The organism is Synechococcus sp. WH 5701, assembly GCF_000153045.1.
In the GTDB taxonomy this organism is placed as follows: Bacteria; Cyanobacteriota; Cyanobacteriia; order PCC-6307; family Cyanobiaceae; genus Regnicoccus_A; species Regnicoccus_A antarcticus.
Genome location: NZ_CH724160.1, coordinates 110315 through 219383, shown reverse-complemented (window position 1 = coordinate 219383; position 109069 = coordinate 110315). Strand labels below are relative to the sequence as shown.

At 67.2% G+C, this 109069-nt stretch carries 111 protein-coding genes, 3 tRNA genes, 2 pseudogenes and 2 riboswitches (2 of these 118 cut by a window edge); of the genes and pseudogenes, 59 read left to right on the top strand and 57 right to left on the bottom strand.

Features of this window, described 5'->3' with window-relative positions; genetic code table 11:
* From WH5701_RS11200 to WH5701_RS16875, 3 genes and pseudogenes are all read left to right on the top strand, one after another.
* On the top strand, window positions 1-489 hold the 3' portion of the coding sequence (locus WH5701_RS11200) for a HEAT repeat domain-containing protein (protein ID WP_006172479.1). 144 nt of this gene lie to the left of the window's left edge; the window shows 489 of its 633 coding nt (coding positions 145-633); its start codon lies beyond the left edge, outside the window; its stop codon occupies window positions 487-489.
* 32 nt (window positions 490-521) lie between these two features.
* Window positions 522-649: riboswitch (TPP riboswitch) on the top strand.
* A gap of 95 nt (window positions 650-744) precedes the next feature.
* A pseudogene (gene thiC / locus WH5701_RS11195) lies at window positions 745-2162 on the top strand (phosphomethylpyrimidine synthase ThiC).
* Between the two features lie 1306 nt (window positions 2163-3468).
* Entirely contained in the window at window positions 3469-4272 is an 804-nt protein-coding gene (locus tag WH5701_RS16875; protein ID WP_232201869.1) for a phytanoyl-CoA dioxygenase family protein, read from the top strand.
* Window positions 4273-4476: 204 nt separating this feature from the next.
* Here WH5701_RS16875 and WH5701_RS11185 read toward each other — a convergent pair whose 3' ends face one another.
* The 4 genes from WH5701_RS11185 to acpP form a co-directional block, all read right to left on the bottom strand.
* Window positions 4477-5577 (bottom strand): glycosyltransferase family 2 protein, encoded by a 1101-nt coding sequence (locus WH5701_RS11185; protein ID WP_006172469.1) that lies wholly within the window; start codon window positions 5575-5577, stop codon window positions 4477-4479.
* Window positions 5578-5612: 35 nt separating this feature from the next.
* On the bottom strand, window positions 5613-7625 hold the full coding sequence (gene tkt / locus WH5701_RS11180) for a transketolase (protein ID WP_006172467.1): 2013 nt from the start codon (window positions 7623-7625) through the stop codon (window positions 5613-5615).
* 65 nt (window positions 7626-7690) lie between these two features.
* Window positions 7691-8938: a beta-ketoacyl-ACP synthase II gene (gene fabF / locus WH5701_RS11175; RefSeq protein ID WP_006172465.1), complete on the bottom strand. Its 1248-nt coding sequence runs from the start codon at window positions 8936-8938 to the stop codon at window positions 7691-7693.
* Window positions 8939-8946: 8 nt separating this feature from the next.
* Window positions 8947-9189: an acyl carrier protein gene (gene acpP, locus WH5701_RS11170; protein ID WP_006172464.1), complete on the bottom strand. Its 243-nt coding sequence runs from the start codon at window positions 9187-9189 to the stop codon at window positions 8947-8949.
* Window positions 9190-9337: 148 nt separating this feature from the next.
* On the opposite strand from acpP, the gene psaC reads away from it, so the two are divergent.
* The 4 genes from psaC to WH5701_RS11150 all read left to right on the top strand — a co-directional run bounded on the left by psaC (window position 9338) and on the right by WH5701_RS11150 (window position 14059).
* Window positions 9338-9583: a photosystem I iron-sulfur center protein PsaC gene (gene psaC, locus WH5701_RS11165; RefSeq protein WP_006172463.1), complete on the top strand. Its 246-nt coding sequence runs from the start codon at window positions 9338-9340 to the stop codon at window positions 9581-9583.
* 148 nt (window positions 9584-9731) lie between these two features.
* The gene (gene glmS, locus WH5701_RS11160; protein ID WP_006172462.1) at window positions 9732-11657 is read left to right on the top strand and encodes a glutamine--fructose-6-phosphate transaminase (isomerizing); all 1926 of its coding nucleotides are present in this window, start codon (window positions 9732-9734) and stop codon (window positions 11655-11657) included.
* A gap of 29 nt (window positions 11658-11686) precedes the next feature.
* Entirely contained in the window at window positions 11687-12949 is a 1263-nt protein-coding gene (locus tag WH5701_RS11155) for a hemolysin family protein (protein WP_037981285.1), read from the top strand.
* A gap of 102 nt (window positions 12950-13051) precedes the next feature.
* The gene (locus WH5701_RS11150) at window positions 13052-14059 is read left to right on the top strand and encodes a Gfo/Idh/MocA family protein (RefSeq protein WP_006172460.1); all 1008 of its coding nucleotides are present in this window, start codon (window positions 13052-13054) and stop codon (window positions 14057-14059) included.
* Here the strand turns inward: WH5701_RS11150 and WH5701_RS11145 are convergent.
* Window positions 14020-17344 (bottom strand): annotated as a pseudogene (locus WH5701_RS11145) (glycoside hydrolase family 15 protein). The gene WH5701_RS11150 and the pseudogene WH5701_RS11145 overlap by 40 nt on opposite strands.
* A 94-nt stretch (window positions 17345-17438) precedes the next feature.
* Here WH5701_RS11145 and WH5701_RS11140 point away from each other — a divergent pair.
* Window positions 17439-18170 carry a WecB/TagA/CpsF family glycosyltransferase gene (locus WH5701_RS11140; protein ID WP_006172457.1) on the top strand — a complete coding sequence of 244 codons (732 nt, stop codon included), beginning with the start codon at window positions 17439-17441 and terminating at the stop codon, window positions 18168-18170.
* A 3-nt stretch (window positions 18171-18173) separates the two neighbouring features.
* On the opposite strand, the gene WH5701_RS11135 is transcribed toward WH5701_RS11140, so the two are convergent.
* Both WH5701_RS11135 and tgt read right to left on the bottom strand, forming a co-directional pair.
* Window positions 18174-18326, bottom strand: a complete 153-nt coding sequence (locus tag WH5701_RS11135; RefSeq protein ID WP_006172455.1) for a photosystem II reaction center protein K — start codon at window positions 18324-18326, stop codon at window positions 18174-18176.
* 34 nt (window positions 18327-18360) lie between these two features.
* Window positions 18361-19506, bottom strand: a complete 1146-nt coding sequence (gene tgt / locus WH5701_RS11130) for a tRNA guanosine(34) transglycosylase Tgt (RefSeq protein ID WP_006172454.1) — start codon at window positions 19504-19506, stop codon at window positions 18361-18363.
* A gap of 53 nt (window positions 19507-19559) precedes the next feature.
* Between tgt and WH5701_RS11125 the strand changes: the two genes are divergently transcribed.
* A complete protein-coding gene (locus WH5701_RS11125; RefSeq protein ID WP_006172453.1) occupies window positions 19560-20339 on the top strand; it encodes an adenosylcobinamide-GDP ribazoletransferase in 780 nt (259 codons plus the stop codon).
* Here WH5701_RS11125 and WH5701_RS11120 read toward each other — a convergent pair.
* Complete coding sequence (locus WH5701_RS11120) at window positions 20336-21430, bottom strand: sensor histidine kinase KdpD (RefSeq protein ID WP_006172452.1); 1095 nt, start codon at window positions 21428-21430, stop codon at window positions 20336-20338. The genes WH5701_RS11125 and WH5701_RS11120 overlap by 4 nt on opposite strands.
* A 425-nt stretch (window positions 21431-21855) precedes the next feature.
* Here WH5701_RS11120 and WH5701_RS11115 point away from each other — a divergent pair, with 425 nt between their 5' ends.
* The gene (locus tag WH5701_RS11115; protein WP_006172449.1) at window positions 21856-22227 is read left to right on the top strand and encodes a DUF3155 domain-containing protein; all 372 of its coding nucleotides are present in this window, start codon (window positions 21856-21858) and stop codon (window positions 22225-22227) included.
* A gap of 66 nt (window positions 22228-22293) precedes the next feature.
* Here WH5701_RS11115 and WH5701_RS11110 read toward each other — a convergent pair whose 3' ends face one another.
* Entirely contained in the window at window positions 22294-22899 is a 606-nt protein-coding gene (locus tag WH5701_RS11110; protein WP_006172447.1) for an alpha/beta hydrolase, read from the bottom strand.
* Between the two features lie 134 nt (window positions 22900-23033).
* Here WH5701_RS11110 and purH point away from each other — a divergent pair, with 134 nt between their 5' ends.
* Both purH and WH5701_RS11100 read left to right on the top strand, forming a co-directional pair.
* On the top strand, window positions 23034-24587 hold the full coding sequence (gene purH / locus WH5701_RS11105; protein WP_006172446.1) for a bifunctional phosphoribosylaminoimidazolecarboxamide formyltransferase/IMP cyclohydrolase: 1554 nt from the start codon (window positions 23034-23036) through the stop codon (window positions 24585-24587).
* Between the two features lie 91 nt (window positions 24588-24678).
* Window positions 24679-25137: a DUF4079 domain-containing protein gene (locus tag WH5701_RS11100; protein ID WP_006172444.1), complete on the top strand. Its 459-nt coding sequence runs from the start codon at window positions 24679-24681 to the stop codon at window positions 25135-25137.
* 21 nt (window positions 25138-25158) lie between these two features.
* Here the strand turns inward: WH5701_RS11100 and WH5701_RS11095 are convergent, their stop codons facing one another.
* The 4 genes from WH5701_RS11095 to sfsA form a co-directional block, all read right to left on the bottom strand.
* Window positions 25159-25830: a DUF1997 domain-containing protein gene (locus WH5701_RS11095; protein WP_050751579.1), complete on the bottom strand. Its 672-nt coding sequence runs from the start codon at window positions 25828-25830 to the stop codon at window positions 25159-25161.
* Window positions 25831-26001: 171 nt separating this feature from the next.
* Complete coding sequence (locus WH5701_RS11090; protein WP_006172442.1) at window positions 26002-27198, bottom strand: 4-hydroxy-3-methylbut-2-enyl diphosphate reductase; 1197 nt, start codon at window positions 27196-27198, stop codon at window positions 26002-26004.
* A gap of 126 nt (window positions 27199-27324) precedes the next feature.
* Entirely contained in the window at window positions 27325-28782 is a 1458-nt protein-coding gene (locus WH5701_RS11085; RefSeq protein ID WP_006172441.1) for an ammonium transporter, read from the bottom strand.
* Window positions 28783-28909: 127 nt separating this feature from the next.
* Complete coding sequence (gene sfsA, locus WH5701_RS11080; protein WP_006172440.1) at window positions 28910-29707, bottom strand: DNA/RNA nuclease SfsA; 798 nt, start codon at window positions 29705-29707, stop codon at window positions 28910-28912.
* A 123-nt stretch (window positions 29708-29830) separates the two neighbouring features.
* Here sfsA and murJ point away from each other — a divergent pair, with 123 nt between their 5' ends.
* A complete protein-coding gene (gene murJ / locus WH5701_RS11075) occupies window positions 29831-31444 on the top strand; it encodes a murein biosynthesis integral membrane protein MurJ (protein WP_037981278.1) in 1614 nt (537 codons plus the stop codon).
* On the opposite strand, the gene WH5701_RS11070 is transcribed toward murJ, so the two are convergent.
* From WH5701_RS11070 to WH5701_RS11060, 3 genes are all read right to left on the bottom strand, one after another.
* Window positions 31428-31694, bottom strand: coding sequence for a hypothetical protein (locus WH5701_RS11070; RefSeq protein WP_006172438.1), 267 nt, complete (start codon window positions 31692-31694; stop codon window positions 31428-31430). The genes murJ and WH5701_RS11070 overlap by 17 nt on opposite strands.
* 95 nt (window positions 31695-31789) lie before the next feature.
* Window positions 31790-32080, bottom strand: a complete 291-nt coding sequence (locus WH5701_RS11065; RefSeq protein WP_006172437.1) for a DUF3181 family protein — start codon at window positions 32078-32080, stop codon at window positions 31790-31792.
* A 15-nt stretch (window positions 32081-32095) separates the two neighbouring features.
* A complete protein-coding gene (locus WH5701_RS11060) occupies window positions 32096-32353 on the bottom strand; it encodes a hypothetical protein (protein ID WP_006172435.1) in 258 nt (85 codons plus the stop codon).
* Between the two features lie 96 nt (window positions 32354-32449).
* Here WH5701_RS11060 and WH5701_RS11055 point away from each other — a divergent pair.
* From WH5701_RS11055 to WH5701_RS11030, 6 genes are all read left to right on the top strand, one after another.
* Window positions 32450-32523: transfer RNA gene (locus WH5701_RS11055), tRNA-Arg, on the top strand.
* A gap of 96 nt (window positions 32524-32619) precedes the next feature.
* Window positions 32620-33939 (top strand): serine hydroxymethyltransferase, encoded by a 1320-nt coding sequence (gene glyA / locus WH5701_RS11050; RefSeq protein WP_198005191.1) that lies wholly within the window; start codon window positions 32620-32622, stop codon window positions 33937-33939.
* A gap of 142 nt (window positions 33940-34081) precedes the next feature.
* Window positions 34082-35251, top strand: a complete 1170-nt coding sequence (locus tag WH5701_RS11045; RefSeq protein ID WP_050751578.1) for a glycosyltransferase family 4 protein — start codon at window positions 34082-34084, stop codon at window positions 35249-35251.
* A 28-nt stretch (window positions 35252-35279) separates the two neighbouring features.
* Window positions 35280-36572 carry a competence/damage-inducible protein A gene (locus WH5701_RS11040; RefSeq protein ID WP_037981276.1) on the top strand — a complete coding sequence of 431 codons (1293 nt, stop codon included), beginning with the start codon at window positions 35280-35282 and terminating at the stop codon, window positions 36570-36572.
* Between the two features lie 29 nt (window positions 36573-36601).
* Window positions 36602-38077 (top strand): 3-isopropylmalate dehydratase large subunit, encoded by a 1476-nt coding sequence (gene leuC, locus WH5701_RS11035; protein WP_050751577.1) that lies wholly within the window; start codon window positions 36602-36604, stop codon window positions 38075-38077.
* A complete protein-coding gene (locus tag WH5701_RS11030; RefSeq protein WP_006172427.1) occupies window positions 38074-38718 on the top strand; it encodes a 3-isopropylmalate dehydratase small subunit 2 in 645 nt (214 codons plus the stop codon). Before leuC ends, WH5701_RS11030 begins: the two co-directional genes overlap by 4 nt.
* Before the next feature lie 3 nt (window positions 38719-38721).
* Here the strand turns inward: WH5701_RS11030 and WH5701_RS11025 are convergent, their stop codons facing one another.
* Together WH5701_RS11025 and WH5701_RS11020 are read right to left on the bottom strand one after the other, a co-directional pair.
* Window positions 38722-41904: a DUF3769 domain-containing protein gene (locus tag WH5701_RS11025; protein WP_232201868.1), complete on the bottom strand. Its 3183-nt coding sequence runs from the start codon at window positions 41902-41904 to the stop codon at window positions 38722-38724.
* A gap of 100 nt (window positions 41905-42004) precedes the next feature.
* Window positions 42005-42124, bottom strand: coding sequence for a photosystem II reaction center protein I (locus WH5701_RS11020; protein ID WP_006172424.1), 120 nt, complete (start codon window positions 42122-42124; stop codon window positions 42005-42007).
* Window positions 42125-42294: 170 nt separating this feature from the next.
* On the opposite strand from WH5701_RS11020, the gene WH5701_RS11015 reads away from it, so the two are divergent.
* Window positions 42295-45231, top strand: coding sequence for an alpha-mannosidase (locus tag WH5701_RS11015; RefSeq protein ID WP_369791638.1), 2937 nt, complete (start codon window positions 42295-42297; stop codon window positions 45229-45231).
* Here the strand turns inward: WH5701_RS11015 and psbN are convergent.
* Window positions 45200-45340 (bottom strand): photosystem II reaction center protein PsbN, encoded by a 141-nt coding sequence (gene psbN, locus WH5701_RS17685; protein ID WP_006172418.1) that lies wholly within the window; start codon window positions 45338-45340, stop codon window positions 45200-45202. The two genes, WH5701_RS11015 and psbN, sit on opposite strands and share 32 nt — an antisense overlap.
* Window positions 45341-45522: 182 nt before the next feature.
* Here psbN and psbH point away from each other — a divergent pair, with 182 nt between their 5' ends.
* The 4 genes from psbH to WH5701_RS10990 are packed head-to-tail and all read left to right on the top strand — an operon-like array spanning window position 45523 to window position 47123.
* Window positions 45523-45723 (top strand): photosystem II reaction center phosphoprotein PsbH, encoded by a 201-nt coding sequence (gene psbH, locus WH5701_RS11005; RefSeq protein ID WP_006172417.1) that lies wholly within the window; start codon window positions 45523-45525, stop codon window positions 45721-45723.
* Window positions 45724-45774: 51 nt separating this feature from the next.
* Complete coding sequence (locus tag WH5701_RS16870; protein WP_006172416.1) at window positions 45775-46152, top strand: TatA/E family twin arginine-targeting protein translocase; 378 nt, start codon at window positions 45775-45777, stop codon at window positions 46150-46152.
* Between the two features lie 50 nt (window positions 46153-46202).
* Window positions 46203-46829: an aminoacyl-tRNA hydrolase gene (pth, locus tag WH5701_RS10995; RefSeq protein ID WP_006172414.1), complete on the top strand. Its 627-nt coding sequence runs from the start codon at window positions 46203-46205 to the stop codon at window positions 46827-46829.
* A gap of 36 nt (window positions 46830-46865) precedes the next feature.
* Entirely contained in the window at window positions 46866-47123 is a 258-nt protein-coding gene (locus WH5701_RS10990; protein ID WP_006172412.1) for a DUF3146 family protein, read from the top strand.
* Here the strand turns inward: WH5701_RS10990 and WH5701_RS10985 are convergent.
* The 3 genes from WH5701_RS10985 to ntcA are packed head-to-tail and all read right to left on the bottom strand — an operon-like array spanning window position 47120 to window position 49602.
* Complete coding sequence (locus WH5701_RS10985) at window positions 47120-47584, bottom strand: hypothetical protein (protein WP_006172411.1); 465 nt, start codon at window positions 47582-47584, stop codon at window positions 47120-47122. The two genes, WH5701_RS10990 and WH5701_RS10985, sit on opposite strands and share 4 nt — an antisense overlap.
* Entirely contained in the window at window positions 47581-48828 is a 1248-nt protein-coding gene (locus WH5701_RS10980) for a DUF3084 domain-containing protein (RefSeq protein ID WP_006172409.1), read from the bottom strand. Before WH5701_RS10980 ends, WH5701_RS10985 begins: the two co-directional genes overlap by 4 nt.
* A 45-nt stretch (window positions 48829-48873) precedes the next feature.
* Window positions 48874-49602 carry a global nitrogen regulator NtcA gene (gene ntcA / locus WH5701_RS10975; protein ID WP_037981011.1) on the bottom strand — a complete coding sequence of 243 codons (729 nt, stop codon included), beginning with the start codon at window positions 49600-49602 and terminating at the stop codon, window positions 48874-48876.
* 207 nt (window positions 49603-49809) lie between these two features.
* On the opposite strand from ntcA, the gene WH5701_RS10970 reads away from it, so the two are divergent.
* Together WH5701_RS10970 and dcd are read left to right on the top strand one after the other, a co-directional pair.
* Window positions 49810-50403, top strand: a complete 594-nt coding sequence (locus WH5701_RS10970) for a cob(I)yrinic acid a,c-diamide adenosyltransferase (RefSeq protein ID WP_006172405.1) — start codon at window positions 49810-49812, stop codon at window positions 50401-50403.
* Complete coding sequence (dcd, locus tag WH5701_RS10965; protein WP_006172404.1) at window positions 50397-50990, top strand: dCTP deaminase; 594 nt, start codon at window positions 50397-50399, stop codon at window positions 50988-50990. Before WH5701_RS10970 ends, dcd begins: the two co-directional genes overlap by 7 nt.
* A 1-nt stretch (window position 50991) precedes the next feature.
* On the opposite strand, the gene WH5701_RS10960 is transcribed toward dcd, so the two are convergent.
* Genes WH5701_RS10960 through WH5701_RS10950 form a run of 3 tightly spaced genes read right to left on the bottom strand, consistent with a single transcriptional unit; the run spans window position 50992 to window position 52739 of the window.
* Window positions 50992-51366, bottom strand: coding sequence for a hypothetical protein (locus WH5701_RS10960; protein ID WP_006172402.1), 375 nt, complete (start codon window positions 51364-51366; stop codon window positions 50992-50994).
* A gap of 38 nt (window positions 51367-51404) precedes the next feature.
* Window positions 51405-52127 (bottom strand): FAD-dependent thymidylate synthase, encoded by a 723-nt coding sequence (thyX, locus tag WH5701_RS10955; RefSeq protein ID WP_006172400.1) that lies wholly within the window; start codon window positions 52125-52127, stop codon window positions 51405-51407.
* A gap of 33 nt (window positions 52128-52160) precedes the next feature.
* Window positions 52161-52739: a thioredoxin domain-containing protein gene (locus WH5701_RS10950; protein WP_037981271.1), complete on the bottom strand. Its 579-nt coding sequence runs from the start codon at window positions 52737-52739 to the stop codon at window positions 52161-52163.
* A 120-nt stretch (window positions 52740-52859) separates the two neighbouring features.
* On the opposite strand from WH5701_RS10950, the gene WH5701_RS10945 reads away from it, so the two are divergent.
* Window positions 52860-53273, top strand: a complete 414-nt coding sequence (locus tag WH5701_RS10945) for an NIL domain-containing protein (protein WP_006172390.1) — start codon at window positions 52860-52862, stop codon at window positions 53271-53273.
* The gene (locus WH5701_RS10940) at window positions 53270-53788 is read left to right on the top strand and encodes a hypothetical protein (protein WP_006172389.1); all 519 of its coding nucleotides are present in this window, start codon (window positions 53270-53272) and stop codon (window positions 53786-53788) included. The genes WH5701_RS10945 and WH5701_RS10940 overlap by 4 nt, the downstream gene beginning before the upstream one ends.
* A gap of 7 nt (window positions 53789-53795) precedes the next feature.
* On the opposite strand, the gene WH5701_RS10935 is transcribed toward WH5701_RS10940, so the two are convergent.
* Complete coding sequence (locus tag WH5701_RS10935; RefSeq protein WP_006172387.1) at window positions 53796-55877, bottom strand: lytic transglycosylase domain-containing protein; 2082 nt, start codon at window positions 55875-55877, stop codon at window positions 53796-53798.
* Here WH5701_RS10935 and WH5701_RS10930 point away from each other — a divergent pair.
* Entirely contained in the window at window positions 55870-56082 is a 213-nt protein-coding gene (locus WH5701_RS10930) for a hypothetical protein (RefSeq protein WP_006172386.1), read from the top strand. The genes WH5701_RS10935 and WH5701_RS10930 overlap by 8 nt on opposite strands.
* A 96-nt stretch (window positions 56083-56178) precedes the next feature.
* Entirely contained in the window at window positions 56179-57588 is a 1410-nt protein-coding gene (gene glmM, locus WH5701_RS10925) for a phosphoglucosamine mutase (protein ID WP_037981264.1), read from the top strand.
* Here glmM and WH5701_RS10920 read toward each other — a convergent pair.
* The 4 genes from WH5701_RS10920 to WH5701_RS10905 are packed head-to-tail and all read right to left on the bottom strand — an operon-like array spanning window position 57575 to window position 61915.
* On the bottom strand, window positions 57575-58594 hold the full coding sequence (locus tag WH5701_RS10920; RefSeq protein WP_006172384.1) for an N-acetylglucosamine kinase: 1020 nt from the start codon (window positions 58592-58594) through the stop codon (window positions 57575-57577). The two genes, glmM and WH5701_RS10920, sit on opposite strands and share 14 nt — an antisense overlap.
* A complete protein-coding gene (locus WH5701_RS10915; protein ID WP_006172383.1) occupies window positions 58587-59930 on the bottom strand; it encodes an IctB family putative bicarbonate transporter in 1344 nt (447 codons plus the stop codon). The genes WH5701_RS10920 and WH5701_RS10915 overlap by 8 nt, the downstream gene beginning before the upstream one ends.
* Window positions 59930-60598, bottom strand: coding sequence for a tRNA (guanosine(46)-N7)-methyltransferase TrmB (gene trmB / locus WH5701_RS10910; protein WP_083781923.1), 669 nt, complete (start codon window positions 60596-60598; stop codon window positions 59930-59932). Before trmB ends, WH5701_RS10915 begins: the two co-directional genes overlap by 1 nt.
* A 6-nt stretch (window positions 60599-60604) precedes the next feature.
* Window positions 60605-61915: an FIST N-terminal domain-containing protein gene (locus tag WH5701_RS10905; RefSeq protein WP_006172373.1), complete on the bottom strand. Its 1311-nt coding sequence runs from the start codon at window positions 61913-61915 to the stop codon at window positions 60605-60607.
* 58 nt (window positions 61916-61973) lie between these two features.
* Here WH5701_RS10905 and WH5701_RS10900 point away from each other — a divergent pair, with 58 nt between their 5' ends.
* The 3 genes from WH5701_RS10900 to WH5701_RS18430 all read left to right on the top strand — a co-directional run bounded on the left by WH5701_RS10900 (window position 61974) and on the right by WH5701_RS18430 (window position 64297).
* Entirely contained in the window at window positions 61974-62588 is a 615-nt protein-coding gene (locus WH5701_RS10900; protein WP_037981009.1) for a DUF3177 family protein, read from the top strand.
* Window positions 62588-62908: a hypothetical protein gene (locus tag WH5701_RS10895; protein WP_006172364.1), complete on the top strand. Its 321-nt coding sequence runs from the start codon at window positions 62588-62590 to the stop codon at window positions 62906-62908. The genes WH5701_RS10900 and WH5701_RS10895 overlap by 1 nt, the downstream gene beginning before the upstream one ends.
* An 846-nt stretch (window positions 62909-63754) precedes the next feature.
* Window positions 63755-64297 (top strand): glycosyltransferase, encoded by a 543-nt coding sequence (locus WH5701_RS18430; RefSeq protein WP_006172362.1) that lies wholly within the window; start codon window positions 63755-63757, stop codon window positions 64295-64297.
* Between the two features lie 71 nt (window positions 64298-64368).
* Here the strand turns inward: WH5701_RS18430 and WH5701_RS18630 are convergent, their stop codons facing one another.
* Together WH5701_RS18630 and WH5701_RS10880 are read right to left on the bottom strand one after the other, a co-directional pair.
* Window positions 64369-64491, bottom strand: coding sequence for a hypothetical protein (locus WH5701_RS18630; protein ID WP_006172361.1), 123 nt, complete (start codon window positions 64489-64491; stop codon window positions 64369-64371).
* Window positions 64492-64746: 255 nt separating this feature from the next.
* Entirely contained in the window at window positions 64747-64965 is a 219-nt protein-coding gene (locus WH5701_RS10880; protein ID WP_006172360.1) for a hypothetical protein, read from the bottom strand.
* Window positions 64966-65330: 365 nt separating this feature from the next.
* On the opposite strand from WH5701_RS10880, the gene WH5701_RS18625 reads away from it, so the two are divergent.
* Window positions 65331-65615 (top strand): hypothetical protein, encoded by a 285-nt coding sequence (locus WH5701_RS18625; protein ID WP_156776726.1) that lies wholly within the window; start codon window positions 65331-65333, stop codon window positions 65613-65615.
* 37 nt (window positions 65616-65652) lie between these two features.
* Here WH5701_RS18625 and ileS read toward each other — a convergent pair whose 3' ends face one another.
* Window positions 65653-68586 (bottom strand): isoleucine--tRNA ligase, encoded by a 2934-nt coding sequence (gene ileS / locus WH5701_RS10875; RefSeq protein ID WP_232201965.1) that lies wholly within the window; start codon window positions 68584-68586, stop codon window positions 65653-65655.
* A 102-nt stretch (window positions 68587-68688) separates the two neighbouring features.
* Complete coding sequence (locus tag WH5701_RS17190) at window positions 68689-69411, bottom strand: Ycf66 family protein (RefSeq protein WP_006172357.1); 723 nt, start codon at window positions 69409-69411, stop codon at window positions 68689-68691.
* A gap of 54 nt (window positions 69412-69465) precedes the next feature.
* Here WH5701_RS17190 and WH5701_RS10865 point away from each other — a divergent pair.
* Window positions 69466-69547, top strand: a tRNA-Leu gene (locus tag WH5701_RS10865).
* 8 nt (window positions 69548-69555) lie between these two features.
* Here WH5701_RS10865 and WH5701_RS10860 read toward each other — a convergent pair.
* The 3 genes from WH5701_RS10860 to WH5701_RS10850 all read right to left on the bottom strand — a co-directional run bounded on the left by WH5701_RS10860 (window position 69556) and on the right by WH5701_RS10850 (window position 71572).
* On the bottom strand, window positions 69556-70164 hold the full coding sequence (locus WH5701_RS10860) for a HupE/UreJ family protein (protein ID WP_006172356.1): 609 nt from the start codon (window positions 70162-70164) through the stop codon (window positions 69556-69558).
* 24 nt (window positions 70165-70188) lie between these two features.
* Window positions 70189-70363, bottom strand: a riboswitch (cobalamin riboswitch).
* A 291-nt stretch (window positions 70364-70654) separates the two neighbouring features.
* Window positions 70655-71308, bottom strand: coding sequence for a ParB-like protein (locus tag WH5701_RS10855; protein WP_006172355.1), 654 nt, complete (start codon window positions 71306-71308; stop codon window positions 70655-70657).
* Between the two features lie 12 nt (window positions 71309-71320).
* Entirely contained in the window at window positions 71321-71572 is a 252-nt protein-coding gene (locus tag WH5701_RS10850) for a Nif11-like leader peptide family natural product precursor (RefSeq protein WP_037981258.1), read from the bottom strand.
* Window positions 71573-71796: 224 nt separating this feature from the next.
* On the opposite strand from WH5701_RS10850, the gene pstS reads away from it, so the two are divergent.
* The 4 genes from pstS (at window position 71797) to WH5701_RS10830 (ending at window position 75475) form a co-directional block, all read left to right on the top strand.
* The gene (gene pstS / locus WH5701_RS10845; protein WP_006172353.1) at window positions 71797-72777 is read left to right on the top strand and encodes a phosphate ABC transporter substrate-binding protein PstS; all 981 of its coding nucleotides are present in this window, start codon (window positions 71797-71799) and stop codon (window positions 72775-72777) included.
* A gap of 123 nt (window positions 72778-72900) precedes the next feature.
* Window positions 72901-73536 carry a Crp/Fnr family transcriptional regulator gene (locus WH5701_RS10840; protein ID WP_006172352.1) on the top strand — a complete coding sequence of 212 codons (636 nt, stop codon included), beginning with the start codon at window positions 72901-72903 and terminating at the stop codon, window positions 73534-73536.
* 70 nt (window positions 73537-73606) lie between these two features.
* Entirely contained in the window at window positions 73607-74311 is a 705-nt protein-coding gene (locus WH5701_RS10835; protein ID WP_006172351.1) for a response regulator transcription factor, read from the top strand.
* A gap of 9 nt (window positions 74312-74320) precedes the next feature.
* On the top strand, window positions 74321-75475 hold the full coding sequence (locus WH5701_RS10830; protein WP_006172350.1) for a cell wall metabolism sensor histidine kinase WalK: 1155 nt from the start codon (window positions 74321-74323) through the stop codon (window positions 75473-75475).
* A gap of 6 nt (window positions 75476-75481) precedes the next feature.
* Here the strand turns inward: WH5701_RS10830 and WH5701_RS10825 are convergent, their stop codons facing one another.
* The 3 genes from WH5701_RS10825 to WH5701_RS10815 all read right to left on the bottom strand — a co-directional run bounded on the left by WH5701_RS10825 (window position 75482) and on the right by WH5701_RS10815 (window position 77298).
* The gene (locus WH5701_RS10825) at window positions 75482-75802 is read right to left on the bottom strand and encodes a helix-turn-helix transcriptional regulator (protein WP_037981005.1); all 321 of its coding nucleotides are present in this window, start codon (window positions 75800-75802) and stop codon (window positions 75482-75484) included.
* A 170-nt stretch (window positions 75803-75972) separates the two neighbouring features.
* Window positions 75973-76218 carry a thioredoxin family protein gene (locus tag WH5701_RS10820; RefSeq protein WP_006172348.1) on the bottom strand — a complete coding sequence of 82 codons (246 nt, stop codon included), beginning with the start codon at window positions 76216-76218 and terminating at the stop codon, window positions 75973-75975.
* 18 nt (window positions 76219-76236) lie between these two features.
* Entirely contained in the window at window positions 76237-77298 is a 1062-nt protein-coding gene (locus WH5701_RS10815) for a permease (protein WP_006172347.1), read from the bottom strand.
* Window positions 77299-77429: 131 nt separating this feature from the next.
* Between WH5701_RS10815 and WH5701_RS10810 the strand changes: the two genes are divergently transcribed.
* Genes WH5701_RS10810 through crtR form a run of 3 tightly spaced genes read left to right on the top strand, consistent with a single transcriptional unit; the run spans window position 77430 to window position 80800 of the window.
* Window positions 77430-78449, top strand: coding sequence for an ArsJ-associated glyceraldehyde-3-phosphate dehydrogenase (locus tag WH5701_RS10810; protein ID WP_006172346.1), 1020 nt, complete (start codon window positions 77430-77432; stop codon window positions 78447-78449).
* A complete protein-coding gene (arsJ, locus tag WH5701_RS10805) occupies window positions 78446-79699 on the top strand; it encodes an organoarsenical effux MFS transporter ArsJ (RefSeq protein WP_006172345.1) in 1254 nt (417 codons plus the stop codon). Before WH5701_RS10810 ends, arsJ begins: the two co-directional genes overlap by 4 nt.
* A 60-nt stretch (window positions 79700-79759) precedes the next feature.
* Complete coding sequence (crtR, locus tag WH5701_RS10800; protein WP_037981003.1) at window positions 79760-80800, top strand: beta-carotene hydroxylase; 1041 nt, start codon at window positions 79760-79762, stop codon at window positions 80798-80800.
* Window positions 80801-80819: 19 nt separating this feature from the next.
* Here the strand turns inward: crtR and gatC are convergent, their stop codons facing one another.
* Both gatC and WH5701_RS10790 read right to left on the bottom strand, forming a co-directional pair.
* Complete coding sequence (gene gatC, locus WH5701_RS10795) at window positions 80820-81113, bottom strand: Asp-tRNA(Asn)/Glu-tRNA(Gln) amidotransferase subunit GatC (RefSeq protein ID WP_006172343.1); 294 nt, start codon at window positions 81111-81113, stop codon at window positions 80820-80822.
* A gap of 58 nt (window positions 81114-81171) precedes the next feature.
* Window positions 81172-81990 (bottom strand): creatininase family protein, encoded by an 819-nt coding sequence (locus tag WH5701_RS10790; RefSeq protein ID WP_006172342.1) that lies wholly within the window; start codon window positions 81988-81990, stop codon window positions 81172-81174.
* 111 nt (window positions 81991-82101) lie between these two features.
* On the opposite strand from WH5701_RS10790, the gene WH5701_RS10785 reads away from it, so the two are divergent.
* The gene (locus tag WH5701_RS10785; protein ID WP_006172341.1) at window positions 82102-82401 is read left to right on the top strand and encodes a DUF6679 family protein; all 300 of its coding nucleotides are present in this window, start codon (window positions 82102-82104) and stop codon (window positions 82399-82401) included.
* 27 nt (window positions 82402-82428) lie between these two features.
* Here WH5701_RS10785 and WH5701_RS18055 read toward each other — a convergent pair whose 3' ends face one another.
* Window positions 82429-82572: a hypothetical protein gene (locus WH5701_RS18055; protein ID WP_006172340.1), complete on the bottom strand. Its 144-nt coding sequence runs from the start codon at window positions 82570-82572 to the stop codon at window positions 82429-82431.
* Window positions 82573-82615: 43 nt separating this feature from the next.
* Between WH5701_RS18055 and WH5701_RS10780 the strand changes: the two genes are divergently transcribed.
* The gene (locus tag WH5701_RS10780; protein ID WP_006172339.1) at window positions 82616-83338 is read left to right on the top strand and encodes a DNA-3-methyladenine glycosylase; all 723 of its coding nucleotides are present in this window, start codon (window positions 82616-82618) and stop codon (window positions 83336-83338) included.
* Complete coding sequence (locus WH5701_RS10775; protein WP_006172338.1) at window positions 83335-84378, top strand: aspartate carbamoyltransferase catalytic subunit; 1044 nt, start codon at window positions 83335-83337, stop codon at window positions 84376-84378. The genes WH5701_RS10780 and WH5701_RS10775 overlap by 4 nt, the downstream gene beginning before the upstream one ends.
* Here the strand turns inward: WH5701_RS10775 and WH5701_RS10770 are convergent.
* From WH5701_RS10770 to WH5701_RS10755, 4 genes are all read right to left on the bottom strand, one after another.
* Window positions 84365-84772: a DUF565 domain-containing protein gene (locus WH5701_RS10770; protein WP_006172337.1), complete on the bottom strand. Its 408-nt coding sequence runs from the start codon at window positions 84770-84772 to the stop codon at window positions 84365-84367. The genes WH5701_RS10775 and WH5701_RS10770 overlap by 14 nt on opposite strands.
* 55 nt (window positions 84773-84827) lie before the next feature.
* Window positions 84828-85028 carry a hypothetical protein gene (locus WH5701_RS10765; protein ID WP_006172336.1) on the bottom strand — a complete coding sequence of 67 codons (201 nt, stop codon included), beginning with the start codon at window positions 85026-85028 and terminating at the stop codon, window positions 84828-84830.
* Window positions 85029-85159: 131 nt separating this feature from the next.
* Window positions 85160-85321, bottom strand: a complete 162-nt coding sequence (locus tag WH5701_RS10760; RefSeq protein ID WP_006172335.1) for a PCP reductase family protein — start codon at window positions 85319-85321, stop codon at window positions 85160-85162.
* Between the two features lie 198 nt (window positions 85322-85519).
* Window positions 85520-85592 (bottom strand) — tRNA-Ala (locus WH5701_RS10755).
* Window positions 85593-85720: 128 nt separating this feature from the next.
* On the opposite strand from WH5701_RS10755, the gene WH5701_RS10750 reads away from it, so the two are divergent.
* Window positions 85721-85933: a DUF2555 domain-containing protein gene (locus tag WH5701_RS10750; RefSeq protein ID WP_006172334.1), complete on the top strand. Its 213-nt coding sequence runs from the start codon at window positions 85721-85723 to the stop codon at window positions 85931-85933.
* A complete protein-coding gene (gene coaBC, locus WH5701_RS10745; protein ID WP_006172333.1) occupies window positions 85923-87221 on the top strand; it encodes a bifunctional phosphopantothenoylcysteine decarboxylase/phosphopantothenate--cysteine ligase CoaBC in 1299 nt (432 codons plus the stop codon). The genes WH5701_RS10750 and coaBC overlap by 11 nt, the downstream gene beginning before the upstream one ends.
* Here coaBC and WH5701_RS10740 read toward each other — a convergent pair.
* Window positions 87157-87498: a hypothetical protein gene (locus WH5701_RS10740; protein ID WP_006172332.1), complete on the bottom strand. Its 342-nt coding sequence runs from the start codon at window positions 87496-87498 to the stop codon at window positions 87157-87159. The genes coaBC and WH5701_RS10740 overlap by 65 nt on opposite strands.
* A gap of 135 nt (window positions 87499-87633) precedes the next feature.
* Between WH5701_RS10740 and psbO the strand changes: the two genes are divergently transcribed.
* The 4 genes from psbO to WH5701_RS10720 all read left to right on the top strand — a co-directional run bounded on the left by psbO (window position 87634) and on the right by WH5701_RS10720 (window position 92348).
* Complete coding sequence (psbO, locus tag WH5701_RS10735; protein ID WP_006172331.1) at window positions 87634-88452, top strand: photosystem II manganese-stabilizing polypeptide; 819 nt, start codon at window positions 87634-87636, stop codon at window positions 88450-88452.
* A gap of 169 nt (window positions 88453-88621) precedes the next feature.
* Complete coding sequence (gene sat, locus WH5701_RS10730) at window positions 88622-89794, top strand: sulfate adenylyltransferase (RefSeq protein ID WP_006172330.1); 1173 nt, start codon at window positions 88622-88624, stop codon at window positions 89792-89794.
* Between the two features lie 54 nt (window positions 89795-89848).
* On the top strand, window positions 89849-91693 hold the full coding sequence (ftsH3, locus tag WH5701_RS10725; RefSeq protein ID WP_006172329.1) for an ATP-dependent zinc metalloprotease FtsH3: 1845 nt from the start codon (window positions 89849-89851) through the stop codon (window positions 91691-91693).
* Window positions 91668-92348: a bifunctional 4-hydroxy-2-oxoglutarate aldolase/2-dehydro-3-deoxy-phosphogluconate aldolase gene (locus WH5701_RS10720; RefSeq protein WP_006172328.1), complete on the top strand. Its 681-nt coding sequence runs from the start codon at window positions 91668-91670 to the stop codon at window positions 92346-92348. The genes ftsH3 and WH5701_RS10720 overlap by 26 nt, the downstream gene beginning before the upstream one ends.
* On the opposite strand, the gene aroC is transcribed toward WH5701_RS10720, so the two are convergent.
* From aroC to psbA, 3 genes are all read right to left on the bottom strand, one after another.
* Window positions 92330-93418 carry a chorismate synthase gene (aroC, locus tag WH5701_RS10715; protein WP_006172327.1) on the bottom strand — a complete coding sequence of 363 codons (1089 nt, stop codon included), beginning with the start codon at window positions 93416-93418 and terminating at the stop codon, window positions 92330-92332. The genes WH5701_RS10720 and aroC overlap by 19 nt on opposite strands.
* A gap of 7 nt (window positions 93419-93425) precedes the next feature.
* Entirely contained in the window at window positions 93426-94283 is an 858-nt protein-coding gene (locus tag WH5701_RS10710) for a bile acid:sodium symporter (RefSeq protein ID WP_006172326.1), read from the bottom strand.
* Window positions 94284-94475: 192 nt separating this feature from the next.
* Complete coding sequence (gene psbA, locus WH5701_RS10705) at window positions 94476-95555, bottom strand: photosystem II q(b) protein (RefSeq protein ID WP_006170931.1); 1080 nt, start codon at window positions 95553-95555, stop codon at window positions 94476-94478.
* A 252-nt stretch (window positions 95556-95807) separates the two neighbouring features.
* On the opposite strand from psbA, the gene WH5701_RS10700 reads away from it, so the two are divergent.
* Window positions 95808-97427, top strand: a complete 1620-nt coding sequence (locus tag WH5701_RS10700) for a photosystem II high light acclimation radical SAM protein (protein ID WP_006172325.1) — start codon at window positions 95808-95810, stop codon at window positions 97425-97427.
* A gap of 31 nt (window positions 97428-97458) precedes the next feature.
* On the opposite strand, the gene WH5701_RS10695 is transcribed toward WH5701_RS10700, so the two are convergent.
* A complete protein-coding gene (locus WH5701_RS10695; RefSeq protein WP_006172324.1) occupies window positions 97459-98286 on the bottom strand; it encodes a CPBP family intramembrane glutamic endopeptidase in 828 nt (275 codons plus the stop codon).
* Entirely contained in the window at window positions 98287-98616 is a 330-nt protein-coding gene (gene clpS, locus WH5701_RS10690) for an ATP-dependent Clp protease adapter ClpS (protein WP_006172323.1), read from the bottom strand.
* A gap of 77 nt (window positions 98617-98693) precedes the next feature.
* Here clpS and WH5701_RS16850 point away from each other — a divergent pair, with 77 nt between their 5' ends.
* From WH5701_RS16850 to WH5701_RS16845, 3 genes are all read left to right on the top strand, one after another.
* Window positions 98694-98831 (top strand): cysteine peptidase family C39 domain-containing protein, encoded by a 138-nt coding sequence (locus WH5701_RS16850; protein WP_006172322.1) that lies wholly within the window; start codon window positions 98694-98696, stop codon window positions 98829-98831.
* A gap of 62 nt (window positions 98832-98893) precedes the next feature.
* Window positions 98894-99190, top strand: a complete 297-nt coding sequence (locus WH5701_RS10685) for a HEPN domain-containing protein (protein ID WP_156776725.1) — start codon at window positions 98894-98896, stop codon at window positions 99188-99190.
* 41 nt (window positions 99191-99231) lie between these two features.
* Window positions 99232-99444 (top strand): hypothetical protein, encoded by a 213-nt coding sequence (locus WH5701_RS16845; protein WP_232201867.1) that lies wholly within the window; start codon window positions 99232-99234, stop codon window positions 99442-99444.
* Window position 99445: 1 nt separating this feature from the next.
* Here WH5701_RS16845 and WH5701_RS10680 read toward each other — a convergent pair whose 3' ends face one another.
* Window positions 99446-100681: an LL-diaminopimelate aminotransferase gene (locus WH5701_RS10680; protein WP_006172319.1), complete on the bottom strand. Its 1236-nt coding sequence runs from the start codon at window positions 100679-100681 to the stop codon at window positions 99446-99448.
* Between the two features lie 89 nt (window positions 100682-100770).
* Between WH5701_RS10680 and WH5701_RS10675 the strand changes: the two genes are divergently transcribed.
* The 3 genes from WH5701_RS10675 (at window position 100771) to WH5701_RS10665 (ending at window position 106453) form a co-directional block, all read left to right on the top strand.
* A complete protein-coding gene (locus tag WH5701_RS10675) occupies window positions 100771-103422 on the top strand; it encodes a TIGR03960 family B12-binding radical SAM protein (RefSeq protein ID WP_006172318.1) in 2652 nt (883 codons plus the stop codon).
* Between the two features lie 292 nt (window positions 103423-103714).
* Entirely contained in the window at window positions 103715-105856 is a 2142-nt protein-coding gene (locus WH5701_RS10670; RefSeq protein WP_006172317.1) for an Rne/Rng family ribonuclease, read from the top strand.
* Window positions 105857-106453, top strand: a complete 597-nt coding sequence (locus WH5701_RS10665) for a ribonuclease HII (RefSeq protein ID WP_006172316.1) — start codon at window positions 105857-105859, stop codon at window positions 106451-106453.
* On the opposite strand, the gene WH5701_RS10660 is transcribed toward WH5701_RS10665, so the two are convergent.
* Complete coding sequence (locus tag WH5701_RS10660) at window positions 106428-106940, bottom strand: DUF1997 domain-containing protein (RefSeq protein WP_006172315.1); 513 nt, start codon at window positions 106938-106940, stop codon at window positions 106428-106430. The two genes, WH5701_RS10665 and WH5701_RS10660, sit on opposite strands and share 26 nt — an antisense overlap.
* Before the next feature lie 60 nt (window positions 106941-107000).
* On the opposite strand from WH5701_RS10660, the gene pheA reads away from it, so the two are divergent.
* On the top strand, window positions 107001-107843 hold the full coding sequence (gene pheA, locus WH5701_RS10655) for a prephenate dehydratase (protein WP_006172314.1): 843 nt from the start codon (window positions 107001-107003) through the stop codon (window positions 107841-107843).
* Here the strand turns inward: pheA and WH5701_RS10650 are convergent.
* The gene (locus WH5701_RS10650) at window positions 107810-108784 is read right to left on the bottom strand and encodes a methyltransferase domain-containing protein (RefSeq protein WP_006172313.1); all 975 of its coding nucleotides are present in this window, start codon (window positions 108782-108784) and stop codon (window positions 107810-107812) included. The two genes, pheA and WH5701_RS10650, sit on opposite strands and share 34 nt — an antisense overlap.
* Window positions 108784-109069 carry the 3' portion of an LON peptidase substrate-binding domain-containing protein gene (locus tag WH5701_RS10645; RefSeq protein WP_006172312.1) on the bottom strand. The gene runs 386 nt beyond the window's last position, so the window shows 286 of its 672 coding nt (coding positions 387-672); its start codon lies off the right edge, out of view; the stop codon is at window positions 108784-108786. Before WH5701_RS10645 ends, WH5701_RS10650 begins: the two co-directional genes overlap by 1 nt.

Here is a 109069-nt window from a genome sequence, read left to right as displayed (position 1 = left end):
CTGCTGGGCCTGGAGCAAGAGCCGTTCATCGTCCGCTCGATCAGCTGCGCGGGCCTTGGGGTGAAGCGCAACGAGGCCGGCTGGGAGGCGCTGACGGCGGCCCTCAGCGGTGATGAGGATGCCAACGTGCGCGCCGAGGCCGCCAACGCCCTGGCCAGTTACGGGGTGGAGCGGGCCTGGCCGCTGCTGCGCCAGTCGTTCGCGGCCGACGACCAGTGGCTGGTGCGCTGCAGCATCCTCTCGGCCCTGGCGGAGCAGCCGGGGATCGAGACCCAGGTGCTGCTGGAGCTGGCCGAGATGGCCATCGCCGATGCCGATGGCAGCGTGCGGGTGGGCGGTAGCGAGATTCTGGGCCGGATCATCCGGGATGCTGGCGCCAGTACGGAACTCTTGGCGATCGCCGAGACGGCGCGGCTGCGCCTGAGCGGCCTGCAGCAGGACTCCGACCATCGGGTGGTGGCGGCGGCCCTCAATGGCCTTCAGGGCTGAGAGTCCGTTTCTGGCCAGGCTTGCTAGGTTTTAGGCGTCACTAGGGGTGCCCGGCCCGAGCACACTTCCCAACGGAAGACCGCTTCTGGCCCCGGCTGAGATCACACCCTCCGAACCTGATCCGGGTCATGCCGGCGCAGGGAAGTGTCCCGAATGCAACCGCGGTCCAATTGGTCCCGGTGGCGCCCGGATCCGGAGTTGTGCCCTCGCCTCCCAGCGGCCCCCGGTCCGAACGCCCCATTTCTCGAGTCGATCATGCGTAGCGCCTGGATTGAGAAGCGTCGCGGCAACGCCAACGTGTCGCAGATGCACTACGCCCGCCAGGGCTTGATCACCGAGGAGATGGCCTATGTGGCCAAGCGGGAGAACCTGCCCGAATCGCTGGTGATGGAGGAAGTGGCCCGGGGCCGCATGATCATTCCCGCCAACATCAACCACACCAACCTGGAGCCGATGGCGATCGGCATCGCCAGCCGCTGCAAGGTGAACGCCAACATCGGCGCGTCTCCGAATGCGTCCGATCTCGATGAAGAGGTGGCCAAGCTGCGCCTGGCGGTGAAATACGGCGCCGACACGGTGATGGACCTCTCCACCGGCGGCGTCAACCTCGATGAAGTGCGCACCGCGATCATCAACGCCTCCACGGTGCCGATCGGCACGGTGCCGGTGTATCAGGCGCTGGAGAGTGTGCACGGCTCGATCGAGAAGCTCGATGCCGATGATTTCCTGCACATCATCGAGAAGCACTGCCAGCAGGGCGTCGACTATCAGACGATCCACGCTGGCCTGCTAATCGAGCACCTGCCCCTGGTGAAGGGCCGCCTCACCGGCATCGTGAGCCGCGGCGGCGGCATCCTGGCCCAGTGGATGCTCTACCACCACAAGCAGAACCCGCTGTTCACGCGCTTCGATGACATCATCGAGATCTTCAAGCGCTACGACTGCAGCTTCTCCCTGGGCGATTCGCTGCGGCCCGGCTGCCAGCACGACGCTTCCGATGCCGCCCAGCTGGCCGAACTCAAGACGCTGGGGCAGCTCACCCGCCGCGCCTGGGAGCACGACATCCAGGTGATGGTGGAGGGTCCCGGCCATGTGCCGATGGACCAGATCGAGTTCAACGTCAAGAAGCAGATGGAGGAGTGCAGCGAGGCGCCCTTCTACGTGCTCGGTCCCTGGTGACGGACATCGCCCCCGGCTACGACCACATCACCAGCGCCATCGGCGCGGCCCTGGCGGGCTGGCACGGCACGGCGATGCTCTGCTACGTGACCCCGAAGGAGCACCTGGGCCTGCCCAACGCCGAGGATGTGCGTGAGGGCCTGATCGCCTACAAGATCGCCGCCCACGCCGCCGACATCGCCCGCCACCGACCCGGCGCCCGCGACCGCGACGACGAACTCAGCCGCGCCCGTTACGCCTTCGACTGGAACAAGCAGTTCGAGCTCTCCCTCGATCCCGAACGAGCCCGCGAGTACCACGACGAAACCCTGCCGGCTGACATCTACAAGCAGGCCGAGTTCTGCTCGATGTGCGGGCCCAAGCACTGCCCGATGCAGACCAAGATCACCGACGAGGATCTGGCCGGTCTGGAGGAGGTGCTGGCGGCCCAGCAGGACCCGCAGGGCGAGCGCCCGGCCATCCAGAAGAACCCTGCAGAGCCGGCGGCCGTCTGAGCCCCGCTTCCCTGGGGATCTGGATGCTGGTGGTCAAGGTGATCGGGCAGTGGCCTGACACATCGGCCAAAGCCCGGTGGGACTGGGCGGTGGTTGCCGTGGTCTTCTTCAGCGCGTTTCTGCTGTTGGGGGAGGGCCTTGGGCTCACCCAGGACTGCAGCAAGGCGAGGGATTCCGATCTCCCCTGATGGCCACCCTGCCTTGATGACGCTGGGGGATGGTGACCGGATGGAACTCGGGAACCTTGGCAAAGCTTCCCACCTTGAGGGGCAGCTATCCAACAATTTCCATCCGTCTGATTCAGATCTGATTGTTCTGATCGATCAAGGATCTTTCGTTCGACTCATCTTCTTGATCATGGGCCCTTTCAATTCCGCCTGTGACTAAATGAGCAAGCGGCTTGCGGCACCGATCTTGGTACCTAATGATCCTGTCGTGATTCCATTCGGTCTTATGGATCAGCCCGCGCTCATGCGGCCAGCTCATTGGCAAGTAATGTAGCTCGTCGCAGACTCTCTGAGAGCATCCGTGAGCACTCTAATTGCGGCCAGGGCCGAGATTCAATTCAGTGAAGAGCTGCAAGATGATCTTATGCTCAATAGCTAAGGGCACCTCTGTCAAAGCAACTGTAAACCGCATTTTCAGATTTTTGATGATGTTCTTGGCTAGTCACGGTAAGCCATTGTCATTGTGATGTTGGCCAATCGAGCTGATGATGTATGGTGCGATAGGGAGGCCCCAGCGGGCATGGTGAAGCTGCGTATCAGTCCAAGCCTTGAATTGGTAATTCTTAGAACATGGCTTCAGCGTGCCTGACGCAAGCTGGACTGTTCTGGCGCGTGTGGTTCCCAGTGGCAGCAGCGGTGAGTTCATGATCACTTTCTTTGATCCGTCCGGTTTCATGAGTCAGCTCTTTGAGAGGAGCATGCAGCTCTTGTAGGTAAGGGGCTTGCTCAGTTGAAGTCCCTCATTGAGTCAGCGTGATGCGACCTGACAATTCTTGGAGCCGACGCCATTATGGGTAGCGGCTTAACTCAGTCGTTGCCTGGTCAATGTTGCTAGCTATCTTAATCAACGGTTGATACGCAGCTAGGAGCGTGTCGCGTGAAGGGGCTCACCGTGCTGGAGCCCCGAGTGGCGACCCTTCAGCTTTTACGCCACGCAAAGGGACGCGACCAGCGAGGGGGCAAAGGGAGGGGTCAAGTCATTTGCTTCAGTTGTAGATTCAGAATTTAATGGCAAGATCTTCTTTAATAGCTATTTTTTAGACGACGGCGAATATAAGCTAACAATATCAATTACTGAGTTGAATTCTGGAAAGGTTGCCACGACTGTCAGCCGGATAGATGTTCGCAACGGTTCTTCTGACGTATCGCAATTGCTGCGTAGCGAATTTAGAGCTAATCCGGATCTGGCAATTATAGTCAACAGCCTTGACTCATCTTATTTTTTGCCGTTGCCCAATACACTGCAAGACAGCAACTATCCATTGAGGCATAGGAATAAATTAAACCCCCGTGCTTTAAGCCCTCAGCAGATATCAGACTTTGACAGCAATGGCTACATAAAGCTCGAAGGTCTTTTTAGCAAGCGTATAATCGAAGCCGCTCGCAACTCTCTGAATAAAGTCTGCGCCACCGAAAGTCACGGTTTTGTGCGCGGAAGCAGCAACCGTATTGTTAATCTGCATACTTCTTTGAATTCTCTTAATGCTATCTATTCGTCTAAGCTAATCTATGATGTAGTTAGTGATTTGTTTGGCTGCCAAGCGTTCCCTTGCCAGAGCTTGACCTTTATCAATGGATCAACTCAGGATGCCCATCAGGATACAATTCACCTGACTCCATTCCCTAGGGGGCTTATGTGTGGGGTATGGGTTGCGCTAGAAGATGTTGTGCCTGGCTCCGGAGAGCTATTCTATTATCCAGGATCGCATCTTCTCCCAGCGGTTTTATGTTCATCCCATGGAGTTCCAAAAGTCGATTCGGAAGATGGTGACTACAGCAAGTTTGGCGCTGTCTTTACCCCGGCAATAAAAAAATTGCTCGCCGATAATGCTTGTTTATGTCCGCAGACTTTCTTGCCTAGGGCTGGTGATGTCTTGATTTAGCAAGAAAATCTGATACATGGAGGATCTCCTCGAAAAATCATGGATCAGACGCGAATGAGTATGGTGATTCATGCATTTGCTGAGCCGGCCCTTGTCTATTATGACTCCACGGGAATTAGCGGGAAAAGAGATGTTAATATAGGATAGGGAGTCTGTATATTTCGGGACGTGTTAGCCCTGGAGTTATTGATTTTAGCTGGACGGCTACGGAGTGTTCCAAACGAACCGCGAGGACGCCGCGTAGTTCCATACGAACACCACCAAGATGCCGGCCAGTTGCGCCAAGAACGTGTTGCGGGACACCAGGTTGTAAAAGGTGGAGGCCACGCCCACATTCGCCAGGACCGGCAGGGAGGCCACCAACAGGAACTTAAGCAGGCCCTTCAGCAGCGCTGATCCCTGTTGGCGCTGGAATCGGAAGGTGAGGGCGTTGTTGATCAGATAGTTGGAGCTGGCGGCCACCACCACCGCGATCGGCAGCGCCTGTTTGAAGACTAGCCCCGTTCCACCCATCAGTGCCTGCACCACCAGCATCTGAACCGCCACACCGCTGAGACCCACAAGGGCGAAGCTGATGGCGCGCCGGGGAATGGAGCGCAGCAGAAGGGTGTGCAGGATCGAGACCCCCAGATCCCAGACGATCGCCAGATCCAGCTTGGAATCCCCGGCTACCCGGGCCTGGAAGCGCAGGGGAATTTCACTCACCCGCAGCGAACCGCGGCTGATCGAGAGAAGTTCGTAGAGAAACTTGAACCCATTCACATCCACTCGCCGCACAAAGCGCAATGCGGCATCGGGCCGGAGCGCAAAAAAGCCGCTCATGTAATCGGTGAGCCGGCGGTAGCCCGGCAAACTGAAGCGGGCGATGGTGTTGGCCCAGGTGGAGTTGCGGGTGCGCTTCTCACTCAGGCCATGAATGGCGGCCTCGGGGTGGAAGCGGCTGCCCACCACCAGATCGCTTCCCGTGCTCAGCAGGGACTCCACCGCTGCCTCCACGGCGGCCGGCTCGTGCTGGCCGTCGCAGTCCATCACCACGATCACATCGCCGGTGGCATCGAGAATGCCTTCCTTGATGGCACTGGCCAGACCGGCGCGCCCCACCCGGCGGATCAGGCGCACACCGGTCTGGCCATGGGCCAGCTGCTTGACCAGATCGGCCGTGCCATCCGCCGAGTCATCGTCGACGAAGAGAACTTCGAGATCGAAGCGTTGCTTGAGCGGCAGCAGTTCCTCCAGGATCCTCCCGACGTTCTGCCGTTCGTTGTACGTCGGCAGAACGATCGAGAGACGTTCACGGGTGCCCATCAGCTCAAGGGCCTGGGTTGTGGAGTGCGCGCTGCTCAGAGCGCCTTGGCCTTGGCGACTACGTTTTCCACGGTGAAGCCGAACTTCTCCAGGCACACGGGCCCTGGGGCGGAGGCGCCGAAACGGTCGATCGAGACGGTGTCACCGTCGAGGCCGACGTACTTGTGCCAGCCGAAGGAGCCGGAGGCTTCCACCACCAGGCGCTTGCGCACCGCGCCAGGCAGCACCGACTCGCGATAGCTGGCGTCCTGTTCCTCGAACAGCTCCACGCAGGGCATCGAGACCACGCGCACATTGTGGCCCTGGCCGCGCAACTCCTTGGCGGCTTTGACGCAGAGATCGAGTTCCGTACCAGAGCCGATCAGAATCAGGTCGGGGCTGCCGTTGCTGTCTTCAAGGATGTAACCGCCCTTGGCCACATGCTCAGGCGCTGAGTTGGGCTGGTTCACCATCGCCTGGCGGCTGAGGGCCAGCACCGTGGGCCGCTTGCGGTTGGTCACTGCCACCTGGTAAGCGCCGCTGGTTTCGTTGCCATCGCCAGGGCGGATCACCAGCAAGTTGGGGATCGAGCGCAGCGAGGCCAGGGTTTCCACCGGCTGGTGGGTGGGGCCGTCTTCGCCGAGGCCGATCGAATCGTGGGTGAGCACGTAGATCACACCCAGCTCACTCAGGGCCGAGAGGCGCATGGCGCCCACCATGTAGCCGGCAAACACCAGGAAGGTGCCACCGTAGGGGATCAGGCCACTGTCGTGATAAGCAATACCGTTGAGAATCGCCGCCATGGCATGCTCGCGCACACCGAAATGCAGGTAGCGGTTGGCCTCGCTGCCCTTCTGGAAGCTGCCTTCACCTTTGATGTCGGTGAGGTTGGAGTGGGTGAGGTCGGCGGAACCACCGATCAGCTCAGGCAGGTCGGGGCCGATCGCATTGAGCACGTTGTAGGAGTACTGGCGGGTGGCCAGGCCCTTGTCCTCGGGGGTGAAGCGGGGCAGATTCCTGTCCCAGCCCTGGGGCAGTTCACCGCGCAGCATCCGCTCGAATTCGGCGGCTTCGGCGGGGTACTCGCTGCGGTAGGCGGCGAGGATGTTGTCCCACTCAGCCTCCAAGGCCGCGCCGCGTTCGCGGGCCTTGCGCCACTGTTCGTAGGCCTCTTCGGGCACTTCGAACGGGCCGTAGCTCCAGCCCAGAGACTTGCGGGTGAGGTCGGCTTCCTCAGCGCCCAGAGCGGCGCCGTGCACCCCGGCGGTGTCGGCCTTGTTGGGTGAGCCGTAGCCGATAGTGGTGGTGACCTTGATCAGGCTGGGCTTGTCGGTGACGGCCTTGGCCGCTTCAATCGCCCTCCCGATCGCGTCGATGTCCGTGTTGCCATCGGCCACATGCTGCACGTGCCAGCCGTAGGCCTCGTAGCGTTTGAGCACATCCTCGGTGAACGACACCTTGGTGTTGCCGTCGATCGTGATGTGGTTGTCGTCGTAGAGGGCGATCAGCTTGCCCAGGCCCAGGTGCCCGGCCAGGGACGCAGCCTCACCGGAGATCCCCTCCTGGTGGCAGCCGTCGCCCATGATCACGTAGGTGTGGTGATCGACGAGTGAGACGTCCGGTCGGTTGAATTTCGCGGCCAGATGGGCCTCGGCGATCGCCAGACCAACGGCATTGGAGATGCCCTGGCCAAGGGGCCCCGTGGTGACTTCAACCCCGGGGGTTTCGAAGGTTTCGGGGTGGCCGGGGGTCTTGGAGCCCCACTGACGGAACTGCTTGATGTCCTCGATTGAAACGCTGTCGTAGCCGCTCAGGTGCAGCAGCGCATAGAGGAGCATGCAGCCATGGCCGGCCGAGAGCACGAAGCGGTCGCGGTTGAACCACTTGGGGTTGGCCGGGTTGTGGTGCAGGTGCTTGTCCCACAGGGCATACGCCATCGGTGCCGCGCCCATCGGCAGGCCGGGGTGCCCCGAGTTGGACTTGTTGATCGCGTCGATCGCCAGGAAGCGAATGCTGTTGACGCAGAGGTTGTCGACGGACAGGGTGTCCACAGTGGGGGCGGCGACCATGGTTGGGGGGAGGAGTGAGTGGAGTGAGGCGTTCCGGGCGGCGGAGAGCTGGCAATGCCAGGCCTTCAGCGCATCCGACGGAAGGCGAGGCAGACGTTGTGGCCGCCAAATCCGAACGAATTCGAGAGCACGACGTTGAGTTTCTGTTCCCGCGCCTGATTGGGCACGACATCCAGATCACAGGCCGGATCCGGATTTTGATAATTGATGGTAGGTGGTACGAGGTTGTGGCCTATCGCCAGCACGGCGGCCACCGCCTCGATGCCGCCGCTGCCGCCGAGCAGGTGCCCGGTCATCGACTTGGTCGAACTGACGGGGATGCGATAAGCGTGCTCACCCAGGGCCGCCTTGATCGCGGAGGTCTCGTTGCTGTCGTTTGCCTGGGTGCTGGTGCCGTGGGCATTGACGTAGTCGACCTGCTCGGGCTCAATGCGTGCATCGGCCATGGCCAGCCGCATCGCTTCGGCGCCACCGAGGCCCCCCGGAGTCGGGGAAGTGATGTGGTGGGCGTCGCAGGTCATGCCGTAGCCCACCACCTCGGCGAGGATCTCTACCCCCCGTGCGCGGGCGTTCTCCAGGCTTTCGAGCACCAGGATTCCTGAGCCCTCACCGATCACGAAACCGTTGCGTTCGGCGTCGAAGGGTCGGCTGGCGGTCGCGGGGTCGTCGTTGCGGAAGGAGAGAGCCTTGGCACTGGCGAAGCCAGCCACCCCCAGGGGCGTGATCGCCGATTCGGCTCCGCCGCAGATCATGGCGTCGGCCAGGCCGAGCTGGATCAGACGGAAGGCATCGCCGATGGCGTTGGATCCAGCCGCACAGGCCGTGGATACGGCGGTGCTGGGACCCTTGGCCCCAAGGGCGATCGCGGTCAGCCCAGCCGCCATGTTGGGAATCATCATCGGCACGCAGAACGGACTGACCCGGTCAGGTCCCCGGTCGGCGAGCACATGGGCCTGGCTTTCCATCATCAGCAGCCCGCCCACACCGGAGCCGATCGCCACACCGATGCGGTGCTGCGTGCTTTCGTCGATCAGGAGCTGCGCCTGGTCCACCGCCTGCTTGGAGGCCACCACACCGAACTGGCAGAAACGGTCCCAGCGCTTGGTCTCCTTGCGATCCAGCATCCCGCTGGGATCGAAGTTCTTCACCTCGGCCGCGAAGCGGCAGGCATGCCGTGAAGCATCAAACAGGGTGATCGGTGCCACCCCGTTGGAGCCGAGCCGCAACCCTTCCCAGTACTGGGAGACGTCGTTGCCGATCGGTGTGACCGCGCCGAGGCCCGTGACCACGACACGGCGGAGACCCTCCACCATCGACACCCTCAGGCCTGCTTGTCCAGGATGTACTTGACGGCGTCACCGACGGTGGTGATGCCTTCGGCCGACTCGTCGGGAATCTCGATGTCGAAGGCCTCTTCCAGGGCCATGACCAGTTCCACCGTGTCGAGCGAGTCGGCGCCCAGATCATTCTGGAAGTTCGACTCTGGCTTCACTTCAGCGGCATCGACGCTGAGCTGCTCGGCAACGATCGAACGGACTTTCTCGAAGATCGCTTCCTGTGACATGGCCGGTGTGTCGGAGGCCGCATCCTACGGGTCGCCCTGGACGGCCCCCTGGCCCGTATGAAAAAGGGTGACGGCCTGGGGTCCCTGAGGCTGGAGTTCCGGCCGGTTTGAGTACTTTGACCGGACGCCGTTCGCTCTTTGGCCGGGCATGTCCCATTCAGTCAAGATCTACGACACCTGCATCGGCTGCACCCAGTGCGTCCGTGCCTGTCCTCTCGACGTGCTCGAGATGGTTCCCTGGGACGGCTGCAAAGCTGGCCAGATCGCCTCATCGCCTCGCACCGAAGACTGCGTCGGTTGCAAGCGCTGTGAAACCGCTTGCCCCACCGACTTCCTCAGCATCCGTGTCTATCTCGGAGATGAAACCAGCCGGAGCATGGGCCTGGCCTACTGAGGCCCGTACCCGCTCTGTGCCAATCCGCCCGGCTTCGCCGGGCTTTTTCATGGCTGCAGGCCGCGCCCATGCCTTCCGCCGCAGCGCCAGCGGGCTAGTCGCGCGGGCGGTGATCCTTTAGAAACAGCCGAAGTCCGGCCCCTCAGCCATGTGCGGCATCGTTGCGGTCATCGGCTCCCGTGAGGCGGCCCCCCTGCTGCTGGAGGGGCTGCGCCAGCTCGAGTACCGGGGCTACGACTCCGCCGGCATCGCCACCGTCCAGGCGCTGAAGACCGGCAGCGGCCACCCATCCGGGCGGCTCACCCTGCTGCGGGCCGAGGGCAAGCTCGTCAACCTCACCGCCCGCTATGAGGCCGACGGGGCCCTGGGCCACTGCGGCATCGGCCATACCCGCTGGGCCACCCACGGCAAGCCGGAGGAGCGCAATGCCCACCCCCATCTCGATGGCAGCGGCAGCCTTGCCGTGGTTCAGAACGGCATCATCGAGAACCACCGTCTGCTCAGAGAGGCTCTTCAGGCCGAGGGGGTTCACTTCCGCTCCGACACCGACACCGAAGTGATCCCGCACCTGGTGGCACGGACGCTGGTGGAGCTTCAGCGCTCGGGCCGCCAGCCTTCACCCCAGCTGCTGCTCGAGGCGGTGCAGCAGGTGCTGCCCCAGCTGCACGGGGCCTATGCCCTGGCGGTGGTCTGGGCCGACGCCCCCGAAGCGGTGGTGGTGGCCCGCCGCCAGGCGCCTCTGGTGATCGGTCTGGGGGAGGGGGAATTCCTCTGCGCCAGTGACACCCCTGCCCTGGCGGGCTTCACCCGCACCATCCTCCCCCTCGAGGACGGCGAAACGGCGCTGCTCACCCCGCTGGGCATCGAGCTCTACGGGCCTTCGGCAGAGCGGGTGACGCGCGCCCCCAGCCTGTTGCAGGGCACCGAACACGTGGCGGACAAGCGCAGCTTTCGCCACTTCATGCATAAGGAGATCCACGAGCAGCCGGAGACGGCAGCGCTCTGGGTGGCCCGCCATCTCCCGACCCAATCGCCGGGAGTGCCCGGCACCCCGTCGCTGGTGGCCCTGCCGCTCCAGGATCAGCTCTTCGACGGGGTGGAGCGGATCCAGATCCTGGCCTGCGGCACCAGTCGCCATGCGGCCCTGGTGGGGGCCTACCTGCTGGAGCAGCTGGCGGGTCTGCCCACCGCGGTGCACTACGCCAGCGAATTCCGTTACGCGCCACCGCCGCTGATGCCCCACACCCTCACCATCGGCGTGACCCAGTCGGGCGAGACCGCCGACACCCTGGCGGCGCTGCAGATGGAGCAGAAGCGCAGGGAACTGATCGCGGATCCGGCCTTCGCCCCCAGGCTGCTGGGCATCACCAACCGGCCGGAAAGCTCCCTGGGCCGCCTGGTGCCCCACCTGCTCGACATCGGCGCCGGCATCGAGGTGGGTGTGGCCGCCACCAAGACGTTCCTCGGTCAGCTCCTCGCCTTCTACGGCCTGGCCCTCTCCTTCGCCGAGCGCCGCTCCAGCCGCTCCCCGGCCCAGCTGCTCGAGCTGGTGGCCGGGCTGCGGGCCCTGCCCGCCCAGCTGCAGGCGCTGCTGGAGGAGCAGGATCTGCTCTGCGCCGAGCTGGCCCACCAGTTCGCCGACACCCAGGATGTGATCTTCCTGGGCCGTGGCATCAACTTCCCGATCGCCCTCGAAGGGGCCCTGAAGCTCAAGGAGATCAGTTACATCCACGCCGAGGGCTACCCGGCCGGCGAGATGAAACACGGCCCCATCGCCCTGCTCGACGCGCGGGTGCCTGTGGTGTCGATCGCGGTGCCCGGCACCGTCTTCGACAAGGTTCTCTCCAACGCGCAGGAGGCCAAGGCCCGCGATGCCCGGCTGATCGGTGTGGCCCCGCGCGGCCCTGACACGGAAATCTTCGATGTGCTGCTGCCAGTGCCGGAGGTGGATGAGCTGCTCAGCCCCCTGTTGACGGTGATTCCGATGCAGTTGCTGAGCTACCACATCGCCGCCCACCGCGGCCTTGATGTGGATCAGCCCCGCAATCTGGCCAAGAGCGTCACCGTGGAGTGAATCTCAACCTGCTTGCTGCTCTCTTTCCCATGCGCCTGCTCGTTCTGCTGCTGGCTCTGCTGGCGTTGCTGGCCTTCTTCGCTGCCGGCGAGTTCGCCCTGATTCATCTGCGGCCGAGCCGGGTCAAGGTGCTCGCCGCCGACGGCCACGGCGGGGCCCTCTCGGTGGAGCGGCTGCAGCAGAGGCTGCGCCGGGTGCTGGTGGCCACTCAGCTGGGGGCAGCCCTGGCCATGGTGGCCCTCGGCTGGGGAGGCCGCGGTCTGGCGGTGCGGCTCGATCCGGGGGGCGAGCGCCTCTGGGTCGATGTGCTGGTGTTTCTGGCCCTGGTCGGGCTGGCCACGGTGATCGGCGGAGTGGCTCCCAAGGCCTGGGTGATGCACCGGCCGGAGAGCTCGGCCCTGCAGCTGGCACCGTTGCTGGAGTGGGTGATCCGCACCCTCTGGCCTCTTTTGATCCTGGTGGAGCGTTTCGCCAATGGCCTGCTGCGCCTCCTGGGCCTGCCCCGCAACTGGGATGAACTGGTGCCCGCCCTCTCCGCCGGCGAGCTGGAAACCCTGATTGAATCCAACAGCGTCACCGGTCTGTTGCCGGATGAACGCAGCATCCTCGAAGGCGTGTTCTCACTGCGCGACACCCAGGTGCGTGAGGTGATGGTGCCCCGCTCCGGCATGGTCACCCTGCCCCTGGAGGTGACCTTCGCCGAGATGATGGAGGCGGTGCACGCCACTGCCCACGCCCGTTTCCCCGTCATCGGTCAGTCGCTCGATGATGTGCGCGGTGTGCTCGACCTGCGCCGCCTGGCCGAACCGATCGCCCAGGGGCTTCTGCAGGGCGACACGCTCCTGGCTCCCTACATCAATCCGGTGGCACGGGTGCAGGAAACGGTGTCTCTGGCCGTGTTGCTGCCGCTGATCCGCAGTGGCCAGCCCCTGTTGGTCGTGGTGGATGAACACGGCGGCACCGAGGGCCTGGTCACGGTGGCTGATCTCACCAGCGAGATCGTCGGCGATGAGGACGATCTGGTCATGATCCGCCAGAATCTGCAGCGGCTTCAGGACGACACCTGGCTGGTGGCCGGCGATCTGGAGATCTTCGAGCTCAACCGCCAGCTCGACCTCTCCCTGCCGGAGGCCGACGGCCACCACACCCTGGCCGGCTTCATGCTCGAGCGCCTGCAGCACATCCCCGCCCCCGGCGAGAGCCTGCGCTGGAAGGGGCACCAGTTCGAGATCAGCTCCATGGACGGTCCCCGCATCGAGCGGGTTCAGATCACCCGGCGCGGCTCCGCCTGAGGCGACTCCTCACCATCGATGGAGCCGCCGGAGCGGATGATCGTTGATAATGCCTGCACTGGAGCGGCGGGAGATCACGTTGGCGGGTGAGCTGGTGCGGCGATGAGCAGCGATCCCATCACCCCGGTCAAGGTGGGGGTCATCGGCATCGGCAACATGGGGTGGCACCACGCTCGGGTCCTGAGCTTGCTGCGGGACGCCGAGCTGGTTGGTGTTGCTGATCCCGATCAGCGTCGCGGTCAGCTGGCGGTCGAGCAGTTCGGCTGCCGCTGGTTCGAGAACTTCGACGATCTGCTGCCTGAGGTCGAGGCGGTCTGCATCGCCGTGCCCACCCTGCTGCACCATCGGGTGGGCATGGCCTGCCTGCAGGCCGGCCTGCATGTGCTGATCGAGAAGCCGATCGCCGCCAGCCAGGAGGAGGCCAGCGAACTGATCGGGGCTGCGGAACTGGCGGGACGACAGCTTCAGGTGGGCCATATCGAGCGCTTCAATCCCGCCTTTCGCGAACTGCTCAAGGTGGTGGCGAACGAGGAAGTGGTGGTGCTGGAGGCACGGCGCCACAGTCCCCATGCCGATCGCGCCAACGATGTGTCGGTGGTGCTCGATCTGATGATCCACGACATCGACCTGGTGCTCGAGCTCGCTGGTTCGCAGGTGGTGCGGCTGGCGGCGGCGGGTGGGCGCAGTTCCGATGGCCCGATCGATTACGTCAATGCCACCCTCGGTTTCAGCAATGGGGTGGTGGCCAGCCTCACGGCCAGCAAGATGGCCCACCGCAAGATCCGCAGCCTCAGCGCCCATTGCCGCGCCAGCCTGGTGGAAACCGATTTCCTCAACCGCCGGCTGCACATCCACCGGCGCGCCCATGAGTGGATCTCCGCCGACCACGGCGAGTTGCTGTATCGCAACGATGGTTTCATCGAGGAAGTGAGCACCACCTCGATCGAGCCGCTCTATGCTGAGCTGGAGCACTTCCTGCTCTGCCTGCGCGGCCGCGAGGTGCCGGCCGTCGATGGCCAGCAGGCCTCCAGGGCCCTGATGCTGGCCAACCTGATCGAGCTGGCAGTGGATCAGCCCTCGCTTTGCATGGCCCTCGACGCACCGATCTGAACGGCCGTCTCCTCGTCCACGTCTTCAGTCTCGTTCTCGGTGAGGTCACGCAGGGCCAGGATCTGCCAGCGGCGGCAGCGGGCCGGTGAAGAGGTGTAGAAGAGATCCCAGGCGGCTGATTTCCGCTTGGCGTAGTCCTCCCCGGCCAGCTCCGGGTGGGTCTGCTGCCAGCCCACCCGCACCGCGTGGCCGATCACCACGTCCAGGGCCAGGTAGTCGTCGAAGCGCACCTGGGGGTTGGCACCCACGAACACCACCAGCGAGAGCAGGGTCTCGGTGCAGAGCTGGCGGTACTCAGGCGCTTCGATCTTGCTGAGCAGGTGGTCCACCAGGGCCGCGAAGTTGCGCTCTCCCGGGGTCTTCTCCGAGAGCAGGGGTTCGCTCTCGAGCCGGTTGCGCCGCTCCAGCTTGTCGCCGATTACCAGTCCGCGGCAATGGTGGAGCAGATCCCAGATGCCGGCGTAGAAGTCGCGAGGGACCCGCTGCAGGGCGCCCAGGCGCTGTCGGTGCTGCATCCAGCCGCAGCCGCTTCCCAGGGGCAGATCGTCGAGGGGATCTGGCACCTCCCAGCGCACCCGCCCGCTCAGGTGGAGCTGTTCCTTGCGGCGCAGAGCCTCCCGTGCATGGTCCACATCCTCCAGCACCGTGCGCAGGCGTCGCCGGATGGCGTGGGGCGGCAGATCGCAGAGGGCTTCGAAGGCGTCGTCGGCGGTGAGATCCAGCTCGGCGGCGAGCTCACCGGTGAGCAGGAGCAAAAGCTGCCCCAGCTGGATCGTCAGGCTGCCGCTGAGCAGTGCCGGCTCCGAGCGGGCCAGCCCGTCGAGGGCCAGCAGCAGCTCCTGTTGCAGCATCCACTCCCGGCCGTCCTCTCCACTGAAACGGCGGATCATCGCTCCGATCATGGCGCTGCCCTGGGGTTGGCTGATCAGCGACTCGCGGGTGTAGTTGCGGCCCACCACCACCTGCTTCTGGCGCACCAGGATGTCTGTGAGGGCATCCTCCAGCTGAGGATGCACGAGTTGCATCAGGCCGGCGCAGCGCCGCACCACGTTCCAGTCACCTTCGGCCAGGCCCCGTCGGTAGATCTCCTCCACCAGCGCCTGCAGCTTCAGCGGTCCGGCGCTGGATGGACCCTGCAGGATCGCGCTCTGCCCCAGCCGCTGCACCAGCTGCTCCAGCACCTCCGCCTGCTCGGGCAGGGAGGTGCTGCGCCAGAGCAGATCCGCCAGGCCGGGGATGGCGATGTCCTCCAGTTCCTGCTCCTGCTGGATCGTGAGAGGCTGCTGGCTGGTGCTGTTGCGCAGCACCGGGGCGGCCGGCTGGCTGCGCCTCGCCAGGGGCTGCTCCTGGGGTGGCGGCAGCTCCTCCCAGCAGACCTGATCGATCAGCGCTTCGAGGCGATCGAGTTGCACCGGCACGCCCTCAACCTGGCCACTGCGCAGGGCTTCACCCATGCGGATCAGGGTGGCGGGATCCCGCTGGAACGGGCTGGACGCCAGCGGAATCAGCAGCAGGGGCAGGCCATCGCCGCGCCACTGCCGTTGCAGCAGTCGCAGCTCGCTGGTCACCGTATCCACCAGCTGCTCCGGGTCGTCCGCCAGATAGAAGGTGCCCTCCTCCAGCACGGAGGGCAGGAAGGCCATCACCTCGTCGCCGGTGCCGTTCTGACCACGGCCAGCGGGGCTGCGGTACATCAGGGCCGTCGCCATGGTTTCCATCCGCACCGGCGGATAGCCACTGAGGCCGAGCCTGACGTTCGCTCCCACCGAGGCCATGCGTCGGCCCAGTTCCCTGGAGCTGGCCACCCGCACCGAACCCTGGGGGCGGGTCACCGGCAGACCGGCCTGCTCCAGCGCCGCGGCGATGGCGTCGTTCTCAGGCACCAGGGCCACCAGCACCCGCTCGGCGCCGAGGGGGGCCGGCAGGCGGCGGTGGCTGGGATCGATATCCTCTGGACTGAGCAGACCGTTGAGCAGCAGGTCCCCCAGCCAGGTGAGGCTCTGGGCCCAGAGCAGGGGCACATTCTCATTGGCGATCCGCTCCTGGCTGCCGGGATGGCGCCGCTCCGCGTCAATGGCGTCGGCCGGCACCAGGTAGAGCTCGGGCAGCTCGGGCACGCCATCGACGTCCACACTCACCGCCTCCAGGCGCCGCCGCCAGTGCCAGGCCTCCCCCCCAACGTTCCTCACAGCAGGCTGTGATCAGCTCATAGGCGAAGAACAGGGGCCATTCACACTCGATCCCCTCGAACTGAGCCAGTTCCTCGGGCTCATAGTGGAGCCGTTCATGGTCCTCCACCAGGGTCTGGTGGCCGTCACGGCGAAAGCGCTTGTAGCCGTAGGCGCCGCCGAGGTCACGGCGGATCTTGCGGCGCGTGCGCTCCACCAGCTCAGGGTCTTCCACCGCCCAGGCGGGGTAACCGATCACCGAAAGGCAGGCGCTGTCCACTTCCTTGCTGGACGACTCCCGTGGCAGCAGGGCCTGCAGGGCCCGCCGCAGACGCACGATCGCCGGATGGGGGATGTGCAGGCAGCAGCTGCCGTCGCCATGGGGGCCGTAGAGGTCGAGGCCCTCCAGGGCCTCCAGGGCCGCTTTGACCAGGCCGATCGAGCTGGCGTTGCGTTCCGGTTCGCCGTGGTTGCCTTTGTCGCCCCGCTCCCAGATGCCGTAGTCGGCGATCCTGTAGGCCCGGGCCACGTAATACACGAGGTTCTGCAGGAAATCCCGCTCGTGGCTGCTCTGCACCACCACCAGCCCTGCCCGGGTCAGCTGGGCCAGCTGCAGCAGATAGAGGGCCGTGGCGTCGAGCTGCAGATGGCCCCAACCGTCGTCTGGCACCACGGGGTTGCCCGTGCCGGTGTCGAACTTGGCGTGGATGGCATCGAGCCGGTCGAGGCTGCGCTTGAAGCGCTCCACCTTCGCTGCCTGGCGCAGCATGGCGGTGAGCAGGCCCCGCATCAGCTGCAGGACCCGCTGGTTCAGCTCATGGGCCCTGGTGCAGGGCCCATTCAGGCGGCGGTGGGCCTGGGCCAACCCCCAGACGCACTGGATCGAATAGACGCAATCCCGTACCCATGCATCGCCGTAGTTGCCGTGCACCGTGTTGGAGGTGCTGGCCGGCAGCAGCCCGGTGATGGGATCCTGGCGTGCCAGCACCACCCTCTCGATCTGGCTGTCAAGGTGGCTAAGCAGCTCGTGGGCGTCCTCATCGCTGAGCTGGCGCGGCCCCAGCTGCTCCTGAAGGGGAGGCTCCAGGGCTCCGTCGCTGGTCCACTCGCTCGTCATGGTCGGCCTGGCTGCGAGGTTGATCGAGGCATCTGCGCTGCAGATGGTTACTCTCCCTAGATTCTCCCCTGCGGTACGAAGGGACCTGGCCGTGATGGTGACGGAAACTCAGGTTCCCGGCTGCCTGCGCTCGAAGGTGCTGGGGCTGCCGGTCGATGTCTGTGCGGATGTGGCGGACGCTGCACTGGCGCTGCATGGCCGCGGCGGTGGTCAGATCGTCACCCTCAATGCCGAGATGACGATGGCGGCGCTCGAGGATCCCTCCCTGGGAGATGTGATTCGCGCCGCCGAGCTGGTGATCCCGGATGGGGCTGGAGTGGTCTGGGCCCTGGGTCGGCAGGGGCATCGGGTGAGGCGCAGCCCGGGCATCGAGCTGGCTGATCGGCTGCTGAGGGAGGCTGCTGAGCGGGGGTGGCGGGTGGCCCTGGTGGGGGCGTCCCCATCGGTGATGGAGCGCCTGCGGGAACGTCTGCTGCTGCGGCTGCCGGGCCTCGATCTGATCGCCGCGGTGCATGGCTATCAGCCCGAGGCGGCCTGGCCGGGTCTGGAAGCTACGTTGCAAGCCAGCCAGCCGGATCTGGTGCTGGCCGCGCTGGGGGTCCCCCGCCAGGAGACCTGGATCCAGCGGCTGCATCAGGGCCAGGGCGGCCTCTGGATGGGGGTGGGCGGCAGCTTCGATGTCTGGGCTGGAGCCAAAAAAAGGGCCCCCACCTGGATGGGGGCCCTGCAGATCGAATGGTTGTACCGGTTGATCCAGGAACCGAGCCGTTGGCGGCGGATGTTGGCCCTTCCGGCTTTTGCCTGGGCGGTGCTGCGGGGTGGGTGAGGCTCAGCGGAAGCCGACGGAGGCTTGCCAGACGAAGGCCAGCAGCAGGAAGAACAGGGGGATGATCGGCAGGATGTCGACCAAGGGACCGAAGGCCTGGTAGGCCTCGGGAAGCTGGGCCAGGGTGGTGGCGGTGATCAGTGTGGAGAAAACCATCCCTGAACGGCAAAATCGTGATATGGGCTGGACGCTACCACGTGTGAGCGGCCCCAGAGCCGGGCTCCCAGGGAGTGAAATCCTCTGCAAAGCAGCCCTCGCGGATGGCCGTGGCCATGGCTGTGCTGAAGCGAATCAGCTGGGTGAGGTTGTGCAGGCTGAGCAGGATCCGGCCCAGCAGTTCGCCGCTGCGGAACAGGTGATGCAGGTAGGCCCGGCTGTGACCTGTGCAGGCCGGGCAAACGCAGCTGGAATCAAGCGGGGTGTGGTCGTGGCGGAAGCGGGCGTTGCGCAGGTTCCAGCGCTCGCCCCCCACCAGGGCGGTGCCGTGGCGGCCAAGGCGGGTGGGCAGCACGCAGTCGAAGAGGTCGATGCCCTGGGCCACCGCGATCGCCATCTCCCGCAGGCTGCCCACCCCCATCAGGTAGCGGGGGCGATCCCGGGGCAGCAGCGGCGCCACCTGGCGCACGATCCGGTGCATCGACTCCACCGGCTCCCCCACGCTCACACCGCCGATGGCGATGCCGGGCAGGCCCATGGCGCTCACCGTCCGTGCCGCCTGCTCGCGCAGATGGGGGAAGGTCCCCCCTTGAACGATGCCGAACAGCGCCTGGTCGCTGCGGTCATGGGTGGCCACGCAGCGCTCCAGCCAGGCGTGGGTGCGGCGGCAGGCCTCGGCCACGTCGTTTTCGCTGGCGGGGTAGGGAGGACACTGATCGAAGGCCATGGCCACATCGGCCCCGAGCGCCATCTGGATCTGCATCGAACGCTCCGGTGTGAGGCTGATGCGGGAGCCGTCGCGGGGCGAGCGGAACACCACCCCTTCGTCGTTGATGACATTGATGGCGCCAAGACTGAACACCTGGAACCCACCCGAATCGGTGAGCAGGGGACCATCCCAGCCCATGAAGCGGTGCAGCCCGCCGGCTTCCGCCACGATGGCTTCCCCGGGCTGGAGGTGCAGGTGATACGTGTTGGCGAGCACCATCTGGGCGCCGGTGGCCGCCAGCTGGGCCGGGGTCACCCCTTTCACGGTGCCCAGGGTGCCCACCGGCATGAAGCGGGGAGTCTCGACACTGCCGTGGGGCGTGTGAAAAACGCCGCAGCGGGCCTGGGTCCTCGGGCAGTGGGCCGTGGTCTCGAACCGGAAGGGATCGGCCGCTGCGGCGGAGCGGGTCACGGCGATTGGAACGGTTCGGGATTGAACCTAGATGGTGCGCCCGGGGGCGGCCGATGAGGCCGCTGGAAGCCCCCCCCTGGCTGCGCGACCTCGCCGGGGCCTGGATCTTCTACACGGTGCTGCCCGCCTGGCCGCGGCTGCAGCCCCGCTTCGAGCGGATTGCCCGCTTCGCCCCCTGGATCGGCCTGCTGCTGGGCCTGCTGCAGGGCCTGCTCTGGTGCCTGGCGGAACCCTGGCTGCCTGCAGGGGCCCGGGTGGCCCTGGTGCTGGCCCTTGGTCTCTGGCTGACGGGCGGCATCCATGCCGATGGGGCGATGGACACGGCCGATGGTCTGGCCGCCGGCGAGCGTGCCCTGGAGGCGATGGACGACAGCCGGGTCGGGGCCAGCGGGGTGCTCGCTCTGGTCCAGGTGCTGATGCTGCGGGCGGCCGCGCTTCTCACCCTGGCGGAGCTGAACTTCGGCCCCCTGGTGGCGCTCGCCCTGGTCTGGGCCGCAGTGTGGGGCCGCATCGCCCCGTTGCTGGCGATGCAGCACTTCCCCTACCTGCGCCCCGCCGGCACGGCCGCATTTCATCAGCGCCACTGGCTCGGCCTCGGTCGGGAGCTCAGACCCGCGCTTCTGGTCCTGGTGCCGCTCACCCTGGTGGGGGCGTCGATGGGTTGGCCCTGGCAGGGCTGGCTGGGCCTGCTGCCGGCGTGGCTGCTGCCGCTGGGGCTCGGCCGCCGTCTGGGGGGGCACAGCGGTGACAGCTACGGCGCCTGCGTGGAATGGGTGGAGAGCCTGACCCTGCTGCTGCTTGCCCTGGCCGCTCTCGTGGCTGGGGCCGGCTAGGCGCTGGGCGGCAGCTCCAGCAGGAAGGCGTTGCCAGATCTGGGGAGTTCGCTGGCGGCGAGGCTGGGGGGGCAGAGCAGGCTGAGTTCGCCGCCCAGGTTGCGGGCCAGATCCCTGGCCAGGGCCAGCCCCAGCCCCGTGCCAGGCAGGTCCTGGCCCCGCTCCCCTCGGATCCCCCGTCCGAAGATCGCCTCGCGTTCCTGATCGGCGATCGCCACACCGCCATCCCAGACCGTGAGCCTGGGGCGCCCGCCAGAGGCCAGGGCGCTGTGCAGGCCAACGCTGCTTCCTTCGGGGCTGTAGCGGAAGGCGTTCTCGAGCAGGTTGGCGAGAATTTCGGCCACGGCGGCGCTGTCGCCGCGCCAGTCCGGCAGAGAGCCGGGGCCCTGCCAGGCACGGCCCTGCAGGGCGGCGGTGGCGGCGGCCCGCTGCAGCAGCGGCTGCACCCGCTCCCGCAAGGGTGAGGCCTCGCCTGTCCTCAGGGAAGGGGGCAGCAGAAGGGGGCCTGCGCTCTGCGGACCCGGCTGGATCGCCGCTGGATCCGCGAGTCCGTCGATCGCTTCGATGTAGCGGTGGAGCTGCTGCCCTTCCACCAGCAGGTTCTCCACCAGCGCCCGATTCTCTGGATCACCCTCGAGGCGTCGCTTGAGCAGCTGAGCAAAGGTGCGCAGGGCGGCCAGGGGATTGCGCATCTGGTGCACCAGCAGGCGCAACTGCTGCTGCTGCCGCTCCAGCTGCTCAGCCAGGCGCTGGTGCTCCAGATCCAGCAGCAGGGCCTCAGTGAGTGACTGAGCTGCCGCCTGCAGCCGTGGATGGAGGTTGGCCGGCCAGGCGCTGCCGGCCAACTCCACCCGCAGGGCGCCCAGCAGGGTGCTCTGGTGGCGCAGGGGCAGCCAGCGGCGCTGCTCACTGGGCAGCAGCAGGCTCTGGTCTTCATCGACGGCGGGAAGGGCCATGCGCTGCGCTGGCCAGTGGCCCGCCGGCATCAGCGCCAGCTTGCCGTCCTCACGGGGGGTGGCCAGATAGACCACCAAAGAGCGGAGGTCACTGCGGTCGGAGAACTGCTCAAGCTGCAGCTGGAGCAGGGTCAAAAAACGCGGCGACACCTGCATCGTGGCCTGGCCTGGGGAGCCTGCAAAAAAAATTCCGGAACCCGTGATTGAAATCTCGGATTTGGCCTTAAGATTTACGTATCGACCATTACTTCGCGGTCCGCGAGCGGACCTCCAGGTGCAGGGGCGAACGCATCGGTTGCACTTTCCTGCAAACGAGGCTACAGCAGAGAGAGACCCGTCCCTCCACTGTTCGGAGGCATCCCCTGGGATGCCTCCGGGTTGCTTCCTGTCTGGGGTTTCCTTTAGCAGCTGCCAGCAGCCGCACCAGGAATTCCGCTCCCGGTAGCCAGATGTCTGGACGTGCCTGCGCTTCCCCAGGGAGCGCTCATCCGGTTTGTCTCGCCTTGCGAGACCGCCCCATCCTTCCCATCCCTCTCCATCTCCCCCTCGGGAGTTGTTTCATGTCCAAGAAGCGCAAGCGGATCAGTCGCCGTCGTCTCGCCGGTCAGCGCGTGCTCGCCCACGTGCCCACCCATAACCTCGAGACCGGAGAGCACAAGCCGGTCATCGCGGCCCGCCGCTACATCGCCGAAACCGGCCTTGAGGCGCCCGCACTGCTCAACGTTCGCCGCAATGAGCACACCACCGATCGTTTCTTCTGGGGTGAAAAGGGTCTGTTCAGCGCCCAGTACGCCGAGGAGAACCACTTCCTCTTTCCCTCCCTGCGCCTGATCGTCGATCAGGTCGGTGAAGACACCCTATTCGCCGGCCTCGAGTCCACTGGCTCCGACGACTGGGAAGAGATGGAAGAGTACGAATACGCCTTCGTCTGAGGTCTCCCTCCGGTGAACGCCTGACCCGATCAACCCCCGTGGATCCATTGATCCGTGGGGGTTTGTTCATGCCGGTGGCCGGGGCCAGTGCTGCTGGAGGAACGAACGCAGAGAAGGGAACAGGGCCGGGTCGATGGTATGCCCCCCCGGGAAACCCAGCAGCTCACTCTCCCCGCCGGCGCTCCGCCAGAGCCGCTGCAGCTCTTCGCTGGCCCCGTAGGGCACCACAGGATCCGCTCGGCCGTGGGTGAGCAGGACCGGCGGCAGGGGGGATTGCGGCCTCCAGCCTGGATGGGGATAGCCGCTGCAGGCGATCACGCCGGCCACCGGCAGATCCCCGGCCACATCCAGGGCCATGGCCGCTCCCTGGGAGAAGCCGAGAACAATCGTCCTCTCAAGGGGCAGGCTGTCCGCCAAGGCCTCCAGCCGCTGGCGCAGCTGTTGCCGTGCTCCCGCCAGGCCAGGCCACTCCGGCTGCTGCAGGTCGTACCACTGGCGCCCGACTCCGTGGGGGTGGGCTTCAGGCGCGCGCAGGCTGATCACCCCCGTGGCGCGGCCGGCGAGCTCCTCGCCCAGATCAAGCAGGTCGTCGGCATCGGCGCCCCAGCCATGCAGCAGCACCAGCCGCTGCTCGGCGGCGGCGGGTCCGCGGATCAGAAGGTCATCGGTCATGGCACTGGGTCCTGGCGCACTCGGGTGGCGTTGCCGGCGGCAGGGCCGGAGCTGGGGCCATGGTGCTGCGCGGTTGGGGCCGTTGGGGTGCAGCTGCTGCGTAAGTTGTGGCCAGCACGCCTTCTCGACCGTCCATGGCCCCCACCGCGCTGCTGAGTGTGTCGGACAAGCAGGGCGTGGTGGAACTCGCCACGGCCCTGCACCATCGCCATGGCTACAGCCTGCTCTCCAGTGGCGGCACCGCGGCCACCCTGGCCGCTGCCGGCCTGCCGGTGACCCGCGTGGCCGATCACACCGGTGCTCCGGAGATCCTCGGTGGCCGGGTCAAGACCCTGCATCCGCGCATCCACGGCGGCATCCTTGCCCGCCGGGAGGATCCGGCCCACCGAGCTGATCTTGAGGCCCAGGCGATCACCCCCATCGATGTGGTGGTGGTGAACCTCTACCCCTTCCGCGAAACGGTGGCTGACCCGGCCGTGTCCTGGGAGAAGGCGGTAGAAACGATCGACATCGGTGGTCCGGCCATGGTGCGTGCCGCCGCCAAGAACCATGCCGATGTGGCGGTGCTCACCGACCCCGGCCAGTACGCCGACTTCCTCTCGGCCCTGGCCGACGATCGGGTCGATGCTGCCCTGCGCCGCCAGCTCGCCCTGGAGGCGTTCCGCCACACGGCCAGCTACGACAGCGCCATCAGCGCCTGGTTGGCGGAGAAGTTGGAGCCCGCGGCCGCTCAGCAGGATCTTCCCCTGCGGCTGGAGTTGCCCTTGCGTCAGACCCTGCGCTACGGCGAGAACCCCCATCAGCAGGCCAGCTGGTACAGCGAGCCCCGGGCTGGCTGGGGCGGGGCCCGGCAGCTGCAGGGCAAGGAACTCAGCTTCAACAACCTGCTCGACCTCGATGCTGCCCTGGCCACCGTGAGGGAGTTCGGCTACGGCGGCGAGGTCCAGCCGGCGGCTGTCGTGGTCAAGCACACCAACCCCTGTGGGGTGGCCGTGGGCAGCAGCGCCGCCGAGGCCCTGCAGCGGGCCCTGGAGGCGGATTCGGTTTCGGCCTTTGGCGGCATCGTGGCCCTCAACGCGGTGGTGGATGGGACCAGCGCCGAGCGGCTCACCAGCCTGTTCCTGGAATGCGTCGTGGCGCCTGGGTACAGCGAGGAGGCCCTCGCACGCCTGGGGGCCAAGGCCAATCTGCGCCTGCTGGAGCTGCCCGCAGCGGCGGTGGCGCGGGCGCCGCGGCGGCAACTGCGCACTGTGCTCGGCGGCCTCCTGGCCCAGGACCTCGATGATCAGCCCGCCAGCGAAGACGATTGGCAGGTCGTCAGTCAGCGGCCGCCCAGCCCCGCCGAGCTCGACGACCTGCGTTTTGCCTGGCGCCTGGTGCGCCATGTGCGCTCCAACGCGATCGTGGTGGCCAGCGGCGGGGTCAGCCTGGGGATCGGTGCCGGTCAGATGAACCGGGTGGGCTCCGCCCGGCTCGCCCTGGAGGCGGCCGGAGCGGGCAGCCAGGGGGCTGTGCTCGCCAGTGATGGCTTCTTCCCCTTCGCGGACACCGTGCGGCTGGCAGCGAAGCATGGGATCACCGCGGTGATTCAGCCAGGCGGCAGCGTGCGCGACGGGGAGTCGATCCAGGCCTGCGATGAACTCGATCTGGCAATGGTCTGCACCGGCCGGCGCCACTTCCTGCACTGAGTGGGCTCTCCACGGGCGCGCCGCGGGCGCTGAACGGCGCGGGGAGGGGGTAGAGCAGTAGTTTCGCTGCCAACGGCCTCACCCCGTGACCATGCCCGACGCCCTCGCCTTCAACCTCAATTTCCTCCACCCGCTGCTGATGTGGGTGTTGCTGGCCCTTTCCGGTTATGCCCTGGTCCTGGGTATCAAGGCCAAGAAGACCCGCACCGCCGATGCGGAGCAGCGCAAGGAGCTGATCAAGGGCAAGTTCGCTCAGCGCCACTTCCAGATCGGCTCGATCGTGCTGGCTGTGATGGTGCTCGGCAGCTTCGGCGGCATGGCCGTCACCTACATCAACAACGGCAAGCTGTTCGTGGGTCCGCACCTGCTGGTGGGCATCGCCATGGTTAGCCTGATCGCCGTGGCGGCCTCCCTCTCGCCGCTGATGCTCAAGGGCAATCTGATCGCCCGTAAGGCCCATGTCGGCCTGAACATGACCCTGATGAGCCTCTTCCTCTGGCAGGCAGTCACCGGCATGCAGATCGTCAACAAGATCTGGACCGACCGCTGAGGCCTTTCTTGAAGTGCGTGATCAGAAGGGGGCCCGCCGGCGGGGCGGGCAGGGCAGCTCGTGGGTGGCGTGGAAGTCTTCCTGGACCTTCCAGGTGAGCTTGCGCGAGATCTGCCTCACGATCTGCCGCAGCAGGTGATCGCCACTTGATTGCACCAGCTTGTCGGGAAGCAGGCCGATCACCGCAGGCAACCGGATCCACACGCACAGGTCGAGCTCCCAGCGCACCTGGGTGAGGGCGCCGTCTGCGGTCTCACTGGCGGGATCAGGCTCGGCTCCTGAGCCCTCCTCCAGCTGCAGGGCGGCGTTGAATTCGACGTCGTAGATCTCCTGCAGGCTGGCGTCGGGGGAGCTCAAGGCCGCCGTGACGATGCGATAGACGCCTTCGCTCTGGGGCAGCAGCTCCAGTCCGATGGTGGGCTCCACCTCAAAGCCGAAATTGCCGAAGCGCCCCAGGGTCAGGGCATAGCCGTTGGGCCCGAGCGATTGCACGGTCATCGGCGCCGCGCAACGCCGGAACCAGCCGTCGTGATGGTCGAGGTAGTCGGCCACGGTGTGGGATGGCGCCCGCATCTCCATCACATCGGCGAATCGGCTGCTGTAACGATTAACCCGAAGGTCGTCGCTGTGGCGCAGTGGCACGGCCTCGACTGGCGGGCACTGGGCAGACTCCGGATCCTGGGCAAGGGCCACGGTCGTCGAGGTGTCGCGGGACAGGGCGGTGCTCAAAACTGTTGGATCTCCTCGAGGTCCGAGCGAGTACCCCGTGATGGCGGGAGACGATGAACCAATGTAACTGCAGCCTGCAGTGGAGACCGCTGCACTTGTGACAGCAACGGAGCTGAGGGCTGAAGACACTCTCCCTCAGTCGCCGCAGAGCTCCATCAGGTGGCGGATCACGTCCTCCACCACCCGGTCGGGTGTCGAGGCGCCGGACGTGATGCCCACCCGCAGGGGCCCCTCAGGCAGGAAGGGTGCAAGCACCTCCAGATCGCCCCCCAGGGGCATGTGCTCGATGCGGTTGCCCGGCCCGATCCGCTCGGGGGTGTCGATGTGAAAGGAGCGGATGCCGCGGCTGATGGCGATCTCCTGCAGGTGCGTGGTGTTCGAAGAGTTGTAGCCGCCGATGACCACCATCAGATCAAGTGGTTCATCCACCAGGGAGAACATGGCGTCCTGGCGCTCCTGGGTGGCGTCGCAGATGGTGTTGAAGGCCAGGAAGTGGTCGTTGAGCTCAGCCGGGCCATAGCGTTGCAGCATGGTGCGCTCGAACATGCGGCCGATCTCCTCGGTTTCGCTCTTGAGCATCGTCGTCTGGTTGGCCACACCGACGCGCGCCAGGTCCCGGTCGGGGTCGAAGCCGGGAGAGGAGGCCTTGGCGAAGTGACTGATGAAGGCCTCACGGTCGCCCTTCCCGAGGATGTAGTCGCAGACCATCTGAGCCTCGGCCAGATCCAGCACCACCAGGTAGGTGCCGGCGAAGGAGCTGGTGGCGAGGGTTTCCTCGTGCTTCACCTTGCCGTGGATGATCGAGCTGAAGGCGTGTTTCTTGTGCTTCTCCACGGTGTTCCACACCTTCGAGACCCAGGGGCAGGTGGTGTCGACGATGTGGCAGCCGCGCTCGTTCAGCAGTTGCATTTCCTGAACGGTGGCACCGAAGGCCGGCAGGATCACCACATCACCGACGCCCACCTCGGAGAAATCCTTGACCCCTTCCTCAACGCGGATGAACAGCACGTTCATGTCGCGCAGATGGGCGTTCACCGAGGGGTTGTGGATGATTTCGTTGGTGATCCAGATCCTCTCGCTGGGGTAGTGCCGCCGGGTTTCGTAAGCCATGGCCACGGCACGCTCCACCCCCCAGCAGAAGCCGAAGGCCTCGGCAAGGCGCACGGTCAGCCGGCCTTGGCGCAGTTCATAGCCGTTCTCCCGGATCGTGGCGATCAGCTCGCTCTGATAAGCCTGCTCAAGGTTGACCGCCACTTGCTCGCCCAGGCCGAAGCCGCGGCGGTTGTAGCGCTCGGAGTGATGCAGCGAGCGTTTGAAGGCGCGGGTGTCCATGGCGTTGCCGCAGGGCAGGCAGGGGCCGACTCTATGGGCTGCTGCCCACCGACGGGCGAAAAAAAAGCCCCGGTCGAAACCGGGGCCAGAACCGACCCAGGGGGCGGAATCGGAAGAGCTGGGGGCTCAGTTCGCCGTGGAGGCGAAGTCGGGATAGGCCTCCATCCCGTGCTCGGAGATGTCGAGGCCTTTGATCTCTTCCTGCTCGCTCACGCGGATGCCTCCGGAGATGCCTCCGATGACCGACCAGGCGATCCAGGAACAGATCAGGGCAAAGAGCCCGTAGGAAATCACCCCGAGGATCTGAAGGCCGAACTGGCCGAAGCCATGGCCGGTCAGCAGACCCTTGTCCGTGTTGAAGAGACCAACGGCGAGGGTGCCCCAGATGCCGCAGGTGCCGTGGACGGACCAGGCACCCACCGGATCATCAATGCCGAGGCTGTCGATGAAGCCGACCGAGAAGACGACGAGGGTACCGGCGATGAAGCCGACCACCCAGGCTGCAGGCATCGAGAAGCCGTCGCAACCGGCGGTGACGCCGACCAGACCAGCCAGGATGCCGTTGATCGACATGGTGAGGTCAGGCTTGCCGGAAGTGAGCTGGGACACCAGCGTGCCGGCGATGCCGCCACCGGCAGCTCCCAGGGTGGTCGTCACGGCGATGTAGGGAACGGCCGCGTCCATGGCCAGCTGGGAGCCAGGGTTGAATCCATACCAGCCGATCCAGAGGATCAGGCAGCCCAGGGTCGCGATGGCCAGGTTGTGGCCGGGGATGGCCTGGGTCTTGCCGTCGGCGAATTTGCCGATCCTGGGTCCGAGCAGCATGGCTCCGACCAAGCCGGCCCAGGCCCCCACCGAGTGGACCACGGTGGAGCCGGCGAAGTCGATGAAGCCCAGCTGGTTCAGCCAGCCTCCATTCCACTGCCAGCTGCCGGCAATGGGATAGATGAAGGCCACAAGCACCAGCGAGAAGAGCACGAACTCGCTGAACTTGATGCGCTCGGCCACCAGACCGGAAACGATCGTGGCGGACGTGCCGGCGAAGGCCACCTGGAAGAGGAAATCGACGGAGGGCACCAAAGAAGCGTCCTTGACCATCTCCGCTGTGACGGTGGGATCAAAGAAGAGACCCAGTGGCCCGCCCTTGCCGTAAAAGAGCCAGCCAGGGATGACCGGCTCCCCATACATCAGTGAGAAGCCGATCAGCCAGTAGGCGCTCGCCGCGAGGGCGAAGACGATCAGGTTCTTGGTGAGGATGTTGGTGGCGTTTTTCTGGCGGCAGAGACCCGCTTCGACCATGGCGAAGCCGGCGTTCATGAAGATCACCAGGATGGCGGCGATCAACAGCCAGACGTTATTGATCAGGAAAGCCGGCGTGAGCTCCGGCAGCTCAGCGGCGTGGGCGGAGAGGTTGAACACCCCGAGGCCGAAGAGGGCCAGGGGTACACAGGCCAGCCAGGTGAGCGTGCGGGAATTGGAGAACCCACGGATGCTGCGCAGCAGCAGTTCGGGAGCCTCGAGCAGACTTGCCTCCTGAAGACGCCGAGGCCGGCGTCGCCCAGGGGCGTGAGGAGCAACTGTCATGGAGCGCAACGTCGCACAGGATTTTGCGGAGAGAGGATGAATCACGCCCGAGGGCGTTCCTACATGGCAAAAGTGCACGCTGCGGCACCAATTGCTGGTGGCATCCGCTACAAAACCTCTGATCCGTTCACGCAGGGAGGGTCTGGGGTTCCCGGGGGATCAGCTCGGCCACACCGAGCCAGCTCACGGCCTCGGCGCTGAAGCGGTAGCGCAGGGGCAGCACCTCAACGCCCGCCGCCAAGGCCTCCCGGAACAGGTCCCCGTAGCGGGGATCGGCCGAATCCCCCGGGGCGAAGGCCGTCACGTCGCCGCGGCTCAGGCAGGGAACGAGCAGCCCGCGGGCCTCGGGTCCAACGGCCATCAGCTCCTGCAGGTGTTTCTGTCCCCTCTCTGTGACTGTGTCTGGAAAAAGGGCCAGCTCCCCCCGGCTCCAGGTGGTGTTCTTGACCTCCAGGTAGATCGGCCGCGGATCGGCGGCCTCGGCGGGGGGCTGCAGCAACAGGTCGATCCGGCTGCGGCGGTTCTGCCCGTAGGCGACCTCGGCGCGGATCGAGCCGATCGGTCCCAGCCAGGGCTCCAGGCAGCCCGCTTCGATCGTGGCCCGCACCAGCCGGTTGGGCAGGGCCGTGTTCACCCCCACCCAGCAGGGCTCACCGTCGCTGCCGGGCACCAGGGCCTGCTCCCAGGTCCAGGCCAGCTTGCGCTCGGGCCTGGGGTCGTGGCGCAGGCGCACCCGCCCGCCCGGGAGGAGCACCCCGGTCATGGGGCCGGTGTTGGGGCAATGGGCGGTCACCAGCTGGCCGTCGGCCAGCTCCACATCCGCCAGGAAGCGCTTGTAGCGGCGCAGCAGCACCCCCTCCACCAGGTTCTGCAGCGGCAGAATCGGCGTGCCGGTGGGGCTTGGGCAGGGCTTCGGATCCGGCATCGATTCAAGGGCTGGCCAGGGGGTGCTGGCTCAGGTGCCCATGGTGCCGCTCGGCCGATTGGCCTCGCTGCGGGCGGCGGGGTGGAGAATCCCCCGGTGGATGGGGCCCAACGGCCTGACTGGATGGTGAAATCCCTGCGGCGCATCGCCTTGATCGTGGCGGTGGCCACGGCCCTGAGCAAGGTGGCCGGTCTGCTGCGCCAGCAGGTGATCGCCGCTGCATTCGGGGTGGGGGCGGCCTATGACGCCTACAACTACGCCTATGTGCTGCCGGGATTCCTGCTGATCCTGCTGGGGGGCATCAACGGGCCGTTTCACAGCGCCATGGTGAGCGTGCTGGCCCGCCGCCCCCGCGACGAGGGCGCCCATGTGCTGGCGGCTATCAACACCCTCGTGGGCGTGGGCCTACTGGGGGTGACCCTGCTGCTGCTGGTGGCCGCCGATCCCCTGATCACCCTGGTGGGGCCGGGGCTTGACCCGGAGCGCCACGCCATTGCCGTGCTGCAGCTGCGCTGGATGGCGCCGATGGCCCTGTTCGCCGGCCTGATCGGTCTCGGTTTCGGGGCCCTCAATGCGGCTGATGTGTTCTGGCTGCCCTCGGTGAGCCCGCTGCTGTCGAGTGTGGCGATGATCGCCGGCATCGGTCTGCTCTGGTTCCAGCTCGGAGCCGAGATCGCCCTGCCAGCTACGGCGGTGCTGGGGGGAGTCGTGCTGGCGGCCACCACGACCCTGGGGGCGGTGCTGCAGTGGCTGATCCAGCTGCCCGCCCTGGCGAAGCAGGGCCTGCATCGCTTCCAGCTGGTCTGGGACTGGAAGCACCAGGGCGTGCGCGAGGTGCTGCAGGTGATGGGTCCAGCCACGCTCTCCTCGGGGATGCTGCAGATCAATGTCTTCACGGATCTGTTCTTCGCCTCCGGCATCGTCGGCGCCGCCGCTGGCCTGGGCTACTCAAACCTGCTGGTGCAGACGCCGCTCGGTCTGCTCTCCAATGCGCTGCTGGTGCCCCTGTTGCCGGTGTTCGCCAGGCTCACGGCCCCGGAGGATCGCCAGGCCCTGGTGGGCCGGATCCGTCAGGGCCTGATGCTCTCCACCGCCAGCATGATGCCACTGGGGGCCCTGTTCGTGGCCCTGGCCTATCCGATCGTGGCCGTGGTCTATGAGCGGGGGGCTTTCGACCGGGGAGCGGCGCTGCTGGTGGCCAGCCTGCTGATGGCCTACGGCGTGGGCATGCCGGCCTACCTGGGCCGCGATGTGCTGGTGCGGGTGTTCTATGCCCTCGGTGACGGCACGACCCCCTTCCGCTTTTCCCTGGCCGGAATCGGCTTCAACGTGATCTTCGACTGGGTTCTGGTGGGCGGGCCCACTCCCTGGGGGCTGCAGCTGCCCGGGCTCAACTTCGGCGCCCCTGGCCTGGTGCTGGCCACGGTGGCGGTGAACCTGCTCACTTGCACGGGATTGCTGCTGGCGCTGCAACGGCGTCTTGGGGGGCTGCCCCTGCGCGTCTGGGGGCGGGACAGCCTGTGGCTGCTGCTGGCCGCGGTGGCCGGGGGCCTGGCCGCCTGGGTGCTCTCCAGCTTCGTGGCCTGGCCAGGAGGACTGCTGGGACAGCTGTGGCAGTGCGCCTTGAGTGCTGGCCTGGGGTTGACGCTCTACGGCCTGATCGCCAGCTGGGCGGGGGTGCCCGAGGCCAGTGATCTGGCGCAGCAGCTGCGCGCGCGTTTCAGTCGGAGTTCCTGAGGGTCACCCGGCGTTCCTCGCGCACCTGCACCGGGATCTCCATGCGGCTGCGGCCGAGCATCTGGGGGCCATCCACCGAGAAGATCCGCGCTTCGATACCGAAATCGCGAAAGGCGTTCTCCAGTTCCTGGATCAGCGCCTTCTCCACCTGGGCCTCGGCGTCGACGACCTTGCCGATCAAGCGGCCGCCCAGGGGGCCGATGCGCTGACGGACCACCTCTCGGGCATTGGTGACCTCGATGACCAGCATCCAACGCCTGCAACGGTTTTGAACCTTATTCGCAGCGCAACGCCCTCGCCGGCACTGTCGTGCTTCTTCAGCCGCGGCGCCACATCCTGGGGGGCTCAGCGCCCCACGTTCTCAAGCACGTCCTCAAGATCGCGCAACTGCCCCGGGGGGAGCAGGCGGGCCAGGGGCAGACGGCTGGAGCCTCCGCCGATCGGTACCTGGACTGCTTCGAGGGCCTGGCGGGCGCAGACCCCTGGCCCCTGATCGAGCCGGGCAGCGCATTCGATCGCCAGGGTCATCGCCAGACCGGCATCGCCCAGGTAGAGATGCCAGCTGGCCACCTGGATGTACAGGCGGTCCGCCAGGGCCAGGCTCAGCTCCTCGAGTTCCGTTGCCGTCAGGCTCACTGGACTGTTATGCGCTCAGGCTTCACCTTGGTCGAGCGTCTGGGTTCGTGGCCGCAGCCGCAACACGATGATGAGGTGCAGCAGCCAGAGCGCCCCCCAGGCCAGGCTCAGCCAGCCCAGGTGGGCCCAGGGATGGCGCAGCCCCTGAACGAACCACAAACCCGTGTTCACGGCAGCGAACAGACCGCCGTGGAGGCAGAGGTTCACCACCCGCTCGTAGTGGCAGTAGGTGGGGTCGGCGGGGTCGGCGGGGCCGTACCAGCGGATCGGCATGGGGAGAGGAGACGCAGAGCCTGTGGTGGCTGGCTCGATTGTGCCCCGGCGACAGTTGACGGATGGCCCCCCCGTGCGGTGAGAATGCAGAGGTAGGCGCTTGTAGCTCAGCGGATTAGAGCATCTGACTACGGATCAGAGGGTCGGGAGTTCGAATCTCTCCAGGCGCGCTTCTCAACCGTCCGAAACCGGACGGTTTTTTCTTGGTTTGGCATTCCCCGCTGCTTCCCAGGGGGCCGGCAGGAGCGCTGGGATGATTTCTTACGATGAAACCCTCACGCCCCTCCGTCGACACCATTGTGGATTCCACCGGTACGCCCCTGAACCAGTCCCTGGCGGCCGGTGATCCCGCCATCGCCGCCCTGATCGGCCGTGAGCTGGAGCGTCAGCAGACTCATCTCGAGCTGATCGCCAGCGAGAACTTCGCCTCCAGGGCCGTGATGGAGGCCCAGGGATCGGTACTCACCAACAAGTACGCCGAAGGTCTGCCCCACAAGCGGTACTACGGCGGCTGTGAGCATGTTGATGCGATCGAGGAGCTGGCCATTGCCCGGGCCCGCCAGCTGTTCGGGGCCGCCTGGGCGAACGTGCAGCCCCACAGCGGTGCCCAGGCCAACTTCGCCGTATTCCTGGCCCTGCTCCAGCCCGGCGACACGATCCTGGGCATGGACCTTTCCCATGGCGGACACCTCACCCATGGCTCGCCGGTGAATGTGTCGGGCAAATGGTTCAAGGCCGTCCATTACGGCGTCGATCCCCACACCAACCAGCTCGACTACGACGCCATCCGGGCCCTGGCCGAGCAGCACCGCCCCCGGCTGATCATCTGCGGCTACTCCGCCTACCCCCGCACGATCGACTTCGAGGCTTTCCGCTCGATTGCTGATTCCGTCGATGCCTTCCTGCTGGCTGACATGGCCCACATCGCCGGCCTGGTGGCGGCAGGGGCCCATCCCAGCCCCATCCCCCATTGCCATGTGGTCACCACCACCACCCACAAGACCCTGCGTGGGCCCCGTGGCGGGCTGATCCTCTGCAATGACGCCGAGTTCGGCAAGCGCTTCGACAAGGCCGTCTTCCCCGGTAGCCAGGGTGGCCCTCTCGAGCATGTGGTGGCCGCGAAGGCGGTGGCCTTCGGTGAGGCCCTGCAGCCCTCCTTCCGGACCTACAGCCAGCAGGTGATCCGCAATGCCCAGGCCCTGGCCGCCCGGATCCAGGAGCGCGGCATCGCCGTGGTCTCCGGTGGTACCGACAACCACCTGGTGCTGCTCGACCTGCGCTCGATCGGCCTCACCGGCAAGGTGGCCGACCTGCTGGTGAGCGAAGTGAACATCACGGCCAACAAGAACACCGTGCCGTTCGATCCTGAATCGCCCTTCGTCACCAGTGGTCTGCGCCTTGGCACCGCCGCCCTCACCACCCGCGGCTTCGATGCCGACGACTTCGCCGAGGTGGCCGATGTGATTGCGGACCGGCTTCTCCATTCCGATGACAGCGTCATCGAGCTGCGCTGCCGTGAGCGCGTGCGTGCCCTCTGCGAGCGCCATCCGCTCTACGGGCCGAGCCGCATTCCCCTGCCGGCCTGACCCCACTGCCTAAGCTTTGCCCTCGATCAGGTTCTTCCATGGCTCCCCCCGCGACGTTGCCGCCAGCGTTGCCCAGCCCCTGGCCTTGGGTCGGCAGCGGGTGGTCGCCATGTCCTGCTGACACGATCAGTGCGCGTTGCTCGTGAGCATGGCCGCCAGTCCGCTCCCTGCGGCCCTCCTCACCTTTCTGATCGCGGCTCTGCTCACGGCGCTGATCGTGCCGCTGGTGCGGACAATAGGGCTGCGCTACGGCCTCTTCGACCCTCCCGATTCGCGCAAGCAGCACGATATCCCGATGGTGCGGCTGGGGGGGATTGGCATGGTGGCGGGCTTTTCCCTGGCCCTGGCCTTCACCTGGGCCCTGGGTGGCTTCGGCAACCTGGCCCCGGACCGGGATCAGTTGATCTGGACCACCCTGGCCGGAGCGCTCTGTTACTTCGTGATCGGTCTGGCCGATGACCTCTTCGCCCTCCCGCCCCTGCCGCGCCTGGCCGGCCAGGTCGCCGTGGCGGTGGTGGTCTGGAGCGAGGGGGTGCGGATCGGAGCGATCGATCTGCCCCTCGGCTTCTTCGGTCTGCCGTCCCTGGCCTTCTCGCTGCCCGAAAGCCTTAGCCTGCTGGCCACGGTGATCTGGCTGGTGGGTATCACCAACGCCATCAACTGGATCGATGGCCTCGACGGCCTTGCCGCCGGCGTTGGCGGCATCGCAGCGGTGGGGCTGCTCTCGGTGAGCTTCAGCCTGCAGCAGAGCGCAGCCGGTCTGCTTGCAGCCGCCCTGGCCGGCGCCTGCCTCGGCTTCCTGCGCCACAACTTCAACCCCGCCCGCATCTTCATGGGCGATGGCGGCTCCTATTTTCTGGGCTTTGCCCTGGCGGCGATCAGCATCGTCGGCCCGGCCAAGGGGCTCACCACCGTCAGCCTGCTCTTCCCACTGCTGATTCTCTCCCTGCCCCTGGCCGACATGTCGGCGGTGATCATGGGCCGGCTCAGCGAGGGTCACTCCCCCTTCTATCCCGACCGTCGCCATCTCCACCACCGGCTGCTGCGGGCCGGCTTCAGCCATCGCCGCACGGTGCTGATCATCTACGCCTTCACCCAGTGGCTGGCTGCCCTGGCCCTGGTGGCGGCCAATGTGGAGCTGCGCTTCCTCTGGCTGGCGCTCGCCACCGCAGTACTAATCGGGGCGGTGCTGGGCTCCCGTCGCCAGCGCCTGTTGCCGGCCGATTCCTCCCCCAGCACCACAGCTGCTTCAGCAGCGGCGGCCTCCTCCAACTCAGTCCACTGTGATGCCGGCCGTGACCCGAAGCCCTGAGAGCTTGCCCAGCCGCGGCTCTGAACTCATGGGCAGCGAAAGCGGAGGCACCGAAATTCTCTGCATCGGCACGGAGCTGCTGCTGGGCAACATTCTCAACGGCAATGCCCGTTGGCTGGCGGAGCAGCTGGCGGGTCTGGGCCTTCGCCATTACCGCCAGTCGGTGGTGGGGGACAACCGGGAGCGTCTGATCGCCATGGTGCGGGAGGCCTCCAGGCGCTGCCGGGTGCTGATCTGCACCGGTGGTCTCGGCCCCACCCCCGATGACCTCACCACCGAGGCCCTGGCCGACGCCTTCGCCACTCCGCTCGAGGAGCGGCCTGAGGTGTGGCGCGATATCCAGGCCAAGTTCGCGGCCCTGGGCCGCGCCCCCTCGCCGAGCAACCGCAAGCAGGCCCTGCTGCCGGCGGGAGCGTGCGTGTTGCCCAACCCGCTGGGCACGGCCCCCGGCATGATCTGGACTCCCAGGCCCGGTTTCACCCTGCTCACCTTCCCCGGAGTGCCCTCCGAACTGCGGGCGATGTGGGCCGCCACCGCGGCGCCCTGGCTGCGGGGGCAGGGCCTGGTCGAGGGGGTTTTCGCCAGCCGGATCCTGCGCTTCTGGGGGGCTGGGGAATCGCGCCTGGCGGAGCAGGTGGCCGACCTGCTGGAGCTGTCCAATCCCACCGTGGCGCCCTATGCCGGCACCGGCGAAGTGAAGTTGCGGATCACGGCCCAGGCTCCCACGCTCCCGCAGGCCGAGGAGTTCCTTGCCCCGGTGGAGGCCGAGCTGCGCCAGCGGTTGGGGGCCTGGTTCTACGGGATCGACAACGACAGCCAGGCCTCCCTTTGCCTGGATCTGTTGCGGCGACGGGGGGAGACGCTGGCAGTGGCGGAATCGTGCACCGGCGGTGGGCTGGGAGCAGCCCTGACGGCTGTGCCCGGGGCTTCTGATGTGTTCCTCGGCGGTGTGATCGCCTATGCCAACGCCGTCAAGCAAGGGCTGCTGGGGGTGCCCGCCGCCATGCTCGAGGCCCACGGGGCCGTGAGCGATCCGGTGGCGATCGCCATGGCCGAAGGGGCTCGTCGGCTCACCGGCAGCACCTGGGCCCTGGCGCTCACTGGCGTCGCTGGCCCTGGTGGGGGCAGCCCAGGGAAGCCGGTGGGGCTGGTGCACATCGCCCTGGCAGGGCCCAGGGGCAGCACCAGTGAGGGGGTTCGTTTCGGCGGTGGCCGCAGCCGCGACTGGATCCAGACGGTGAGCGCCGGCGAGGCCCTCAACCGCCTGCGCCTGCTTCTGCTGGCCGAGACGCAGACCGAAGGCCAGGCCACTCCGCCTTAGGCTGGCCTGTCTTGGGCTTGGAGGGAACGGTGAGCGCCGGCACGCTGTACGACAAGGTCTGGGACAGGCATCGCGTGGCGGAACTGCCTGGAGGGTCCACCCAGCTGTTCATCGGTCTGCACCTGATCCATGAGGTGACCAGCCCCCAGGCCTTTGCTGCCTTGAAGGAGCTGGGTCTGGGTGTGCGCCATCCCGAGCGCACCGTGGCCACAGTGGATCACATCGTGCCCACCACCTCGCAGGCTCGTCCCTTCGCTGATTCTCTCGCTGAGGAGATGCTCTCCACCCTGGAGCGCAACTGCGCCCAGCACGGCATCACTCTGCATGGCCTTGGCAGCGGCCGCCAGGGCATCGTCCATGTGATCGCACCGGAGCTGGGCCTCAGCCAGCCGGGCATGACGGTCGCCTGCGGTGATTCGCACACCTCCACCCACGGTGCCTTCGGGGCGATCGCCTTCGGCATCGGCACCAGCCAGGTGCGCGATGTGCTCGCCAGCCAGAGCCTGGCGATGAACAAGCTCAAGGTGCGGAGGATCCTGGTGGAGGGCAGCCTGCAGCCGGGCGTGTTCGCCAAGGACCTGATTCTCCACGTGATCCGCAGTCTGGGTGTGAAGGGCGGTGTGGGTTATGCCTATGAATTCGCGGGATCCTGCATCGAGGCCCTCTCGATGGAGGAGCGCATGACCCTGTGCAACATGGCGATCGAGGGGGGCGCCCGCTGCGGCTACGTCAACCCCGATGCCACCACCTTCGCCTACATCAAAGGTCGGCCCTTCGCGCCCGAGGGGGCGGCCTGGGAGCGGGCGGTGACCTGGTGGAGCACCCTCGCCAGCGGGCCTGACGCGGTGTTCGACGACGAAGTGCGCTTCGATGCCGCCACGATCGCCCCCACAGTCACCTGGGGGATCACGCCGGGTCAGGGGATCGGGGTGGATGAAACGGTGCCCACCCCCGAGCAGATGCCCGCAGAGGAGCGCCCGATCGCCGAAGAGGCCTACCGCTACATGGATCTGGCTCCGGGCGCAGCGATTCGGGGGCTGCCGGTGGATGTCTGTTTCATCGGCAGCTGCACCAATGGCCGCCTCAGTGACCTGCGCTCGGCGGCGGCGGTGGCCCGGGGCCGCCAGGTGGCTCCAGGGATCAAGGCCTTCGTGGTGCCCGGCTCTGAGCAGGTGGCTGCATTGGCCAGGGCGGAGGGCCTCGACCGGCTGTTCCAGGAGGCGGGCTTCGAATGGCGTGAACCCGGCTGCTCGATGTGCCTGGCGATGAACCCGGATCGGCTTGAGGGCCGCCAGATCAGTGCCAGCTCCAGCAACCGCAATTTCAAGGGCCGGCAGGGTTCAGCTTCCGGCCGCACCCTGCTGATGAGCCCGGCGATGGTGGCCGCGGCGGCCGTGACCGGCCAGGTGAGCGATGTACGCGAGCTGCTGCAGAGCCCCTCCGCGCTCGCTTCCGCTCCGGCCGATCCCAGGCCCGTGGCCGTGTCCCCTGCAGTGCTGTCGTGAGAACCTCCCCCTTCCCCTTCGGCCCGATCCCCGGTCTTGAAGGCCGCATCGTTGTCGTCAGCGGCGACGACATCGACACCGACCGGATCATCCCGGCCCGATTCCTCAAGTGCGTCACCTTCGAGGGGCTTGCCGAGGGGGCCTTCGCTGATGACCGCCTCGAGCTGGAGGGCTCCCACCCCTTCGATCGCCCCGAGCATCAGGGGGCCACGATCCTGGTGGTGAACCGCAACTTCGGCTGCGGCTCCAGCAGGGAGCATGCCCCCCAGGCCCTGATGCGCTGGGGCATCCGCGCGGTGGTGGGCGAGAGTTTTGCCGAGATTTTCTTCGGCAACTGCCTGGCTCTGGGAATCCCCTGCCTCAGCGGCGATCACACCACGATTCTGGCGCTGCAGCAGCAGGCCCTTGCCGAGCCCGCCGCCGGCTTCCAGCTGGATCTGGTCACGGCAGAGATCCGCGGCCAGGCCCCTGCCGGCGCACCCGAGTCGGCGCAGCGCTGGAGCCTGGAGCTGGCGGCCGGCCCCCGGCAGATGTTGCTCAGCGGCCAATGGAATGCCACGGGCCAGTTGCTTTCCCACGACGAGGAGCTGCGCCGGACGGCGGCACGCTTGCCCTATCTGGACAGCTTCGCCCTGGCCTGAGGCTCAGAACGGGTTCCGGCGTGCTTCTCCGGCACCATTGAGCTCAGGCCGGTAGGGAACGAACGGCACCCCCGTCCCCTTGAAGCCGAAGTCGTTGAGGCGGATCCGTACCCCGCCGATACCCTCATAGGGGCTGTAGAAGACGCTGAAGGCGTAGGCACGGCGCTGCCAGCGCAACTCCACGTAGGAGCCGGTGACCTCGCCGTAGTTCGTCGAGGAGGGATCCACGTTGAGGCCAATCCCACCGTTGAACAGCAGCGGACCGGCGATCTGCTGGGTGAGACCGATGCCCACCGTGCCCAGGTCCACCGCCGCGTCAAAACCGAAGGGGCTGAGGCCGTTGCGCAGGGTGAAGCCGCCTGTGACGGTGAGCTGAGTGAAATCGAAGAAGCGCTTGTTGAAGTGCCCGAGGGTGAGGGTGGGACCACCGGAGATCGAGAGGGTGTTCTGGTACGTTCCGTCGCCGAAATAGGCCACGTTCCCCGAAAGATTCGTGTTCAGGGTCAGCCCGGGCACGATCGGCTCAGGGGAGTAGCGCAGAGCCCCATCCGGGGTGGAGGGGAGGGCACGGCCCCGCCACAGCTCCAGGGAGCTGTTGAGTGATCCCACCGCGTTGGCTCGCCAGAGCTGGGCAAGATTCCTCGATTCCTCGCCGCTGCTCAGGAATTCGTTGCTCTGGTAGTTGCCCAGGCCCACTCGCCAGAAGTAGCGGTTGCTGAGCTTGCCCCAGTTGGGCAGGGTCGCTTCCTTCTCCAGGGAGGCGCCGTAGGCCGAATAGATGTCCTGCTCGCCGAGGGATCCATTCCAGATCCGGTAGCGGTAGGCCCCGAAGAGACGGGCCGTGGTGGAGCCCACCAGGGGGAGGTTGATGTTGCGATCCATCTGGCCCCAGCTGCGGGTGCCGTTGGCGATGTTCTCGGGATTGAAGGTGGAGATGTCGAGGTTCAAGCTGGTGTCGAATCCCAGCAGCGGTGTCTTCAGCCGGGCCTCCAGGCCGAACAGATCGCCCAGGGTGTTGTCCTGGCTCACCGAGGGGCCGGTGGCTTCGCCTCCCGGGATCGGATAGCTGTCGGTGGTGCCCTGGTAGGCGCGCTCGAGCATGAACTGGGGCTCCAGTTCCAGGGTTCCCTTCTCGCCAATCCGGATTGGCCGCAGGCGCCGGCCCACGTAGAAGCCGTCGCGGTCCTCCCGATCCACCCCCAGCACCCAGCGGTTCTCCACCTCCTGCTGTTTGCGGATGCGCGTGCGTGAGGTCACCGGAATCGCGAGACGGTCTTCCAGGATCAGCCGGTTGCGCTTGGAGGTGATCAGCAGATCGCCGTTGGCGTCCTGGTTGACCACCACCTGATCCGCATCCATCCACGACTGGGACGGGGTGAAGGGGTCGTTGCTGAAACTGGCGCGGTCGCTGCGCCAGCCGTTGGGGGTGAGCACGATTCTTGCGGCCTGATAGCGCAGATGGGTGAGGGTGCCCTGCACCGCCTGACGGTTCTTCTCCGAGCGCAGCCGCCGCACCTGGGGTGGCCGGGACGGTCCGAAGTCGCTGTCCTGATCGGCGGCCACTTCATCGTTACCACCGGTCTGACGACGGCGCTCGATCACCAGCCCTTCCCGTTTCTGCACCCCGGAGATGCGCTGCTCGATGGCGGCAGCGGCGGCGGCGCGTTTGCGCTCCTGTTCGCGCATGGCCCGGAACGACGCTGGGCGCCCGGCAGGGGTGCTCGGTGCAACAGCGGCGCCGCTGTCCAGGGTCGACGGGTCTTGGGCCGGCACCGGTCCCTCACCGCCCATGGCCACCTGCTCGAGGGCCTCGGGCAGGGAGCGGGGGCGGTCCGGCGGCTCGGCGCCACGGTTGGGGCAGCCCTTGGCCGGGCGCAGGACGGCCTGAGGATCGTCCGTGGGCGGCGGATCTCCGCCGAAGCGGTAGCGCAGGCCCAGCAGGTAAGCGTTGCTGCCCTCCCTGACGCCGTTGTAGGTGCCGAAAGCCCCGGAGCGGTGGTGAATCCTCCCCACCATCGACCACTGGGGCGAGAAGGATCCCTCGATTTCAAAGCCCAGATAGTTGAGGAAACGGGCCGACTTCTCCCGGTAGGTGCTCTCGTAGTTGCTGAGGTTGGTGTTGAGGCTCACGCCTTGCACGAACCCCAGACTCAGCCACGGTTGCAGCCAGGCCCGCAGCCCGATTCCGCCGGTGAACTCGCCGAAGGTCTGGGCGGAGGTGGAGAGGTTGGCCACCTCGGCGGACGTGAAGGGTCCGAGGTAGCGCCCGCCCTTCTGGGCTGATGCCCAGTGCCCGAGAGCATTGAAATCGAGCTCAAGAGCGAAGGGGCCGGCCTTGATCAGTCGCTTCTGCAGGCCAGCACCCAGCACCCGCTCCGGCCGGAAGACACCCTGGCCGAAGAAGGTCTGGCCGAAATCGGAGTGGAACATCTGCCCGCCCCAGAGGGTGGCGCTCCAGGGGTGGGGGTGCCAGTCGGGAATCTCGGGCAGCACCGTCGGGCAGGCGATCGGCTGGGGCTCGGGGAGCGGTACGGAGGGGGGCTGCTCGACGTCGAGATCCTCCAGGCTGGTCTTCAGGTCGAGAACGCCGTAGACGTCCTCCATCTCCCCTTCGCCTTCGATCAGGCCGTAGCGGAGCATGCTGCCCTGCAGGTACTGCTGGCCACGCCAGAAGCGCACGCTGCCCGTGGCGTAAAGGGTTCGGGTGGTGGTGTCGTACTCGAGGCGGTCCGCCATCAGGCGGCCGCCGGCCAGCACGGCCTTGGCATTGCCGCTGGCCACGTAGCGGTTGATCACCAGATCAAATCCCTGTTGATCAGCGCTGATCTCCAGTTCCTTGGGAGGGGTCTTGACCGGAGGTTCTGAGGCGGCCGTGCCGCTGGCTTCTGCGGGCACAGGCGGCTCAGCACCTGTCGGTTCAGCTGGAATCGCGATCGGCGCGGGCTGGGGCTCGGCGGCGCTGGGGTCGCTGACAGGGGCTTCGGCGCTGGCCGGGCCGGATCCCACGGCGGGATGGCTTGGCTGGGCTTCCGGGAGGAGCGGGTCGGCGCCGCTGACCTCAGCTCCGCTCAGGAGTGCTGGTGGGGAATCTGAGCTCAGGCTCTGGGCCCGGCTCACCGCCGGTGTTGCCAGGGTTGCCGCGCCCACAAGTCCGATGGTCCACCGGATAAGCGTTGCTGAGGGCACCACATCTCCAGGACCGCGGCCGATCCTGCCATGCCCAGGTTGGCGCGGGTGTGCGGCTCAGGTGGGTTGATGCAGTGACCCCACCCTCAGCGAATGGCCTTCAGTCTTCGAGGTCCTTGCGGCTGGGCGTGCGGCTGGGATCGCTGGCCAGGAAGCCGAAGACGAAGATGCCGATGAAGAAGAAAACGACCGAATAAACGGAGATCTTGAGGGCGAGCATGGTTCCGTCCGGCGGGTGACAGGGAGTGACAGGCGCCAGGTGGGGCCTGAACGACCCTGCGGCAGCGGCATCATCCTATGGGTCACTGATGGCCGGGATCGATGACGCAGGGCCTGGATCCCCAGCTTCCCCCTGAGATTGAAACGTTTCGATCACGTTCGAGACTGGACTTGCTCTCCGCCTGGCAGCGGCGTGGCACTGATGGCTCCTGGCAGGGAGCCCTGGCCGACCCCTGGGCCAGGCTCCATCGCCCCGACTGGCACGCCCGTGGTCTGATGGCCTGGCCGCGGGGCGGGCAGACCCGGCGTCTGGTGCTGGAGCTGAGTTGTCCCCCCAGCTGGCGCGGCCGGGCTCCGGCCCTGGCCCGCTTGGTGTTGCGCTGGTGGGCTGCGGCCGCCGAACTCAGGGTCGACGGCCGCACGGTTCACCGCGGCGACCTGTTCGACAGCTCCTGCCGCTGGGCCCTGCCGCAGTGCTGGTGGGAGGGGAAGCCTTTGCGCCTGGAGCTGGAGCTGCGCAGCCCACTCCACGACGACGGCGCCCTGATGCTCAGCCGGATCGAGGCGGAACCCCTGGATCCCGCTGACCCGGATGGTCTGCTGGCTGCCACACGGCTGGAGCTGGAGCAGTTGCGGCAGAGCCCGCCGGGGGAGCCCGGCGGTTTCCATCTGCTCGGCCACGCCCACCTCGACCTGGCCTGGCTCTGGCCCGTGGCCGACACCTGGCAGGCCGCTGAGCGCACCTTCCGCTCGGCCCTCGATCTGATCGAGCACCACAGCGAGCTCCACTTCGGCCATTCGACACCGGCGCTGTACGCCTGGCTGGAGCGTCACCGGCCCGAGTTGTTCGGGCGAATCCGCGCCGCCATGCGGGCTGGCCGTTGGGAGCCGATCAATGGCCCCTGGGTGGAAACCGACTGCGTGCTGCTTGATACAGCCTCACTCCTGAGGCAATTTCAGGAGGGGCAGACCTACAGCCGCCGGACCTTCCCCGAGTGGGAGCATCAACTGGCCTGGCTACCCGACAGCTTCGGCTTTGCCGCAGGCCTGCCGGCGGTGGCCGCGGCCACCGGGGTGCGCTGGTTCTGCACCCACAAGCTGGCCTGGAACGCCACCACACCCTTCCCCCACCGGCTGTTTCGCTGGCGCAGTCGCTGTGGCGCCGAGGTGCTGGCCCTGATGAGCGCCCCGATCGGCACCGATGGCGACCCACTGGCGATGGAGCGCTACCGGTTGGAGTGGCTGGCGGCCACGGGTGATGCTGAGGCCCTCTGGTTGCCGGGGGTGGGGGACCACGGCGGTGGCCCCACCCGCGAAATGCTGGAGCAGCTGGATCTCTGGCGTGACAACGACGCCACGGCTCCCCAGCGCCATGGCAGCCTGCGCGACTATCTGCGGCGGCTGGAGCCCCTGAGCGCTCAGCTGCCCGTCTGGCGCGATGAGCTCTACCTGGAGCTGCACCGGGGCTGTGCCACGAGCCGTCCCGACCAGAAGCGCCACAACCGCACCCTGGAGCGGCTGCTGCGCGAGGCCGATCTCGCCAGCGTTCTGCTCGGGGATCCGGGCCATTGCCTGGAGACTTCGGGCTGGCGGGATCTGCTGTTTCAGCAATTCCACGACATCCTGCCGGGCACCTCCATCCCGGAGGTGTTCGAGCAGGCCGAACCCCAGTGGCGGGCGGCGCGCCGCGGGGCGTGCCGCCGCCGTGATCGGGCGCTGCGGGCCTGGCTGGAGCCCGGTGGGACCCCTGCCCAGGGGACGGGCGCCGAGGTGGAACCGTGGTGGTGGGCCCAGCTGCAGCCCCTGCCGGCGGCCCCCCTCACCCTGCGCCTGCCGGCCGGCCACTGGAGCCTGCGCGAGCAGGCCCTGCCCTCGCAGCCAGCTCCATCCGGCGGCCACTGGGTGCAGCTGCCCTCCCCGGGCGGCGTGGCGGCCCTGCAGCTGCGGCGTCAGCGCCAGCGTCCTGGTGCTGCGCCGCCGTTGGCCAGCCACGACCCCTCGATCGTGAATCCCGTGCGGCTGGAGACCCTCGCCGCCGGGGAGCGCTGGCGGCTGGGCAATGGCCTGCTCTGGGCCCAGCTCGGCCCCCTCGGGCTCGAGCAGCTCTGGGGGGGCGACCACAGCCCGCAGCTGGCTGAACCGCTGCAGTGGCGGCGCTGGATCGATCGCGGTGAGTTCTGGGATGCCTGGGATCTGGCCGCCGATTACCGCCAGCACCCCCTGCCCCTCCACTGGCAGCCGGGCCCGGTGCTGGCAGAGGTCGGTCCGCTCTGCACCCGTCTGGTCTGGCGTGGCCGCTGCGGCGCCAGTGCCCTGCGCCTCGATCTGCAGCTGCGGGCCGGCTGCCCCTGGCTGGAGCTCAACCTGCGGGTCGACTGGCGCCAGCGCCATGAACTGCTGCGGCTGGAGCTGCCGCTGCAGCATCCGGCCGTGCGCTGGGCTGCCGACACCAGTGCGGGAGTGATTGAGCGGATCGCGGCGGCCGCCAATCCGCGGGAAGCCAGCCGTTGGGAGGTGCCGGCGATCAGCTGGTTGGCGAGCCAGTCCTCAACCGGAGGCCTGGCGGTGCTGCTCGATGGGCCCCAAGGGGTTTCAGGCAGCACTGCAGCTCTCGGGGTCTCGCTGCTGCGCGGGCCCACCTGGCCCGATCCCGGAGCCGACAACGGAGCCCAGCGCCTGCGCCTGGCCCTGATGCCCTGCGCCCAGGGCTGGCGCCAGGCCGGAGTGGCCCCAGCGGCTGTGCGCTTCCGCGAGCCGTGCTGGCTGCGGCCGGCCAAGGGTTCGTCGGCCTCGGTGCCGGGATCGGTACTGCAGCTGGGTCATCCCGACCTGCGCCTGATCAGCCTCGTCGGCGAAGGCCAGGGCGAATGCAACGGCAGAGGCAGCCCGGCCCGGCTGACGGTGCAGAACCTCTCCCCCTGCCGTCAGCAGCTGGAGCTTGGAGGCGAGTGGGAGGTGCTGGAGCGGATCGATGCTCTGGGGGGTCCGCTTGCTGCGGCTGCCGGAGTGGCGAGTGCCGGGACCCACGCCGTAGACCGCACGCGCGTTGGGCCCTGGCAGCTGGCCAGCTGGCGGATCAGTCGTCGTGGTCGTCGAAGGGATCCGTGAGCTGTTTGGAGGGTGGCCCGAAGGCGGTGTAGACGCCGAAACCGGTGAGGGCGAGGAGCGCCACCAGAACGGTGATCGCCACGGAGATGGCTGGAGAGGTTTCGCTCAAGGGTGGTGCTGGTGGAGGACAGGCCGGGCTCACCCCGGCGTGCGGCGGCGTGGCAGCGGCGGGGGCGGCTGAGTCCCGAGGGGCCACCGGTCCGTCACAACTCTCGACGAGGGCTGCGTCTGCTGCCGCCTGGCCTTTACAGTAACGGCCCCATCCCATGTGCCAGAGAGGACACCACAGCCATGGCCCAACGCACCCGCCTGGGAAACCTGCTGCGCCCCCTCAACTCCGAGTACGGCAAGGTCGTGCCCGGCTGGGGAACGACCCCGGTCATGGGCGTCTTCATGGCGTTGTTCCTGGTTTTCCTGCTGGTGATCCTCCAGCTGTACAACCGTTCCCTGCTTCTTGACGGCATCACCGTCAACTGGAACGGCATGGGCTGATCGTCGGGATCTCCCCCTCGCCGCTTCTCTATCAACTGAGACCCCTCCTTCATGAACTTCTTCGGGATCGGTCTTCCGGAGATGGCGGTGATCGCCGCCATTGGCCTGTTGGTCTTCGGGCCCAAGCGCTTGCCTGAGCTGGGCCGTACCCTCGGCCGCACCCTCAAGGGCTTTCAATCGGCCTCCAGAGAGTTCGAGCAGGAGTTCCGCAAGGCTGTCGACACCGAAACCGTGTCCGCCACCAGCCTGGGTTCGGAAGCCATGGCCGCTGAGCCCCTGGCCGCGGCTTCTCCGCCGGCTCAGGCAAGCGGCACTGAAGCCGGCAGCACTGACCCAAGTGCTTCTGAAGTCCAACCCGGGGTTGAGTCCGTGGCTCCTTCCACTGAGTCGCAAGCCACCCCCACGCCCAACGCCTCCCCGTCCAGCTGAGCGTTGTTGGCGCATTCCGTTGCCTGCCTGTCCCTCGGCGGGCACCCGCGATGAGCTCCACCGCTGCACCCTCTGCCGACCTGCAGTTGCTGATCGGTCTCGGCAATCCCGGGGAGAAGTACGCCCAGACCCGCCACAACGTGGGCTTCATGGCCCTTGATCAGCTCGCCCAGCGGGACGGTGCCTCCTTCCGGGCTAACGGCAAGCTGCAGGGAACCATCGCTGATCTCGGCCAAGGCTCCGATCGCTTGCGGCTGCTCAAGCCCAGCACCTACATGAACGAGAGTGGCCGCTCGATCAGGGCCACGCTCGACTGGTTCGGGCTCCGTCCCGATCAGATGCTGGTGCTGGTGGACGACATGGACCTGCCCCTGGGGCGCCTGCGGCTGCGCCGCTCCGGCAGCGCCGGGGGCCATAACGGCTTGCGCAGCACGATCAGCCATCTGGGCAGCCAGGATTTCGCCCGCTTGCGCATCGGCATCGGCGCGCCGGCGCTGGACCCTGCTCTGCGCAAAGCCCGTACGATTTCCCACGTGCTGGGCCGCTTCGAGGCTGACGAGCTGCCATTGCTGCAGCAGGTGCTGACCGAAGTGCTTGAAGGTGTCAGCTTCATCCGACGCTGGGGGTATGAGCGGGCCGGTACCCGCCTGAACAGCTTTCAGCCCTCCCCTGTCTGACGCTGGATTCGCCCCGACGCCCCGTGCCCTGATCCCTTGAGCCGCCTGCCCGCCACCACCGCCCAGTTGCGGGTGCTGCATCAGAGCTTCAGTCATCAGCTGCTGGAGGGCGAGGTGGCCGCCGGCGGCTTCCACTGGACCTTCCGCTGGGCGTTCGGCCGGGGCGAGCTGACGGTGGAGCCCTCCCTGGGTCGCGCTCTGATCCAGGACGCCCTGCTGCGCTTTCTGCTCCAGGTTGATTATCAGCTCGAGCCCGGCGGCGACTATGCCTTCACCGTGCGGGCCAAGTTCTAGGGCCGTTTCAGCGTGCCCCCCGGTGGCGCCGCTGCCAGGGGATGACCCAGCAGCCGCTCCAGCAGCAGCTGGGCCACCACGTCATCCCAGTCGCGGGGTGGCTGTCGCAGGCCCTGGGGCAACAGCCGGCGCCAGCCGCGGGTGGGGTTGAGCTCAAAGAAGCGCGCCCTCGCGGCCAGGGTTGACCCGTGCTCCTCCACCAGCAGCACGGGGGCCAGTGGCTCCAACCGTCGCCGCCAGCTGGCGCTGCCGGTGCCATTGCCGAGGATCACCGCCTGCACCTCCCCTTGCAGCAGCCAGCCTTCCAGGCGGCCCCAGGCCTGCTCAGGAGGGATCACCAGGGCTTCGAGCAGCTGCTGCCGGCCTCGGTCGGTGCGCACCAGGCCGCATTTGCTGCGCCCCGGGTCGAGCCCGGCCAGGGCGCCCTGGCTCGGCAGATCCGGTGTGGCTGGGTGCGTCATGGCTGCCCCCGTCCAGGACCCTGCCGCTCCAGCCGTGTCTCGCTTGGGGCCTCGCTCAGGCGCAGATCGATCACCAGCGGGTCGGGGGTTTCGGCGTCGCGGACCGCCACGGCCTCGAGGGCCACGGTCTGCCCGGGGGGGCGCTCGCTCAGTTCCCGCCCCAGCCTGTTGAAGGTGGCCACATCGAACTGAACACCATCGGCGATCGAGCCCTGGCGCTGGGCCTTGGCGAAGGAGGCCGCCAGCAGCAGGTTGAGGCGGTTGCGCACCTGCTCGCTGGAGCGTTCATTGCCCTCCAGCACCGTGGAGGCCATCAGATCACCCCGCCGCAGCACCTGGCGGTTAGGTCTGAGGTCGGGGAAGCCCAGCACCTGGTCCTCGCCGCGGAGCACGTTGGCAGCCGAGCGGATGCTCACCACCCAGGGCCCACCCCGGGAGATGCGGGATTCAAGGGTGGCGATGTCCTGGCGAGGCACCAGCAGGATCTGGCGGTTGGGGGTTTCTGCGGGCAGCACCCGCTGGAAGGCATTGAGATTGGCCTGACGCAGCAGCGCCACGACCGCTGTGTTGGCTTCGGTTGCGTTGCGGGGGCTCACCTTGGCGCTGGCGAGGGGTTGTCCGCTGCTGATCACCACATCGCCGCGGCGCAGAGCGATCAGTTTCTCCTCCAGTCCCTTGAGTTCGGTTTCGCCGGCCGTGATCAGTCCTCGCACCCGGGCCAGTTCCGTTTCGGTTTTGCTGATCTCCTGGTCCCTGGCGCGGATGTCCCTGTTGAGGCGGTCTCGCTGGGCCAGCAGTTGCATTCGCTGAGCCTGCAGGGGCTTGAGTTCGCCGCGTAACTGACGCGCCTGGATCTCGGCGGCGGTGAGCTGCCGCCGGGTCTGCTCCCGGTCGCGGCGTGCCCGCTGCAGGGCTGCTTCCACCCGGGCCTGCTCCTGGCGGCTGAGGCGCAGGTTCTGCTCACTGCGGCGCAAGGTGGTGCGGCTCTCGAGCAGCCTTGCCTGAAGGGCGTCGAGTTCGAACAGTCCAACGCGCAAGCGTTCGCTCACTGCCAGCATCAGCCCAAGGGAGACGGCGCTGATCAGGCTGCCCGTGAGCACCGTGATCAGCACGGCCGTCTTGCGCGGCCGCAGGTTGAACAGACTGAGCCTGGCCTTGCCCACCCGGCTGCCCAGCCGATCCCCCAGGGTGGCCAACACCCCCCCGAGGGCCAGGAGAGCCAGAATCAGCAGCCAGCCGGACACAGCGCCGTGCGTGAAGATCCAGTATCAACCGCGGCTGCAACCGGTTCAGCTGAAGCGCTTGGCCAGAGCGACCGGATCGAAGACCGTGATCTTCTTGCGATCGATCTGCACCAGCCCCGCTTGGCGCAGATCGCCCAGCAGGCGAGTGATCGTCACCCGGGTGGAGCCGATCGCCTCGGCGATCGCCTGGTGGGAGAGGCGCAGGTCGATCGTGATGCCTTCGCTGCCGGGCACACCGAAATCACGGCAGAGCACCAGCAAAAAACTCACCAACCTTGACGACATGTCCCGGTGGGTGAGGGTTTCGATCATCGTTTCGGTCTGCAGGATCCGCGAGGAGAGGCCCTGAAGGAGCAGCAGCCCCACGCTGGAGTCCTGCTCGATGGCTCGCCGCACCGAGCCCGCTGGGGCCGCCACCAGCTCGACCCGGGTGAAGGCCACCGCGTGATAGAAGCGGTCGGATCGCTGACCTGTGAGCAAGGAGAGCACCCCGAACAGGCTGTTCTCCCGCAGCAGGGCCACGGTGATCTCCTCACCCGATTCGTACACCCGCGAGAGCCGCACGGCTCCACGGCGCAGCAGATAGACCCGCTCAGCCGGATCACCGGGGAAAAATATTGTCTTACCCCGCTCGACGGTTTCGATCACGCAGCCACTCAGGCCGCGCATCACATCAAGGAGCGTGCTCGCTCCGTTGGCGGCAGCGGCCAGGCCAATGGGAGCCGGTGTCGATGGGCCGCCGGTGCGACTGAATCCGCGCATCGCGCCAACCATGTTTCGGCGGAGCAGGTGTGAGACGGACGCTAAGGATCGCCCATGGCGAGCCCTGTAGTCACCGACACTAATGAATTGCATTCACACAGGCCCGGCTGGACCTCGCCCACAGGTGCAGTACGGATGTTCGCGCTAGGGATGGTGGCTGAGCCTTGCTGGCGGCCCGGACCCCGCTACATTCGGGTTCGCGCTTCCCATGGGGTGTTGATGACGGCCAGCCTGCGCAACGCCTCCGCCGAGTCGCGTCATCCTGTTCGCGCCGTTGGGTCTTCCCGGCCGGTGCCGCCCCGCGCCCGGCCGGTGCTCGCTAGGCCCGAAGGTCTGCTGCAGGTCCACACCGCCTCGTTCCGCGGCAGTTTCGGCGGGGTGTTCAGCCAGGCCCTGCGCAGCGCGGGGCTGGGCAGCCGGGTGCTGATCAGCCAGTTTCTCAAGGGTGGGGTCGACCAGGGGCCCGAGCACAGCCTCAGGCTCTGTGGCCGGTTGCAGTGGTTGCGCCCCGCCGTGCCCTCCTGTCTCACCCAGCCTGCCGCCCTGGAACCCGAACCCGTGCATGCCGCTGTGCAGGAGGTGTGGGCCTTCAGTCGCGACCAGTTGCTGGGGGCCGCCGTGGAGCTGATGGTGCTCGACGAACTGGGGCTGGCGATCGAGCTGGGTTTTCTCGCCGCTGAGGAGGTGATCAGCATCCTGGAGCAACGGCCGGCCCACCTGGATGTGATCCTCACGGGTCCGTCCATCCCCCTGGAGCTGCTGGCCATGGCCGATCAGGTCACCCAGCTGCGGCGGGGAGGTGCCCCATGCTGAAGAACGACCGCTGGATCAACGCCCTGGCAGCGGAAGGGATGATTCAGCCCTTTCAGCCCACCTTGGTGCGGCATCTGGAGCCCCAGACCGCCTCCCGGCCGGTGCTGAGCTTCGGCTGCTCCTCCTACGGCTACGACCTGCGCCTCTCGCCGCGGGAATTCCTGATCTTCCGCCACGTGCCTGGCACGGTGATGAACCCGAAGCGGTTCAATCCCGACAACCTGGAGCCTGCCCCTCTCCATCACGACGACGATGGTGAGTTCTTCATCCTGCCGGCCCATTCCTATGGTCTCGGCGTGGCCCTGGAGAAACTGAAGGTACCCCCCACGATCACCGTGATCTGCCTGGGCAAGAGCACCTATGCCCGGCTGGGCATCATTGTGAACACCACCCCGGCGGAGGCCGGCTGGGAGGGTCATCTCACCCTCGAATTCAGCAATTCTTCCGGTGCCGACTGCCGGATCTACGCCAATGAGGGCATCACCCAGTTGCTGTTCTTCGAAGGGGATCCCTGCGACACCACCTACCAGGATCGTGCTGGCAAGTATCAGCATCAGCCGGAGCGCGTGACCCTGGCCAAGGTCTGACTCAGGGCAGCCCCATCGCCCGGCGCACCTGGCCGATGCAGGGCAGCCCGCTCGGGCAGAGGCGAATCACCCGGCCATTCACCACGAAGAGGGTTTCGGTGCCCGGTTCGCCTGGGCCGCTTCTCACCACTGAACCCGGAGCCTCCGCTGAGGCGGTCCCGTCAGTCGACGGGCCTGCGAAGGAATCGCCGCTGCTGCCGGCGCCAAGGCCCTGGATTCTTCCCTCAACCGATCGCAGCAGGTTGGTGTAGCCCGGAGCGGAGGCGCCCTGCAGGGTTCCCTGGATCGCCGCCGCCCCCGCCGCGTCGATCAGCGTCTGGCCTCGGGCCGCAGGTGCGATCAGCCACAGAAGCAGCAGCAGGTGAAGCGGCGGCATGGCATGGCTTGCTGAGGGGCTTCCAGGCACAGGTTGGGTCAGGGGGCCAGGCGCGCTTTGTGCAGGCGGGCGCGGCTGTACCAGGCGGCGATCTCTGGAGCCCACGACTCCAGATGGGGCCACATCAGATCACAGAGCTGGCGGATCTCGAGCTGCGCATCCAGCTTGGCACGCAAGTCGAGAAAATGCAGGAAAGCCCGCAGACTGAAGCTCACCACGAAGTGCTGGCGGTAATCGAAGGGGAGGATGCCGCGAGCATGTTCCTCGGCAAAGCCGGCGGCCAGCAGATCGCGATAGCGCTCGGCAGCCTTGCGGCAAAGCTCCAGATCCAGAGCGCGCTGGACCCCGTCGTAGCTGTACTTCTTGCCCTGGCGGTCGCTGTAATCGCCGATCGGGCGCAGATAGAACACCTCCTCGAGATCAAGGCTCCGATCGGCGGCCTTGCAGATGCGATCGCCGGTGTAGCGCATGGATTGCACATCGAAACTCACGCCCACCCGGTGGGTGCGGGCCTGCTGCATCACGGAGTGGGGAAACCAGCCCACGTTGAGCACGATCTGGGCATGCTCCAGAGGGCCGTAGTGACCGCGCTCACCGGAGAGCAGGCGCTTCACGCAGATTTCACCCGCCGTGCGTTCATCGGGCCATTCGGTGCGGTCAGCTGCGACGAACCCCTCGCTGTAGTCCTGATGCATCGCTGCATAGACGCACTGCTGGGGGTTGGGGGTGGCGGCGATCAGCTCGACCCGGAAACGGTCCATGGGGCAGCAGGGCAGGTGAAAGGTGGCGGTGGATCAGCTGTGGCTGCGGGGGCCGGCCTGGGCTGGTGTGGTCTGGCCCGTGCCCTGCGCCTCGCCGCCGGTCAGGGGGGAGAGGCTGCCGACGCCAGCCAGCAGGGGCAGGGGGGTCTCCTCGATCAGAGCGGTCATGATCGAGGCCAGTTCGGGGCGGCTGCGGGCCCCAAGGGAGCGCCCGATCGCGTGGCCGCCGCGGTCGAAGAGCTCCAGCTGGGGGATGCCGTTCACCGCGTAGCGATCGATTTCCGGGCTCCAACGCGGATTGTCCACATTCAGCAGAACCACGTTGAGCTCGCCGCGGTGCTCGCTTTCGAGGGCCGCCATCGCCGGGGCCATCGAGCGGCAGGCTTCGCACCAGTCGGCATAGAACTCCACGATCGTGGGCCGACCGCTGGCGAGGGCCAGCGGCAACTCCGGCGAACGCCGGGCCAGCTGCTCCAGCGGCGCCTGGGGCTGCAGGCCCCCGCGCAACCCGAAGAGCAGCAGCGCCAGGGCGGCGGCGATGGCGGCCAGCACCATCCGCTCGCGCCGCCCCAGGGGGGGGCTGGCTTCAGCTGCGGGGTCGGGCAGGATCATCGTGGCGCGCAGGGAGCCTGAACCGGGGCACTCTGGCAGCTCTGGCGGGGCTGCCGGGATCCGGGGCCAGGACGCCAGTTTGAAAAGGCTCGATAGCATTGGCTTTCTCTCCTGGCTGCGGTGAAGCGTCGCCTCACCATTCACTTCCCGCGCGAAACGGTGCATCACCCGATCACCTACCGGCTCGCCGTGGATTTCGACATCGCCGCCAAGATCCTGCGGGCTCAGATCGCGCCCAACCAGAGCGGCACCATGGTGGTGGAGCTCTCGGGCGACATCGACGAGCTCGATGCCGCCGAGCAGTGGCTGGAGGATCTGGGCCTGGGTCTCGATCGCGCTCCCGGTGAGATCCGCATCGACCGCAGCCGCTGCGTCGATTGCGGGATCTGCGCCAGCGTCTGCCCCAGTGGTGCCCTGCGCAGCCGCCCGCCGGCCTGGCGGCTGGAGTTCAGGGCCCAGCACTGCCTGGTCTGTGAGCAGTGCATCCCCAGCTGTCCCGTGGACGCCATCGATCTGGTGCTGGAGGCCCGATGAGCAGTGTGATCGGCGGCATCCTGCGCCTGGCTCTGCTGCCCCTGCGGGCGCCGTTCCTGCTGTTGCTCCTGCTGGTGAGCATCTATCTGGGTGTCCACTGGGTGGTGAACGCTCCAGCCCAGGGCCTGGTAAATACCGAACTGGATCCGGTCCACGGTCTGTACTGGACGGTGGAATGTCTGCAGGCGATGTTGGTGGTGGTGGTGGCCTCGGTCCCCGATCTGCTCCTGCGTCAGCTCTCGGTGCTGATGGCCGCCAGCCGGGTGATCACCCTGATCGTCAGCCTGCTGCTGGTCACTGTCGGTGGCCTCTACCTGCTGCACCTCAGTGCCCTCGCCGATGTGGTGATTCTGGCCACAGCTGTGTTGCTCGCCCGTCTCGATCTCACCCGGATCCGGGTGGTGCCGTCACCCCTGTTCACGGCCTTCTCGCTCTCGGGCTATGTGATGCTCGGCGTCTGGATCGGCCGGGAGTTGCAGCTGGGGGGGCTGATGGGAGCCGCGACAGGGACCTGAAATCCCTTCAGCAGGCTTGCCTGGGCTTGTCCTGGTATCCCCAGAGATTACCGAGCACCTTCTTCACGTAGAGCCGGGTTTCCGGATAGGGAATCGCCTCAACCCAGAGCTCGGGGTCGCTCTCAAGCCTGGCGTCGCGCCAGCCGGCCACCGCGCCCGGACCAGCGTTGTAGCTGGCGATCGCCAGGAAGGGATCGCCCTTCCAGAGGCTGAGCAGCTGGCTGAGGTACCTCGCCCCCAGCTCGGCATTGAAGGCGGGCTCACGCAGCTGATCGCCGCTGACTGCTCCCCCCGCCAGCTCCGCCGCCGTCTCTGGCATCAGTTGCAGGAGGCCGATGGCCCCCGCCACCGATCCCACTCCGGGGGTGAAGCGTGATTCCTGCCTGGCCACAGCCAGCAGCAGGGTGGGATCCAGCCCATGGCGGGCCGCGGCGACACTGAAGGCCTCACCGTGGCGCACCGGCAGCAAGGCCCGCTGCAGGGGCAGGGTGGTTGGGCAGTTGCCTCCGGCCCAGCGCAGGCTCGCCTCATCAAGCTGGCCGAGGCCGGTCCAGTCGTCGCCGACCCCCTGCCGCAGCCGCCCCTCCAGGGTCAGCTCCTGGGGGGAGCTGGGGGTGGCCGACGGGCGCTCCTGCCGCCAGTGCTCCCAGGCCTCCAGGTTGAGCCCCAGTCGCCAGAGCTGGTCGAGGGGAGGCTGACCGCTCTCCAGGGGGCGCCAGGGCTCGGCCGGCAGAGCAATGGGGCCGCTGGCGGTCAGCCTCAGCTCGGGCCGTTCGCCCAGCTGGACCCGGCTGCGCCAGGCGTAGTAGCTCCAGGGCCAGCGCTGGAGCACCGCCTGCCAGCTGCGGCGGGCGGCAGGCTGCTGCCCCAGCTGCTGCTGGGCCATGCCCAGCCAGAACAGTTGGCGTACCGCCAGGACCGGAGGCAGGCTGTCGGGCGGCAGGGCCTGCAGCAGCGCCAGAGCCTCACCCACCTTTCCCTTGAGCAGCGCGGAGCGGGCCAGGTCCCACTGCAGGTCCCAGCTGGCGGGATCCCCGGGCCAGCGCTGCAGCAGCGGCCGCCAGTCGCCACCGCCATCCCGCACCAGGCGTGCCTGCACCGGCGCGCTCAGGCGCAGGGGCTCCGGCAGCTGGCGCAACTGGGCTGGGGTGACTGTGGGGGCGGGGGTCTGGGCCAGCACACGCACGGCCTCGAGGGCCTCGGGCCGCTGGCTGTCGCCCTGGCTCAGGGCCAGCAGGCGCGCCACTCCGGCTTTGGTCTCGGCGGGGCCTCCCCGCAGCAGAGCGCGGCCGATCTCCAGCTCCTGGCTGGGCTCGGCCCGCCCCGATCCCAGGCAGCTCAGGGCCCTGCTGCCATCCCCGAGCCTGGCCAGGCCCACCGCCAGCGTGCCTCGCTGGGCAGTGCTCAGTGGCACGGCCGGCCGGGCACAGATCTGGCGCAGGCGCACGCCCGCGCCAGGCCAGCGCGGACCCCAGCGGGCGAGATGCAGGGCCCCCTGCTGGCGCTGGACGGGCTGGGGCCCCAGCTCCAGGGCGGCGGCCAGGGCGGCGGGGTGGGCCGGGAACCGGCGCAGAAGCTCCATGCGCTGGGAGAGGTTCTCACGGCCGAGGGAATACAGCGCATCGGCGCTGGGGGGCACCTGGGGGAAGCGTTGCAGCAGCTCCTTCCACTCGGATGTGGCCGAGAGGCCCTGGGCTTCACGGGCCAGGGCCGCGCGCTTCAGCGCCACAGGGGCCAGCGGGCCTGGTCCCCAGCCCTGCCCCTGCAGCAGCTGGCTCTGGCGGGAGGGGTCGTCGGTACTGGCGGCGGGCAGCAGCAGCAGGCTGGCCTCGCGGCGCCGCTCGGGATCGGGATCCCAGCGGCGGATTCGCTCCAGGCTGAGGGCTGAGCTGTCGGGGGTGGGCAGGGGCCGTTGCAGCAGCAGCAGGCGCCCCAGCAGCAGGAGTGCGGCGCTGCCCGCCACGGTGAGGGCCAGGGTCAGCGGCCCGCGGCGGCTCGCAGGGGACGGGTTCGGCACAGACAGGGCGGGGCAAGCCGCTGGGGCTTTGGCATTCTGGGGTTCGCCTCTCCCGCTCAGGCCTGTGCCCATCCCCTGGCCTCGCTGGTCGACCACCCTCCCGGGCGCGGCAGGGCGCCGTCGGGCTCTGCTGGTGCTCGGGGTGGCGATGGCGATCTATTTTCTCCGGCCGCTGGTGCCCCTGCTCTGGTTGCCGGGATGGGTGGTGGGCTGCCTGCTGCTGTGGGCGGTTGTCGAGCTGCTGCGCTGGGCCTGGTGGCCGAGACGCTGGCGCTGAAGTTGGCGCAGCGGCTGAAGCAAGGGAGCTTTGGCGGGGGGAGCCTTGGTCTTGGCTGCCGATCGGCTTAGCCTGATTCCCTTCCTTTTCCCCCTGATGCTGGAGCTGGCTTCTTCCCCCATCGGTGCCCCCCTCGGGGAGGGTTGCACCGGTTTCGGCACCGATGGCATCCGGGGGCAGGTAGGCAGCCTGATCACACCGCTGCTGGCCCTGCAGATGGGCTATTGGTGCGGTCGGGTGCTGCCGCCGGAGCGCCCCGTGCTGATCGGCATGGACTCCCGCAACAGCGGCCCGATGCTGGCCGCCGCTCTCACCGCCGGGCTGACCGCCGCCGGGCGGGAGGTGTGGAACCTTGGGCTTTGCCCCACTCCCGCCGTGCCCGGCACGATCCGCCGGGTCGGTGCTGCCGGTGGCCTGATGGTCTCCGCCAGCCACAACCCCCCCGGCGACAACGGCATCAAGGTGTTCGGGCCGGCCGGCGACAAGATCGATCGAACCCTGCAGTCGGCGATCGAAGCGGGGTTGCGTGGGGAGGAGGCCGTGACGATCCAGGCCACGGGTCTGAGCGGGCCCCGCGGCTGTGGGCCGGCCCATCAGCGGGAGGATCTGCTCGAGGGTTACCGCGAGGCGTTGATCGCCAGCGTTGCTGGGCGGCGCCTTGACGGTTGCCGCATCGTGCTGGATCTGTGCTGGGGCTCAGCCACCGCCTGCGGGGCCGCGGTGTTCAGGTCCCTGGGGGCGGATCTGACCGTGCTGCATGGGGAACCCGACGGACAGCGCATCAATGTGTCGTGCGGGAGCACCCACCTGGAGGCCCTGCGCCAGGCGGTGCTGCAATCGGGCGCCCACATGGGCTTTGCCTTCGATGGCGATGCCGATCGGATGATGGCGGTGGACGGCAAGGGCCGGGTGGTTGATGGCGACCAGGTGCTCTATCTCTGGGGTGGCGCCCTGCTGGAGACCGACGCCCTTCCCGGCAGGCTGCTGGTGGCCACCGTCATGTCGAACCTGGGCTTCGAGCGGGCCTGGCAGGCCAGGGGCGGTTTGCTGCAGCGCACCGATGTGGGCGATCAGCACGTGCACGCCGCCATGGAAGCGAGTGGGGCCGGCCTGGGTGGGGAGCAGTCGGGCCACATCCTCTCGGCCCAGCACGGCATGAGCGGCGATGGGCTGCTCACCGCCCTGCAGGTGGCCACGCTGATCCACAACGGCGCGGGGTCGCTGGCCGACTGGATGGAGGCCAGTTTCGAGCCCTACCCCCAGGCCCTGGTCAACGTCATTGTTCCCGACCGGAGCAGCCGCCAGCAGTGGCAGCGCTGCGACCCCCTGCGCCAGGCCGTCGAGCAGGCCGAGACGGCCATGGCCGGCAACGGGCGGGTGCTGGTGCGCGCCAGCGGCACCGAACCGTTGCTGCGGGTGATGGTGGAGGCGGCCGAGCAGGAGGCGGTCGATCATTGGTCGTCGCACCTGGCGGCCCTGGCCTCGACTCACCTCAACCGGGCCTGAGCGAACCGGAGCTGAGCGCCGCCTCCGGCTCCACGTTCAGAAGCTGTTCGGCCAGCTGCAGAGCTCCCTGGCAGGCATCTCCGCGGGGGGGGACCAGCCGTGCCTTCGGTAAGACCAGCTTCAGCCTGCGCTGATACGCCGCGCTGAAGCGGTCGAGGTGGCCCAAGGCCCCGCCCAGGCCGCAGACCTCGCCGTCTTCGAGGCCCAGGGTCCGGGCCACGCCCGCCACCAGCTCGACCAGGCCCTTGGCCGAGTGCTCGAGCACCGCGTTGGCGTGGGGATCCTCCGCTTCCGCCAGGGCATTGACCTCCGGGGCCAGGCGAGCGAAGCCGGCGGCGCCGAAGCCTGGCTCCACCACCAGCGCCTTGATCCGCTGGGGGGTGATGGGGTCGCCGCCCAGGGCCGCCCAAAGGCGGCCGCGAAAGCCGCTGTCGGGTCGTCGGCCGTCGGCCATCTCCAGCGAGAGAGCCAGGGCGTCGCGGCCGATGTCGCAGGCGGAGCCGCCGCGATCCAGCAGCCAGCCCCAGCCGCCGCAGCGGTGCTCCTCCCCCTGGCCGTTGCGCCCCAGGGCGATGCAGCCGGTGCCGCTGATCACCACGATGCCCGGGCCCCCTCCGAAGGCTCCGTGCAGGGCGGTGCGCTCATCACCGCTCACCAGCACCCGCTGCAGCGGCAGGCCGAGGGCGGCGGCGGCCAGACCAGTGCCGAGCTGCTGCACCGCGCTGCCCAGTTCGATGCCGCTGGCGCCAACGGCGGCCGCCTGCAGAGCTGTGGACAGGGCATGGGCCTCCCCGCTGCTGGCCGCGGCGGCGCGGGCACGCTCCAGGCTGATGCAAAGGGCGGTGCCGAAGCGCTCCTCTCCAGCGGCGGCCGCCAGATGGCTGACGCCGGGCCCGTCCCCTTCGGCCAGCACTCGCAGCCTGCCGTCGCTGCGGCGCAGGGCCAGCCGGCAGGTGGTGTGCGTCTGGCCGGCATCGAAGCCCGCCAGCAAGACTGGCTCAGCCATCGGAGGCCGCAGTCGGCAGGCTGGCCAGGGTGGCAAGGCAGAACCAGCCCGTGAGCTGCACCTCAGGGCGGAAGAAGATCGTGTCGGTGAGGCCCTGGACGCAGAGGCCCAGGATTGCCGCAACGGCCCCCAGCGCCGGCAGGGCCTGGGGGTGCTCACGCCGCAGCTGGGCCAGGCCCTGGCGCAGGCTGCACTGCAAAAGGCCCAGGCCCGCCAGCAGGCCGGGGATGCCCCCCTCCACGGCCAGCTCCAGGGGGATCGAGTAGGCGCTGAGGGCGTTGAACTTCGGTTGCTGGTAAAGCGGATAGATCAGGTTGAAGATCGTGTTGCCGGGGCCGATGCCCAGCCAGGGCCTGTCCTGGACCATCTGCAGCGCTGCCATCCAGACGTTGATGCGGAAGTTGTTGGAGCTGTCCTCGCGGCCCGCCACCAGGCTCAGCACCCTCACCCGCAGGGGCTCGATCTGACTCACGGCCAGCACCAGCACCAGGCCACCCCCCAGCAGCAGCAACAGGGGAAACAACCGGCGCAGCAGCGGCGACCAGTGGCGGCTGGCCCGCAGAGCCAGCAGCAGGGCCAGGCTGCCCAGGGCCGCCACCATCCCCAGCCAGCCGCCACGGCTGTAGGTGAGCAGCAGGGCCACCGCACCGATCAGCAGCGCTGAAAGGGCATAGAGGCGAGCCATGGGGCGCCGCCAGCGCAGCAGGGCCACTGCCGCCAGGGGCAGGATCGGCAGCAGGTAGCCCGCCAGCAGATTGGGGTTGTCGAGCGTGCTGTAGATGCGCACCGTGCCTTCCGCCACCGAGTTCGGATCCGACCAGCGGGCCAGGGCGGAGCTGTCGCCGTAGAGCTGGCGGATGCCGATCACCGCGGTGATCAGTTCCCCGCCCAGCAGGGCCGCCACGATCCGGTCCCACCAGGGTGGAGCTGTGGCGAGCAGCTGGCGCATCAGGGCATAGACGCCCAGGTAGCTGAGCAGCTTGAGCAGGCCCTTGGCCGCGGCGGTGGGTACGGGCGAGAAGCCGGTGGACAGCACCGCCACGGCCAGCATCACCAGCAGCCAGCCGTTGATCTGGCCGATGCGGCCGGCGGGGGTGCACAGGGCCCAGATCAACCAGAGCAGTCCACTGGAGAGGATCAGCAGGCTCAGCCCGGCCCGGGTGACCAGCGGCAGACCCGCCATCAGAGCGCAGAGCACCAGCCCGGCCAGCAGGGACAGATTCCTGGCCAGGGGGCCGGCCGACGACGCTGCGAACAGGCCCTGCCAGCGCAGCAGCCAGGGCACCCGCCGCTCGTGCTCCGGTGAGGCGGCGGCGTGGATGGTGGGGGTGGACATCAGTTGCCGGCGGGGCTGGCCGACGGATTATGGGCGGCCTCGGCCCTGCGGCGGTAGAGCACCCGGTACACTGGCAGCCCATGGGCGAGCACGATCCGCTCCCGCTCCGTCGCCACTGGCAGTGGGTTGTCACCCCGCCAGGGGCGCCCATCCTCCGGTGGACGCAGAAACCAGCCGCTGGCTTCGGTGAGCGCCACCATTGGCTCGATCACCGCCGTCACATCGCTCTGCAGAAACAGCTCCCCCCCTTCAGGCAGGGCTGCGGCCAGGGCCTGAAGCAGATCGCTCTGCAGCACCCGTCGCTTGTGGTGCCGGCTCTTGAACCAGGGGTCGGGGAACTGGATCGTCACCCGTTGCAGCCTCCCGACAGGCAGGCCGCGCAGCCAGCTCAGCAGGCTCACATTGGCGTTGCAGAACAGGAAGCGCAGATTTCCGCTGGCCTGCGCCTGGCGGTCGCGCTCGGCGGCCTCCACCAGCGGCCGGCGGATCTCGACCCCCAGGAAGTTCCGCTCAGGCTGGAGCGGCGCCATGGCCAGCAGAAAGCGGCCACGGGCACTGCCGATGTCGAGGTGGAGCGGCCGCTCGGGCCGCTCGAACAGCTCGATCAGGGGGGGCAGCACAAGGGGTTGCTGGTGCACCCGCGAGAGGGGGTTGACGTGCTGGCGCACCACCGCTCAACCCTCCGGCGGCTGTTCCGCTGACGCCACGGCGTCCGGCTTGGGCACCAGGAAACCCCAGCTGGCCGTGTAGCCATGCAGATAGGTGCTGCCCCCCACCGGGCCGATCTCTCCGTTGCAGAAGGCCCCGGCCATGGGCAGGCCTGGAAACTCCCCCTGGGCGATCCTCACGTCGCCATCGGCTTCGCCGTAGAGCCCCTTGCCGCGGCCCAGGCAGGCGAAGAGCAGGCCCGCCAGGGGGGGCTCGGAGGCCTTGGCCTGGTTGCGCAGCAACTGCCGAAGCTCTTGACGGGAGGCGTCGGCATCGCGGAGCTGGAACTGGACCTGCTGGCCCACCCGCAGGCGCTCGGCCACCGCCACCGCTCCATTGCGGGGATCCACCCCGATCAGATTCCTCACCAGAAAGGCCGTGCTCTCGGCGTCTCCCCCACCCCCGGCAAGGTTGAAGCTGTTGCGCGCCACCCCCAGGAAGAGGGAGTGGCGCACAAGTTCCCGTTCTGCGGGGTTGAGGGTCTGAAGGATCGTCTGCAGGCAGTTCACCGGAGTGTTCTGCTGGTCACCGCGGCTCAGCTGCAGCACCACATTGCGCTCCGCCTGCTCGATCTCGAACACCGGGCCGATCGGCCGGCAGCCCTGGGCCACCACTGGATCGATGGTCCAGCTGCCGCCGATCAGGCAGCCCACGGCACCGGTCACCACCCGGTCGTCAAGCAGCAGTGATCCATGGCTGGCGCTGTGGGGGCCGGCGATGCCACCCACCTTGGCCAGGCCTGGGAAGGCGTAATCCAGTCCACTGATCAGGTCGTTGATGGCCTGGCAGGTGGGGTCCACCAGCAGCAGCATGGAGTCGGCCAGCTCCGGATCGGCCCCCACCCAGTCAATCCAGTCGCGGCTGTCGCCATCGAGATCGGGCAGCTGGTCGGTGTCGAGCCCGAACAGCTGCAATTCGGCCCCAGGCAGGCGCAGCAGCATCACGCTCAGAGCCGACTCCTGCTCCACTTCATGGGCGGTGCCGCTGGCCCCGGTGCCCACCACGCCACCGCCTGCGGCGCCAAGCCAGTGGCGGGACCGCAGACGGGAGCGCAGCAGCGGCAGCAGCCGCGGCAGGTCGCTGGCATAGCTGGTGGAGCTGAACACCAGGGCCAGATCCGCCTCCCCCCGGGCCGCGGCGCCAAAGCCCTTGGCGTTGAGTTGGTCCACCACCTCGCTGACGGCGTCCTCCAGCGACGGCTGGCGCGAGAGGGCCGTGCGGCAGGAAGCCTGCTCATCACCGCGGCGGAGCCAGGAGAACAGGTGAGGCGCAGGCATCACCTGAACCTACTGGTGAAGCATGGCGCGGATAATGGCGCCTTCCCGTACCCATGCTGTGCCCGACATGCTGTACCGCACCCTGGTGTGGCTCGACTTCCGTCTGGCGGTGGTCTTCACCCTGGGTCTGCCTCTGGTGCTGCTGGTCTGGGCGGCGTGGCGGCGAGAGGGGGCGCTTCTGCGGCTGATGGCCATCTACTGGAAGGTGGCGAGTCTGCTGGCGATCGCCGTGCTGTTGTTCGTCGACGCCCGGCCCCTGGCTTACCCGCTGATGATCGTGGCGAAACTGCTGATGGTGGCGTCGCTCTGGTTCTGGGTGGATCTGAACGAGGAACTGGCCGATCTGCCCCCCTGGCGCCCCTTGCCGCTCACGCTGCGCAGCTGGCGCTGGGCCCTCACGGCCTTTGGCCTGCTGGGGGCAGGACTTGGCGTGGGCGCCATGGGCTGCGGCCTGGGGGTGGCCGGCAGCGCCTTCTGCCAGACCTGGCTGGAGGCCCCGCGGCGCCTGCACGCTGTGGCCGCTCAGGTGTTCTCCTTCGTGTTCGGTGCCGACCTCACCCCCACCCTCACCGCCTTCTTCGGCTATCTGGCGCTTGTGGCTTATGTGGTCGGTCTGCTGCAGTGGATCCTGGTGCGCCTGCCCCGGCAAGGGCGCGTGGCGGGAGGGTTCTGATGAGCGTCAGCCTGCTCGCCCAGCTCGAAGCGATCAGCCGCGGACGGCCCGACCGGGTCCTGCGCCTGCGGGGCACCCTCCCCGCGTTGGTGGGCGCAGGGGGCGAAGGGACAGGCGAGGTGTTTGAACTGCTGATCTTTCGCGGTTTCTCCAGCAGCCTGACCCATCCCACCGATTTCGATCCCGACCAGCCTGCCCTGCCCGAGGGAGCCAGGCTGGAGAGTGCCGAGCTGCTGCAGGGCCCACTCAACCCGGGGCATGAGCAGTTGCTTGCCGGACCAGGGGCTGCCGAGCTGTTTCTGGATCCCAGCCGCTGGTGAGTGCCCTGACACCCTCGGAGCGCTGGAGGGCCACAGCTGATGAAGGCCAGAGAATCATCGCTGGGATCTACAGGCTTTTCCCTGCGTTGGCCTTTCGGCTTGCGCCATGGAAGGTTCTTCATGCTCAGGCTCAAGGCTGAGTGTTGGCGCCGGACCCTGGCCATCCTGCGGATGGCCAGGGGCGCTGGAGTTGGGGTGCTGATGATGACTCAAATTGCGAAGCCGAGAGAGTGGGCGTCAAGCTGATGTGAAGAAAGGCTTGAGCTGCGCGCTCAATCATGATCAGGAGTCTTGGCAATGCGGATCGCAGAGATCTTGCCTCTCTGTGAAAGTGTTCCTCCTCGTCGATATGGAGGTACAGAGCGGGTCGTTCATTGCCTCACGGAGGAATTGCTGCATCGGGAGCATGACGTGGTGCTTGCTGTTCGCCAGTGGCGACTCCCGCACCAGTGCCGAGCTGTTCCCCTCTGTGCCGCGGGCCTTGCGTGAGGCGGGGTTTCTCGGGGATCCCGTTGCACTGCAACGGCTCCAGCTCGACCATGTCATCGAGCAGCTCCATACCCTGCATGGACCCCTGACAGGTCAGGATCTGGCCCAGCTCCAGCGGCGTGGTGATCCGGTGCCACTGGTGTCGATCTCGGAGGCCCAGCGGGCTCCTTTCCCCGAGGGGCACTGGCTCGGCACCATTCACCACGGTCTTCCCGTTGATCTCTTTCGCTTCGAGCCGTCCCCATCGCCATCGCCACCGCCGTTGGCCTTCCCCTCAAGGTCGCCGCCAAGATCGATCCTGTCGATCAGCCCTGTCACCGCACCTTCATCGAGCCACTGCTGCGGGAGAACCCCCTGGTGGAGTTCATCGGGGAGATCGACGCTGCCGGCAAGCAGGAGCTGCTGGGCCATGCCCTGGCTCTGCTGTTCCCGATCGACTGGCCCGCGCCTTTCGGGTTGGTGATGATCAAAGCCAACGCCTGCGGGACGCCCGTTATTGCTTGGCGCAACGGCTCCACCCCCGAAGTGATCCGGCCGGGTTGCAACGGCCAGTTGGTGGAGTCGATCGAGCAGCGTTTCTCCGTCCCTGTGCGGTGTCGAAACGATGATGACCCAATGCTCTACCCGGTGGCCTGCAGCCCCCAGGCCTGGGCCAGTGGCTCCGTGTTCGGTCTGCTGGAGGCAATCACCGGGATGGGAATCTCTTGGACTGCCGGATCAGACCGTGTGCAGGTGCTGTTTCGCAATCCGGTGTTGCCGAAGGGCATCAATCTGCTTGAGATCAGCGGGCTGCGGCTCGGCGAGGAAGAGATTGACCTGCAGCTCCATCGTGGTGAGCACGACTCCGGCGTCATGGTGCGGCGGCGTACGCCTGGAGTCGACGTGATGATCAGCAAGTGACCACCCGTTCACGGTCTCTGGATCAGCGGCCGGTGTGAGTGGCCTGCGCCATGACACAGCCAGAAAGCTGTTCAGAGTGATCCCCGCATCAGGACGTCCTCCACGGCTTTGGTGATTCCGCAATCGTTGTAGGCCGATGCCGGCGGGAATCCCAGCTCTCGCAGCCATTCCACCAACAGGCGCCGGTCCTGCATGGCTGAGGCCAGGGGGGAGAGATCAGATGTGATGGCTGAACCCGCCAGGATTTCTCGCTGTAGAACCTCGAGAGCGACACAGATGACTCGATACAACGCGTAGCTCCTGGCATCAAGCTCGCGGAGCTGGCTGCGTCGTCGCTCTGTCGTCATTCAGGGGGGATCCAGCATGCAGGCAGCGGCATGGCTTGCAGTGCGGTGAGGATATCTCAAGGCTGAAGGACTCACTCAGGCGATTCAAGCCGTGAGATCTGATCAGGCCAAGGTCGCGAGTCCCTCGGAAACGACGACTTCCATGGGTGTGGAGCAAATCTCGTGGCCGTATCTGGAAGGGGTGTAGTTGACCGCCGTACGGATGGTTTCCAGGTGATGAATCAGGATGTCCTCAACACTGGTTCCCAGGGCATCAGCCACACGCTGAATCACATCGGCCGTGCCTGGAGAAAGTCTGAGCTCAACGATTAACTTATCCATGTCGTTTCCTGGCCATCAACTCTAGCGTAGTCGCCGGGAAGTGGCAGGGATGCTGTCGATCTGCCGTTGATACGAGGCTGATCTGCTGGGTGTTCCGCTCAGGTATGCCGATTCTGGGCACTGTTGCGTTTCGGCCAGGCATGGGAGAAGATTGCAGCAGAACTGCCGCAGATTGGCGCCGAATCTGCGGCAGTGAGGGTCGCCGGCCTGGTCTGTGCCTGGCCACTGGCATGCCGCCAAGCCAAGCCAGCGGTAGGTTGAGACTGTGAGGAGGCCCATTCCACTGATGCTCATTTGGGCTGCCCTGCTGGTCGCGCGCATTGACCGATCGTTTCTTTTGATTGAGTCAGGGAGAGGAAGCGGCCATGAGGAATGAACGCCAGGGTTCCTCTGCTTTCAGATCTCCCGTACGCATCAGTATCACCATCCCAGACAGCGTTCATGACGGATTGGCTCGTATCGCCAACCAACAGGGACGATCCCTCAGCAATCTGGCGGCCTATCTGCTGGAGTGGGCCCTCTCAGAAGAACAGAACTGCCAGTTGATTCTCCATCGGACCTCATCTGAGGAGCTCCCCTCATCTGCAGGAGTGCCGATGCTGAACCAGCCTTCTTCTGCCGATCAGGACATCCAGTCTGATCGGGATTGACCACGGGATCCAGTCCTTGCTCCAGGCTGGTACCGGATCAACCCCCGCCCAGCACCTCCACACAGCGGCCGCAGAGGGTTGGGTGGGAGGCATGGGTGCCGATGTCGGTCTCCATGTGCCAGCAGCGTTCGCATTTGCGCCCTTCGGCGCGGGCGATGCGCACGGTGATGCCCCCTTCACTGGCTTCGGCCAGGGGATCAGCCAGAGCCGGGGCGCCGGGGTCGCGCCGCTCCAGCTGCGAGACGATCAGCCAGTCGGCCAGGTTGTCAACGGAGGGATGGGGGCTGCCCTGCAGCAGCTCCAGCGCGGCGCCAAGGGCTGCGCCGCGGTCGCCATTGCCCAGTTCCAGTTCCACCCGGGCCTCCAGGGAAGCCCCCAGATCAGCGCTGGTGCGGCAGCTCTCCAGCTGGCGGTTCACCTGCCCGCGCAGCTCCAGCAGCGGCCGGAGGGGCTCCACCAGGGCCGCCTCACCCCAGGAGGCCGCTGCTGTGGGCCAGCCCCGCTCGAACACGGAGCGCTCCGCCACCGGATAGGGCAGGTTCTGCCAGATGTCTTCGGCCATGTGGCAGAGCACCGGCGCAATCAGGCCGGCCAGACGCTCCACGACCAAGGCCAGCACCGTCTGGCAGCTACGGCGGCGGAAGTCGCTGGCCCCGCTCACATACAACCGGTCTTTGGCGATGTCGAGGTAGACGTTGGAGAGATCCACCACGCAGAAGTTCTGCAGCGCCTGGAAGAAACGGTAGAACTCGTAACGCTCGAAATCGGCGCTCACCGCCTCGATCAGGCTGGCGGTGCGCTCCAGCATCCAGCGGTCCAGCAGCGGCAGATCGGCGATCGCCACCGCATCACCCCCTTCTGCCGCCGGCCTTGGGTCGAAGTCGTGCAGGTTGCCCAGCAGGTAGCGGGCCGTGTTGCGCACCTTGCGGGTCACATCGGCCAGCTGCTTGACGATGCCCGGCCCCAGGGGCACATCGGCGGAGTAATCCACCGAACTCACCCACAGGCGCAGCACATCGGCGCCGTAAGCGGGTTGTTGCTTCTCGTTCTTGCCGCCCTCCACCAGCACGGCCGGATCGACGACATTGCCCAGGGATTTGCTCATCTTGCGGCCCTTCTCATCGAGGGTGAAGCCATGGGTGAGCACCCGCCTGTAGGGGGCGTGGCCATTGACGGCCACAGAGGTGAGCAGGCTGCTCTGGAACCAGCCCCGGTGCTGGTCGGAGCCTTCCAGGTAGAGATCGGCGGGATAGCGCAGGGGAGTGGCCTCAGCGGCCACTGGTGCTTGCCCTGAAGCGTCACCCGCGTGGAGACCGCCCAGGACTCCCGCCCAGGACGAGCCGGAATCGAACCAGACGTCCATGGTGTCGGTGCCCTTGCGCCACTGGGCCGCCTCGGCGGCGAGGGAGGGCGGCAGCAGCTCGGCTTCGTTTTTCTCCCACCACACGTCGGAGCCGTGCTCGGCGATCAGGGCCTCGACATGGGCGAGGGTGTCGGCATTGAGCAGGGTCTCGCCGGTTTCACGGTGGTAGAAGACGGGGATCGGCACACCCCAGGTGCGCTGGCGGCTGATGCACCAGTCGCCGCGGTCGCGCACCATCGCCTCGATGCGGTTGCGGCCGCTGGCGGGCAGCCAGTCCACGGCGGCGATCGCGTCGAGGGCCTGGGCGCGGAAGCCCTCCACCGAGGCGAACCATTGCTCGGTGGCGCGGAAGATCGTCGGTTTCTTGGTGCGCCAGTCGTAGGGGTAACGGTGCTCGTAGGGCTCGTGGCGCAGCAGGGCACCGGCGGTCTCGAGGGCAGAGATGATCGCGGGGTTGGCGTCCTTGAGCACGTTGAGGCCGGCGAAGGGGCCGGCTTCCGTCGTCAGGGTTCCCCCCTCATCGACCGGGCAGAGCACCGGCAGTCCGGCCTTGCGACCCGTGTTGAAGTCGTCGACACCGTGGCCCGGGGCTGTGTGCACCAGGCCGGTGCCCGCTTCGGTGGTGATGTAGTCGCCGCCGATCACCACCGGGCTGGTGCGATCGAAGAGGGGGTGGCGGTACTCGACCCCTTCCAGCTCCGAGCCCCTGAGGCTGAGCAGGGGCTCGAGCTCCAGCTGCAGGCTGCTGCGCAGACTCTCAACGAGGGAAGCGGCCACGATCAGGTGGCGGCTGGTGCGATAGCCGTTGGCCCCGTGATCGCCCACGCGGCAGAGGGCGTACTCCAGCGAGGCATTCACCGACACCGCCAGGTTGGCGGGCAGGGTCCAGGGGGTGGTGGTCCAGATCGCCACCGCCAGATCGCCCGGATCCGGTGTGGTGGCTGTCTCGGCATGGGTGAGGCCGAGGGCGGTGAGCCTGGCGCCCAGGCTGCCGGGCAGGGCCACCACCGGGAAGGCCACGTAGACGCTGGGGGACGTGTGGCCGTCGGGGTATTCCAGTTCCGCCTCGGCCAGGGCGGTGCGGGAGCTGGGGCTCCAGTGCACCGGTTTGAGTCCCCGGTAGATGTGGCCGGCGAGCACCATCCGGCCGAACACACCGATCTGGGCGGCCTCATAGGCCTTGTTCAGGGTCAGGTAGGGCTGCTCCCAGTCGGCCCAGATGCCCCAGCGCCTGAAGCCCGCCTTCTGACCCTCCACCTGCTCGAGGGCGTAGGCGTGGGCGCGGCGGCGCAGGTCGATCGGGGTCAGCGCCGAGCGCTCCGCGCTGGACAGGCTCTGCAGCACCTTGAGCTCGATCGGCAGTCCGTGGCAGTCCCAGCCCGGCACAAAGCGGGCCCGCCGGCCGCGCAGCAGGGCGTACTTGTTAAGGATGTCCTTGAGGATCTTGTTGAGGGCATGGCCCACATGCAGGGGGCCATTGGCGTAGGGGGGGCCGTCGTGGAGGGTGAACACCTCACCTGGATTTCCGCGGCTGAGCCGCTGGTAGAGGTCCAGCTCAGCCCAGAACTTCTGCAGCTCCGGTTCACGGGTTTTCGCGTTCGCCCTCATCGAGAAGGGCGTCTGCAGCAGGTTGAGAGTGTCCTTGTAGGAAACCGGGCTGGCTGTCACGGCGCCTGTAGGGCAGCAAGGGCGAATTATCGACCCCAGCCCTCAGGGCCTCCCAGGTGGCTCCTCCTCCTCCTCCCCCGTGGGGGTGGGATCAGGTTCACTCTCCCCATGGGGCTCTTCTCCGCCGCTGGCCTCCCCGTCTGCCCCCCCGGCCTGGTCCCCGTCGAGGGCCGCTGCGCCGGCCTGCTCGAGCAGCTGCTCGATCTCGGCAAACGACTCCACCGTGGTCACGTCGTGATCGCTGGCTTCGCTGATCGCCTCCACCAGCTGGGCGGACTCCCCTGGGGCCCCAGGCGCCTCTGGTGTGGGGGCTTCTTCTTCAGGCTCCGGGCGAACCCAGCGTTTGGTGGTTGCCTGTGCCTTGGCGTTGGCGTCGCGCCTCTCCTGCAGCCAGGCGAGCAGGCCCCCGAGTGTTGATCCCCCCAGGCTGATCAGCCCCATCAGGGCGGCGGCCAGCTGCTGCAGGCTGGTGCGCCAGCGCTCCACGCCCGTGAGGCGCACCTGCTCGTCGCGGCTGAGCTGGCGCCAGCGGCCCAGGCCCACCTCCGTGCTCAACCGGCCGATCAGCAGACCGCCGCAGAGGACGGCCAGCATCGGTGCCCCGCTGAGGCGCTCGGCGCTGGTGACCAGGACCAGCCCCAGGACCAGCACCAGCGCGCCCCAGACCGAATCCCGGGGACGGCTGAGCTCAGGCACCAGCAGGGGCAGCAGCAGCACCAGCAGACCGGCAAGGAGTGCCAGGGATCCACCGAGGGTGGCGAGCATGGCGGCAGAGGCGGCGATGGGGCCATTCTGAGCCGCTCGATACAGTCAGCTCACGCCCACCTGGCGGAATTGGTAGACGCGCTGGTTTTAGGTACCAGTGGCTTCGGTCGTGGGGGTTCAAGTCCCCCGGTGGGCATCGCTGAATCAGCGCAGTAGCAGGGCGAGTGGTGCAAAGGCCACAAGGCCACCGGCGAGGGCCACGGCCAGCGCCAGCCGGTTGGTGACGGCGCGAGGGAGACGGCGCAGCACCAACAGGGTGGTGCCGCTCACCAGCAGTGAGCCCACGAAGGCCCCCAGCCACCAGGAGAGGGAGGTGTGATCGCTGGGAGCTTCAAGCCCGTGAAGCATGGCGTGCACCGCCACGGCGGCGGCCACCAGACCTCCCCAGAGGCTGAGCCGCGGGCTGGAGCCCTTGCCCTCGGCCCAGAGGATCGAGCCGGCCACGGCGGTGATGGCCAGCGCCGCGAGCAGTTCCCCGAAGGGCAGGCTGCCGCCCATCGCTCCAAACACTCCACCGGCGACGGCGCCTGCCAGGGCCCAGATCAGCAGGGTCGAGGAGATGGCGGCGGAGGCGGCGCCAACGCCGATCAACAGCAGCAGGTGGTCGAGGCCTGCGAGGGGATGAAGGAAGCCTGAGCCGATGCCCCCATGGGCGAAGCCATGGGCCTGGGCCGGCTGGGCGGCCAGGGCGAAGGACACAGCGGCCAGGCCGGTGTAGAGGACCAGGGTGCTGCTGCTGGGGAATCTGCTCATCGAGGGGGAACGGTCCGCGCCGGGGGGTTGGTGAACTGGGACGGCGAGCGTTCTGACTGAGGGGCGCCTCCACAGTGGAGCCCCATCACAGCTGCGGGACAGTGCCGGATTCGATGGGGCCCGCAAGGCCCCATCACACCGAACTTTCCTCCTTGCCTCCAGGGTGTGAACCGCTGGAACCGTCCGCGACATTCTGGACCTTTCTGGCGGGCCTGGCCGTCCATGGCCAGAAAGGGGTTGACCGTGTTCGCAAGCACCGTCCATGGCCATGCAGCGCACAGTCGCCAACGCGGCTGCTGCCTAGCTTTCGCGCCATGGACACGTCTTCAATGTCTGCTGCAGGCGCCGAGGTTGAGCCGATCCGGCTTCTTCCCCTAGGGGTCTGCATCGATGAGCCCTGGGCGTCGGGGCAACGCAAGCGCTACCTGGCCAGCCTCGACCCTGCTTTCGGCGCCGATCAGGGCCATGCTCAGAGTGGCGCACCAGACGCTCAGCCTCTCCAGCCGGCCAGGCGTGAGCCCGCAGCGGAGCGGGCCAGAGCCCGGGCTGCCGGCAGGGCCGGCTCCAGGCAGAGGGAGCTGAAGGGCGGCAGGCAGCGGCTGCGCAGCCAGGCCCCCCAGCGGAATTCGTGAAAGGGGATCAGCGGCGCCGGCGAGATCACCTTCTCCTGTTTCAGCTTCCAGACCAGGCTGCGGTAGGGGTCGTCGTCAAGGCTCAGCAGGCTCTGGGGCAGCCGCTCGGGAGGCCAGGGGCCCTGGCCGCGGCCGTCGTGCAGGTAGAGCCAGCCGCGTTGTGCCAACGCCTCCAGCGCCGCGCTGGGGTCATGGCTGGCCAGCTGCAGGATCACGTAGCCGAAGGCGGTGGTGTCGGGCTCGAGCTCCAGCAGGCCACGCAGGCGGTGGTGTCGGTCCACCATCCACAGGGCCCCACTGGCGTCGCGCACCAGGGGGACCGGCTTGCGCCGCAGGTAGCGCCGCCGTTCCTTGGGCGATTCTCGGGCGAAATCCGCCTGGCGGTGGCGGATCTCGGCTAGCCCGATGCAGAGCTGGCAGGGCCGCAGTTCGGCCACCGCCACCTCAATCAGGCTGTCTGGCTCCTCGGGAGGAGGGGGAAGGGGTTGGTAAGGAGGCAGGTGCAGCGCCATGGCAGCCGTGGCTCAGCGCAGCTGATCGCGCTTGAGGTGGACCCGAATCAGCTTTTCATCCATCAGCCCCGCCCGGGCCCGTGGAGCTTCGTTGCAGCGGCTGAACAGGTCAAGCAAGGCAGCGGCAGAGAAGCTGTGGCCCCTCTCCCTGGCCAGTTCGGCCACTTGCTCGGCTGATTCGACCAGGTTCAGCGCTTCGCGCAGCTCCTCGTCGGAGTCGATTCGGGCAAGGAAGTCAAAGACATCGTCGCTGTCCTGGCTCATGACCTGCAGAGGATTGGGCAGATCCACTCTCCACCCCGGCTGGCAGGCATCTGCCAGAGGGCGGCGCGCCGCCTGAGGATGACGGATGTGAATGATCGGAAAAGGATCAGAAAGCAAGGTGATTCTGAGAGTCAATCCAGATCTTGAAGCAAGCTTAACCAGGCCATAAGACGCGCGGGGTTGTCGTGTTGCTAACTAGGACTCGCTCCCCATTGGCGTTTGTGATGACCTTCGTGAAGAAGGCCTTTGTCTTCAGTGTTCTGACCGCATTTGGTGCTGGTGCCGCGGCCACGGCTCAAAACACCCTCAACGGAGCAGGAGCCACTTTCCCCGCTCCCTTCTATCAACGCGCCTTTTCTGATCTCGCCAGCTCCGGCGGTCCTCAGGTCAACTATCAATCGGTGGGCTCAGGTGCCGGTGTGCGCCAGTTCATTGCCGGCACCGTGGACTTCGGGGCCACCGATGAGCCGATCAGCGCTGCCGATGCCGCCAAGGTGAAGCGCGGTGTGGTTCAACTACCCACGGTGGGTGGCACGATCGCCATCGCCTACAACAAGCGAGGTTGTTCCCTCAAACTCACCCAGAAGCAGGCCAGTGAGATCTTCCTGGGCGTGATCACCGATTGGAAGCAACTCAAGTGCGCACCAGGCAAGATCACCGTGGTGCATCGCTCCGATGGCTCCGGCACCACCTTCGCCTTCACCAACTCTCTCTCCGCGTTCTCCCCGGCCTGGAAGAGCAAGGTGGGCGAGGGCAAATCGGTCAAGTGGCCCGTGGGCGTGGGCGGCAAGGGCAATGAGGGCGTTGCCGGTGTTGTTCAGAACACCCCTGGCTCGATCGGCTACCTCAACCAGGCCTACGTCAAGGGTCCGATCAAGGCGGCAGCCCTGCAGAACAAGGCGGGCAAGTTCGTGATGCCCAACCTGAAGAGTGGAGCGGCGGCCCTGAACAACATCCGCCTCAACGCCAGCCTCGCCGGCGAAGATCCCAACCCAGCCGGTGCCGACAGCTACCCCATCTCCACTCTCACCTGGGTGCTGGCGTACAAGAGCGGCAATGGTGCCAAGGCCCCGCGCATTCGCCAGGCGATTTCCTTCCTGCTGAGCCCCAAGGCCCAGGGCAAAGCCGATGACCTCGGTTATGTCCCTCTGCGCGGCAGTGTGCTCAATTCGGCCAAGAAAGCCGTGGGCAACATCGGCTCCTGAGTTCACGGCCCCTCGGGGCCAAGGGGGCGATGCCTTAGTCAAGGGTTAACCGCCCCCTTATCCAACCTTTGCTGGCTTGTCGGTCATTGTCCATACACTCCGCTGTGTCACCGGAGATAGGCCATGGTTTCGACTCCCTTTCGCGATGCCGGCCGCAGCGATGCGATCCGGGATGTCCTCGAAACGAGCTACCGGCAGCGCCAGCTCCTGCACATCGGCGCCGGCAGTGCCGTCCCGCTGCTCAAGAACACCATCTGGCTGGTGGTGCGCGGCATGGTGAAACTCGAAGCCGTCACCATTCACGGCGATCCGCTGCTGCTCGGTCTGGCCGGACCCAACGAGCCCTTCGGTGAACCGCTCACCAATGTGCAGGCGTATGAGGCCTTCACCCTCACCGATTCCGATCTGCTCTGCCTCTCCTGTGCGGAGATCGAGCAGGCGCCCCATCTGGCCATGGCGGTGATGCAGGCCGTGATCAGCCGCCATCGCCAGACGGAAACCCTGCTTTCCCTGCTGGGGTTGCGCCGGGTGGAAGAGCGGGTGCGTGGCTTCCTGGAACTGCTGGCCCAGGACTACGGCCAGCCCTGCGAGGATGGCTTGCGTCTCAATCTGCGTCTCACTCACCAGGAGCTGGCCAGCGCCCTCTCCACCACCCGGGTCACGGTCACGCGGCTGATCGGCCTGCTGCGTGATGAGGGCTGGCTCAAGATCGATGCCCAGCGTCACCTGGTGATCAGCCACCTGCCCCGGCGCCGCTGACGTCAGTTGTTTTCCCCTTGGCCCGGATGACCTAATTTTGATCAGTCAGCCCGAGGGCCCGGATACTCCCATGCCCCGTCTGCTCATCGTCGATGACGACGACGGCATCCGCACCACCCTGGAAGAGGCGCTGGGACAGGAAGGTTTCGAGGTGGCCTGCGCCGCCGATGGCCGTCAGGCCATCCAGCAGATCGATGCGTCCCAGCGCCAGGGTTCAGCCAGCTTCGACCTGGTGTTGCTGGATCTGATGCTCCCGGGGGTCGGGGGCCTGGATGTCTGCCGCCATCTGCGCCGCAGTGATCCCCACACCCCGATCCTGATGGTGAGCGCCCGGGACACGGAAACGGACCGGGTGCTGGGACTGGAGCTCGGCGCCGACGACTATCTGGTGAAGCCGTTCGGGCTGCGCGAACTGGTGGCCCGTTGCCGCGCCCTGTTGCGCCGCAGTCAGCAGACGATCGAGCGCTTCCCCGTCGGCCAGATCATTCATCATGGAGACCTGAGTCTCTACCCCGACGAGTTCCGCGTCACCCGGGAGGGCGAGAGGGTGAATCTCTCCCCGAAGGAATACCGGCTGGTGGAGTTCTTCATGCAGAACCCTGGCCGTGTCTGGAGCCGCAACCAGCTGATCGATCAGGTCTGGGGCACCGACTACGTGGTCGACACCAAGACCGTGGATGTCCACATCCGCTGGCTGCGCGAGAAGCTCGAGGTCAATCCTTCCGCGCCCGAGCACATCCTCACGGTGCGGGGCTTCGGCTACCGCTTCGGTTGAGCCCTGGCCATGACGCTGTTGCTGGCCCTTGGCCTGGGTGTGTGGCTTGGCTGGGCCATCGCCCTTGGTCGAGACAGGCGGCGAGGCCTGGCGGCGGTCGACGAATCCAAGACCCGGCCGGTGCTGGGTGGACTGGGGCGGCTGCAGTTGCTGGCCTGGCTGGAGGGTGCACCCCAGGGCTGGCTGGTGCTCGATGGGCAGCAGCGAATTCAGGCGATCAACCCCCGGGCGGAGCGCCTGCTTCAACTCCCTGCCGATCGGATGGTGCGGGGGGAGCCCCTGCGCGCCGTGATTCAGCAGACGGAACTCGAGGAGGCGATCCTGCTGGTGGGCCGCCGGGGCAGGCCCCAGCGACTGGAGTGGTGGCAGGGCAATGAACCGCTCGAGGCCGTGCTGCTGGCGGGGGGCGAGGGCTGGGTGGCGCTCTGGATCAACAGCCGGCGATCGCTGGAATCCCAGCTTGATCAGCAGAGCCGCTGGGTGAGTGATGTGGCCCACGAGCTCAAGACTCCCCTCACGGCGCTGATGCTGGTGGGGGAGCGGCTGGCGCTGGAGGCGGGCCGGGAGGCCGGCGGCGCGGGCGGCAGCAGTGGTGTGCTGGTGGAGCGCCTGCAACGGGAACTGAAACGGCTGCAGGAGTTGGTGGGAGATCTGCTGGAACTCTCCCGCCTGGAGAACAGCCTCCCCTTCGATGAGCGCCGCTATGAGGTGCTCGACCTCTGGGAGCTGGCCGATGAAGCCTGGAGCAGTCTCAGGCCCCTTGCCGAGAGCCGTGGCGTGAAGCTGGTGAGCGGCCAGCGCCAGGCCAGCCTGCTCTGGGCCGATGCCTCACGGCTGCACCGCGCCCTGCTCAACCTGTTCGAGAATGCCTTGCGCTACAGCCCCGATGGCGGGGTGGTGGAGCTGAGTGTGGGCAGCAGCGGTCTCTGGTGGGAGCTGGAAGTGCGCGACCACGGCCCTGGCCTCAGCCCGGAGGATCTGATCCACCTGTTCGAGCGCTTCTACCGGGGTGATCCGTCGCGGGTGCGCAGCCAGCAGTCCGGCAGTGGCCTGGGCCTGGCGATCGTGCAGCAGATCGCCCTCACCCATGGGGGCCGGGTGCAGGCCCGCAACCATCCCGACGGCGGAGCCGCCATCGAGCTGGTGCTGCCGAAGGGGGTCTGAGCTTCCTCAGGAGCAGGGTTTTGCGGGAGCGCCGCAGTGGGCACCCAGATCGGTGAGCCAGGCCTGCAGGGCGCCCAGGGTTTCGGGGCGCAGGCGGTAGTAGATCCAGCGGCCCTCCTGGCGATCGGCGAGCAGCCCCGCCTGCTTGAGCACCTTGAGATGGAAGGACAGCTTCGATTGGGCGAGGCCCAGGTCGGTGACCAGATCACAGACGCAGCGCTCGCCACCACCGAGCGCCTCGATCACCCGCAGGCGCACAGGATCGCCGAGGGCTTTGAGCAGGGCCCTGGCCTGGTCGGCGTGGATGGGCGCACTGGCAACAGCCATCGGATCGATCCTGGCCAACACAACATGTTTAGTTGATTCATGGGCGGCTGGGGTTGTCCGATCCCCCTGGCGTCAGGCCGGCCTTGCGCTCAAACCACCAGCCCATCGTTAGACCCTCGGTGGCCTTTGGCCTCTGGTCTCATCGATCGTGCTGATTCAGCAGAGGCAGGTCATGGCGCCGATGCTGAACTGAGCAGGGATCGGACCTCATCGGCAGCGGGCACCCGTCCCGCCACGACGACCCGTTCATCGATCACCAACGCCGGTGTGCGCATCACCCCATAGCCGGCAATGGCCACAGGATCGTGAATCGTTTCGATGCTCGGCTGGAGGCCCAGCTCAGCAGCTCCCTTGCGGGCGTGATCTTCCAGGGTGATGCATTTCCTGCAGCCACTGCCGAGAATCTTGATGTCCATGGTGGGAAGGGAAAAGGATCAGGACAGGAGGGCATTGAAGAAGTAGCCGATCAGCACGATGCCGAGGCCGGTGACCGAGAAGAAGACGGCCAGCAAGGGTGGCTTGAGCACCCGGCGCAGCAGGATCAGCTCCGGCACCGACAGGGCCACCACACTCATCATGAAGGCGAGAACGGTGCCCATCGGCAGTCCCTTCTCGTGGAGCGCCTGCACCATCGGCATCACACCCGCCGCATTCGAATAGAGCGGTATCCCGAGCCCCACGGCCACCAGAACTCCGAAGGGATTGCTCGGACCGGCATAGCTGGCGAAGAAGTTGGTGGGCACCCAGCCGTGAATCAACGCCCCCACCCCGATGCCGACCAGCAGATAGAGCCAGATCTGACGCAGGATGGAGAGCACTTCTTCGGCGCCCATCTGCAGCCGCTGCTCAAAGGACAGACCTTGCGAGAAATCCACGGCCTGGCCATGCAGCTTGGTCTCGTAGACAAAGGATTCGACCCAGCGCTCGAGCCGCAGACGGCCGAGCAGCCATCCCGCCAGGATCGCGATCAGCAGGCCGGAGCTGATGTAGATCAGCGTGATCCTCCAACCGAACAGACTGAACAACAGGCCGATCGCCACCTCATTCACCATCGGGCTGGCGATCAGGAAACTCATCGTGACCCCCAGCGGGATGCCCGCGGCCAGGAAGCCGATGAAGGCCGGCACCGCACTGCAGGAGCAGAACGGAGTCACTACCCCGAGCAGGCCCGCCAGAACATTGCCGATCCCCTCGCGGCGCCCAGCCAGCAGGGCCCGGGTGCGTTCCACGCTCAGATAAGAGCGCAGCACGGTGACCAGGAAGATGATGCCGCTGAGCAGCAGGGCGATCTTGATCGTGTCGTAGAAGAAGAAGTGCAGGGTTTCGCTCAGCCGCTGCTCCGGCAGCAGGCCCAGCCAGCCGAACAGCACAACTTCCCAGAGGGATTCGTTGATCCGGTAGAGCACCAGCCAGGCGGCGACCAGTCCGGCCAGCAGGGCGATATGGCCGGGTCGGCTGGTGCGCAGCCACTGGATCGCCGGAGTGAGGCCGCTCACGCGCTGGGGGAGGCGGACCTGCTTGCCTGCAGAAGATCTCTGGCACCAGCGCCTGGATCGGCCATGTGATCGGCGACACGTCTTGAATCAAGTTTAGTTGATCTATGGTCGGCGCACCGCGTGCCTTCCGGATGAAGATCGGCATCAATGGCTTCGGCCGCATCGGTCGCCTGGTGTTCCGCGCTCTCTGGGGTCGCCCCGGGATCGCACTGGTGCATGTCAACGACCCGGCGGGTGATGCCGCAGCCGCTGCTCACCTGCTCGAGTTCGACTCGGTTCATGGCCGCTGGCCCGAGGCCGTGCAAGCGGGCGGATCGGGCTTCCTGGTTGGGGATCAGCCCGTGGGCTACAGCCAGCACGCCGATCCCACCGCCGTGCCCTGGGCCGCCGCCGGCGTCGACCTGGTGCTCGAATGCAGCGGCAGGTTCAAAACACCCGAAACTCTCGAGCCCTACTTCAGCGATCTGGGCCTGCAGCGGGTGATCGTGGCCTGCCCAGTGAAGGGGGTGGTCGCCGGCGAGGAGGCGCTGAACGTGGTGTTCGGCATCAATCACCAGCGCTACGACCCCAGCCGTCACCGGCTGCTCACCGCCGCCTCCTGCACCACCAACTGCCTGGCACCGGTGGTGCAGGTGGTGCACGAGGCCTTCGGTATCCGCCACGGCTCGATCACCACCCTCCACGATGTGACCAACACCCAGGTGGTGGTGGATGGCTTCAAAAGCGATCTGCGCCGGGCCCGCTCCTGCCTGCAGTCGCTGATCCCTACCAGCACCGGATCGGCGCGGGCGATCGGCCTGATCTTCCCTGAACTGCAGGGCAAGCTCAACGGCCATGCCGTGCGGGTGCCGCTGCTGCATGGCTCGCTCACCGATGCGGTGTTCGAGCTCAACCAGGAGGTGAGCGCCGAGCAGGTGAACGCTGCCTTCGCGGTTGCCGCCGATGGGCCGTTGCAGGGAATCCTCGGCTACGAAACCCGGCCGCTGGTGTCGATCGACTACGTCAACGACTCCCGCAGCGCCATCGTCGATGGACTCTCCACCCTGGTGACCGGCGGCACCCAGCTGAAGGTGTACGCCTGGTATGACAACGAATGGGGCTACAGCTGCCGGATGGCGGATCTGGCCTGCCATGTGGCGGCTATCCCATGAAGCAGCTCACGGCGCTGCAGCAGTACGCGGTCGTGACCGCCTCCTACTGGGCCTTCACCCTGACCGATGGCGCCCTGCGCATGCTGGTGGTGTTCCATTTCCACCAGCTCGGCTACACCACCCTGGAGATCGCCGTCCTGTTTCTGTTCTACGAAGCCTTCGGCATCGTCACCAACCTCTATGGCGGCTGGCTCGGGGCCCGCTTCGGCCTGCGGCTCACGCTCTGGGCCGGTCTGGTGCTGCAGATCGTGGCCCTGCTGATGCTGGTGCCGGTCTCAGACAGCTGGCCAAGGCTGTTCTCGCTGCTCTACGTGATGGCGGCCCAGGCGATCAGCGGCATCGCCAAGGACCTCAACAAGATGAGCGCCAAGAGCGCCATCAAGACGGTGGTGCCCGAAACTCCGGGAGACCCCGGCGAGGGGGAACAGCTCCTGTTCCGCTGGGTGGCCCTGCTGACCGGCTCCAAGAACGCCCTCAAGGGGGTGGGCTTCTTTCTCGGCGGCGTGCTGCTCACCACCCTGGGCTTCGCCACCGCGGTGGCGGCGATGGCCGCTGGGCTGTTCCTGGCCTTGCTCGGCACCCTGGTGCTGCCCGGCGAGATCGGCAAGATGAAGCAGAAGCCGGCCTTCTCGACCCTGTTCGCCAAGAGCGCTGGCATCAACATCCTCTCGCTGGCCCGCTTCTTCCTGTTCGGCGCCCGCGACGTGTGGTTCGTGGTGGCCCTGCCGGTGTTCCTCGAGGCCGCCCTGGGCTGGAAGTTCTGGGAGGTGGGGGGATTCATGGGCCTGTGGGTGATCGGCTACGGGATCGTTCAGGCCTCGGCACCCGACCTGCGGCGCGCCTGGGGCAGCGGCGGCCCGCCTGGCCCCTCGGCGGTGCAGTTCTGGAGTGGCCTGCTCTCGGCCATTCCGGCGTTGATCGCGGTGGCGCTCTGGCGCGAAGTGGCCAGCCCGGGGGTGGCGATCGTGGTGGGGTTGGCGGCCTTCGGCGCGGTGTTTGCGATGAACTCTTCGATCCACAGCTACATGGTGCTGGCCTACACCGATGCCGACTCGGTGAGCCTCAACGTGGGCTTCTATTACATGGCCAACGCCGGCGGGCGCCTGCTCGGAACGCTCCTCTCAGGTGGGGTGTTCCTGGTGGGGGGGATGCAGGCCTGCCTGTGGTGCTCGGCCCTGCTGGCGGGTTTGTCTTGGTTGAGCAGCCTGAAGCTGCCGGCCCCAGCCCATGAACGGCGGGTGGTGGCCTAGCCGCCGCCAGGCTGGTGCCCGTAAGGTGGGAGCCCGTTTGTCGAGGGGTGGTCTGCGGCGATGACCCAAGTGTTGGCCCTGTCGCCCGAACCTGCCCTCGATGCTTTGCCCTCAGGCACCACGCTCCGGTCGGTGCCGAAGGAATTCCTCGATCCGCCATCGGCCTGGAACCCCACCGTGGCGCTGTTCCTCGGGGGCTACGGCCTGGCGGCGCTGACGATCTGGGGCTGGTTCGTGCCCCAGTGGCCGTTACAGCTGCTGTTGCCTCTCGGATTCCTGGCCCTGCACCTGGAGGGCACGGTGATTCACGACGCCTGTCACAACGCGGCCCACCCCAGCCGCTTCTGGAACGCGGTGATGGGCCATGGGGCTGCGCTGCTGCTGGGCTTCAGCTTCCCGGTGTTCACCAGGGTCCATCTGCAGCATCACGCCCATGTCAATGATCCGAAGCGCGATCCCGACCACATCGTCTCGACGTTCGGGCCGCTCTGGCTGATCGCACCGCGGTTTTTCTATCACGAAGTCTTTTTCTTCCGCCACCGACTCTGGCGCAAGTGGGAGTTGCTGGAATGGGGCCTGGCTCGCGCCATCTTCATTTCGATTGTTCTGGCCGCCTTCAAATTCGGCTTTGAGTCGTTCATCTTCAACTGCTGGTTCGCCCCGGCTCTGATGGTGGGTGTCACGCTGGGGCTGTTCTTCGATTACCTCCCCCACCGCCCCTTCAAGTCGCGCAACCGCTGGCACAACGCCAGGGTCTACCCCAGCCGGCTGATGAATTGGTTGATCATGGGTCAGAACTACCACCTGATCCATCACCTCTGGCCGTCCATTCCCTGGTTTGAGTATCAACCGGCCTACCGGGCGACCAAGCCACTGCTCGATGCCAAGGGATCTCCCCAGCGGCTCGGTTTGTTCGAAACTCCCCACGACGGCATCAATTTCCTCTACGACATCTTCCTGGGCATCCGCAGCCATAAGCGCCGACGCAGCCGCCTGCGTCCAATCGCCGCGCTGATGCCCACGGCTCGCTCCCGCCGCCACCTGATCTCGCTGCTGCACCGCACGGCCGTCTCACCGGTGCCGCGCTCTTCCGCCGGCTGAGGGGATCAGCCCCAGGGGCTCAGCTGGCCAGGATCTGGGGAACCCGGAAGAAGTCGCCCTCACGCTGGGGGGCGAGTTCCAGCAACTCTTCACGCACGGGTGTCGCCACCACATCGTCGTTGCGGGTCACATTGACCACCTCCACAGCCCTGGTGGTGGGAGGAACCCCCTCGGTGTCCACCTGCTCCAGGTGCGCCACGTACTCGAGGATCCGCTCCAGCTGGCCGGTATAGGTGGCGATCTTGGCCTCGGGGAGGTCCAGGCGAGCCAGCTTGGCCACCTTGCGCACGTCGTCGGAGGAAATCTTGCCCATCGTTGCGGTGGTGCTTGTCTGGGCTGAACCTAGCTGGAGCAGCCCGGGCGCTTCCGGCTCACTCGCTCAGAAAGGTTTCCAGATCCTGGCTGAGGGCCTCGGCGGCCAGCTCGAGGAAGCGCTGGCCGTCGTCGGCGCTGGCGAGGAAGGGGTCGGAGCCCATGCGTCCGTCGGGGTGGCGCCGGCGGAAATCCTCGGGCCCGTGGATCGGCCCGGCGGGAGCCGGCTCCGGCAGGGGCCGTTGCTTGGCCACCAGGCTCGGCTCCAGGTGCAGGGTGAGGGCGATTTCGCTGGGAGTGGCGTGGTGCCCCTCCCGCTTGCCGTAGCGCTCACGCGCCTCCCGCATCACCGGCCCGGCCATGAACCAGTTGGCCAGTTGGCAGCGCAGCCCGGGAGCCCCCGCCAGCCCCCGGCTGGCGGCAGTGGCATAGGCCTCGGCAAAGGCGGCCCGGGTGGTGGCGATGTTGCCGCCATGGCCGTTGATCACGAAGATCCGCTCGAAGCCATGGCGGGCCAGGGAGAGCACCACGTCATGGATCACGGCCAGGAGCGTTGAGGGCTGGAGACTGATCGTGCCCGCGAAGCCCAGGTGGTGTTCGGCCATGCCGAAGGCCTGGACGGGCGTGACCAGCACACCGGTGCGTCGCCCCACTTCCAGGGCCACCGCTTCGGCGGTGAGGGCATCGGTGCCGATGGCGCCGGTGGGGCCATGCTGCTCGGTGGAACCCAGGGGCACGATCACCCCCTTGCAGCCCCGGAGATACTCCTCCACCTCGGGCCAGCTGCGCAGCTGCAGCCGGATCGCCTCGACGCTGGCGGCAGGGCCTGGGAGCGGGCTGCCGGCCGGCGCGGCGGTCTGGGGCGAGGAGATCGTCACCGGGGACAGCTCGGCGGCGGGGGCCGAAACGAGGGAACCCCTGAAGTATCCCTAGGATTGACGGCATCCGGGCCCCGATCCGCTCTCGGCCCGCTGGAGCCGGAACTCAGGATGCTGCACCGCAAGCTGGATCAGTTCTGCAGCGAGAAGCGACCGGTCTGGGTGTTCCTGCGCGATCAGCAGCGCTGGATCGAGCAGGCTCTGGTGGTGGAGATCGCTGGCGATCTGGTCACCCTGCGCTACGACGAGGAGGACGATGACGAACTGCACACCTGGGAAGAGAGCGTTCGCCTCGATTCGATCGGAGCGGTGAGCACCCGCCTGGCCTTCTTCAGCCGCACGGCCAGGGCCGAGGATCTTGGCACCGCCGAAGACTGCCCCGAATCGGAGCAGCTGCGCCGCCAGGGCTGAGCCCGGCGGCGATCAGGCGCCTGGAGTTCAGTGGGCGGTGCCGTTGCCGTCGTAGTCGTCGCTGTCGTAGTAACCGCCCCGGGTGCCGAAGTAGAGGGTCGCCAGGCAGAACAGACCGCTGCCGGCCAGCAGCACGGTGCCGAGATTGAAGCTGGAGAGAGCGTTGGACACGAAACAGACGCGACAGACGGGCAGGGGCCAACCCCATGAAAGGGTGACAAGCCCCAGTCTGGCCGCTTCCGCAGCCGCTGCCGTCGTTGGCGCTGGGGGTCTCGATCTCCTGACGCCAGCCTTCTTCGCGCGGGGCGCCCATCTGGTGGGTCCGGACCTGGTGGGCTGCCAGTTGCTGCGCCGCTTCGAGGATGGGCGCTGCCTCCGGGGCCTGGTGGTGGAAACCGAGGCCTACTGCCAGAGCGAGCCCGCCTGCCATGGCCACCGGCGCCGCTCTCCCTCCAACGAAACGCTGTTCGGCCCGCCGGGGCGCTTCTACGTTTACGTCAGTCATGGCATCCATCACTGCGTGAATGTGGTCACCGACCGTGAGGGCTGGGCCAACGGTGTTCTGCTGAGGGCCGTGGCCCTGGCGGGTGAGTCCGAACGCACCGCCGCTGGCCCCGCCCTGCTGGCCCGCCGCTTCGGCCTGGATCGCCGCCACGACGGCCAGCCGGTGGATTCCGCTGGCGGAGTGTGGCTGGCGCCGCGGCCCCACGCCCTGCTGGCCTGGTGGCAACAGCAGGAGCTGCAGGGTCAGGACCCGCTGGTCACCACCACCCGCATCGGCATCACCCGGGGGGTGGAGCTGCCCTGGCGCTGGTACCTGAAGGCCAGCCGCAGCGTCAGCCGCCGGGCGAGGGGAGATCGCACCCCGGCGCGATCCCTGGCCCTGGAGCCAGCAGCCCTGCTGCCAGCGACCCCCCAGACGGGAGCAGCGCCGTGAGCGGCTGGTCCCACCGGCACCTGATTGATCTGGCGGCCTTCAGCCTCGAGGATTTCGCCACCGTGCTTGAGCTGGCTCAGCGCTTCCGGGTGATGCCCGTGAGCGGCTCCCGCAAGCTGCCCGCCCTGCAGGGCCGGCAGGTCACGAGCCTGTTCTTTGAGCCCAGCACCCGCACCCGCAGCAGCTTCGAGCTGGCGGCCCGTCGCCTCTCGGCCGATGTCCAGAGCTTCTCTCCCTCCTCCAGCTCCCTGAGCAAGGGGGAGAGCCTGCTCGACACCGCCCTCACCTACGTGGCCATGGGCGCCGATGTGCTGGTGGTGCGTCATCGCTGCGCCGGAGTGCCGGCGGCGCTGGCCCGTGACCTCGACCGGGAGCAAAGGGGCGGTGGCCGACCGGTGGCGGTGCTGAACGGGGGTGATGGACTGCACAGCCACCCGAGCCAGGGGCTGCTCGATCTGTTCACCCTCGCCCGTCACTTCGCGCCGGAGCAACCGACACCGGCGGCGCTCAACGGCCGAACGATCGTGATCGTGGGCGATGTGCTCCATTCGCGGGTGGCGCGCTCCAACCTCTGGGCGCTCACCGCCTGCGGCGCCCATGTGGTGCTCTGCGCCCCGCCCACGCTGCTGCCCGAGGCCTTCGCCGAGTTCGTGGCGGCCCCGCCGCCAGGCCAGACCATGGATCCCGTGGCAAGCCGCGGCTCGATCCGGATCGAGCGCCAGCTGGAGCGGGCCCTGCCAGGTGCCGATGCCGTGATGACCCTGCGGTTGCAGCGGGAGCGGATGCACCAGCACCTGCTCACCAGCCTGGAGAGTTACCACCGCCGCTTCGGCCTCAGCCAGGCCCGCCTGCAGCTCTGCGGCCCCTCAGTGCCGGTGTTGCATCCGGGCCCGGTGAACCGGGGCGTGGAGATGAGCGGTGATCTGCTGGATGACACTCAGCGCTGCCTGGTGGCGGAGCAGGTGCGAAACGGCATCCCGATGCGCATGGCTCTGCTCTATCTGCTGGCCGCCCGCGGCGACGAGCTCAGAGAAGCTTGAAGCCCTCCTGCAGCAGTCCGTAGAGAAGGCCGATGCGTCCCGCGTCCACCAGCTGAAGGCTGAGTCGATCCTGGGGGCGCTGCATCAGCCAGCGGCGGCAGCGGATCGAGAGTTCGATCGGCACCACGCAAACCAGGGCCGCCAGGGGATCGAGGTAGTTCAGGGCTCCGGTGAGCATCCCCACCGCGCCGCCGAAGAAGAAGGCCCCAAATCCGGTGATCAGCACCAGCGAGAGCCGTCGCCAGGGATTCTCCGCCCAGTGGCGCAGGCGCTCCCCCAGCAGAGCCACCTGACGATGCAACCGGGTCTGCTGCAGGCGGATCACCGAGGAGTCAAGCGGGGGAAGAACGGGCAGGTGAATTGGCTGGAGATCCCCATCACCCGGCTCGGCCACCTGCCGCCGCAGGTCTACACCCTTTCAGGCCGCCCCGCCAGTCCTGGACCAGAGCTCAGCTTTCGCTGTCTTTGTTCTTGCGCGACCCCTTCCCTTCCAGCAGCTCCAGCAGCGCCTCCATCTGGGCCATCACCCCGCGCACCTCACCGGCTTCCGGCAGCAGGCCGTCTTCCATGACCCCTTGGTGCATCTCCCGGAGTTCCTGGCGGATGTAGCGCAGGTGGCTCACCACCTGCTCGCGTTTGGATTGCGACATGGATGGGGCATCCTGTAATGCCCTCCCTTTTACCTTATGGCCGGTCAAAGGGGCTCCAGCCAGGCGAAAGAGCCCTCCCTGGCTGGGCCGGAGTGGATCAGGACCTGCTCGCTCAAGCGCTCAGCAGACCTTCATTTCTCGCCGAAGCGAGCCTTGGCGGCGCAGTAGAAGTCGAGGTCGATGCTGGTCAGGGAGGCCTCAAGCGCCAGGCTTTCGATCCGGCGCCGCACGGCGGGGCGCACAAAGAAGGGCACTTCCTTGATCCTGGCTTCCGCCTCGGGGGTCCACTCCATCCTTCGCGTCACGGGCATGTCCTGAGGGGAGGTTACGGTCCAGACGCCTGATTTCTGGCCCTCGGCTGAGGGAGTCGCGTTGAGATCGTGCGCGGCCAATCTCAACGCGGTGTTGAATGGAATGGCAGATCTGGGATTGACACTCGCTTCAGTAAATCCTGTCAGGGATGACTTGATCGGGTAGCGGCAGAGAACTGATGGAGAATAGGGGACTCGAACCCCTGACCTCTGCGGTGCGATCGCAGCGCTCTACCAGCTGAGCTAATTCCCCTTGAGGGGTATCCCTGAAGGAGAATTTATCACCGCCGATTCGCCCTCGCCCCGCTCCTGCCTGGCCGCCCTGGCCCAGGGGTGGGGCTGATGCGCTGGAATTGAGAGGTGCTTCGCTCCACTGGCCCCGTGTCCGCAACCCCGATCACGCCTGAGCGGCTGGCTGCCTTCGATGAGGCGGCCATCGCCGAGCTGGCCCAGCGCCTGGATGACGACGACTACCCCAACCCCTTTGAAGCCCTGCAGGACTGGCACCTGATCCGGGCCCTGGCGATCCACCGCCCGGAGCTGGCGCGCCCGTACGTGCATCTGGTGGATCAGGAACCTTTCGATGAGGAGTGAGCCCCTGGCCGGCTGCCGGATCCTGGTGGCCATCAGCGGCAGCATCGCCTGCGTGAAACTGCCGGCGCTGGTGAGTGCCTTGGTCCAGCGCGGTGCCCAGGTCCGCTGCGTGCTCACCCCCAGTGCCGCCCGGCTGGTGAGCCCGGTGACCCTGGCCAGCCTCAGCCGCTCCCCCTGCCATCTCGAGGAGGATCAGTGGAGCCACCGGGCGCCCCGGCCCCTGCACGTGGAGCTGGCCGAATGGGCCGAACTGGTGCTGGTGGCCCCCCTGAGTGCCACCAGCCTGGCCCGCTGGGTGCAGGGCTCCGGCGACACCCTGCTCTCCAGCACCCTGCTGGCCACGGAGGCCCCGGTGCTGGCGGCCGCCGCCATGAACACGGCGATGTGGCGCTCCCCCGGGGTGCGGCGCAACTGGCAGGAGCTGCAGGGCTTCGAGCGGGTGCTGACCCTGGGGCCCGCCGCCGGGCTGCTCGCCTGTGACCGCCAGGGTGACGGGCGGATGGCCGAGCCCCAGCAGCTGCTGCTGGGGCTGGAGACCCTGCGTCTGCATGGCTGGCGGCGCGACTGGCAGGGCAGGCGGCTGCTGGTGAGCGCCGGACCTACCCGCGAATGGCTGGATCCCGCCCGCTGCCTCACCAACCCCAGCACGGGCCGGATGGGGGTGCTGCTGGCCCAGGCAGCCCGGTTGCGGGGGGCTGAGGTCGACCTGGTGCACGGCCCCCTCAACCTCGATCCGTTGCTGCTGGAAGGCCTGCGCGCGTATCCCGCCGAGAGCGGTGTGGCGATGGGCGAGGCCCTGGAGCAGTTGCAACCGGCGGCCGATGCGGTGGCCATGGCGGCTGCCGTGGCGGATCACGGCCGTGCCGCTCCTGAACTCCAGAAGCTCAGCAAGCAGGATCTGCTTGCCAGCTTGAGTGGGGGCTGGTGCGAGGTGCCGGACCTGCTGGCTCAGCTGGTGGCCCGCCGCCAAGCAGGCCAGCGGATTCTGGGGTTCGCGGCCCATTCGGGGGATGTGCTTCCCCAGGCCCGGGCCAAGCGGCTGCGCAAGGGCTGCGATCTGCTCTTCGCCAACCCGATCGACCAACCACAGGCCGGCTTCAGGGTGTGCAGCAATGAAGGCTGGTTGCTCGGTCCGGGTGAGCGGGAGCTGCGCATCGAGCCAGCGGGCAAGTTCGCCGTGGCCCATCAGCTCATCAGCGCCCTCGGAGCCCTGCTGGATCCGCTCACGCCGCCAGCGGAGGCTCCTCGTGAAGGCCTGGCTGGTCGTCGCGCTGCAACAGATCCATGAAGGTGCGCAGCTGCAGGCGTGGGATGTAGGGCCAACCGCCGCTGCGCTCCATGTCCCTGAGCAGAGCGAACAGCCGCTGGCGGTCCCCCGGCAGGCTGCGACGGAAGGCCCCGTCCTGAATCGAGCGATGCAGGGTTTCCAGCTCCCGCAACAGGTTCAGCAGCGCCTCGGGCTGCCCCTCGAGCCCTTCGGCGAGCTGGTGGAGACCCTGCACCAGCTCGCCCGCTGCCTGCAGGGGATCCTGAGCCTCGGCCGGAGCGTTGAAACCTTTGGTCATGTCTGGCGTGTCGCGTCCCGCCCTACGGGTTGTTGAGAGCCGCAACATGCTATCGGGACTCGGGTTTTTCATCTGTAGGATCGCCGCTGGCGCACCCATCACCAAGGTTTCACCCTGCTTGTGCGGCTTCTCCCAATGCGTTTTCGACCCCTGCTGGCCCTTGTGCTGGCGCTCTGCCTAACGCTGGTCACAGCGTGCGGTGGCGGTGCCAAAGCCGTTGAACGGGCCAATGTCACCTACGACGACATCGTCAACACCGGCAAGGCCAACGACTGCCCAACCCTTCCGGACTCGGCCCGCGGCTCCATCCCCCTGGATCCCTCCGGCAGCTATCAGCTCCGTGAAATCTGTCTCCACCCCAGCGAAGTGTTCGTGAAGGGTGAGCCGGCCAACAAGCGCCAGGAGGCTCAGTTCGTGGCGGGCAAGATTCTCACCCGTTACACCTCCAGCCTTGATCAGGTCTATGGCGATCTGACGATCGACGGCGCCCAGCTCACCTTCAAGGAGCTTGGCGGGATCGATTTCCAGCCGATCACCGTTCTCATGCCGGGTGGTGAGGAAGTGCCCTTCACCTTCTCCAGCAAGCAGCTGATCGCCACAGCCGAAGGCACCGCCATCAGCCCGAGCACGGATTTCGAAGGTGCCTACCGGACGCCCAGCTACCGCACCGCCAATTTCCTTGATCCCAAGGGCCGTGGCCTCACCACCGGTTACAGCAGTGCCGTCGGTCTGGTGCCTGCCGGTGACGACGAGGACCTCACCAAGGAAAACGTCAAGCAGTACATCGAGGGCACCGGCACCATGAACCTTTCGATCACCAAGGTCGACAGCGTCACTGGCGAGTTCTCCGGGGTGTTCTCGGCGGTCCAGCCTTCCGACACCGACATGGGCGGCAAGGTCGCCGTCGATGTCAAGGTCACCGGCGAGCTCTACGGCCGCCTCGAGCAGGTCTGAGCCCAGCCAGCCGCTTCTGGATGGTGCTGAAGCTTGGCCAAGAAGGATCCCCTCGGGGGTCCTTTTTTTGTGGCAATACCATCCGCGCTGCCGCCGTGGAGCCACCCCAGTCACACGTCCTTGACGCCCGGTCTGGAACAATCGCTCCACCTGAAGCTGGCTCCCCCCCATGACCACCGCCGCTCCCTCTGGACGCCCCAGCACCGGTTTGATTCCGCCCCACGGGGGCACGCTGGTGAATCTGATCGTGCCGGCGGAGCAGCGTGAGGCGGTGAAGGTGGGTGTGGATCGGGTGCTCGAGTGCAGCCACCGCAACGCCTGCGATGTGGAGCTGCTGATGGTGGGGGGCTTCTCGCCGCTGCTGGGCTTCATGCACCAGGAGGACTACGAGGCGGTGGTGCAGGGGAACCGCACCACCTCGGGGCTCCTGTTCGGCCTACCGATCATCTTCGACACCGCTGACGCAACGATCAAGGTGGGCGAGCGTCTGCTGCTCACTTACCAGGGTCAGGAGCTGGCTGTGCTCACGGTGGAGAGCGTCTGGGAGCCCGACAAGGTGAAGGAGGCCAAAGGTTGCTACGGCACCACATCCCTGGAGCATCCGGCGGTGCGCATGATCGCCACCGAACGGGGCCGCTACTACCTCGGTGGAGCGTTGCAGGGCCTGGAGCTGCCCCAGCGGGTGTTCCCCTGCCGCACCCCGGCCCAGGTGCGCGCCGAGTTGCCCCATGGGGAAGACGTGGTGGCCTTCCAGTGCCGCAACCCGATTCACCGGGCCCACTACGAGCTGTTCACCCGTGCGCTGCACGCCACGAACGTGAGCGAGGGGGGTGTGGTGCTGGTGCATCCCACCTGCGGTCCCACCCAGGAGGACGACATTGCCGGGGAAGTGCGCTTCCAGACCTACGAGCGGCTGGCGGCGGAGGTGGCCAACCCGCGCATCCGCTGGGCCTACCTGCCCTATGCCATGCACATGGCGGGGCCCAGGGAGGCGCTGCAGCACATGATCATCCGCAAGAACTACGGCTGCACCCACTTCATCATTGGCCGCGACATGGCGGGCTGCAAGAGCTCCCTGAGCGGTGAGGATTTCTACGGCCCCTACGACGCGCAGGACTTCGCTCGCGAGAACGCACCGGAGCTGGGCATGGAGACGGTGCCGTCGCTGAACCTGGTGTACACCGAAGAAGAGGGCTACGTGACGGCGGAGCACGCCCAGGCAAGGGGGCTGCATGTAAAGAAATTGAGCGGAACCCAGTTCCGGCAGATGCTGCGCAGCGGTGAGGAGATCCCAGAGTGGTTCGCCTTCCGTAGCGTGGTGGAGGTGCTGCGGTCCGCCTGACGGTCCCCGGCGACGGTTAACATTCTGTTACTTCCCCTCTCAGGAGCACGCAGGTTGAAAAAACGCTGGCGCAACGCGGGGCTCTATGTGCTCCTGGCGATCGTGGTGATTGCGGTGGGCTCCGCTTTCCTGGGACGCCCTGATCAGGCCAATGCCCCCAGAAGCCTCCGCTACAGCGATTTCGTCGAGGCGGTTCAGGAGAATCAGGTGTCGCGGGTGCTGATCTCCCCCGACCGCGGTACCGCCCAGGTCGTTGAGAACGACGGCAACCGGGCCGTGGTCAACCTCGCCCCCGACAAGGACCTGCTCAAGCTGCTCACCGAGCACAACGTCGACATCGCGGTTCAGCCCAACCGTGAGCCGGCCGCCTGGCAGCAGGCCGTGGGCAGTCTGCTCTTCCCGCTGTTGCTCCTCGGAGGCCTGTTCTTCCTGTTGCGACGCGCCCAGGGGGGCGGCGGCAACCCCGCCATGAGCTTCGGCAAGAGCAAGGCCCGCCTTCAGATGGAACCCCAGACCCAGGTCACCTTTGGTGATGTGGCCGGCATCGAGGGCGCCAAGCTCGAGCTCACTGAAGTGGTCGACTTCCTCAAGAATCCCGATCGTTTCACGGCCGTAGGCGCCAAGATTCCCAAAGGCGTGCTGCTGGTGGGCCCTCCCGGCACCGGCAAGACCCTTCTGGCCAAGGCGGTGGCCGGCGAAGCTGGTGTGCCCTTCTTCTCCATCTCCGGCTCGGAGTTCGTGGAGATGTTCGTGGGCGTGGGCGCCAGCCGCGTGCGTGATCTGTTCGAGCAGGCCAAGAAGAGTGCTCCCTGCATCGTCTTCATCGATGAGATCGATGCTGTCGGCCGGCAGCGGGGTGCAGGCCTTGGAGGCGGTAACGACGAGCGCGAGCAGACCCTCAACCAGCTGCTCACCGAGATGGACGGCTTCGAGGGCAACACCGGCATCATCATCGTGGCGGCCACCAACCGTCCGGATGTGCTGGATTCGGCCCTGCTGCGGCCGGGCCGCTTCGATCGCCAGGTGGTGGTCGACCGTCCTGACTACGCCGGCCGTCTGCAGATCCTCGGGGTCCACGCCCGCGGCAAGACCCTCGCCAAAGATGTCGATCTCGACAAGGTGGCGCGCCGTACCCCCGGCTTCACCGGCGCCGATCTGGCCAACCTGCTCAATGAAGCGGCGATCCTGGCGGCCCGCCGTCAGCTCACCGAAATTTCGATGGATGAGGTCAATGACGCCATCGAGCGCGTCATGGCCGGTCCTGAGAAGAAGGACCGCGTGATGAGCGAGAAGCGCAAGCGGCTCGTGGCGTATCACGAATCGGGCCATGCCCTGGTGGGTGCCCTGATGCCCGACTACGACCCGGTGCAGAAGATCAGCATCATTCCCCGCGGCCAGGCCGGCGGCCTCACCTTCTTCACCCCCAGTGAAGAGCGGATGGAGTCGGGCCTCTATTCCCGCGCCTATCTGCAGAACCAGATGGCCGTGGCCCTCGGTGGCCGCGTCGCTGAGGAGATCGTCTACGGCGAAGACGAAGTCACCACCGGAGCCTCCAACGACCTCCAGCAGGTGGCCCGTGTCGCCCGCCAGATGGTCACCCGCTTCGGCATGAGCGACAAGCTGGGCCCCGTGGCTCTCGGCCGTGCCCAGGGAGGGATGTTCCTCGGCCGCGACATCGCCGCTGAGCGCGATTTCTCCGAAGACACCGCCGCCACCATCGACGAGGAAGTGGGTCTGCTGGTGGCTGAGGCCTACCGCCGTGCCAAGCGTGTGCTGATCGAAAACCGCTCGGTTCTCGATGAACTGGCCGAGATGCTGGTGGAGAAGGAAACCGTCGACGCCGAGGAGCTTCAGGAGCTCCTGATCCGCAGCGATGTGCGGGTCGCTGAATACGTCTGAGTCCCAGACGCTGCTGGATGAACTTCGGGCGCTGCCGCTGCTGGCGGTGCTGCGCCCGGTCCATCCCCTGGAGGCCGTCTCCCGGATCGCGCTGTTGAGCGCGGCCGGGATTCGCCATGTGGAGATCGCCTGGAGCCCATGGGACCGCTGGAGCCACGACTGCCTTGAGCTGGCACAGCGTTTCCCCGCGATCCGCTTCGGTGCCGCTTCGGTGCGCACCATCAAGGGTCTTGAAGCTGCCCATCAGGCCGGCTTCAGCTTCGCGTTCTCGCCCGTTCTGGATCCCTTTTTGCTGAGCTGCGCCCACCAGCTGGGCATCACCCTGGTGCCCGGGGTCTTCTCCCCCACGGAGGTGCAGCAGGCGGTGGAGCTGGGCTGCGCGGCGGTCAAGCTCTTTCCGGCCAAGGCCCTGGGTCCTGGGTACTGGGGCTTGCTCGCAGGTGCCCTGGCTCCCTTGCCCTTCTGCATCGCTGCGGGGGGGCTGGAGGTGGCTGACCTCTGTGGCTGGCTCCAGGGGGGTGTGGATGCCCTGGCCCTGGGCTCCACGCTGTTCGAGCCCATCAGCGAGGCGGGAGATTGCCCCCGGCTGGATCCACGCCTGGCTGAGTGGGTGGCGGCTTACACCTCAGCTCCGTCTCACCAGAGGCTGCACTGAGCCTGCTGACGCAGCAGGTGGTCGGCCAGCACCAGGGCGACCATCGCTTCCACCATCGGCACGGCCCGGGGCAGCACGCAGGGGTCATGGCGGCCCTTGGCCTCCAGCACCGTGGCCTCGCCGCTGGAGGTCACGGTCTGCTGGGCTTTGCGGATCGTGGCGGTGGGCTTGAAAGCCACCCGCAGCACGATGGTTTCGCCGTTGCTGATGCCCCCCTGGATGCCACCGGAGTTGTTGGTGGCGGTGCGCAGGCTGCCGTCGCCGGTGGCGAGGAAGGCGTCGTTGTGTTCGCTGCCCCGCTGCAGGGTGCCGGCGAAGCCGGAGCCGATCTCGAAGCCTTTGGTGGCCGGCAGCGACATCACCGCCTTGGCCAGGTCAGCCTCAAGCTTGTCGAAGACCGGCATGCCCAGCCCCACCGGCGCCCGGCGCACCACGCACTCGATCACGCCGCCGCAGGAATCACCCTCACGGCCGATGGCCTCGATGCGCTCGATCATCCGCTCCGCGCAGGCGGCATCGGGGCAGCGCACAATGTTCGCCTCCACGTCGTCGAGGCTGACACCGGCTGGATCGATCGTGGCCTCGATCGTGTGGATCCGCTTCACCCAGGCGATCACCTCGGTGCCATGGGCGCGGGCGAGCAGTTGTTTGGCGATGGCACCGGCCGCCACCCGGCCGATCGTTTCCCGCGCCGAGGCCCGGCCACCGCCGCTGCGGGCCTGGATGCCGTACTTCGCCTGGTAGGTGGCATCGGCGTGGGAGGGCCGGAACGCCACCGCCATCTCGCTGTAATCGCCGGGACGCTGGTCCTTGTTGCGCACCACCATGGCGATCGGTGTTCCCAGGGTGACCCCATCGAGCAGGCCGCTGAGGATCTCGACACGATCGTCTTCCTTGCGGGGGGTGGTGATCCTGCTCTGTCCCGGTTTGCGGCGGTCGAGCTCGGCCTGGATGGCCTCCAGATCAAGGGCCAGCCGCGGCGGGCAGCCGTCGACGATCACCCCCACACTACCGCCGTGGGACTCACCGAAGGTCTGTATCCGAAACTGGTCGCCGAAGCTGCTGCCCATGGCTGCGTCACGCTGACGCGAGCGTAGGGGACCTGCCGATGAGCTTCAGCACGGGGATCGAGAGCAGCACGGTGACCACCAGATAGGCCACCACGGCGATCTTCACCCCAGGCAAGTCACGGGCATAGGTGCTGGCGAACAGCAGCGCCAGGCCGGGATTGCGCATGGAGGTCACCAGCGAGACGGTGAGGCGTTCATGGCTGGCACTGGTGGGAGTCAGGAGATAGCCCACGCCCAGGCAGAGCAGCACCAGCACGCCAATGAAGCCGAGCGCCAGCCAGTTGGCGCCCACGAAGGGAATCAGCAGCGGACCGGTGGTGACCACCACGCCACCGATCAGCACCAGCAGCAGCCCATTGGCCAGTTTGTTCAAGGGAACCTCCACGGTCTTGGTCAGGCCTGGCAGCCAGCGGCGCACCAGCAACCCCAGCAGCAGGGGCAGCACCTGGGTTCGGCCCACCTGCAGCGCCACTTCCTTCGGACCGATGTCCCAGTTCTGGACTCCGAAGGCAGCCCGGAACACATCCGCCATGAACGGAATCGAGACGATGGCCACCAGCGCAGCCCCCACCTGCAGCAGGGCTGCCAGCTCGGTGTCCCCGCCCTTCTTGCCCGCCTTGCGCAGGATCATCGGGGCGCTGGGGCAGAGCGCCATCAGGGCGATCGCCAGCCGGGCCGGACCCGAAAGCGATGCGCTCAGGGGCAGCATCAGCAGCAGCAGGGCCAGCAAGGGCACCAGCAGGCAGGAGCCTACTAGAACCCGAGCGATCAGAAAGGGCTTCTGGCGCAGCCCGGCGATGGCGTCGCTGCGCAGGCCCAGCCCCAGGGCAAACATGATCGTGAACAGGGTCAGCGCGACGAACATGGGGGTCGAGTGCGAGTGGGGAGCAGGGTCGGTGGATCTTGATCAGGAGCCTGGCACCGGCCCGCCGCCTTGCCTGGGATGTGACTTTGCTGGCTGACGATCCCTCGATCGTCAACAAAAAAGCCCCTGCCGAAGCAGGGGCTTTTCATGCTCTTGATGCAGGTGGTGAGCCCATGGGACCCACCGGATGCATCAGCCGATCGCGGGGGCGGTCAGCGCCACGGGAGTGGCTTCAGCAGAAGCCAGGTCCAGCGGGAAGTTGTGCGCGTTGCGCTCGTGCATCACTTCCATGCCCAGACCAGCGCGGTTCAGCACATCAGCCCAGGTGTTGATCACGCGGCCCTGGCCGTCGAGGATCGACTGGTTGAAGTTGAAGCCGTTCAGGTTGAAGGCCATCGTGCTCACGCCAAGGGCGGTGAACCAGATGCCGACCACGGGCCAGGCAGCCAGGAAGAAGTGCAGGCTGCGGCTGTTGTTGAACGAGGCGTATTGGAAGATCAGGCGACCGAAGTAACCGTGGGCAGCCACGATGTTGTAGGTCTCCTCTTCCTGGCCGAACTTGTAGCCGTAGTTCTGGCTCTCGCTCTCGGTGGTTTCACGCACCAGCGAGGAGGTCACCAGCGAACCGTGCATGGCGGAGAACAGGGAGCCACCGAACACACCCGCCACACCCAGCATGTGGAAGGGGTGCATCAGGATGTTGTGCTCAGCCTGGAACACCAGCATGAAGTTGAAGGTGCCGGAGATGCCGAGGGGCATGCCGTCGGAGAAGGAACCCTGACCGAAGGGATAGATCAGGAACACAGCCGAGGCAGCGGCCACAGGGGCGCTGTAGGCCACGCAGATCCAGGGACGCATGCCGAGGCGGTAGGAGAGTTCCCACTCGCGGCCCATGTAGCAGAAAATGCCGATCAGGAAGTGGAAGATCACCAGCTGGTAGGGACCGCCGTTGTACAGCCACTCGTCGAGGCTGGCGGCTTCCCAGATCGGGTAGAAGTGCAGGCCGATGGCGTTGCTGGAAGGAACAACAGCACCGGAGATGATGTTGTTGCCGTAAAGCAGGGAGCCGGCGACAGGCTCACGGATGCCGTCGATGTCGACGGGAGGAGCAGCGACGAAGGCCACGATGAAGCAGATCGTGGCAGCCAGCAGGGTGGGGATCATCAGCACACCGAACCAACCGACGTAGAGACGGTTGTTGGTGGAGGTGACCCACTCGCAGAACTGGCTCCAGGCAGACGCGCCTTGGCGCTGCTGAAGGGTGGTGGTCATGAGAGCGTGGGTAGTGGCCCCCGAAGGGGTCGGTTAGGTAGGACAAAAATTCGGAGCGGGAAACCCGTCCGGTGGGCCCGAAAGCCCTTCGCCTCACTCAAATGTAACAGGACGTTGCGGGATGTGTGAAGCGCTTAAGGTTTGCTCCGGGTTGGGGCGACCTGGCCGCCGCTGCTGCGCTTGAAGCCGACCACTGCGGCCCACTGGCCTTCCGTCACGCTTGTTAGCGTCCGGCCTGGCCAGAGGGAGCTCATGGCGCGGCCGGAGCAGCAGTTGGAACCGAATCGGCCCGCCTGCGGTGCCAGCGCTGAGCGGGTGCTGCTGATCCGTCTGCCATGTAATCCGATCTTCCCGATCGGTCCGGTGTATCTGGCCGATCATCTGCACAAGCGCTTTCCGGGCTTGCCCCAGCGCATTCTCGATTTAGCCGCCCTGCCCCTGCTGGATGTGGAGCGGGTGCTGCTGGCCACGATCGAGGCCTTCCGCCCCAGCCTGCTGGTGTTCTCCTGGCGCGACATTCAGATCTACGCGCCGGTGGACGGTCGTGGCGGCAACCCTCTGCAGAACTCCTTCGAGGTGTTCTATGCCCCCAATCCGTTGCATCGCCTGCGCGGTGCCTTCGGCGGCCTGCGCCTGATGGGGGCTTTTTATGGCGAGCTCTGGCGCAATCTGCGCTTGGTGCGCCGCGGCCTGCGCCGGGCCCGTCGCTTCCATTCGGCGGCGCGGGTGGTGATCGGCGGCGGGGCGGTGAGTGTGTTCTACGAGCAGCTGGGTAAGAGCCTGCCCGCAGGCACGGTGGTGTCAGTGGGGGAGGGGGAGCCGCTGCTGGAGAAGCTGATCAGTGGCCGCTCCCTGGCTTCCGAGCGCTGCTACGTGGTGGGGGAGCCGCCGCGGCAGGGGCTGATCCATGAGCAGCCCGAGGGGGTGATCAAAACCGCCTGTGATTACACCTACATCGCCTCGATCTGGCCCCAGCTCGACTGGTATCTCGATGGCGGCGACTTCTACGTGGGCGTGCAGACCAAGCGCGGCTGTCCCCACAACTGCTGCTACTGCGTGTACACCGTGGTGGAAGGCAAGGCGGTGCGGGTGAATCCGGTGGAGGAGGTGGTGGCGGAGATGCGCCAGCTCTACGACCGGGGCGTGCGCGGCTTCTGGTTCACCGATGCCCAGTTCATTCCGGCCCGCCGCTACATCGAAGACGCCAAACAGCTGCTGCGGGCAATCCTGGCGGCCGGCATGGACGACATCCGCTGGGCGGCCTACATCCGCGCCGACAACCTCGACGCCGAGCTGGCCGAGCTGATGGTGGAAACGGGCATGGACTACTTCGAGATCGGCATCACCTCCGGCAGCCAGGAGCTGGTGCGCAAGATGCGCATGGGCTACAACCTGCGCACCGTGCTCGAGAACTGCCGTCTGCTGGCCCGAGCCGGCTTCCGCGAGCACGTGTCGGTGAACTACTCGTTCAACGTGATCGACGAGCGGCCCGAAACGATCCGCCAGACCGTGGCCTATCACCGCGAACTGGAGCGCATCTTCGGGGCCGACAAGGTGGAGCCCGCCATCTTCTTCATCGGCCTGCAGCCCCACACCCACCTTGAGCAATACGGCTTCGACCAGGGGTTGATCGAGCCGGGCTACAACCCGATGAGCATGATGCCCTGGACGGCCCGCAAGCTGCTCTGGAACCCCGAGCCGATGGGCAGTGTGTTCGGCCGGATCTGCCTGGAGGCCTTCGAGACCAACCCGGGCGATTTCGGCCGCACGGTGATGGCGCTGCTCGAGCGCGACTACGGCATCGCGCCGTTGGAGGAGGCGCTGCATGCGCCGGTGGAGGGCCGCAAGGCCCTGGCCACAGCGGTGCGCTGATTGTGAGCTGAGCGCGCGCTCTCAGCTCGGTTCACCAGAAGCGCCGCCGCACCCAGAGCAGCCCGGCCAGGCCGGCCCAGCCCAGCAGGCCGCCGATCGGATTGGGATCGGCACCGCCGGGCCCGGCCAGCCAGAGCGGCACCGTGGGGTTGATCTGCAGCGGCCCGGACAGCAGGGAAAACCAGCCCCCCACCAGGCCGCCGTGCAGACCGACGGCGCCCCAGAGGGAGCCGCCGTCGGCCCGCCGTTGCAGTCCCAGGGCCAGCCCCAGCAGCAGCAGGCCCACCAGCAAGCCGGCCATCGGCCCCACGCCGAGGTTGAACCGGGTGTGGGCGAGGCTGAACACCGTCGCCTGGGCGATCAGGGCCCGCTGATCGGCCCGGGGCCCCCAGCCCAGGCGCTGGTTCAGCTCGCCCCAGAGCCAGCCCCGGAACACCAGCTCTTCGGCGAAGCCCACCCCGAGGATCAGCAACACGGCATTGACGATCTCGGCGGGTGTGAGTCCGCCGCTCCAGCGGGCCTGGCCGCTGAGCAGCAACACCCCCGCCACGAAGAGGAGCAGCAGCAGGGCCTTGAGCAGTCCGCGCAGCAGCGAACGCAGGCCCACGCCCCAGCCCACGGTCACCCCAAGAGCCCGCCAGGGCCGGGGCTCCTCCCATACCGTTCTCAGGCGCAGCGGCAGGGTGAGCAGCAGCAGGGCGAAGGCCAGAGCCGTGCCCAGCAGGGCGACCTGATCGGGCCGCCAACCGCTGAGCAGGCCGGCTGCCACAAAGGGTTGCACCGTCAGCCAGCCGAGGCCGTAGAGCAGCGGCAGATAGAGCAGGGTGCTGATCCAGCCCAGCCAGGCTCGCCTTGGCACTCAGCTCTCCGGCTCGATGGTGCTGGAGAGGCCCTTGGCCTTGAGGGTTTCGCTGTAGAACTCGGCCGGCTCCAGATCACAGACGATCACCAGACCCACGCCGGTGTTGTGGGCCTCGAGCATCACGGCGATGGCGTCCTGCTCGCTGAGGGAGGGCACCACCTGGCGCAGGGTGGTGACCACGTACTCCATCGAGTTGACGGGGTCGTTGTGCAGCAGCACCCGGTAGCGGGGCGAGGGCTTGCGCACCCGCTGCACCTCCTTCTCGATCACCGCGGCACCGCCGGGGCTGCGGGTCGGGGTCTCCGTGGCACGGATGGTGTCGCTCATGGCTGGGAGTCTGCCGCGGTTGTTGCGGTGTCTGGCTGGGGCAGCCTCTAGCATCCCAACTCTGAAGCCGAGCGCGGATGCGTCGTTACGCTTTCGTCGAGCAGCACAGCGAAGAAGATTGCGGTGCGGCCTGCCAGGCCATGATCGCCCAGCACTATGGCAAGAAGGTGTCCCCCCCCCCCGTGCCCACCAGCTGGCAAGTTGAGGCGGGGTGAATGGCGGCGCGGTTCACAATGGTATCATGAACCGTTCCGCCGACTGGCTGCATTAGTAGGTGGTGGAAAAGGCTCTCAAGGCGCTGCATCTTCACCTGGGGCAGCAGGTGTGGGGCCATGGCCTGGGTCGCTCCTTCCGGGATCTGCCCTCCGAGGCCGTCACTGCCTTGGCCGCGGCGGTGCCGGATCTTGAGGATCGGCTGAGCATTCTCGATGCCCTCTACATCCCCACCCGCTACCCCGATAGCCTTCCCGATGGTGCCCCCATCGATCACTTTGGGCTTCTTCAGAGCGAAGACGCACGCCGCCATGCCTATGCGCTCGTTGACGCATTCCGTGCTGCGCTGGTCGGATCCTGAGCGGGTGCTGGCACAGGCGAGCCGCTGGGCGAGCGAGCGGCATGCCTGCCACCCTTCCCTGCAGGCGGTGGGCGTGTTCGGCAGTTACGGCCACCGCTGCCGGGCCCCAGAATCAGCGCCTGCTTCACTGGCCTCTCGATCAGCTGCCGCTCAGCTGCGACGCCATAGTGATGACCCAGGCTGAATTTGACCAGCTGATGGCCTCGGGCTCCCGCATGGCCCAGGAGCTGCAGCGGGATCTGCGTTGGATGTGAATCAGTCTGCCAGCGCCGCCCGCACCCTTCGCATTGCCTCGTCCACATTCGCCAGGCTGTTGAAGGCCGAGAGGCGGAAGTAGCCCTCGCCGGCGGCGCCGAAGCCGCTGCCGGGGGTGCCCACCACGTGGCCCTTGTTCAGGAGGTGGTCGAAGAAGCCCCAGGAATCCATCCCCTCGGGGGTTTGCAGCCACACATAGGGGGCCTGCTCACCGCCATACACCTGCAGGCCGGCAGAGGTGAGCTCGCGGCGGATGATCGCCGCGTTCTCCATGTAGAAGGCCACGAGGGTCTTCACCTGGGCCTGGCCCTCGGGGGAATACACCGCCTCGGCGCCGCGCTGCACGATGTAGCTCACGCCGTTGAACTTGGTGCTCTGGCGGCGGTTCCACAGGGCCCAGAGTTCCGCCTTCTCCCCGTTGGCCGCCGTGCCCATCAGGCCTCGGGGCACCACCGTGAGGGCGCAGCGCGTGCCGGTGAAGCCTGCGTTCTTGGAAAACGAGCGGAATTCGATCGCGCACTCCCGCGCCCCTTCGATCTCATAGATCGAGTGGGGCAGGTCGGGGTCCTGGATGAAGGCCTCATAAGCCGCGTCGAACAGGATCAGGGCGTCGTTGGCGCGGGCGTAGTCCACCCAGGCCTTCAGCTGCTCCTTGCTGGCCACCGCACCGGTGGGGTTGTTGGGGAAGCAGAGGTAGATCAGATCCACCGGCTCGGTGGGGATCTGGGCGCTGAAGCCGTTCTCGGCATTGATGGGTAGATAGGTGAGGCCGCCGTACTGGCCGCTCTCATCGGCCTCGCCGGTGCGGCCCGCCATCACGTTGCTGTCCACATACACCGGATACACCGGGTCGGTCACGGCGATGCGGTTGTCCGGCCCGAGGATGTCGAGGATGTTGCTGCTGTCGCACTTGGAGCCGTCGGAGACGAAGATCTCCTCAGCGCTGATGGCGCAGCCGCGGGCCTGGAAATCGTGCGTCGCGATCGCCTCGCGCAGCCACAGGTAGCCCTGCTCGGGGCCGTAGCCGTGGAAGCCTTCCGGGGTTCCCATCGCATCGATGGCCGTTTTCATCGCCTCGCGGCAGGCCTCCGGCAGCGGCTCGGTCACATCGCCGATGCCCAGGCGGATGATCGGGGCCTCAGGGTTGGCCTCGCTGAAGGCCTTCACCCGCCGGGCGATCTCCGGGAAGAGGTAGCCCGCTTTGAGCTTGAGATAGTTGCCGTTGATCTGAACCACTGCTGCGGCTGGCGCTGGTGCTGCCGGGCATCTTCCTATGGCGCCGGCCACCCTCGATACGATCGAGCTACGCCCGTTCCCCTGCCGTAGTGATCGTCGACCACGCGCCCGTCGATTTCGAGCAGCTGGTGGACCCGACCATCGCCAAGCCCGGCCGCTACCTCGGCAACGAGCTGGGCGTCGAGCCCCGCGACTGGCCGGCGGCCGCTGTGCGCTGGGCCCTCACCTACCCCGAGCTCTACGAGGTGGGCGCCAGCAACCTCGGCCACATCATTCTCTATTCGATCCTCAACGCCGTTCCCGGCCAGCTCTGCGACCGGGCCTACCTGCCGGCGCCTGATCTGGCCGCACGCCTGCGCGAGCGGCAGCAGGCCCTGTTCGCGGTGGAGAGCCGCCGGCCCCTGCCCGCCTTCGACATCCTCGGCTTCAGCCTCAGCTACGAGCTGGGGGCCACCAACATCCTCGAGATGTTGGATCTGGCGCGGGTGCCGATCCATGCCGCTGATCGCGGCGACCTGCCCCTGGATGATCCCGCCGCTCCGCCGCTGATCTTCGCCGGTGGCCCCACCGCCACCAGCAACCCGGAGCCCTTCGCCGCCTTCTTCGATTTCATCGCCCTCGGCGACGGCGAGGAGCTGCTGCCCGAGATCGGTCTGGTGGTGGCGGAAGCCAAGGCGGCCGGCCTCAGCCGCTCCGCCCTGCTGCGGGACCTGGCCCAGGTCCCCGGGGTCTATGTGCCCTCGCTCTATGGCCCGGGGCCCGATGGCATCAGCCTGGTGCCGCTGGTGCCCGAGGCGCCGCAGCGGGTGCTGCGCCGGGTGGCCACGCCGATGCCCCACTACGGCATGGGCCTGGTGCCCCACATCGAAACCGTCCACGACCGGCTCACGATCGAGATCCGCCGCGGCTGCACCCGCGGCTGCCGCTTCTGCCAGCCCGGCATGCTCACCCGCCCCGCCCGCGATGTGGAGCCCGAGGCGGTGATCGAAGCGGTGGAAACGGGGATGGAGCGCACCGGCTACAGCGATTTCTCCCTGCTCTCGCTCAGCTGCTCCGACTACCTGGCCCTGCCGGCGGTGGGGGTGGAGCTGCGCAACCGCCTGGCCGATCAGAACGTGAGCCTCACCCTGCCCAGCCAGCGGGTGGACCGCTTCGATCAGAACATCGCCCACATCCTGGGCGGCACCCGCAAGGCGGGGCTCACCTTCGCCCCGGAGGCCGGCAGCCAGCGCCTGCGCGACATCGTCAACAAGGGCCTCACCGACGCCGAGCTGCTGCGGGGCATCCGCACGGCCATGGAGAGCGGGTACCGCCGGGTCAAGCTCTATTTCATGATCGGCCTGCCGGGTGAAACCGATGCCGACGTGCTCGGCATCGCCGACACCTGCCGGTCGCTGCAGCAGCAGTGCCGCGACCTTGGGCGCCTGGAGCTGAATCTCACGATCAGCAACTTCACCCCCAAGCCCCACACCCCCTTCCAGTGGCACAGCGTGTCCACATCGGAGTTCCGGCGGCGCCAGGAGCTGCTGCGCCGGGAGCTGCGCACGCTCAGGGGCCTCAAGACGAATTTCACCGATCCGCGCCTCTCGGCGATGGAGGACTTCGTGGGGCGCGGTGACCGCCGCCTGGCGCCGGTGATCGAGGCCGCCTGGCGCGCCGGTGCCGGCCTCGATGCCTGGTTCGAGACGATCGAGGCCACCCACGCCGCCTGGACCGGAGCGATCGAGGCCGCGGGGCTGGGCGGCCGCTACCGGGCCCTGGAGATGGGCGACTGGGGCGCCACCGAAGCCCTCGGGCCAGAAGACCTGGCGGCCTTCTGCGCCCAGCCCCTCCCCTGGGATCACATCGACACCGGTGTCGACAAGGCCTGGCTGGCGGAGGATCTGCAGAAGGCCCTCGCCGCGGTGGTGGTGCCCGATTGCTCCTTCGACGGCTGCAGCAGTTGCGGCGTCTGCGGGCCGGAGTTCGGCCACAACGTGGTGGTGGAGGCGCCGCCGATCCCCGTGCAGCAACCCAGCCGAGCTCCGGCCAGTGAACGGCTGCAGCGGCTGCGTTTCGGCTTCAGCAAAACCGGTTCCCTTGCCCTGCTCAGCCACCTTGATCTGGTGCGGCTGATGGAGCGGGCCCTGCGCCGCAGCGGCCTGCCCGTGAGCTTCACCGGCGGTTTTCATCCCCTGCCCCGCCTGCAGTTCGCCCTGGCACTGCCCCTGGGAGTGGAGGCTCACGGTGAGTGGTTTGACCTGGAGTTCAGCGGCAGCGTTGATCCCTCCTCCGCCCTGGAGCGGCTGCAGGCCACCCTGCCCGAGGGGCTGCTGCTGGCAGGGGCGGAGGAGGTGCCGGTCCGTGCCCCGAGCCTGTCCCAGGAGCTGGAGGGGGCCGAGTGGAGTGTCGAGCTGGTGGCCGGCGCCCCGGGCCCGGGCGCCGCAGCCTGGGGACCTGCCCTGGAGAGCCTGCTCCAAGCGGCTGAACTTCCCTGGAGCGACACCGACAAGAAGGGGCGGCCACGCCAACGGGACTGCCGCCCTCTGCTCGAGGAGCTCAGCCTCGTTGCCGCAGGGGATGAGTCCTGCCGCTTCCAGCTCGGGGCCCGCATCGATGCCCAGGGGCGGAGCCTGCGCCCGCAGCAGGTCTGCTTCTGGCTGCAGGAGCGGCTGGGGTGCCCAGTGGAGCTCGGGCGGGTGAGCCGCTACCGGCTGCGGCTTCGTCCAGCGGAACCAGGGACCCAGGGAGAGCCGTGCTAGCGTCGCCTGAAGACGGCAGATCCGTCTGTAGCTTTCATCCTGCAGACGACGTCCTACGGCACCTTGTTCCGTAGGACCTGTTCCGCGCTATGGCCGGCCTCTCTCCGGCAGCATCGCCGCGAATGGAGGTTGATCCTCCTGAGGATGCTCCTCAAAAGGTTTTTCTCCTCCGTCTTCTCCCCGCTGGTCCAGCAGTCGAGCAGCTTTGCGGCGCGCTCTGTCCAGCGGGTTCGTGCTTCAGGGATTCACTCCCATCCATGGCAGGGCTCCACAGAGCCACCCCCTATCCTCCATGCCCCAGCAGATCGTCATCGCGGAGCAACTGCGAATCGCCGCGGTGCTCAACGACGAACGTGTTGATGAACTGGTCGTAGCCCAGGGTCGCTATCAGATTGGCGACGTCTATCTCGGCCGGGTCGAGAATGTTCTCCCAGGAATTGATGCCGCTTTCGTCAACATCGGCGAAAGTGAGAAGAATGGCTTCATTCATGTCACTGATCTTGGCCCCCTGCGCCTGAGAAAAGGGGCTGCCGGCATCACCGAACTGCTTGAGCCCCGCCAGAAGGTGCTCGTTCAGGTGATGAAGGAGCCCACCGGCACCAAGGGCCCTCGCCTCACCGGCAACCTCACCCTCCCCGGCCGCTTCCTCGTGCTGCAACCCCAGGGCCAGGGGGTGAGCATTTCCCGGCGGATCAGCGGCGAGAACGAACGCAACCGCCTCAGGGCCCTCGGGGTGCTGATCAAGCCCCCTGGCGCCGGCCTGCTGGTGCGCACCGAAGCCGAGGGTGTCAGTGAAGATCAGCTGATCGACGACCTCGAGACCCTGCTCAGGCAGTGGGAGGGGATTCAGGAGGCCGCTGAGACGGCCACCCCTCCGGTGCTGCTCAACCGCGACGAGGACTTCATTCACCGGGTCCTGCGCGACCTCTACAGCCCCGAGGTCTGGCGGGTGGTGGTGGACACCCCCGCCGCTGTGGCCCGGGTGAATGCCTTCCTCGGTGCCGATCAGGCCAATCTGCTGGTGGAGCACCACGGCGACGGCACCGATGTGCTCGAGCACTACAGGGTGAACGCCGCCATTCGTGATGCCCTCAAGCCACGGGTGGATCTGCCCTCCGGCGGTTACGTGATCATCGAGCCCACCGAAGCCCTCACGGTGATCGATGTGAACTCCGGTTCCTTCACCCGCTCCGCCAGTTCGCGTGAAACGGTGCTCTGGACCAACTGTGAAGCTGCTGCTGAGATTGCTCGTCAACTCAAGCTGCGCAACATCGGTGGGGTGGTGATCATCGACTTCATCGACATGGAGTCGCGCCGTGATCAGTTGATGCTGCTGGAGCATTTCACCCAATCGGTGCAGGACGACGCGGCCCGCCCTCAGATCGCTCAGCTCACCGAGCTGGGTCTGGTGGAACTGACTCGCAAGCGCCAGGGCCAGAACATCTACGAACTGTTCGGTCGCGCCTGCCCCAGCTGCGGTGGCCTCGGCCATGTGGCTGTGCTTCCGGGCAAGGACACCCTCCAGCCCCTGGCCACCGTCACGGGCCTGGTGCGCTCGGCCGCCTCGGCAAGGGCTGAAGTGCCCAGCCCCAACGGCGCCGAACCCAGCACAACGGGCCGCCGCCGGGGTGGCCGCGGCGGTCGCGGCGGCCGTGGCGCCAGCGAAGCCACAGAAACTGCCGCTGTGACCAGCTTCGTTGCCGACACCCAGGACGTTGCCCCTGCCAGTGGGCCTGAGCCGGGCGATGGCGGCACTGCGGATCACGCTGGTGGGGGCAACCTCAGCCGCCGCCAGGATCCTGATCTGGTGGCCGTGCCGATGGACGCCGACCAGGAACTCGTCTACGGCTGGATGGGCTTCAGCCCTGCCCTGCTGCTGGATCCTCCCCCCACTGGGGAGAATCTGGTGGTGCGCGTCGTGCGGCCCGGTGAAGACGCCGATTCGGTCCTTGAGGCAGCCCGTCAGCAGCTGGCGGCCTCCGGCTCCCGCCGTCGCCGCCGCGGCGGCCGTGGTGGCAGTGGAGCCGACGCCGCCTCCTCCAGCCCCCGCTCCACCGGGGAGGTCACAACTCCCCGCCGGGAGATCGAGGCCCCCAGCCGTTATCGCCAGGACAGCCCGGACGACGACGGTCAGGCGACGCTGGTGGAGATCACCCCCTTGCCCGAGGCCTTCGGCGAGGCCGAGGAGGCTCCGATGACCACCGTGATCGAGTCCACGGTGCTGCACATTCCCGTATCCCAGGTGTCTTCGCCCGTGTCGGGGCGGGTGGGTCGCTCCCAGCCCAGGAGCCGCCAGCAACCACTGCGCTCGGACGGCGGCGCTGTCGCCGTGGCGGAAGCCCCCAGCGAGGCTCCCCCCACGCCGCTGGTGGAGGAAAGCGATCCCGGCGCTGAGCCCCGCCGCCGCCGCCGCCGCTCCTCCGCCAGCGTCTGAGTGACCCACCGGGTCCTCGCCGGTGTGGATGAAGTGGGCCGTGGTTGCCTGTTCGGCCCGGTCTTTGCCGCCGCTGTGGTCTTGCCGGCCCAGGCGGCGGCACCCCTGGCGGCCGCTGGTCTGACCGACAGCAAGGCCCTGCGGCCTCGCCATCGCCAGCGGCTGGTGCCGCTGATCACCGCCCAGGCGGAGGCCTGGGCCCTCGGTCAGGCCTCCGCCGCCGACATCGACCACATCGGCATCCGGGCCGCCACGGAGAAGGCCATGGTCAGGGCCCTGCAGCGCCTGCCCCAGGCGCCTGCCCTGGTGGTGGTTGACGGTGTCCTCCCCCTGCGGCTGTGGCCGGGCCGGCAGCGCACCCTGGTGCATGGCGATCGCCGTTGCCTGGCGATCGCCGCCGCCAGCGTGCTGGCCAAGCAGGCCCGCGATGCCCTGATCGTGCGCCTGGCGGAGGGCTTCCCCGGCTATGGCCTTGAGCGTCATGCCGGCTACGGCACCGCCCTTCACCGGGAGGCGCTGATCCGTCTTGGCCCAAGTCGCCTGCACCGCCTCAGCTTCCTGGGCAGGGTGCTCAGCGGTCCTCGCGCCAGCGGCTGAAATCCTTCAGAAGCTGCTGGCTCACCCGGGTGCGGATGCCCAGCAGGACACCACCCAGCAGGGAGCGGCCGGTGGCTTCGAGCACCCGGGGTGCAATCAGGCGCAGCATCGGTGGCCGGCTCACGCTCACGGCCATCTGGGCCTCCCCCTCCAGCCCCTGGTCGCCCACCTCCAGCCAGGAGGTCAGATTCAGCTGGAAGTCGTCCACCAGGCCAAGCCCCTCCAGGTGACACTCCACCGCCTCGAGCTCCAGGCGTCCGGGCCGCCGCTGGGCGCGCAGCTGCACCACCGGCTTGACCTGAAGTTGGAACACCTGCAGCCGCGTCACGTCGTAGCGGTAGTGCCCCGGTCCGAGGCGGGTCAGCTGGCTGGGATCGAGCAGGGCCTGAATCACTCTCTCCTCGTCGTCGAGGTAGGACACCAGCTCCCCGGCCCGCTCGTCGATCGCGAGGCTGAGCTGCTGGCTGGCGCTGAAGGCCAGGGTCATCGCCTCGTCTCGGTGGCCGGGGGGGGATGATCTTATCGACCGCTGTTTCACCCCTTCACCATGCGTGTTGCCTTCCTCGGCCCTGCCGGCACCTACGGCGAGCAGGCGACGCGGCAGCTGGCGGCCCTCGAGGGGATCGACGCGCCGGAGTTGCTGGCCCAGAGCGGCATCCGCTCGGTGGTCAAGGCCTTGGCGGAGGGCCGCTGCGATGCAGCGGTGGTGCCCGTGGAGAACTCCGTCGAAGGAGGGGTGACCGCTTGCCTCGATGGCCTCTGGGAGCACCCCGACCTGCGCATCCGTCGCGGTCTGGTCTTGCCGATCCGCCATGCCCTGCTGGGTTCCGGGCCGATCGAGCGGGTCAGTGAAGTGCTCTCCCATCCCCAGGCCCTGGCCCAGTGCAGCCTCTGGCTGAGCGAAAACCTCAGTGAAGCCCTGCAGCTGCCCACCAGCTCCACCGCCGAAGCGGCCCGTTTGGTGGCCGGCAGCCGCTTCCGCGCGGCGGTGGCCTCACCCCGGGCCGCGAAGGAGCATGGGCTCGAGGTGCTGGCCTACCCCATCAACGATGTGCCCGGCAACTGCACCCGTTTCCTGATGCTGCAACGGCAGGTGGAGAGCCAGACGGAAGCGGCCACGCTCTGCAGCCTGGCCTTCTCGCTGCGCAGCAACAGCCCCGGTGCTCTGCTGGAGGCCCTCAGCTGCTTCGCTCGGCTGGGGCTCAACATGAGCCGGATCGAATCCCGCCCCTCCAAACGCGAGATGGGCGAGTACATCTTCTTCGTGGATCTGGAGATGCCGGCGGACCCCCGGCTGCTGGAGGAAGCAATCGAAGCCCTGCGCGGCCACTGCCAGCACCTGGCCCTGTTCGGGACCTACCCGCTCACCAACCTGTCCGAGGAGCCGTAGCGGAACACCCCGAAGCGCATCATCCCGGTGCTGAACGCCCAGTGCATCAGCAGGATCGTGGGCGCTTCCCGCAACCCCTGCAGCACGGCTGCTGGTCCCAGGCTGAGGATGGCGCCGGGGCGGCGCACCCCTTCGAGAATGGAGTCGATCCAGGAGGGCAGGGTGGCCTCACTCCAGTCAGCGGTCTCCACGGCACCGGCCCGCCGATGGGGGCTGGCTTCCAGGTTGCGGCGGAAGGAGGGGATGGAGGCAAATTCCGGATGGGCCCACTGGTGCAGCAGCTGATCCATCACCCAGCGCTCCAGACCGTTGAGCTCGCCGTCGGCGGGATCGCGCCGGTTCCAGTCGGCCACCACCAGCTGCCCTGCCGGGGCCAGGACCCGCAGCAGTTCATCGGCATAGCGCTGCTTGTCGGGCATGTGTGGCCCCGCTTCCACGCTCCACACGGCCTGGACGCTGCCGTCCTCCAGCTCCAGAGCCAGGGCGTCCATCACCGCGAAACGGCAGGAGAGCCCGGAGGGCGTGAGCTGGCGGGCCCGCTCCACCTGGGCTGGGCTGATGCTGATGCCCAGCACGTCGAAGCCGTAGTCGCGGGCGAGGGTGCGGGCGCTGCCGCCGATGCCGCAACCCACATCCAGCAGCCGGGTGCCGGGGGGTAGATGGTCGAGGCCCGACCAGCGCACCAGCTCATGCACGAACTCTTCCTTGGCGGCCCTGAAATCGCGGGCCACCGGGGGGTTGCCGTAGTGCCCGAGGTGCACGTGCTCACCCCAGAGGTTTTCCAGCAGCCGATCACCGGTCCAGCGGTCGTAGGCCTCAGCCACGGTGGCCGTGCTCTGGAAGCGGCGGTCACGGCGCTGCCATTCCCTCACCAGGGCAAGACTGAGCAGACCGGCTCCGGCGCCGATGGCCAGAGGCGGCAGCCAGGTTGGCAGCGGCATCAGGAGGGTTCCTGCCTGGGTTCCCCCAGGTCCTTGAAGGTGTCCTTCAGGACCGTGCGGGCCGCCAGCTGCCGCCGGGTCTGATCAAGCAGCGCGAATTCCTGGCGCAGGCGTTCGGAGGTGTCGGTGAGCTCCAGCAAGGCCTGCTGATGGTCGGCCACGGGCCCCCCCAGGTGGGAGCCGATCCAGAAGGACAACTCACGCGGTAGATCGGGCAGATCAGCTGGAAGGGTGGTCGGCTTGCCGATCAGTTTGCCGGTGAGATCCACCACATCCCGCAGGGCC

Excerpts from the sequence above, each read along its gene's own strand:
- WH5701_RS18625 (WP_156776726.1), top strand. The coding sequence starts at position 65,331 with ATGAGGAATGAACGCCAGGGTTCCTCTGCTTTCAGATCTCCCGTACGC.
- sfsA (WP_006172440.1), bottom strand. The coding sequence starts at position 29,707 with ATGCCGGATCCGAAGCCCTGCCCAAGCCCCACCGGCACGCCGATTCTG.
- WH5701_RS11135 (WP_006172455.1), bottom strand. The coding sequence starts at position 18,326 with ATGGTTTTCTCCACACTGATCACCGCCACCACCCTGGCCCAGCTTCCC.
- psbH (WP_006172417.1), top strand. The coding sequence starts at position 45,523 with ATGGCCCAACGCACCCGCCTGGGAAACCTGCTGCGCCCCCTCAACTCC.
- aroC (WP_006172327.1), bottom strand. The coding sequence starts at position 93,418 with ATGGGCAGCAGCTTCGGCGACCAGTTTCGGATACAGACCTTCGGTGAG.
- tkt (WP_006172467.1), bottom strand. The coding sequence starts at position 7,625 with ATGGTCGCCGCCCCCACTGTGGACACCCTGTCCGTCGACAACCTCTGC.
- coaBC (WP_006172333.1), top strand. The coding sequence starts at position 85,923 with ATGAGGAGTGAGCCCCTGGCCGGCTGCCGGATCCTGGTGGCCATCAGC.
- WH5701_RS18630 (WP_006172361.1), bottom strand. The coding sequence starts at position 64,491 with ATGCAGGACCGGCGCCTGTTGGTGGAATGGCTGCGAGAGCTGGGATTC.
- WH5701_RS11090 (WP_006172442.1), bottom strand. The coding sequence starts at position 27,198 with ATGGACACCCGCGCCTTCAAACGCTCGCTGCATCACTCCGAGCGCTAC.
- murJ (WP_037981278.1), top strand. The coding sequence starts at position 29,831 with ATGGTGAAATCCCTGCGGCGCATCGCCTTGATCGTGGCGGTGGCCACG.
- gatC (WP_006172343.1), bottom strand. The coding sequence starts at position 81,113 with ATGGGCAAGATTTCCTCCGACGACGTGCGCAAGGTGGCCAAGCTGGCT.
- WH5701_RS11060 (WP_006172435.1), bottom strand. The coding sequence starts at position 32,353 with ATGCCGATCCGCTGGTACGGCCCCGCCGACCCCGCCGACCCCACCTAC.
- WH5701_RS10940 (WP_006172389.1), top strand. The coding sequence starts at position 53,270 with ATGAGCAGTGTGATCGGCGGCATCCTGCGCCTGGCTCTGCTGCCCCTG.
- WH5701_RS10850 (WP_037981258.1), bottom strand. The coding sequence starts at position 71,572 with ATGAGCCAGGACAGCGACGATGTCTTTGACTTCCTTGCCCGAATCGAC.
- arsJ (WP_006172345.1), top strand. The coding sequence starts at position 78,446 with ATGAAGCAGCTCACGGCGCTGCAGCAGTACGCGGTCGTGACCGCCTCC.
- WH5701_RS10920 (WP_006172384.1), bottom strand. The coding sequence starts at position 58,594 with ATGGCTGAGCCAGTCTTGCTGGCGGGCTTCGATGCCGGCCAGACGCAC.
- WH5701_RS10710 (WP_006172326.1), bottom strand. The coding sequence starts at position 94,283 with ATGTTCGTCGCGCTGACCCTGTTCACGATCATGTTTGCCCTGGGGCTG.
- WH5701_RS10785 (WP_006172341.1), top strand. The coding sequence starts at position 82,102 with ATGCTGCACCGCAAGCTGGATCAGTTCTGCAGCGAGAAGCGACCGGTC.
- WH5701_RS11085 (WP_006172441.1), bottom strand. The coding sequence starts at position 28,782 with ATGACAGTTGCTCCTCACGCCCCTGGGCGACGCCGGCCTCGGCGTCTT.
- WH5701_RS10740 (WP_006172332.1), bottom strand. The coding sequence starts at position 87,498 with ATGACCAAAGGTTTCAACGCTCCGGCCGAGGCTCAGGATCCCCTGCAG.
- WH5701_RS11150 (WP_006172460.1), top strand. The coding sequence starts at position 13,052 with ATGAGCAGCGATCCCATCACCCCGGTCAAGGTGGGGGTCATCGGCATC.
- WH5701_RS10650 (WP_006172313.1), bottom strand. The coding sequence starts at position 108,784 with ATGCCGCTGCCAACCTGGCTGCCGCCTCTGGCCATCGGCGCCGGAGCC.
- acpP (WP_006172464.1), bottom strand. The coding sequence starts at position 9,189 with ATGTCACAGGAAGCGATCTTCGAGAAAGTCCGTTCGATCGTTGCCGAG.
- dcd (WP_006172404.1), top strand. The coding sequence starts at position 50,397 with ATGCTGAAGAACGACCGCTGGATCAACGCCCTGGCAGCGGAAGGGATG.
- WH5701_RS10960 (WP_006172402.1), bottom strand. The coding sequence starts at position 51,366 with ATGCCGCCGCTTCACCTGCTGCTGCTTCTGTGGCTGATCGCACCTGCG.
- WH5701_RS10835 (WP_006172351.1), top strand. The coding sequence starts at position 73,607 with ATGCCCCGTCTGCTCATCGTCGATGACGACGACGGCATCCGCACCACC.
- fabF (WP_006172465.1), bottom strand. The coding sequence starts at position 8,938 with ATGGTGGAGGGTCTCCGCCGTGTCGTGGTCACGGGCCTCGGCGCGGTC.
- crtR (WP_037981003.1), top strand. The coding sequence starts at position 79,760 with ATGACCCAAGTGTTGGCCCTGTCGCCCGAACCTGCCCTCGATGCTTTG.
- WH5701_RS10660 (WP_006172315.1), bottom strand. The coding sequence starts at position 106,940 with ATGACCCTGGCCTTCAGCGCCAGCCAGCAGCTCAGCCTCGCGATCGAC.
- ileS (WP_232201965.1), bottom strand. The coding sequence starts at position 68,586 with ATGAGGGCGAACGCGAAAACCCGTGAACCGGAGCTGCAGAAGTTCTGG.
- WH5701_RS10950 (WP_037981271.1), bottom strand. The coding sequence starts at position 52,739 with ATGATCCTGCCCGACCCCGCAGCTGAAGCCAGCCCCCCCCTGGGGCGG.
- WH5701_RS16850 (WP_006172322.1), top strand. The coding sequence starts at position 98,694 with ATGCGTCGTTACGCTTTCGTCGAGCAGCACAGCGAAGAAGATTGCGGT.
- WH5701_RS16870 (WP_006172416.1), top strand. The coding sequence starts at position 45,775 with ATGAACTTCTTCGGGATCGGTCTTCCGGAGATGGCGGTGATCGCCGCC.
- WH5701_RS11115 (WP_006172449.1), top strand. The coding sequence starts at position 21,856 with ATGTCCAAGAAGCGCAAGCGGATCAGTCGCCGTCGTCTCGCCGGTCAG.
- WH5701_RS10670 (WP_006172317.1), top strand. The coding sequence starts at position 103,715 with ATGCCCCAGCAGATCGTCATCGCGGAGCAACTGCGAATCGCCGCGGTG.
- WH5701_RS10880 (WP_006172360.1), bottom strand. The coding sequence starts at position 64,965 with ATGGATAAGTTAATCGTTGAGCTCAGACTTTCTCCAGGCACGGCCGAT.
- WH5701_RS10760 (WP_006172335.1), bottom strand. The coding sequence starts at position 85,321 with ATGGAGTGGACCCCCGAGGCGGAAGCCAGGATCAAGGAAGTGCCCTTC.
- WH5701_RS10915 (WP_006172383.1), bottom strand. The coding sequence starts at position 59,930 with ATGTCCACCCCCACCATCCACGCCGCCGCCTCACCGGAGCACGAGCGG.
- WH5701_RS17190 (WP_006172357.1), bottom strand. The coding sequence starts at position 69,411 with ATGCTCGCCACCCTCGGTGGATCCCTGGCACTCCTTGCCGGTCTGCTG.
- WH5701_RS11070 (WP_006172438.1), bottom strand. The coding sequence starts at position 31,694 with ATGCTGGTCATCGAGGTCACCAATGCCCGAGAGGTGGTCCGTCAGCGC.
- psaC (WP_006172463.1), top strand. The coding sequence starts at position 9,338 with ATGTCCCATTCAGTCAAGATCTACGACACCTGCATCGGCTGCACCCAG.
- WH5701_RS11155 (WP_037981285.1), top strand. The coding sequence starts at position 11,687 with ATGCGCCTGCTCGTTCTGCTGCTGGCTCTGCTGGCGTTGCTGGCCTTC.
- WH5701_RS10985 (WP_006172411.1), bottom strand. The coding sequence starts at position 47,584 with ATGACGCACCCAGCCACACCGGATCTGCCGAGCCAGGGCGCCCTGGCC.
- WH5701_RS10825 (WP_037981005.1), bottom strand. The coding sequence starts at position 75,802 with ATGGCTGTTGCCAGTGCGCCCATCCACGCCGACCAGGCCAGGGCCCTG.
- WH5701_RS11125 (WP_006172453.1), top strand. The coding sequence starts at position 19,560 with ATGAGGCCGCTGGAAGCCCCCCCCTGGCTGCGCGACCTCGCCGGGGCC.
- WH5701_RS11040 (WP_037981276.1), top strand. The coding sequence starts at position 35,280 with ATGGGCAGCGAAAGCGGAGGCACCGAAATTCTCTGCATCGGCACGGAG.
- psbO (WP_006172331.1), top strand. The coding sequence starts at position 87,634 with ATGCGTTTTCGACCCCTGCTGGCCCTTGTGCTGGCGCTCTGCCTAACG.
- WH5701_RS10810 (WP_006172346.1), top strand. The coding sequence starts at position 77,430 with ATGAAGATCGGCATCAATGGCTTCGGCCGCATCGGTCGCCTGGTGTTC.
- pth (WP_006172414.1), top strand. The coding sequence starts at position 46,203 with ATGAGCTCCACCGCTGCACCCTCTGCCGACCTGCAGTTGCTGATCGGT.
- WH5701_RS10860 (WP_006172356.1), bottom strand. The coding sequence starts at position 70,164 with ATGAGCAGATTCCCCAGCAGCAGCACCCTGGTCCTCTACACCGGCCTG.
- WH5701_RS11185 (WP_006172469.1), bottom strand. The coding sequence starts at position 5,577 with ATGGGCACCCGTGAACGTCTCTCGATCGTTCTGCCGACGTACAACGAA.
- thyX (WP_006172400.1), bottom strand. The coding sequence starts at position 52,127 with ATGGACCGTTTCCGGGTCGAGCTGATCGCCGCCACCCCCAACCCCCAG.
- clpS (WP_006172323.1), bottom strand. The coding sequence starts at position 98,616 with ATGAGCGACACCATCCGTGCCACGGAGACCCCGACCCGCAGCCCCGGC.
- WH5701_RS10905 (WP_006172373.1), bottom strand. The coding sequence starts at position 61,915 with ATGCCTGCGCCTCACCTGTTCTCCTGGCTCCGCCGCGGTGATGAGCAG.
- WH5701_RS11110 (WP_006172447.1), bottom strand. The coding sequence starts at position 22,899 with ATGACCGATGACCTTCTGATCCGCGGACCCGCCGCCGCCGAGCAGCGG.
- ntcA (WP_037981011.1), bottom strand. The coding sequence starts at position 49,602 with ATGGTTGGCGCGATGCGCGGATTCAGTCGCACCGGCGGCCCATCGACA.
- WH5701_RS11100 (WP_006172444.1), top strand. The coding sequence starts at position 24,679 with ATGCCCGACGCCCTCGCCTTCAACCTCAATTTCCTCCACCCGCTGCTG.
- pheA (WP_006172314.1), top strand. The coding sequence starts at position 107,001 with ATGCGTGTTGCCTTCCTCGGCCCTGCCGGCACCTACGGCGAGCAGGCG.
- WH5701_RS10700 (WP_006172325.1), top strand. The coding sequence starts at position 95,808 with ATGGCGCGGCCGGAGCAGCAGTTGGAACCGAATCGGCCCGCCTGCGGT.
- pstS (WP_006172353.1), top strand. The coding sequence starts at position 71,797 with ATGACCTTCGTGAAGAAGGCCTTTGTCTTCAGTGTTCTGACCGCATTT.
- WH5701_RS10820 (WP_006172348.1), bottom strand. The coding sequence starts at position 76,218 with ATGGACATCAAGATTCTCGGCAGTGGCTGCAGGAAATGCATCACCCTG.
- WH5701_RS10895 (WP_006172364.1), top strand. The coding sequence starts at position 62,588 with ATGAGCGTCAGCCTGCTCGCCCAGCTCGAAGCGATCAGCCGCGGACGG.
- sat (WP_006172330.1), top strand. The coding sequence starts at position 88,622 with ATGACCACCGCCGCTCCCTCTGGACGCCCCAGCACCGGTTTGATTCCG.
- glmM (WP_037981264.1), top strand. The coding sequence starts at position 56,179 with ATGCTGGAGCTGGCTTCTTCCCCCATCGGTGCCCCCCTCGGGGAGGGT.
- WH5701_RS10855 (WP_006172355.1), bottom strand. The coding sequence starts at position 71,308 with ATGGCGCTGCACCTGCCTCCTTACCAACCCCTTCCCCCTCCTCCCGAG.
- WH5701_RS10765 (WP_006172336.1), bottom strand. The coding sequence starts at position 85,028 with ATGTCGCAATCCAAACGCGAGCAGGTGGTGAGCCACCTGCGCTACATC.
- glyA (WP_198005191.1), top strand. The coding sequence starts at position 32,620 with ATGAAACCCTCACGCCCCTCCGTCGACACCATTGTGGATTCCACCGGT.
- WH5701_RS11020 (WP_006172424.1), bottom strand. The coding sequence starts at position 42,124 with ATGCTCGCCCTCAAGATCTCCGTTTATTCGGTCGTTTTCTTCTTCATC.
- WH5701_RS10830 (WP_006172350.1), top strand. The coding sequence starts at position 74,321 with ATGACGCTGTTGCTGGCCCTTGGCCTGGGTGTGTGGCTTGGCTGGGCC.
- glmS (WP_006172462.1), top strand. The coding sequence starts at position 9,732 with ATGTGCGGCATCGTTGCGGTCATCGGCTCCCGTGAGGCGGCCCCCCTG.
- WH5701_RS10935 (WP_006172387.1), bottom strand. The coding sequence starts at position 55,877 with ATGGGCACAGGCCTGAGCGGGAGAGGCGAACCCCAGAATGCCAAAGCC.
- WH5701_RS10840 (WP_006172352.1), top strand. The coding sequence starts at position 72,901 with ATGGTTTCGACTCCCTTTCGCGATGCCGGCCGCAGCGATGCGATCCGG.
- WH5701_RS10970 (WP_006172405.1), top strand. The coding sequence starts at position 49,810 with ATGACGGCCAGCCTGCGCAACGCCTCCGCCGAGTCGCGTCATCCTGTT.
- WH5701_RS16845 (WP_232201867.1), top strand. The coding sequence starts at position 99,232 with ATGCCTGCCACCCTTCCCTGCAGGCGGTGGGCGTGTTCGGCAGTTACG.
- psbA (WP_006170931.1), bottom strand. The coding sequence starts at position 95,555 with ATGACCACCACCCTTCAGCAGCGCCAAGGCGCGTCTGCCTGGAGCCAG.
- WH5701_RS10720 (WP_006172328.1), top strand. The coding sequence starts at position 91,668 with ATGTGCGGGTCGCTGAATACGTCTGAGTCCCAGACGCTGCTGGATGAA.
- WH5701_RS11140 (WP_006172457.1), top strand. The coding sequence starts at position 17,439 with ATGGTGACGGAAACTCAGGTTCCCGGCTGCCTGCGCTCGAAGGTGCTG.
- purH (WP_006172446.1), top strand. The coding sequence starts at position 23,034 with ATGGCCCCCACCGCGCTGCTGAGTGTGTCGGACAAGCAGGGCGTGGTG.